Annotated in this window: 104 protein-coding genes, 2 tRNA genes, 2 pseudogenes and 1 riboswitch (2 of these 109 cut by a window edge); of the genes and pseudogenes, 52 read left to right on the top strand and 56 right to left on the bottom strand. The window is 67.4% G+C overall.

Features of this window, described 5'->3' with window-relative positions:
• The 5 genes in view from paaA to paaZ are tightly spaced (at most 9 nt apart) and all read left to right on the top strand, a layout consistent with a single transcriptional unit that may run on beyond the window.
• On the top strand, positions 1 to 87 hold the 3' end of the coding sequence (paaA, locus tag ABXG85_RS01625) for a 1,2-phenylacetyl-CoA epoxidase subunit PaaA (RefSeq protein WP_353511987.1). 885 nt of this gene lie to the left of the window's left edge; 87 of the gene's 972 nt are visible here — the last part of the coding sequence; its start codon lies off the left edge, out of view; its stop codon occupies positions 85 to 87.
• A gap of 9 nt (positions 88 to 96) precedes the next feature.
• Positions 97 to 615 (top strand): phenylacetic acid degradation protein, encoded by a 519-nt coding sequence (locus ABXG85_RS01620; RefSeq protein ID WP_353511986.1) that lies wholly within the window; start codon positions 97 to 99, stop codon positions 613 to 615.
• Positions 605 to 1,366 (top strand): 1,2-phenylacetyl-CoA epoxidase subunit PaaC, encoded by a 762-nt coding sequence (gene paaC, locus ABXG85_RS01615; RefSeq protein WP_353511985.1) that lies wholly within the window; start codon positions 605 to 607, stop codon positions 1,364 to 1,366. The genes ABXG85_RS01620 and paaC overlap by 11 nt, the downstream gene beginning before the upstream one ends.
• On the top strand, positions 1,360 to 1,815 hold the full coding sequence (paaD, locus tag ABXG85_RS01610) for a 1,2-phenylacetyl-CoA epoxidase subunit PaaD (RefSeq protein WP_353511984.1): 456 nt from the start codon (positions 1,360 to 1,362) through the stop codon (positions 1,813 to 1,815). Before paaC ends, paaD begins: the two co-directional genes overlap by 7 nt.
• A 2-nt stretch (positions 1,816 to 1,817) precedes the next feature.
• On the top strand, positions 1,818 to 3,809 hold the full coding sequence (paaZ, locus tag ABXG85_RS01605) for a phenylacetic acid degradation bifunctional protein PaaZ (protein WP_353512065.1): 1,992 nt from the start codon (positions 1,818 to 1,820) through the stop codon (positions 3,807 to 3,809).
• Here paaZ and ABXG85_RS01600 read toward each other — a convergent pair.
• Genes ABXG85_RS01600 through ABXG85_RS01570 form a run of 7 tightly spaced genes read right to left on the bottom strand, consistent with a single transcriptional unit; the run spans position 3,803 to position 9,911 of the window.
• Positions 3,803 to 4,537: an SDR family NAD(P)-dependent oxidoreductase gene (locus ABXG85_RS01600; RefSeq protein ID WP_353511983.1), complete on the bottom strand. Its 735-nt coding sequence runs from the start codon at positions 4,535 to 4,537 to the stop codon at positions 3,803 to 3,805. The two genes, paaZ and ABXG85_RS01600, sit on opposite strands and share 7 nt — an antisense overlap.
• A gap of 9 nt (positions 4,538 to 4,546) precedes the next feature.
• A complete protein-coding gene (locus ABXG85_RS01595; RefSeq protein ID WP_353511982.1) occupies positions 4,547 to 5,473 on the bottom strand; it encodes a sugar kinase in 927 nt (308 codons plus the stop codon).
• Positions 5,466 to 6,500, bottom strand: a complete 1,035-nt coding sequence (locus ABXG85_RS01590) for an Ldh family oxidoreductase (RefSeq protein ID WP_353511981.1) — start codon at positions 6,498 to 6,500, stop codon at positions 5,466 to 5,468. The genes ABXG85_RS01595 and ABXG85_RS01590 overlap by 8 nt, the downstream gene beginning before the upstream one ends.
• Positions 6,497 to 7,201, bottom strand: coding sequence for an SDR family oxidoreductase (locus ABXG85_RS01585; protein ID WP_353511980.1), 705 nt, complete (start codon positions 7,199 to 7,201; stop codon positions 6,497 to 6,499). The genes ABXG85_RS01590 and ABXG85_RS01585 overlap by 4 nt, the downstream gene beginning before the upstream one ends.
• A 9-nt stretch (positions 7,202 to 7,210) precedes the next feature.
• Positions 7,211 to 8,485 carry a TRAP transporter large permease gene (locus ABXG85_RS01580; protein ID WP_353511979.1) on the bottom strand — a complete coding sequence of 425 codons (1,275 nt, stop codon included), beginning with the start codon at positions 8,483 to 8,485 and terminating at the stop codon, positions 7,211 to 7,213.
• 3 nt (positions 8,486 to 8,488) lie between these two features.
• The gene (locus tag ABXG85_RS01575; protein ID WP_353511978.1) at positions 8,489 to 9,091 is read right to left on the bottom strand and encodes a TRAP transporter small permease; all 603 of its coding nucleotides are present in this window, start codon (positions 9,089 to 9,091) and stop codon (positions 8,489 to 8,491) included.
• Positions 8,991 to 9,911 (bottom strand): C4-dicarboxylate TRAP transporter substrate-binding protein, encoded by a 921-nt coding sequence (locus tag ABXG85_RS01570; protein WP_353511977.1) that lies wholly within the window; start codon positions 9,909 to 9,911, stop codon positions 8,991 to 8,993. The genes ABXG85_RS01575 and ABXG85_RS01570 overlap by 101 nt, the downstream gene beginning before the upstream one ends.
• A gap of 132 nt (positions 9,912 to 10,043) precedes the next feature.
• Between ABXG85_RS01570 and ABXG85_RS01565 the strand changes: the two genes are divergently transcribed.
• The gene (locus ABXG85_RS01565) at positions 10,044 to 10,805 is read left to right on the top strand and encodes an IclR family transcriptional regulator (protein WP_353511976.1); all 762 of its coding nucleotides are present in this window, start codon (positions 10,044 to 10,046) and stop codon (positions 10,803 to 10,805) included.
• Here the strand turns inward: ABXG85_RS01565 and ABXG85_RS01560 are convergent.
• Positions 10,783 to 11,397, bottom strand: a complete 615-nt coding sequence (locus ABXG85_RS01560; RefSeq protein WP_353511975.1) for a bifunctional 4-hydroxy-2-oxoglutarate aldolase/2-dehydro-3-deoxy-phosphogluconate aldolase — start codon at positions 11,395 to 11,397, stop codon at positions 10,783 to 10,785. The genes ABXG85_RS01565 and ABXG85_RS01560 overlap by 23 nt on opposite strands.
• Positions 11,398 to 11,406: 9 nt before the next feature.
• The gene (fbp, locus tag ABXG85_RS01555; RefSeq protein ID WP_353511974.1) at positions 11,407 to 12,498 is read right to left on the bottom strand and encodes a fructose-1,6-bisphosphate aldolase/phosphatase; all 1,092 of its coding nucleotides are present in this window, start codon (positions 12,496 to 12,498) and stop codon (positions 11,407 to 11,409) included.
• 128 nt (positions 12,499 to 12,626) lie between these two features.
• Here fbp and ABXG85_RS01550 point away from each other — a divergent pair, with 128 nt between their 5' ends.
• On the top strand, positions 12,627 to 12,953 hold the full coding sequence (locus ABXG85_RS01550; RefSeq protein ID WP_353511973.1) for a winged helix-turn-helix transcriptional regulator: 327 nt from the start codon (positions 12,627 to 12,629) through the stop codon (positions 12,951 to 12,953).
• Here ABXG85_RS01550 and bfr read toward each other — a convergent pair whose 3' ends face one another.
• Genes bfr through nadC form a run of 4 tightly spaced genes read right to left on the bottom strand, consistent with a single transcriptional unit; the run spans position 12,954 to position 16,741 of the window.
• Complete coding sequence (gene bfr / locus ABXG85_RS01545) at positions 12,954 to 13,430, bottom strand: bacterioferritin (protein ID WP_353511972.1); 477 nt, start codon at positions 13,428 to 13,430, stop codon at positions 12,954 to 12,956.
• Positions 13,431 to 13,444: 14 nt separating this feature from the next.
• A complete protein-coding gene (locus ABXG85_RS01540) occupies positions 13,445 to 14,935 on the bottom strand; it encodes an L-aspartate oxidase (RefSeq protein WP_353511971.1) in 1,491 nt (496 codons plus the stop codon).
• Entirely contained in the window at positions 14,935 to 15,858 is a 924-nt protein-coding gene (nadA, locus tag ABXG85_RS01535) for a quinolinate synthase NadA (protein WP_353511970.1), read from the bottom strand. The genes ABXG85_RS01540 and nadA overlap by 1 nt, the downstream gene beginning before the upstream one ends.
• 43 nt (positions 15,859 to 15,901) lie before the next feature.
• Positions 15,902 to 16,741: a carboxylating nicotinate-nucleotide diphosphorylase gene (gene nadC, locus ABXG85_RS01530; protein ID WP_486401633.1), complete on the bottom strand. Its 840-nt coding sequence runs from the start codon at positions 16,739 to 16,741 to the stop codon at positions 15,902 to 15,904.
• Positions 16,742 to 16,801: 60 nt separating this feature from the next.
• Here nadC and ABXG85_RS01525 point away from each other — a divergent pair, with 60 nt between their 5' ends.
• Positions 16,802 to 18,739 carry a thioredoxin domain-containing protein gene (locus tag ABXG85_RS01525; protein ID WP_353511968.1) on the top strand — a complete coding sequence of 646 codons (1,938 nt, stop codon included), beginning with the start codon at positions 16,802 to 16,804 and terminating at the stop codon, positions 18,737 to 18,739.
• Between the two features lie 105 nt (positions 18,740 to 18,844).
• Positions 18,845 to 20,047 carry a thiolase family protein gene (locus ABXG85_RS01520; RefSeq protein ID WP_353511967.1) on the top strand — a complete coding sequence of 401 codons (1,203 nt, stop codon included), beginning with the start codon at positions 18,845 to 18,847 and terminating at the stop codon, positions 20,045 to 20,047.
• Here the strand turns inward: ABXG85_RS01520 and pxpB are convergent.
• The 3 genes from pxpB to ABXG85_RS01505 are packed head-to-tail and all read right to left on the bottom strand — an operon-like array spanning position 20,044 to position 24,021.
• Positions 20,044 to 21,582, bottom strand: coding sequence for a 5-oxoprolinase subunit PxpB (gene pxpB, locus ABXG85_RS01515; protein WP_353511966.1), 1,539 nt, complete (start codon positions 21,580 to 21,582; stop codon positions 20,044 to 20,046). The genes ABXG85_RS01520 and pxpB overlap by 4 nt on opposite strands.
• Before the next feature lie 4 nt (positions 21,583 to 21,586).
• Positions 21,587 to 23,629 carry a DHA2 family efflux MFS transporter permease subunit gene (locus ABXG85_RS01510; RefSeq protein WP_353511965.1) on the bottom strand — a complete coding sequence of 681 codons (2,043 nt, stop codon included), beginning with the start codon at positions 23,627 to 23,629 and terminating at the stop codon, positions 21,587 to 21,589.
• Positions 23,626 to 24,021, bottom strand: coding sequence for a MarR family winged helix-turn-helix transcriptional regulator (locus ABXG85_RS01505; RefSeq protein WP_353511964.1), 396 nt, complete (start codon positions 24,019 to 24,021; stop codon positions 23,626 to 23,628). The genes ABXG85_RS01510 and ABXG85_RS01505 overlap by 4 nt, the downstream gene beginning before the upstream one ends.
• Before the next feature lie 95 nt (positions 24,022 to 24,116).
• On the opposite strand from ABXG85_RS01505, the gene ABXG85_RS01500 reads away from it, so the two are divergent.
• On the top strand, positions 24,117 to 25,655 hold the full coding sequence (locus tag ABXG85_RS01500) for an acyl-CoA dehydrogenase family protein (RefSeq protein WP_353511963.1): 1,539 nt from the start codon (positions 24,117 to 24,119) through the stop codon (positions 25,653 to 25,655).
• Here the strand turns inward: ABXG85_RS01500 and ABXG85_RS01495 are convergent.
• Both ABXG85_RS01495 and ABXG85_RS01490 read right to left on the bottom strand, forming a co-directional pair.
• Complete coding sequence (locus ABXG85_RS01495) at positions 25,652 to 27,307, bottom strand: P-loop domain-containing protein (protein WP_353511962.1); 1,656 nt, start codon at positions 27,305 to 27,307, stop codon at positions 25,652 to 25,654. The genes ABXG85_RS01500 and ABXG85_RS01495 overlap by 4 nt on opposite strands.
• A 9-nt stretch (positions 27,308 to 27,316) precedes the next feature.
• A complete protein-coding gene (locus tag ABXG85_RS01490) occupies positions 27,317 to 28,639 on the bottom strand; it encodes an aminotransferase class III-fold pyridoxal phosphate-dependent enzyme (protein ID WP_353511961.1) in 1,323 nt (440 codons plus the stop codon).
• An 83-nt stretch (positions 28,640 to 28,722) separates the two neighbouring features.
• On the opposite strand from ABXG85_RS01490, the gene ABXG85_RS01485 reads away from it, so the two are divergent.
• Genes ABXG85_RS01485 through fdhF form a run of 5 tightly spaced genes read left to right on the top strand, consistent with a single transcriptional unit; the run spans position 28,723 to position 34,747 of the window.
• Positions 28,723 to 29,577 carry a metal ABC transporter substrate-binding protein gene (locus ABXG85_RS01485; protein WP_353511960.1) on the top strand — a complete coding sequence of 285 codons (855 nt, stop codon included), beginning with the start codon at positions 28,723 to 28,725 and terminating at the stop codon, positions 29,575 to 29,577.
• A 7-nt stretch (positions 29,578 to 29,584) separates the two neighbouring features.
• A complete protein-coding gene (galK, locus tag ABXG85_RS01480) occupies positions 29,585 to 30,628 on the top strand; it encodes a galactokinase (protein ID WP_353511959.1) in 1,044 nt (347 codons plus the stop codon).
• A gap of 15 nt (positions 30,629 to 30,643) precedes the next feature.
• Positions 30,644 to 32,116 (top strand): NADH-ubiquinone oxidoreductase-F iron-sulfur binding region domain-containing protein, encoded by a 1,473-nt coding sequence (locus tag ABXG85_RS01475; protein WP_353511958.1) that lies wholly within the window; start codon positions 30,644 to 30,646, stop codon positions 32,114 to 32,116.
• A complete protein-coding gene (locus ABXG85_RS01470; RefSeq protein WP_353511957.1) occupies positions 32,106 to 32,708 on the top strand; it encodes a 2Fe-2S iron-sulfur cluster-binding protein in 603 nt (200 codons plus the stop codon). The genes ABXG85_RS01475 and ABXG85_RS01470 overlap by 11 nt, the downstream gene beginning before the upstream one ends.
• Positions 32,708 to 34,747, top strand: a complete 2,040-nt coding sequence (gene fdhF, locus ABXG85_RS01465) for a formate dehydrogenase subunit alpha (protein WP_353511956.1) — start codon at positions 32,708 to 32,710, stop codon at positions 34,745 to 34,747. The genes ABXG85_RS01470 and fdhF overlap by 1 nt, the downstream gene beginning before the upstream one ends.
• Here the strand turns inward: fdhF and ABXG85_RS01460 are convergent.
• Genes ABXG85_RS01460 through ABXG85_RS01450 form a run of 3 tightly spaced genes read right to left on the bottom strand, consistent with a single transcriptional unit; the run spans position 34,744 to position 39,079 of the window.
• Positions 34,744 to 35,820 carry a TRAP transporter substrate-binding protein gene (locus ABXG85_RS01460; protein ID WP_353511955.1) on the bottom strand — a complete coding sequence of 359 codons (1,077 nt, stop codon included), beginning with the start codon at positions 35,818 to 35,820 and terminating at the stop codon, positions 34,744 to 34,746. The two genes, fdhF and ABXG85_RS01460, sit on opposite strands and share 4 nt — an antisense overlap.
• Before the next feature lie 33 nt (positions 35,821 to 35,853).
• Entirely contained in the window at positions 35,854 to 36,216 is a 363-nt protein-coding gene (locus ABXG85_RS01455) for a response regulator (RefSeq protein WP_353511954.1), read from the bottom strand.
• On the bottom strand, positions 36,188 to 39,079 hold the full coding sequence (locus ABXG85_RS01450; protein ID WP_353511953.1) for an ATP-binding protein: 2,892 nt from the start codon (positions 39,077 to 39,079) through the stop codon (positions 36,188 to 36,190). Before ABXG85_RS01450 ends, ABXG85_RS01455 begins: the two co-directional genes overlap by 29 nt.
• 98 nt (positions 39,080 to 39,177) lie before the next feature.
• On the opposite strand from ABXG85_RS01450, the gene ABXG85_RS01445 reads away from it, so the two are divergent.
• Genes ABXG85_RS01445 through ABXG85_RS01435 form a run of 3 tightly spaced genes read left to right on the top strand, consistent with a single transcriptional unit; the run spans position 39,178 to position 42,032 of the window.
• Complete coding sequence (locus ABXG85_RS01445; protein ID WP_353511952.1) at positions 39,178 to 40,323, top strand: acyl-CoA dehydrogenase family protein; 1,146 nt, start codon at positions 39,178 to 39,180, stop codon at positions 40,321 to 40,323.
• An 11-nt stretch (positions 40,324 to 40,334) separates the two neighbouring features.
• Positions 40,335 to 41,078, top strand: a complete 744-nt coding sequence (locus ABXG85_RS01440; protein ID WP_353511951.1) for an electron transfer flavoprotein subunit beta/FixA family protein — start codon at positions 40,335 to 40,337, stop codon at positions 41,076 to 41,078.
• A gap of 9 nt (positions 41,079 to 41,087) precedes the next feature.
• Positions 41,088 to 42,032, top strand: coding sequence for an electron transfer flavoprotein subunit alpha/FixB family protein (locus tag ABXG85_RS01435; RefSeq protein WP_353511950.1), 945 nt, complete (start codon positions 41,088 to 41,090; stop codon positions 42,030 to 42,032).
• A 42-nt stretch (positions 42,033 to 42,074) separates the two neighbouring features.
• Here the strand turns inward: ABXG85_RS01435 and ABXG85_RS01430 are convergent, their stop codons facing one another.
• Entirely contained in the window at positions 42,075 to 42,500 is a 426-nt protein-coding gene (locus ABXG85_RS01430; protein ID WP_353511949.1) for a hypothetical protein, read from the bottom strand.
• Between the two features lie 70 nt (positions 42,501 to 42,570).
• Here ABXG85_RS01430 and ABXG85_RS01425 point away from each other — a divergent pair, with 70 nt between their 5' ends.
• The 3 genes from ABXG85_RS01425 to ABXG85_RS01415 are packed head-to-tail and all read left to right on the top strand — an operon-like array spanning position 42,571 to position 45,369.
• The gene (locus tag ABXG85_RS01425) at positions 42,571 to 44,136 is read left to right on the top strand and encodes an acyl-CoA carboxylase subunit beta (RefSeq protein ID WP_353512064.1); all 1,566 of its coding nucleotides are present in this window, start codon (positions 42,571 to 42,573) and stop codon (positions 44,134 to 44,136) included.
• Positions 44,137 to 44,187: 51 nt separating this feature from the next.
• The gene (locus ABXG85_RS01420; protein WP_353511948.1) at positions 44,188 to 44,703 is read left to right on the top strand and encodes a helix-turn-helix transcriptional regulator; all 516 of its coding nucleotides are present in this window, start codon (positions 44,188 to 44,190) and stop codon (positions 44,701 to 44,703) included.
• A gap of 6 nt (positions 44,704 to 44,709) precedes the next feature.
• Positions 44,710 to 45,369 carry a type-5 uracil-DNA glycosylase gene (locus ABXG85_RS01415; protein WP_353511947.1) on the top strand — a complete coding sequence of 220 codons (660 nt, stop codon included), beginning with the start codon at positions 44,710 to 44,712 and terminating at the stop codon, positions 45,367 to 45,369.
• On the opposite strand, the gene polX is transcribed toward ABXG85_RS01415, so the two are convergent.
• Positions 45,341 to 47,074: a DNA polymerase/3'-5' exonuclease PolX gene (gene polX / locus ABXG85_RS01410; RefSeq protein WP_353511946.1), complete on the bottom strand. Its 1,734-nt coding sequence runs from the start codon at positions 47,072 to 47,074 to the stop codon at positions 45,341 to 45,343. The genes ABXG85_RS01415 and polX overlap by 29 nt on opposite strands.
• Positions 47,075 to 47,104: 30 nt before the next feature.
• Between polX and ABXG85_RS01405 the strand changes: the two genes are divergently transcribed.
• Complete coding sequence (locus ABXG85_RS01405) at positions 47,105 to 47,353, top strand: hypothetical protein (protein ID WP_353511945.1); 249 nt, start codon at positions 47,105 to 47,107, stop codon at positions 47,351 to 47,353.
• Here ABXG85_RS01405 and ABXG85_RS01400 read toward each other — a convergent pair.
• Together ABXG85_RS01400 and nifJ are read right to left on the bottom strand one after the other, a co-directional pair.
• Positions 47,319 to 48,317 carry a dihydroorotate dehydrogenase-like protein gene (locus ABXG85_RS01400; protein WP_353511944.1) on the bottom strand — a complete coding sequence of 333 codons (999 nt, stop codon included), beginning with the start codon at positions 48,315 to 48,317 and terminating at the stop codon, positions 47,319 to 47,321. The genes ABXG85_RS01405 and ABXG85_RS01400 overlap by 35 nt on opposite strands.
• Before the next feature lie 9 nt (positions 48,318 to 48,326).
• Complete coding sequence (nifJ, locus tag ABXG85_RS01395) at positions 48,327 to 51,833, bottom strand: pyruvate:ferredoxin (flavodoxin) oxidoreductase (protein ID WP_353511943.1); 3,507 nt, start codon at positions 51,831 to 51,833, stop codon at positions 48,327 to 48,329.
• Between the two features lie 76 nt (positions 51,834 to 51,909).
• Here nifJ and ABXG85_RS01390 point away from each other — a divergent pair, with 76 nt between their 5' ends.
• Complete coding sequence (locus tag ABXG85_RS01390) at positions 51,910 to 52,050, top strand: hypothetical protein (protein WP_353511942.1); 141 nt, start codon at positions 51,910 to 51,912, stop codon at positions 52,048 to 52,050.
• Between the two features lie 32 nt (positions 52,051 to 52,082).
• Complete coding sequence (locus ABXG85_RS01385; protein WP_353511941.1) at positions 52,083 to 53,309, top strand: aminopeptidase; 1,227 nt, start codon at positions 52,083 to 52,085, stop codon at positions 53,307 to 53,309.
• 35 nt (positions 53,310 to 53,344) lie between these two features.
• Here ABXG85_RS01385 and ABXG85_RS01380 read toward each other — a convergent pair whose 3' ends face one another.
• Genes ABXG85_RS01380 through hslO form a run of 3 tightly spaced genes read right to left on the bottom strand, consistent with a single transcriptional unit; the run spans position 53,345 to position 56,046 of the window.
• Positions 53,345 to 54,583, bottom strand: coding sequence for an O-acetylhomoserine aminocarboxypropyltransferase/cysteine synthase family protein (locus ABXG85_RS01380; RefSeq protein WP_353511940.1), 1,239 nt, complete (start codon positions 54,581 to 54,583; stop codon positions 53,345 to 53,347).
• A 9-nt stretch (positions 54,584 to 54,592) separates the two neighbouring features.
• Positions 54,593 to 55,006 (bottom strand): universal stress protein, encoded by a 414-nt coding sequence (locus ABXG85_RS01375; RefSeq protein WP_353511939.1) that lies wholly within the window; start codon positions 55,004 to 55,006, stop codon positions 54,593 to 54,595.
• Between the two features lie 17 nt (positions 55,007 to 55,023).
• Entirely contained in the window at positions 55,024 to 56,046 is a 1,023-nt protein-coding gene (gene hslO / locus ABXG85_RS01370) for an Hsp33 family molecular chaperone HslO (protein ID WP_353511938.1), read from the bottom strand.
• A gap of 37 nt (positions 56,047 to 56,083) precedes the next feature.
• On the opposite strand from hslO, the gene cysS reads away from it, so the two are divergent.
• Positions 56,084 to 57,529: a cysteine--tRNA ligase gene (gene cysS, locus ABXG85_RS01365; RefSeq protein ID WP_353511937.1), complete on the top strand. Its 1,446-nt coding sequence runs from the start codon at positions 56,084 to 56,086 to the stop codon at positions 57,527 to 57,529.
• Positions 57,530 to 57,569: 40 nt separating this feature from the next.
• On the opposite strand, the gene ABXG85_RS01360 is transcribed toward cysS, so the two are convergent.
• From ABXG85_RS01360 to ABXG85_RS01340, 5 genes and pseudogenes are all read right to left on the bottom strand, one after another.
• Positions 57,570 to 59,303 carry an acyl-CoA dehydrogenase family protein gene (locus ABXG85_RS01360; RefSeq protein WP_353511936.1) on the bottom strand — a complete coding sequence of 578 codons (1,734 nt, stop codon included), beginning with the start codon at positions 59,301 to 59,303 and terminating at the stop codon, positions 57,570 to 57,572.
• A gap of 9 nt (positions 59,304 to 59,312) precedes the next feature.
• Entirely contained in the window at positions 59,313 to 60,506 is a 1,194-nt protein-coding gene (locus ABXG85_RS01355) for a thiolase family protein (RefSeq protein ID WP_353511935.1), read from the bottom strand.
• A gap of 10 nt (positions 60,507 to 60,516) precedes the next feature.
• Complete coding sequence (locus ABXG85_RS01350; RefSeq protein ID WP_353511934.1) at positions 60,517 to 62,808, bottom strand: 3-hydroxyacyl-CoA dehydrogenase/enoyl-CoA hydratase family protein; 2,292 nt, start codon at positions 62,806 to 62,808, stop codon at positions 60,517 to 60,519.
• A gap of 71 nt (positions 62,809 to 62,879) precedes the next feature.
• Positions 62,880 to 65,810, bottom strand: a pseudogene (gene mfd, locus ABXG85_RS01345) (transcription-repair coupling factor); the annotation flags it as partial.
• A 23-nt stretch (positions 65,811 to 65,833) separates the two neighbouring features.
• The gene (locus tag ABXG85_RS01340; RefSeq protein ID WP_353511932.1) at positions 65,834 to 66,670 is read right to left on the bottom strand and encodes a DegV family protein; all 837 of its coding nucleotides are present in this window, start codon (positions 66,668 to 66,670) and stop codon (positions 65,834 to 65,836) included.
• A 60-nt stretch (positions 66,671 to 66,730) separates the two neighbouring features.
• On the opposite strand from ABXG85_RS01340, the gene ABXG85_RS01335 reads away from it, so the two are divergent.
• The 5 genes and pseudogenes from ABXG85_RS01335 to ABXG85_RS01315 all read left to right on the top strand — a co-directional run bounded on the left by ABXG85_RS01335 (position 66,731) and on the right by ABXG85_RS01315 (position 70,635).
• The gene (locus ABXG85_RS01335; RefSeq protein ID WP_353511931.1) at positions 66,731 to 67,309 is read left to right on the top strand and encodes a pyroglutamyl-peptidase I; all 579 of its coding nucleotides are present in this window, start codon (positions 66,731 to 66,733) and stop codon (positions 67,307 to 67,309) included.
• Positions 67,306 to 67,779, top strand: a pseudogene (locus tag ABXG85_RS01330) (glycosyltransferase); the annotation flags it as partial. The gene ABXG85_RS01335 and the pseudogene ABXG85_RS01330, both read left to right, overlap by 4 nt.
• Positions 67,780 to 67,854: 75 nt before the next feature.
• On the top strand, positions 67,855 to 68,358 hold the full coding sequence (locus ABXG85_RS01325; protein WP_353512063.1) for a glycosyltransferase family 4 protein: 504 nt from the start codon (positions 67,855 to 67,857) through the stop codon (positions 68,356 to 68,358).
• Positions 68,351 to 69,424 carry a glycosyltransferase family 4 protein gene (locus ABXG85_RS01320; RefSeq protein WP_353511930.1) on the top strand — a complete coding sequence of 358 codons (1,074 nt, stop codon included), beginning with the start codon at positions 68,351 to 68,353 and terminating at the stop codon, positions 69,422 to 69,424. The genes ABXG85_RS01325 and ABXG85_RS01320 overlap by 8 nt, the downstream gene beginning before the upstream one ends.
• On the top strand, positions 69,424 to 70,635 hold the full coding sequence (locus ABXG85_RS01315) for a glycosyltransferase family 4 protein (protein ID WP_353511929.1): 1,212 nt from the start codon (positions 69,424 to 69,426) through the stop codon (positions 70,633 to 70,635). Before ABXG85_RS01320 ends, ABXG85_RS01315 begins: the two co-directional genes overlap by 1 nt.
• Here ABXG85_RS01315 and ABXG85_RS01310 read toward each other — a convergent pair.
• Positions 70,574 to 71,257 (bottom strand): glycosyltransferase family 2 protein, encoded by a 684-nt coding sequence (locus ABXG85_RS01310; RefSeq protein WP_353511928.1) that lies wholly within the window; start codon positions 71,255 to 71,257, stop codon positions 70,574 to 70,576. The genes ABXG85_RS01315 and ABXG85_RS01310 overlap by 62 nt on opposite strands.
• Positions 71,258 to 71,271: 14 nt before the next feature.
• Between ABXG85_RS01310 and ABXG85_RS01305 the strand changes: the two genes are divergently transcribed.
• Positions 71,272 to 72,438, top strand: coding sequence for an MFS transporter (locus ABXG85_RS01305; RefSeq protein ID WP_353511927.1), 1,167 nt, complete (start codon positions 71,272 to 71,274; stop codon positions 72,436 to 72,438).
• Complete coding sequence (locus ABXG85_RS01300; protein ID WP_353511926.1) at positions 72,429 to 73,592, top strand: polysaccharide deacetylase family protein; 1,164 nt, start codon at positions 72,429 to 72,431, stop codon at positions 73,590 to 73,592. Before ABXG85_RS01305 ends, ABXG85_RS01300 begins: the two co-directional genes overlap by 10 nt.
• On the opposite strand, the gene mnmC2 is transcribed toward ABXG85_RS01300, so the two are convergent.
• Complete coding sequence (mnmC2, locus tag ABXG85_RS01295; RefSeq protein ID WP_353511925.1) at positions 73,516 to 74,169, bottom strand: tRNA (5-methylaminomethyl-2-thiouridine)(34)-methyltransferase MnmC2; 654 nt, start codon at positions 74,167 to 74,169, stop codon at positions 73,516 to 73,518. The two genes, ABXG85_RS01300 and mnmC2, sit on opposite strands and share 77 nt — an antisense overlap.
• Positions 74,170 to 74,189: 20 nt before the next feature.
• On the opposite strand from mnmC2, the gene ABXG85_RS01290 reads away from it, so the two are divergent.
• The 7 genes from ABXG85_RS01290 to ABXG85_RS01260 are packed head-to-tail and all read left to right on the top strand — an operon-like array spanning position 74,190 to position 80,805.
• Entirely contained in the window at positions 74,190 to 74,933 is a 744-nt protein-coding gene (locus ABXG85_RS01290) for a DUF554 domain-containing protein (RefSeq protein ID WP_353511924.1), read from the top strand.
• Between the two features lie 10 nt (positions 74,934 to 74,943).
• The gene (gene gatC, locus ABXG85_RS01285) at positions 74,944 to 75,213 is read left to right on the top strand and encodes an Asp-tRNA(Asn)/Glu-tRNA(Gln) amidotransferase subunit GatC (protein ID WP_353511923.1); all 270 of its coding nucleotides are present in this window, start codon (positions 74,944 to 74,946) and stop codon (positions 75,211 to 75,213) included.
• A 2-nt stretch (positions 75,214 to 75,215) separates the two neighbouring features.
• Positions 75,216 to 76,484 carry a serine--tRNA ligase gene (serS, locus tag ABXG85_RS01280; RefSeq protein ID WP_353511922.1) on the top strand — a complete coding sequence of 423 codons (1,269 nt, stop codon included), beginning with the start codon at positions 75,216 to 75,218 and terminating at the stop codon, positions 76,482 to 76,484.
• Positions 76,475 to 77,584 carry an o-succinylbenzoate synthase gene (gene menC / locus ABXG85_RS01275; RefSeq protein WP_353511921.1) on the top strand — a complete coding sequence of 370 codons (1,110 nt, stop codon included), beginning with the start codon at positions 76,475 to 76,477 and terminating at the stop codon, positions 77,582 to 77,584. Before serS ends, menC begins: the two co-directional genes overlap by 10 nt.
• Positions 77,557 to 78,354 carry a GNAT family N-acetyltransferase gene (locus tag ABXG85_RS01270; protein WP_353511920.1) on the top strand — a complete coding sequence of 266 codons (798 nt, stop codon included), beginning with the start codon at positions 77,557 to 77,559 and terminating at the stop codon, positions 78,352 to 78,354. The genes menC and ABXG85_RS01270 overlap by 28 nt, the downstream gene beginning before the upstream one ends.
• On the top strand, positions 78,320 to 79,429 hold the full coding sequence (locus ABXG85_RS01265) for an amidohydrolase family protein (RefSeq protein WP_353511919.1): 1,110 nt from the start codon (positions 78,320 to 78,322) through the stop codon (positions 79,427 to 79,429). The genes ABXG85_RS01270 and ABXG85_RS01265 overlap by 35 nt, the downstream gene beginning before the upstream one ends.
• Complete coding sequence (locus ABXG85_RS01260) at positions 79,429 to 80,805, top strand: chloride channel protein (RefSeq protein WP_353511918.1); 1,377 nt, start codon at positions 79,429 to 79,431, stop codon at positions 80,803 to 80,805. Before ABXG85_RS01265 ends, ABXG85_RS01260 begins: the two co-directional genes overlap by 1 nt.
• Here ABXG85_RS01260 and ABXG85_RS01255 read toward each other — a convergent pair.
• Positions 80,693 to 81,355, bottom strand: a complete 663-nt coding sequence (locus tag ABXG85_RS01255; protein WP_353511917.1) for a PIG-L deacetylase family protein — start codon at positions 81,353 to 81,355, stop codon at positions 80,693 to 80,695. The two genes, ABXG85_RS01260 and ABXG85_RS01255, sit on opposite strands and share 113 nt — an antisense overlap.
• Before the next feature lie 58 nt (positions 81,356 to 81,413).
• Between ABXG85_RS01255 and aroH the strand changes: the two genes are divergently transcribed.
• Positions 81,414 to 81,782 carry a chorismate mutase gene (gene aroH, locus ABXG85_RS01250; protein ID WP_039459945.1) on the top strand — a complete coding sequence of 123 codons (369 nt, stop codon included), beginning with the start codon at positions 81,414 to 81,416 and terminating at the stop codon, positions 81,780 to 81,782.
• 1 nt (position 81,783) lies between these two features.
• On the opposite strand, the gene ABXG85_RS01245 is transcribed toward aroH, so the two are convergent.
• Entirely contained in the window at positions 81,784 to 83,376 is a 1,593-nt protein-coding gene (locus ABXG85_RS01245; protein ID WP_353511916.1) for an aldehyde dehydrogenase family protein, read from the bottom strand.
• Positions 83,377 to 83,422: 46 nt separating this feature from the next.
• Here ABXG85_RS01245 and ABXG85_RS01240 point away from each other — a divergent pair, with 46 nt between their 5' ends.
• The gene (locus tag ABXG85_RS01240) at positions 83,423 to 83,683 is read left to right on the top strand and encodes an EamA family transporter (protein ID WP_353511915.1); all 261 of its coding nucleotides are present in this window, start codon (positions 83,423 to 83,425) and stop codon (positions 83,681 to 83,683) included.
• Between the two features lie 10 nt (positions 83,684 to 83,693).
• Here ABXG85_RS01240 and coaD read toward each other — a convergent pair whose 3' ends face one another.
• From coaD to ABXG85_RS01220, 4 genes are all read right to left on the bottom strand, one after another.
• Positions 83,694 to 84,173 carry a pantetheine-phosphate adenylyltransferase gene (gene coaD, locus ABXG85_RS01235; protein ID WP_353511914.1) on the bottom strand — a complete coding sequence of 160 codons (480 nt, stop codon included), beginning with the start codon at positions 84,171 to 84,173 and terminating at the stop codon, positions 83,694 to 83,696.
• Positions 84,174 to 84,689: an RsmD family RNA methyltransferase gene (locus ABXG85_RS01230; protein ID WP_353511913.1), complete on the bottom strand. Its 516-nt coding sequence runs from the start codon at positions 84,687 to 84,689 to the stop codon at positions 84,174 to 84,176.
• Positions 84,690 to 84,699: 10 nt separating this feature from the next.
• The gene (locus tag ABXG85_RS01225) at positions 84,700 to 86,190 is read right to left on the bottom strand and encodes a PhoU domain-containing protein (protein WP_353511912.1); all 1,491 of its coding nucleotides are present in this window, start codon (positions 86,188 to 86,190) and stop codon (positions 84,700 to 84,702) included.
• 42 nt (positions 86,191 to 86,232) lie between these two features.
• Positions 86,233 to 86,309 (bottom strand) — tRNA-Pro (locus tag ABXG85_RS01220).
• 115 nt (positions 86,310 to 86,424) lie between these two features.
• Positions 86,425 to 86,561: riboswitch (SAM riboswitch) on the top strand.
• A 116-nt stretch (positions 86,562 to 86,677) separates the two neighbouring features.
• Here ABXG85_RS01220 and ABXG85_RS01215 point away from each other — a divergent pair.
• Positions 86,678 to 87,943 carry an O-acetylhomoserine aminocarboxypropyltransferase/cysteine synthase family protein gene (locus ABXG85_RS01215; RefSeq protein ID WP_353511911.1) on the top strand — a complete coding sequence of 422 codons (1,266 nt, stop codon included), beginning with the start codon at positions 86,678 to 86,680 and terminating at the stop codon, positions 87,941 to 87,943.
• A complete protein-coding gene (gene metX, locus ABXG85_RS01210; protein WP_353511910.1) occupies positions 87,940 to 89,082 on the top strand; it encodes a homoserine O-acetyltransferase MetX in 1,143 nt (380 codons plus the stop codon). The genes ABXG85_RS01215 and metX overlap by 4 nt, the downstream gene beginning before the upstream one ends.
• Here metX and mnmE read toward each other — a convergent pair whose 3' ends face one another.
• The 5 genes from mnmE to ychF form a co-directional block, all read right to left on the bottom strand.
• A complete protein-coding gene (mnmE, locus tag ABXG85_RS01205) occupies positions 89,083 to 90,387 on the bottom strand; it encodes a tRNA uridine-5-carboxymethylaminomethyl(34) synthesis GTPase MnmE (RefSeq protein ID WP_353511909.1) in 1,305 nt (434 codons plus the stop codon).
• A complete protein-coding gene (locus tag ABXG85_RS01200) occupies positions 90,371 to 91,579 on the bottom strand; it encodes a potassium/proton antiporter (protein WP_353511908.1) in 1,209 nt (402 codons plus the stop codon). Before ABXG85_RS01200 ends, mnmE begins: the two co-directional genes overlap by 17 nt.
• A 9-nt stretch (positions 91,580 to 91,588) precedes the next feature.
• Positions 91,589 to 92,863 (bottom strand): glutamate-1-semialdehyde 2,1-aminomutase, encoded by a 1,275-nt coding sequence (gene hemL, locus ABXG85_RS01195; RefSeq protein ID WP_353511907.1) that lies wholly within the window; start codon positions 92,861 to 92,863, stop codon positions 91,589 to 91,591.
• 292 nt (positions 92,864 to 93,155) lie between these two features.
• Positions 93,156 to 93,232: transfer RNA gene (locus ABXG85_RS01190), tRNA-Met, on the bottom strand.
• A 60-nt stretch (positions 93,233 to 93,292) separates the two neighbouring features.
• Positions 93,293 to 94,399, bottom strand: a complete 1,107-nt coding sequence (ychF, locus tag ABXG85_RS01185) for a redox-regulated ATPase YchF (RefSeq protein WP_353511906.1) — start codon at positions 94,397 to 94,399, stop codon at positions 93,293 to 93,295.
• A 73-nt stretch (positions 94,400 to 94,472) separates the two neighbouring features.
• On the opposite strand from ychF, the gene deoC reads away from it, so the two are divergent.
• The 7 genes from deoC to ABXG85_RS01150 are packed head-to-tail and all read left to right on the top strand — an operon-like array spanning position 94,473 to position 100,334.
• Positions 94,473 to 95,132 (top strand): deoxyribose-phosphate aldolase, encoded by a 660-nt coding sequence (gene deoC, locus ABXG85_RS01180; protein WP_353511905.1) that lies wholly within the window; start codon positions 94,473 to 94,475, stop codon positions 95,130 to 95,132.
• Complete coding sequence (locus ABXG85_RS01175; RefSeq protein ID WP_353511904.1) at positions 95,122 to 96,246, top strand: phospholipase D-like domain-containing protein; 1,125 nt, start codon at positions 95,122 to 95,124, stop codon at positions 96,244 to 96,246. Before deoC ends, ABXG85_RS01175 begins: the two co-directional genes overlap by 11 nt.
• Positions 96,222 to 96,785 carry a Maf family protein gene (locus ABXG85_RS01170; RefSeq protein WP_353511903.1) on the top strand — a complete coding sequence of 188 codons (564 nt, stop codon included), beginning with the start codon at positions 96,222 to 96,224 and terminating at the stop codon, positions 96,783 to 96,785. Before ABXG85_RS01175 ends, ABXG85_RS01170 begins: the two co-directional genes overlap by 25 nt.
• On the top strand, positions 96,782 to 97,570 hold the full coding sequence (gene mreC / locus ABXG85_RS01165; RefSeq protein ID WP_353511902.1) for a rod shape-determining protein MreC: 789 nt from the start codon (positions 96,782 to 96,784) through the stop codon (positions 97,568 to 97,570). The genes ABXG85_RS01170 and mreC overlap by 4 nt, the downstream gene beginning before the upstream one ends.
• A complete protein-coding gene (gene mreD, locus ABXG85_RS01160) occupies positions 97,567 to 98,028 on the top strand; it encodes a rod shape-determining protein MreD (RefSeq protein ID WP_353511901.1) in 462 nt (153 codons plus the stop codon). Before mreC ends, mreD begins: the two co-directional genes overlap by 4 nt.
• Entirely contained in the window at positions 98,025 to 99,767 is a 1,743-nt protein-coding gene (locus ABXG85_RS01155) for a penicillin-binding transpeptidase domain-containing protein (RefSeq protein ID WP_353511900.1), read from the top strand. Before mreD ends, ABXG85_RS01155 begins: the two co-directional genes overlap by 4 nt.
• 9 nt (positions 99,768 to 99,776) lie before the next feature.
• A complete protein-coding gene (locus tag ABXG85_RS01150; RefSeq protein WP_353511899.1) occupies positions 99,777 to 100,334 on the top strand; it encodes a septum site-determining protein MinC in 558 nt (185 codons plus the stop codon).
• On the opposite strand, the gene ABXG85_RS01145 is transcribed toward ABXG85_RS01150, so the two are convergent.
• From ABXG85_RS01145 to ABXG85_RS01100, 10 genes are all read right to left on the bottom strand, one after another.
• On the bottom strand, positions 100,294 to 100,731 hold the full coding sequence (locus ABXG85_RS01145) for a DUF420 domain-containing protein (RefSeq protein WP_353511898.1): 438 nt from the start codon (positions 100,729 to 100,731) through the stop codon (positions 100,294 to 100,296). The two genes, ABXG85_RS01150 and ABXG85_RS01145, sit on opposite strands and share 41 nt — an antisense overlap.
• A complete protein-coding gene (locus tag ABXG85_RS01140) occupies positions 100,728 to 101,000 on the bottom strand; it encodes a hypothetical protein (RefSeq protein WP_353511897.1) in 273 nt (90 codons plus the stop codon). Before ABXG85_RS01140 ends, ABXG85_RS01145 begins: the two co-directional genes overlap by 4 nt.
• Before the next feature lie 29 nt (positions 101,001 to 101,029).
• Positions 101,030 to 101,602 carry a hypothetical protein gene (locus tag ABXG85_RS01135; protein ID WP_353511896.1) on the bottom strand — a complete coding sequence of 191 codons (573 nt, stop codon included), beginning with the start codon at positions 101,600 to 101,602 and terminating at the stop codon, positions 101,030 to 101,032.
• A gap of 24 nt (positions 101,603 to 101,626) precedes the next feature.
• Positions 101,627 to 102,325 carry a hypothetical protein gene (locus tag ABXG85_RS01130; protein ID WP_353511895.1) on the bottom strand — a complete coding sequence of 233 codons (699 nt, stop codon included), beginning with the start codon at positions 102,323 to 102,325 and terminating at the stop codon, positions 101,627 to 101,629.
• A gap of 65 nt (positions 102,326 to 102,390) precedes the next feature.
• Positions 102,391 to 103,536 (bottom strand): bifunctional glutamate N-acetyltransferase/amino-acid acetyltransferase ArgJ, encoded by a 1,146-nt coding sequence (gene argJ / locus ABXG85_RS01125; protein WP_353511894.1) that lies wholly within the window; start codon positions 103,534 to 103,536, stop codon positions 102,391 to 102,393.
• A complete protein-coding gene (gene argC / locus ABXG85_RS01120) occupies positions 103,527 to 104,564 on the bottom strand; it encodes an N-acetyl-gamma-glutamyl-phosphate reductase (RefSeq protein WP_353512062.1) in 1,038 nt (345 codons plus the stop codon). The genes argJ and argC overlap by 10 nt, the downstream gene beginning before the upstream one ends.
• A gap of 120 nt (positions 104,565 to 104,684) precedes the next feature.
• Positions 104,685 to 105,590: an ornithine carbamoyltransferase gene (gene argF / locus ABXG85_RS01115; RefSeq protein ID WP_353511893.1), complete on the bottom strand. Its 906-nt coding sequence runs from the start codon at positions 105,588 to 105,590 to the stop codon at positions 104,685 to 104,687.
• Positions 105,591 to 105,633: 43 nt separating this feature from the next.
• Positions 105,634 to 106,317 carry a bacillithiol biosynthesis deacetylase BshB1 gene (gene bshB1, locus ABXG85_RS01110; protein ID WP_353511892.1) on the bottom strand — a complete coding sequence of 228 codons (684 nt, stop codon included), beginning with the start codon at positions 106,315 to 106,317 and terminating at the stop codon, positions 105,634 to 105,636.
• Entirely contained in the window at positions 106,310 to 106,912 is a 603-nt protein-coding gene (gene plsY / locus ABXG85_RS01105; protein ID WP_353511891.1) for a glycerol-3-phosphate 1-O-acyltransferase PlsY, read from the bottom strand. The genes bshB1 and plsY overlap by 8 nt, the downstream gene beginning before the upstream one ends.
• A 10-nt stretch (positions 106,913 to 106,922) precedes the next feature.
• A complete protein-coding gene (locus tag ABXG85_RS01100) occupies positions 106,923 to 107,696 on the bottom strand; it encodes an ABC transporter permease (protein ID WP_486401632.1) in 774 nt (257 codons plus the stop codon).
• Positions 107,697 to 107,726: 30 nt separating this feature from the next.
• On the opposite strand from ABXG85_RS01100, the gene ABXG85_RS01095 reads away from it, so the two are divergent.
• Positions 107,727 to 108,725, top strand: coding sequence for an ABC transporter ATP-binding protein (locus ABXG85_RS01095; RefSeq protein ID WP_353511889.1), 999 nt, complete (start codon positions 107,727 to 107,729; stop codon positions 108,723 to 108,725).
• Positions 108,722 to 109,290 carry the 5' portion of an ABC transporter permease gene (locus ABXG85_RS01090; RefSeq protein WP_353511888.1) on the top strand. 208 nt of this gene lie beyond the right edge of the window, so only the first 569 of its 777 coding nucleotides appear in the window; its start codon is at positions 108,722 to 108,724; its stop codon lies off the right edge, out of view. The genes ABXG85_RS01095 and ABXG85_RS01090 overlap by 4 nt, the downstream gene beginning before the upstream one ends.

Below are 109,290 nucleotides of genomic sequence, written 5' to 3'. Positions count from 1 at the left end.
AGGCAACGGGCGCACGAGGAAGGGCGCTGGGTACGGGAGGCCATGGAGGCCCACGCCAAGCGCCGCTTGGCCCAGGCGGCGGACTAGGAGGGAGCCATGTGGGGAACGGAGTGGCCCCGCTACGAGGTCATCAAGCAGGACACCCCCAAAAGCCCGCCCCAGATGGTGGGCTCGGTGCACGCCACCGACCCCGAGCACGCCCTCCTTTTGGCCCGGCACGTCTTCGTGCGTCGGCCTTCCGCCTACGCCCTCTTCGTGGCCCCGGCGGAGGCCTTCTTCCACCTGACGCAGGAGGGCCTGAAGGGCCCCTGGCCCGAGGAGGTGGGGCCGGAGGAGGCCTACTGGGTTTTCGCCAAGCGGAGCCACCGCCGGAGCATGGTCTATGGCGACCTGGTGGGCCGCTTCCTGGCCAAGGGCCCGGCCTCGGCCATTAAAGAGGCGCTCCTCCACGCCCAAGGGGTGGCCTTCTGGACGGTGCCGGAGCGGCTGGTGGTGGGGACGGAGCCCAAGGAGGAAGTGATCGAAAGCTGGTTCGCCCCGGCCAAGGACAAGACCTACCGCTTGCAGAGCTACTACGGCCTCATCACCGCCAAGGAGGTGGAGGATGCCCCTTGACCCGTGCCTCAAGGAAGCCCTGGTGGCCAAGCTCACGGCCCTGGCCGACGACGAGGTGGTGCTGGCCCAGCGCCTGTCCGAGTGGGTGGCCCATGCGCCCATCCTCGAGGAGGACATCGCCATCGCCAACCTGGCCCAGGACGAGCTGGGCCACGCCAAGCTCTACCTGGAGCTCCGCCAGGAGCTGGACGGGGCCGACCCTGACCGGCTCGTCTTCTTCCGCGACCCCCTGGAGTACCAAAACGCCGTCTTGGTGGAGCTGCCCAAGGGGGACTGGGCCTTTACCCTGGTGCGGCAGTACCTCTTCGACGCCTACGAGAACCTCTGGCTCCAGGCGGCGGAAAGGAGCACCTACGAGCCCCTGGCCGAGGTGGCCCGCCGCATCCGCAAGGAGGAGCGCTTCCACTTGAGGCACACCGCCCTTTGGGTGGAGCGCCTGGGCCAGGGCACCGAGGAGAGCCACCGCCGGGCCCAGGCGGCCTTAGACCTCCTCTTCCCCTACGCCAGGCAGCTGTTCGTCCCCCTCCCGGAGGAGGAGGCTTTGGTGGAGGCGGGGGTGGTGCCGGACCTGAAGGCCCTGGAGGCCCCTTACCTGGAGGAGGTCACCCGCCACCTGGAGCGCTCGGGGCTCAAGCCCCCCCAGGGGGGCTACGTGCCCAAAAGCCGGAAGGAGCACACGGAGTACCTATGGTCGCTTCTAGCGGAGATGCAGTCCGTGGCCCGTTGGGACCCGGAGGCCAAGGCGTGGTAGACCGCTACTGGGAGGCCCTAAAGGGGGTCAAGGACCCCGAGATCCCCGTCCTCAACATCGTGGAGATGGGGATGGTCCTCTCCCTCGAGGCCGAGGGGAACTGGGTCCGGGTGCGCTTCCGCCCCACCTTCTCCGGCTGCCCCGCCCTAAAGCTCATCCGGGAGGAGATGGTGCGGGCTCTGAAGAAGGCGGGGGCGGAGGCGGTGGAGGTGGAGGAGGCCCGCACCCCTTGGTCCACGGAGGCCATGGCGGAGGAGGCCAAGGAGAAGCTGGCCGCCTACGGCATCGCCCCGCCCCTGCCCCTCCCCATGGCCCACCAGGACCCCCCTTGCCCCCGGTGCGGCAGCCGGGAGGTGGCCCTTAAAAACGCCTTCGGGGCTACCCTCTGCAAGATGCTCTACCAGTGCGGCGCCTGCGGCGAGGTGTTCGAGGCCTTTAAGGCGGTGTGAGGATGAAGCTCCAAAGCTACCTTCTAGGCGCATGGCGGGAAGGCGAAGGCGAGGGCGTCCCCATCCGGGACGCCGCCACGGGCGAGGAGCTGGCTCGGGTCACGGCGGAGGGGCTTCCCCTCAAGGAGGCCATCGCCCACGGCCGGGAGGTGGGGGGGAAGGCCCTTTTGGCCCTGGGCTTCCCGGAGCGGGGAAGGCGGCTTAGGGCCTTGGCCCAGTACCTCTCGGAGCGCAAGGAGGCCCTTTACCGCCTCTACGCCACTACCGGGGGCACAAGGCGGGATGCGTGGTACGACGTGGACGGGGGCATCGGGGTTCTCTACGCCTACGCCAGCCTGGCCCGCCACCTGCCCGAGGGCAACCTCCTCCCGGAGGAGGAGTACCTCCCCCTTTCCAAGGACCTTTCCTTCCAGGGGCGGCACGTCCTCGGGCCCAAGGGCGGGGTGACCCTCCAGGTGAACGCCTTCAACTTCCCCGTCTGGGGGCTCCTGGAGAAGTTCGCCCCCGCTTTCCTAGCCGGGGTTCCCACCCTGGCCAAACCCGCCACCCCCACGGCCCACGTGGCCGAGGCCCTGGCCCGGATGATGCTGGAGTCGGGCCTCCTCCCCGAGGGGAGCTTCCAGTTCGTGGCGGGGGGCCTGGGGAACGCCCTGGACGCCTTGGACCACCGGGACAGCCTCTACTTCACCGGCTCCAAGGCCACGGCGGACCGCATCCGGCGCCACCCCGCCTTCCTGGAGCGGGGAGCCTACTTCAACGCCGAAACCGACTCCCTGAACGCCGCCGTCCTGGGGGAAGGGGCGGGGGAGGAGGAGCTGTTGCGCCTGGCGGAGGAGATCGCCCAGGAGCTCACCCTCAAGACCGGGCAGCGCTGCACCGCCATCCGCCGGGTCCTGGTGCCCGAAAGGCGGCTTGGGGACCTCCTCGAGGCCACCAAGGCCCGCCTTGCCCCCCTGCGCCTGGGCGACCCCCGGGAGGAGGGCGTGGACCTGGGCCCCCTGGCCTCCCTAGCCCAGAAGGAGGAGGTGGAAGGGGCGGTGGCGGCTCTCCGCCGGGCGGGGGCCGAGGTCTACTGGCAGCACGAAGGCCGGAGGGACGGGGCCTTCTTCCCCCCCACCCTCCTCCTGGCCCAAGACCCCTTCGCCCCCACGCTGCACCAGGTGGAGCCCTTTGGGCCCGTGGCCACCTTCTTCCCCTACCGCACCCGGGAGGAGGCCTTGGACCTGGCCCGGCTCGGCGGGGGCATGCTGGTAGCCACCCTGGCCACCCTGGACCTCGAGGAGGCCCGCTTCTGGCTTTGGGGGCTTTCGGGGGAGGTGGGCCGGCTCCACCTCCTCAACCGCCGCGACGCCCACGCCTCCACGGGCCACGGCTCCCCCCTGCCCCGCCTCCTCCACGGGGGGCCGGGCCGGGCGGGGGGCGGGGAGGAGCTCGGGGGGCTCCTTTCCGTGAAGCGCCACCTGGCCCGCCTCGCCCTCCAGGGCGACCCCCATACCCTCCAGTCCCTCCTCTCGGAGTACGCCAAGGGGGCGGAAACCCCCGCCCAGGTCCACCCCTTCCGGAAGTTCTACGAGGAGCTCCAGGTGGGGGAAACCCTCACCACCCACCGCCGCACCGTCACCGAGGCGGACATCGCCTTCTTCGCCCACCTCTCCTGGGACCACTTCTACGCCCACACGGACGAGCTGGCCGCCCAAAAGAGCCTCTTCGGGAAGCGGGTGGCCCACGGGTACTTCGTCCTGGCCGCCGCCGCCGGGCTCTTCGTGGACCCCGCCCCGGGGCCCGTCCTGGCCAACTACGGCCTGGAGGGCCTCCGCTTCACCGAGCCCGTGGCCGCAGGGGACACCCTCCAGGCCCGCCTCACGGTGAAGGCCAAGCGCCCCCGGGACGAGAAGACGGGGGTGGTGGAGTGGGCGGTGGAGGTGGTGAACCAGGAGGGCAAGACCGTGGCCAGCTACACCCTCCTCACCCTGGTGGCACGGAGGCCTCAGTAGGCGAGGAACCCCCCGTCCACCACCACCGCCTGCCCCGTGAGGTACTCCGCCTCCTCCCCGCAGAGGACCGCCGCCACCCGGGCGATCTCCTCGGGCTTGGCCCAGCGGCCCAGGGGGATGCGGGCGGTGATGGGGCCGAAGAGCTCAGGGTTCTGCCGCACAGGCAGGGTGAAGTCCGTCTCCACGTACCCGGGGCAGAGGAGGTTCACCCGGATCCCCAAGGGAGCCCACTCCTTGGCCAGGGCCCGGGTAAGGCCCAGGAGGGCGGTCTTGGCCGTGGTGTAGGCGGGGATGGGCACCGGCCCCCCGGCGGTGAAGGTGGTCACGGAGCCCAGGAAGAGGACCCGCCCCCAGCCCGCCCGGGCCATATGGGGAGCTGCGGCCTTGGCTAGGAGGAAGGCCGCGTCCAGGTGGAGGTAGAGGACGCGGCGCCACTCCTCGTAGGAGAGCTCCAGGGCGGGCTTGCGCACGTTTACCGCCGCAGCGTGGACCAGGACGTGAAGCCCCCCCATAACCTCCGCCGCCCGCCCCACCAAGGCCTCGAGGTCCTCCCGCTCCAGGTCTACGGCCAAGGCGTGGGCGGGAAGCCCCTCCGCCTGCCAGGCCGTCACCGCCTCCTGGGGATGGCGGCTTGCGATGGCCACCCGGAAACCCCGCCGCAACAAGGCCTCGGCGATGGCCCGGCCAATGCCCCGGCTACCTCCCGTTACCAGCGCAGCGCGTTGCATGCGTACCTCCTAGCGAAAAAATCGGGCGCGGCCCTCCAGAAGGGCCTCCAGATCCTCCCGGTAGGGCGCTCCCTCGTGGTCCCCCCGGCTCGCCGCCACACAGGCCCCGAGCAGGTTGGCGAGGCGCAGGCGTTCCGCCACCCCTAGGCCCAAGAGGTGCCCTGCCAGATACCCGGCGGCGAACGCGTCCCCCGCGCCCACAGGGTCCACCGCCGCCACGGGGAAGGCCTCCCCCTCCACCCGCTCCCCCGCCACCCAGGCGGTGGCCCCCGCCTTGCCCCGCTTGAGGACCACCTCCGGGGCGCCTAGCGCTTGGGCCCTTTCCCCATCCCCGAAGAGGAGCGCCGCCTCCTCGTCGCTCAGGAAGAGGAGATCCACCCAGGGGAGGGCTTCCTGCAAAAAGGCCCGCGCGGCCTCCGGCGGCCAGAGGGCCTGGCGGTAGTTCACGTCCAGGCTCACCCTTACCCCCCGCCTCTTGGCCTCCTCCATGGCCCAAAGGGCGAAGGCCCGGCAGCTGGGGGAAAGGGCTGGGGTGATGCCGCTCAGGTGAAGGAAACGCGCCCCCTCCAGATACCCCGGGTCGAAGACCCCTGGGCCGAGGGCGCTGGCCGCGGAGCCCTTTCGGTAGTAGAAGGCCCGGCCCTGCCCCAAGGGCAAAAGCTCCCTCAGGTACAACCCGGTGAAGCCCGGAACCCGGTGGAAGTGGCGCAGGTCCACCCCCTCCGCCCTGAGCCTCTCCTCCACCAAGGCCCCAAGCTCGTCCTCCCCCACCTGCCCCACGAAGCCCACCCGCACCCCGAGCCGGGCCAAGGCCACGGCCACGTTCACCTCCGCCCCGCCCACGTGGACTTCCAAAAGCCGCCTGCCCCGCAGGTGGCCAGGCTCCAGGGGTACCAGGGCCACCAAGGGCTCCCCCGCGGTCACCACCTCAGGCATCGTCCCTCCAAGGAACGCCGTAGCGCTCGCCCAAGGCCCGGAGCTCCCGCACCAGTTTCTCCGGAAGCTCGAGGCCCTCCGCCAAGGCCTTCGCCCGCCTGCGCGCCTCCAACTCCCCGGGCAGGAAGACCTCCGTGTGGCCCGGGGCGGGGGGCGTGGCCTTGAGGGCCTGCCAAAGCGCTCCCATCCGCTCCAGGAAGGCCTTCCGGCCCAGGAAGGCCTCCGGGTCCAGGGCCAAGACGAAGTGGCCCACATCCTGGGGCCGGTCCCACTCGTCGTACATGCGGCCGATGCCGTGGGCGATCCCGGCTCCCGTGAGCGCCCCGGAGAGGACCTCCACCAAAAGGGCCAGGGCGTACCCCTTGGGGCCCCCCAGGGGCCTTAAGGCGTACACCCGCTCGGGGTCCTCCGTGGGCTGGCCCTCCCGGTCCACCGCCCAGCTTGGGGGGATCCTCTCCCCCCTTTCCCGGGCGAGAAAGACCTTGCCCATGGCGCTCTCCGCGGTGGCGAGGTCCACCACCAAAATCCCCTGCGGCGCGGGGGCGGCGAAGGCCAGGGGGTTGGTGCCCAAGGCCTTTTCCCGGCCGCCGAAGGGCACCACATCGGGCTCGGCGTTGGTGGTCACCATGGCCAATAACCCCTCTTGGGCCAGCCTTTCCGCATAAAGCCCCGCCATGCCGAAGTGGGTGCTCCGCCGCACCGCCACCGCCCCCAGGCCGTGGGCCCGGGCGAGGGATTGGGCCAGCTCCGCCGCCCGCAGGGCCACCCGGGGCCCGAAGCCGTGCTCCCCGTCCAAGAGGGCCACCGGGCCCCGCACCTCGGCGGGGAGGGCGGGGCTTGGGTGCACGAGGCCCGCCTCGAGGCGGCGCAGGTAGACGGGCAGGCGCAGGAGGCCGTGGCTCCCTACACCCCTGAGGTCCGCCTCCACCAGGGACCAGGCCACCGCCTGGGCGGAGGGGAGGTCAGCCCCAGCCTTTTGGAGAAGGCGTTCCGTCCAGGCCAGGAGGGACTCCGCCCGCCACCTCATAGGCTCATCCCCCCGTCCACCACAAAGGCGCCCCCCGTGGCGAAGGCGCCCTCGTCCGAGGCCAGGTAGACGGCTAGGGCCGCGATCTCCTCGGGCCGGCCTAACCGCTTGAGGAGCTGCCGCTCGGCGAAGGCCTTAAGCCCCTCCTCCCCCCCTGCCCGCTCCCGGAGGGAGGGCGTGTCCACGGTCCCCGGGCAGATGGCGTTCACCCGCACCCCATAGGGGGCAAACTCCAAGGCCGCCGCCTTGGTCATGGCCACCACCGCCGCCTTGGTGGCGGCGTACACGAAGCGTTGGGGCACCATTTTGAAGGCGGCCACCGAGGCGATGTTGATCACGCTCCCCCCGCCCTGGGCCGCCATCTTGGGAAGCGCCGCCTGCATGACCCAGAAGACGCTTTTGGCATTGAGGAGGAAGGCCTCGTCCCAGTCCTCGTCCGTGGCCTCCGCAATCCCCCCCACGGGCACCACGCCCTGGGCGTTCACCAGGACGTCCAACCGCTCCATGCCCTGGATAAGGGCGAAGACCGCCTCCTTGTCCCGGGCATCCAGCCGCACCGCGGGCACCACCCCCGCAAGCTTTTCCGGGTGCAGCGTGGCCCCGAGGACCTCGGCCCCTTCCCTTTGGAAAGCCTCGGCGATGGCCCGGCCAATGCCTTGCCCCGCCGCAATGACAAGCGCCCGTTTCCCTTTAAGCCGCATGCTTCACCCCTAGAAGAGGAGCCGGGGCAGGAAAAGGACCACCCCGGGGAAGAAAAAGGCCAAAAGGAGCACCAAGAGCGTGGCCACCAAGAAGGGCCATCCCTCCCGCACGTACTCCCCCAGGCCGCAGCCCATGACCGAGCAGACGGAGTACATGGAAAGCCCCACGGGTGGGGTGAGGAGCCCCACGGCGCAGGTGAGGACCATGAGCACGCCGAAGTAGACCAGGTCGATCCCCAAGGCCTTGGCCGCGGGGACCAGGATGGGGGTGAGGAGGATGATCATCACCGTGGAGTCCAGGATGGTACCGAGGAGGAGCAGGGCGAGGAGGATGAGGAGGAGGGCCACCTGGGGGTTTTGTACGGCCTCGAGGAGGAACCCGGAAACCTTCTGGGGGAACATCTCCCACTTCATCCCGTACCCCAGCACCGCGGCCATGCTGATGAGGAGGGCCACCATGCCCACGTCCCGCACGGAGTGCTCCAGGGCGCGCCGCACCCGCTGCCAGGAGAGCTCCCGGTAGATAAACCCCACCAAGAGGGCGTAGACCACCGCAGCCGCCCCCACCTCCGAGGGGACGAAGACGCCGAAGCGGAGGGTCGCCAGGAGCAAGAAGGGAAAGAGCACGGCAAAGAAACTCTCCCTCAACGCTTGGAAAAGCTCCCGGGCCGTGGGCGGGCTGGGGTTTTCGGGCAGGTACCCCCTTCGCCGGGCCAGGAGGGCCACGGTGAGCATGTAGGCCAGGGCCATGAGGATCCCCACCCCGATGCCCCCAGCGAAGAGCTGGCCGATGGACACCTGCCCGATGCTCCCGTAGAGGATGAGGCCGATGCTCGGGGGAATCGCCACGGCGAGGAGGCCGGAAAACCCTTGCAGCGCCGCGATGAAGCCCCTGGGATACCCCTTCCGCGCCATCTCGGGCCCCAGGAGCCTGGTCTGCATGGTGGCATCAGCGATGGCCGAGCCGGAGACCCCGCCCATGAGGAACCCTAAGAGCACGCTCACCTGGGCCAAGCCGCCCCGCAAAAAGCCCGTAAGGGTATGGGCGAACTGGAGGAGCCTACGGGTCACGCCTAGCTCGTTCATGAGGTTGCTGGCCAGGATGAAGGTGGGGATGGCCAAGAGGGAAAAGTTCTGGGTTTCCGCCAAGGCCAGCTGCACGGGCATGATGAGCTGGAGCTCCGGCTGGGTGAGGAAGAAGACCAGCCCTCCGATCCCAATGGCGAAGACCACGGGCATCCCCAGAAGGACCAGGCCCAAGAAGACCAGAAAGCTCAAGAGCATGCCTTACCCCTTAAGGATGCGCCGAACCCGCTCCAAGGCGGTGGTGAACATGAGAAAGCTTCCCAGGCTCACGCTCAGGGTAACCCAGGCGTAGCTAAAACCTGGTACCCCTTGGAAGCTACGGAAGCGGGTCTGATAGGCCGCCACAAGGCTATAGGCAAAGAGGGTTAGCAAGAACACGGCCACGAGGGCCCAGGTTGCCAGTTGAACCCACCGGCGCGCCTTGGGAGGGAACAAACGTGCTAGATTGTCCACCGCCACGTGCCGATTTTCCCTAAGTGCTAGATCTGCCCCCAAGAAAACCGCCCAAGCGAAGGAGAAGGTGGCCAGGTCCATGGACCAGTCCAGAGGATGCCCCAAGAACCGCCCTACCCCCCCCGCGAACACAACAAGGGCAGAAGCAGCAAGGAAGATAACGGCCAAGCCCTCTTCCCAACGAAGGATCCGTTCCCGCAAGGTCCCCTCCTGACTCGGGGAAGGCCCCGGAGATACCGGGGCCTTCCCCTTAGCGCCGCAAAGCCTGGTACAAGGCGTCCCGGATGCTCTTAAGTCCAAGGCGCTCGTAAGCGGTTTCCGCCGCCCGTCGGAAGGCCGCCAGGTCGACATCGCTCACGATGGTCATGCCCCGTTGCTGGATAAGGGATTTGATCCGCTCCTCCTCCGCGGCGATGCGCTGGGAGGTTTCCCGGCCTGCCCGCACACACTCCTCCCGGAGGATCTGCCGGTAATTGGCCGGTAGCCGTCGGTACCAGGCCTCCCCCACCACCTCGAAGTTGATGAGGAGGAAGTGCTTGGTCTCGTTCACGTAACGCAGCACCTCCCAAAGGCTCATGTCGGGGATGTTGGCGTAAACGAGCTCGGCGCCGTCGATGGCCCGCTGCTGCAAGGCGGAGTAGATTTCTCCGAAAGGCAAGGCCACGGGGGTGGCTCCCAGAGCCCGCACCGATTCCTGCCAAACGGGCGCTGGCGGCGTGCGAATGCGCAAGCCGCGGAGGTCCTCGGGTCGGCGTACGGGTCTATTGGTCATAAAATGCCGGTACCCCTGGACCCAGTTAAAGCAGAGGACGCGGATGCCATACTGCTGGGCAAGGCGCTCAACCCAGCCCTGGACCACGGGCAGGTTAATCAGGCGCTCAACGGTGGCGTAGTCCTCCACAAAGTAAGGGCCGTTGAACACCCCAAGTTCCTTCACGTAGTTGCCCAGCCGAGCCCCGTCGGTGTTTTGACCCACCGGCACCCCTTGCCGCAGCTGCTCGATGATGTCTTCCTCTACCCCTAGTTGGGCGCTATGGAAGACCAGGATCCGCAGGTCCCCCTTGGTCCGCTCTGCCACCCGTTCCGCCCAAGCCTGAAGGCCAGCATGGTAGGGATGGTTGGGCCCCAGGACGTGGTTAAAGCGAAGGGTGTACGTCTGTCCCCAAACCAAGCCTAGTGCCAAAACCGCCCCTACAACCCCTATACGCTTCATCGCCGCTCACCGCCTTTCCTTTTCGTCCCACTATATACTACCTACTCCCACATATTGTCAATATCCCTCCTGCTCCCATATAATGGAAATATGCGGCGGGAAACCCTGGAGGAAACGGAGGGTGCCCAGACCCTTCTCCGCGGCTTGTGGCTCATGGAGCGAGTGGCCGAGGGGGTGCACGACCTAAAAAGCCTCGCCGAAACCTTAGGGCTTAGCCGAAGCACGGCCCACCGGATCCTCAGCGCCCTTAGCCGGGCAGGCTACCTGCGCCACGAGCCGCGAAAAGGCTACTTTCTTGGGCCCAAGCTGATCCGCTTGGGGTTTAAGGCCTACGGCCAGTTACACCTTCCCGCCCTGGCCCGCCCCCACCTCGAGGCCCTCCGGGACACCACGAAGGAGACGGTGCACCTGGCCGTTTTGGAGGGTCGGGAAGTTGTCTATATCGATAAGGTCCCAGGCAAGCGCGAGCTTGTTTTGGCTAGCCAAATCGGCAGCCGCTTCCCCGCCCAGTCCACAGCCTTGGGCAAGGCCATCTTGGCCTTCCTTCCTGAAGAGCGATGGCGAGAGGCCTTCACCCCTGGCCTGAAACGCACCCCCAGGACGGTAACGGACTATCAAGCCTTTCGCGAGGAGCTACGCCTTACCCGGGCCCGGGGATACGCCTTAGACCTAGAGGAAAACGAACCCGGAGTGCGATGCGTGGCCGCTCCCATCCTCAATGGCCAAGGGGAGCCTGTGGCGGCGGTAAGCGTTTCCACCGCCTCCGTCTACCTGGACGAGCACCGCATCCCCGAGGTGGCCGAGGCAGTCCAGGACACAGCCCGGCGCGTCAGCCGTGAGCTTGGGGCCTGAGGATACCCTTGGCCGTGCGGATACGCGCGCGGATCTGATCCATCTGCCCCGTTAGGAGCCAGCTTCCCCCGACGGCCAAAAGGTTGGGCAAGGGAGCATAAAGGGGAAGGTGCTCTTCCTGGATCCCTCCCGTGGGAAGGAAGCGTACCTCCGGGAAAACCTCGGCGTAGGCCCTAAGCACCTGAGCGCCCCGAAAAGGCTCTGCGGGAAAGAACTTGAGGGCGAAAAGGCCAAGCTCCAAAGCCCTTTCCACCTCCGTGGGGGTGAGGACGCCGGGAAAGTAGGGCACACCTTCCTCTTGGGCTAACCGGGCCACCTCCTCCTTTAGACCCGGCGAAACCAAAAACCGCGCGCCCGCGGCCAAGGCCGCCTCTGCCTCCTTCGGGCTACGAACCGTGCCCGCGCCGAGGAATAAGCCTCTATCCCGCAACGCCTTGAGCGCCTCGAGCCCTTGGGGCGTACGAAGGGTAATCTCCAAAACCTCGACCCCTTCTTCCCGCAACACCCGGGCTAAGCCCCAAAGGTCCTCACCGCCCCGCACGGTGAGAAGGGGCAGGAGACGGGCCTTCGCTAAAGCCTCGAGGACCTCCACGCCCTTATGCTACGTGAACTCCTGGGCTAGCTCCTTCAGCCGCTCCGCAATCCCCGTATACTCCAGCTCCTCCATAGGGAGCATGGCAGGGCCGTAGAAGCCCTGGCGGCGCATCTCCTGGGCCTTCTCTACCACCTTGGCCCGCACCGCATCCCACACGGGGTCGGCAAAGAGGTCCACGGGTTCGGAAAACCTCCCTTCCTTGAGGGAAAAAGCGAGGCCGCAGACCATGGGGACGCAGAAAAAGCTGGAAGCCTGGGTGTTGGCCTTCACCGGCATCAGGGGCATATGGTGGCTTCCCCGGGTGTCCCCGGCCACGAAGGGGGCCAGGGCGAAGGGCGGACCGAACTCCTCCGTGGCGGGGAAGATCTTCTGGGTGCGGATGAGGGCCACCGGGTCGTCCTTGCCCACGTAGCGGCCCGCAATGTTCCTTAGCCGGGTGGTGCTCACCACCGCGGCGATCTCCCCGTGCTTGCGGGACCAGATGGACTCGAGGGCGAAGCGGTGGGAGTCGCGAAGCAGGGTGGCGATATCGTAAAGCCGCTCGGGGGCGTCCAGGGTGATGTAGCTGTCCCGCTCCGTCTGGGCCAGGTCCATGATGCGAAAGCGAAAGCCTGGCCTCAGGTCGGGCGAAAGGAGGAGGCCCGAGGCGTACATGGGATCGGCGAAGGCCAGGTACAGGGGGAGGTTAAAGGCCCCGGGCTCGGTTTTGTCCGCCGCCAAAACCAAAAAGGGCTCGGCGGGCCGCTCCTCAAAGGTCATCTCCGCCACCTGGGGGCCTAGGCCGTGGAGGTTGCCGGTGAAGGCGTCCTTCAAGAGGTCCTGACCCGCCCCGTAAAGCCCCTCCTCCTTGGCCACCGCCGTTCCCTCCTGAAAGGCCCGCCAGGCAAGGCCGTGCACCTCGGGGTGGCGGGGGCCCTGGGTGTGGCTCATGAGGAGGACGATGTCGTCGCCGATGTGGAAGACGTAGGCGTCTAGGAGCAGGCGGCCTACCGCCTCCCGCCCCACCGCCTCCACCTTGGCGAGCACCCGGCGGCTTGGCAAGGTGTGCCCGCCCACGGAGCCGATATCCGCTTTGAGCACGGAAAGCGTGATCTCCATACCCACCTCCTTTTCCTTCCATGCTTCCACAAGGAACCCGGGGAAGGCAAGGTGGGCAAGCAAAATCCGCGCCATACGCGTGGAAACAGGGAAATCCGTGGCCCCAGGCCCCGTGGTACAATGGTCCCATGGCCGAGCACGAGGCGGCCTTCTGCCCGGTCTACGCGGCCCTTAACCTCCTTCAGGAGAAGTGGACCTTGCACATCGTCCGCGCCCTCCTCGAGGGCCCTAAGGGCTTCAATGAGCTTTCCCGGGCCATCGGTGGCGTGAACCCCGCCACGCTTTCCCAGCGCTTAGAGCATCTGGTTTCCCTGGGCCTGGTGGAGAAGCGGGTGGAGTCCCACATGCCCCCCAGGACCCGCTACAGCCTCACCGAGGCGGGCCGGGAATTGGAGGCGGTTATCGCCGCCATCGATCGATGGGCCCGCAAGAACCTGAAGGCGCCCGTGGCCTAGTTACTCCGCCTCCCCCGCCAGGTACTGCAGGTAGTTGGCGAGGCCCATCTGTTCCTTGAGCTCCCGTTGCGTCTCCAGCCAGTCCACGTGGGCCTCCTCGTCCTTGAGGATTTCCGCCACCAGGTCCCGGGTGCCGTTGTCCCCCAGGGACTGGGCCAGGTTCATGGTTTCGTTGTAGCCCTTCACCGCCATCAACTCCCCCTCGTAGTCGCGGAAGAGGATCTCCTCCACGCTCTTGCCGATGCGGATCTCCCCAATGCGGCTCACCTCGGGGAAACCTTCCAAGAAGAGGATCCGCTCGATGTGCCTCTCCGCATGGCGCATCTCGGTGATGGCGTGGGCCTTCAGGTGGCGGGCCAGGGCCTTGAAGCCCCAGTTCTCCGCCATCTCCGCATGAACCATGTACTGCAAGATGGCGGCAAGCTCCTCGGAAAGCCTGTCTTGTAGGCTCTGGATCACCTCGGGATGCCCTTTCATGGGAACCTCCTCCCCTATCTTACGCCCACGGGAACCCGGCGCACGTGGGGGCCTTGGGCCTCGAGGTGGTAGGCCTCCTCCGCCTCCTCGGGGAAGTCCTCGCGGAAGTGGGCCCCGCGGCTTTCCTGGCGCAGGAGGGCCATCCGGAGGAGGAGCCGGGCGAGGAGGGCCAGATGCCCCGCCTCCAGGGCAGGGCGGGTAGCCTTGTGGGGAGGCACCTCCTCTAGGGGCAGGGCCTCGGCAAAGGCCAGGGCCTGCCGCAAGGCCTCCCCCGAGCGCACCACCCCCGCCCGCTCCATTTGGGCCCGGAGGGCGGGAAGGTGCCGGGGGTCCAGGGCCAAGGCGGGCAGGGCCTCCGCCTTGGGGGGAAAGGCCAGGTCCTCCAAGGCCGCCAAGGCCGCCCGCTCCCCCATGACGAGCCCTTCCAAAAGGCTATTGGAGGCCAGGCGGTTCGCTCCGTGAAACCCCGTGGAGGCCACCTCCCCAGCGGCGTAGAGCCCAGGAAGGCCGGTGTAGCCCCTCAGGTCCGTCCTCACCCCGCCCATGGCGTAGTGGGCGGCGGGGGCCACGGGAAGGGGCTCCCTCGTGGGGTCAAGCCCCAGGGCCCGGGCCGAGGCCACCACGGTGGGGAAGCGGGCTTCCAAGTGGGGGATGGGCCTTAGGTCCAGGTATACCCCTCCCGAGGCCTCCCACTCCCGGTGCACCGCCCGGGCCACCACGTCCCGAGGGGCGAGCTCCAGGAGGGGGTCGTACCGCCCCATGAAGCGCTCCCCCCGGGCGTTCAGGAGGAGGGCCCCCTCCCCCCGGCAAGCCTCGGAGATGAGGGCCCCATTGGGCAGGGCGGTGGGGTGGAACTGGACGAACTCCAGGTCCCTCAGCACCCCTCCGGCGCGGAAGGCCAAGGCCATCCCGTCCCCCGTGGCCCCTTCCGGGTTGGTGGTGACGGGGAAAAGCCGCCCGAACCCCCCCGTGGCCAGGAGCACGGCCCCGGCCCGGACCTCCACCGGGCCCTGGGGGGAAAGGGCCAGGGCCCCGGCCACCCGCCCTCGGGCCAGGAGGAGGCTTGCCGCCGTATATCCCTCCAGGACGGGGCTTCGCAGGTGGGCGAGGAGCCCCTGGAGGAGGAGGAGGCCGCTTCGGTCCCCGCCCAGGTGGCGCACCCGGGGCCGGGAGTGCCCCCCTTCCCGGGTGGGCTCGGGGTGGAAGGGAAGGCCCAAGGCCTTAAGCCGTTCCAGGTGGCGGGGAGCTTCCGCCAGGATGGAACGGGCCACGGCCTCCTCCACCAGGCCCCGCCCGGCCCGCAGGGTGTCCTGGAGGTGGGCCTCCAGGTCCTCCTCGTCCAGGGGGAAGGCCACCCCTCCCTGGGCCCAGGGGGTGGAGCCGGAGGGCATGGGGTCCTTGGCCAGGAGGAGGACTTTGGCGCCCCGGGCCTCCACCGCCAGGGCGGCGTACACCCCCGCCACCCCGGCTCCTAGGACCAGGAGGTCCGCAAAGAGGCGCTCCATTACCCCACCGCCACCATGGCCTCGAGGGCCCGCCGCGCCCGCTTCGCCACCTCCTCGGGCACCCGCACCACGGGGCGCATCTCCTTGAGGGACAGGTAAATCTTCTCCAGGGTAATCCGCTTCATGTACGGGCACACGGCGTCGGGCTTCACCGGGAAGAAGGTCTTGCCCGGGGCCTCTTTGGCCAGGCGGTGCAGAATGCCTACCTCCGTGGCCACCACGAAGGTCTGGGCCGGCGCCTCCTTGGCGTAGCGCACCATGCCCTCGGTGGAGAGCATCTTGGCATCGGGTTTGAGGTAAAGGCAGCCCGTGCCGCAGCCGCACTCGGGGTGGATCAGGAACTCCGCCTCGGGGTGGGTTTCCAAAAGCGCCTTAAGGTGCTCCTCCCGGATCCCGGCGTGCACGTGGCACTCCCCGGGGAAGAGGTCCAGGTTCCGCCCGGTCACCCGGGCCACGTGGGCCCCTAAGAACATGTCGGGAACGAAGAAGATGGGCCGGTCCTGGGGAAGCCGGGCCACCACCTCCACGGCGTTGGCGCTGGTGACGCACACGTCCGCCAGGGCCTTGATCTCGGCCCGGGTGTTCACGTAGGCCACCACCAGACCCTCGGGGTGCTTCGCCTTCCAGGCCAGGACGTCCTCGGGCTGGATGCTGTCCGCCAGGGAGCAGCCCGCCTCGAGGTCAGGGAGGAGCACGGTCTTCTCGGGGTTTAGGATGGCGGCGGTTTCCGCCATGAAGTGCACCCCGGCGAAGACGATGACCTTGGCCTGGGTGCGGGCGGCCTCCCGGGCCAGGCCCAGGGAGTCTCCCACGAAGTCCGCCACCTCCTGCACCTCGGGCAGTTGGTAGGAGTGGGCCAGGATCACCGCTTCCCGCTCTGCCTTGAGCCTTTGGATTTCCTGAGTAAGCGCTTCCTTTTCCATGGTCTGGGGAAAGGCGTGGGCCATTCCTGCCCCCATGGTAGCGCTATGGCCGCACCACCAGGAGGGAAAGGTCCAAGGCCTTAGCGGAGTGGGTGAGGGCCCCCACGCTCACGTAGTCCACCCCCGCCTCCGCCGCCATGCGGGCCCTTTCCAGGGTCATGTTGCCGCTCGCCTCCAGGGGCACCCGGCCCCCTACCCGGCGCACCGCCTCGAGCAGGGCCTCCGGGGGGAAGTTGTCCAGGAGGATTAGGTCCGCCCCCGCCGCTAAGGCCTCCTCCAGCTCGGCGAGGCTCGTCACCTCCACCTCCACCTTGAGGTAGTGGGGCGCCTGCGCCTTGGCGCGGCGCACCGCCTCTCGTACCCCGCCCGCCGCCCGGATGTGGTTTTCCTTGAGGAGGATGCCATCGAAGAGCCCGAAGCGGTGGTTCCTCCCCCCGCCCACCCGCACCGCATACTTCTCGAGGTCCCTTAGCCCCGGGGTAGTCTTACGGGTGTCCAGGACCTGGGCCTTGGTGCCCTGGAGCGCCTCCACGTAGGCCCGGGTGAGGGTGGCGATGCCGGAAAGCCGCTGCAGGAGGTTGAGGGCGAGCCGCTCTCCCGCCAGGATCCCCCGCAGGGGGCCCTCGAGGCGGGCCACCTCCACCCCAAAGGCCACGGGACTCCCCTCCGCCACCCGGGGCGTGAAGCGCACCCGGGCGTCGGCCAGGTGAAAGACCCGTTCCGCTACGGGAAGCCCGGCGATGACCCCTTCCCCCTTGCTCAGGATGACCGCCTCGCCCCAAAGGGCCTCGTCCACCACCAGGCGGCTCGTGAGATCCCCGTGGCCCAGGTCCTCGGCGAGCCAGGCCCGAAGGCGCTCGTCCCATTCCGTGGCGATACCCAACACGCCCCATTGTAAGGAAGGCCAGGGGGCGCCCTTGGCCCCGGGGCTAGGCTTAGGGGGATGGGAAACCGGCTCAAGAACGCCCTAAGCCCCTATCTCCTGGCCCACGCCCAAGACCCCGTGGACTGGCACCCCTTTGGCGAGGAAGCCTTCCGGAAGGCCCAGGCGGAGGGGAAGCCCATCTTCCTTTCCGTGGGCTATCACGCCTGCCACTGGTGCCACGTGATGCACCGGGAAAGCTTCCAAGACGCAGAGGTGGCGGCCCTCCTCAACGCCCACTTCGTCCCGGTGAAGGTGGACCGGGAGGAGCGCCCCGATGTGGACGCCGCCTATATGCGGGCCCTGGTGAGCCTCACGGGCCAGGGAGGCTGGCCCATGAGCCTGTTCCTAACCCCGGAGGGGAAACCCTTTTTCGGGGGCACCTACTTCCCCAAGGAGGACCGCATGGGCCTCCCCGGCTTCAAGCGGGTCCTCCTGGCGGTGGCGAGGGCCTGGGAGGAGAAAAAGGAGGCCCTTCTGGAGGAGGGGGAACGTTTGGCCCAGGCCCTTTGGCGAAGCCTCACCCCGCCCCCGGGCCCCGTGCCGGCGGAGGCAGAGGAGGCGGCCCTGGCCCACCTGGCCCAGGCCTTTGACCTCGAGGGGGGAGGGTTTCTCCCCGCCCCCAAGTTCCCCCAAGGCACCCTTCTCCTCTACCTCCTGGCCCGGGCCTGGGAGGGGGAGGAACGGGCTAAGACCTTCCTCCTTAGCACCCTAAGGGCCATGGCCTTGGGGGGAATCTACGACCAGGTGGGCGGGGGGTTCCACCGCTACAGCGTGGACCGCTTCTGGCGGGTACCCCACTTTGAGAAGATGCTCTACGATAATGCCCTTCTGGCCCGGGTCTACCTGGGGGCCTACAAGCTCTTCGGCGACCCCCTTTTCCTGCGGGTGGCGCGGGGAACCCTGGACTGGCTCCTGGCCATGCAGGCCAAGGAGGGGGGGTTCTACACCGCCTTGGATGCGGAAAGCGAGGGGGAGGAAGGGCGCTACTACACCTGGACTGAGGCCGAGCTCGCCGAAGCCTTGGGGGAGGACTTCCCCTTGGCCCGGCGCTACTTCGCCCTGGGGGACGACCTTGGGGGGCGCTCCGTCCTCACCGCCTGGGGGGAGGTGGAGGTGGCCAAGGAGCTTGGGGAGGCCTTCGCCCCTTGGCGGGAGCGGGTGCGGCAGAAACTCCTCGCCGCCCGCAGGCGGCGCAGGCCCCCCGCCCTGGACGACAAGGTCTTGGCGGACTGGTCCGCCCTGGCGGTGCGGGCCTTGGCCGAGGGGGGAAGGCTTCTCGGGGAGGGGCGCTATCTGGAGGCGGCCCGCAAGGGGGCCCACTTTCTCCTCCAGGTCATGCGGCAAGAGGGGCTTCTGCGCCACGCCTGGCGGGGAGGAAGCCTGGGGGAAGAAGCCTTTTTGCCGGACCAGAGCTTCGCCGCCCTGGCCCTTTTGGAGCTTTACGCCGCCACGGGGGAGTGGCCCTACCTGGCCCAAGCGCAGGGGGTGGCGGAAGCCGCCTGGACGGTCTTTGTTGGGAAAACGGCTTCCCACAAGCTTCCTCTGCCATCAGAGGAGGTGGAAGAAGCCACCTTACCCTCAGGGGAAAGCGCTTTGGCGGAAGTCTTCTTCCGGCTGGGAGCCATATTCCATGGCGACTACTGGGAACGGGCAGAGCGCCTTTTGCAAAGCCGGGCCCTTTGGCTTGGTAGGTATCCCCAGGCCTTGCCCGGGGCGCTCCTAAGCAAGCGCCTCTTAGAGAGGGGAACCGAACTGGCCTTGCCCTTGCCCTCCCCCATGGCGGAGGCAGCTAAGGAGGCCTTTTTGCCCTTGACCCAGCTGGTTCTCGGGCCTCCGGGGGCCTTGCCGGCCTTGGAGGGCCGGGAGGCGGGCAAGGCCTACGCGTGCCGGCGGGGGGTTTGTGCTTTACCTGTGGAGGACTGGGGGGAGGTGTTGCGGGCGGTGCGGGATATGTGAGAGTATTCACGATAACATTTGCTCGTGCGTTTTCTCTCCACCACATCTTGACCCCACCCCGCCCACCCGCTAAGCTACTACCGACCGTTCGGTAAGGAGGCCCCTATGCCCGAAGCCTGGATTGTAGCCGCGGTACGAAGCCCCATCGGCAAGCACGGGGGAGCCTTGAGCTCCGTCCGGCCCGACGACCTCCTGGCCCACGTCCTCTCCGCCCTCATGGCGCGCTCCGGAGTGCCCAAGGAGGAGGTGGAGGACGTCTACGCCGGCTGCGCCAACCAAGCGGGGGAGGACAACCGCAACGTGGCCCGCATGGCCCTCCTCCTGGCGGGCTTCCCCGTGGAGGTGGCGGGGTGCACCGTGAACCGCCTCTGCGGCAGCGGCCTGGAGGCCGTGGCCCAGGCGGCCCGGGCCATCTGGGCGGGGGAGGGCAAGGTGTATGTGGGCAGCGGGGTGGAGTCCATGTCCCGTGCCCCCTACGCCGTGCCCAAGCCCGAGCGCCCCTTCCCCACCGGCAACCTGGTGATGTACGACACCACCTTGGGCTGGCGCTTTATCAACCCCCGCATGCAGGCCCTCTACGGCACGGAGAGCATGGGGGAAACGGCGGAGAACCTGGCGGAGCTCTACCGGATCCCCCGGGAGGAGCAGGACCGCTTCGCCCTCCTCTCCCACCAGAAGGCGGTGCGGGCCTGGGATGAGGGGCGTTTCAGGGAGGAGGTGGTGCCCATCCCGGTGCTCCGGGGGAAGGAGGAGGCCCTGGTGGGGGTGGACGAGGGCCCTAGGCGGGACACCTCCTTGGAGAAGCTTTCAAGCCTCAGGCCCGTCTTCCGGGAGGGGGGCACGGTGACGGCGGGGAACAGCAGCCCCCTCAACGACGGGGCGGCGGCGGTGCTCCTGGTGGCGGACGACTACGCCAAGGCCCACGGCCTCAAGCCCCTGGCCCGCATCCGGAGCCTCGCCGTGGCGGGGGTGCCCCCCCGGATCATGGGCATCGGCCCGGTGCCCGCCACCCAGAAGGCCCTGGAGCGGGCGGGCTTGAGCCTGGCCGACCTGGGTCTCATCGAGCTCAACGAGGCCTTCGCCGCCCAGGCCCTGGCGGTCCTCCGGGAGTGGGGGCTTTCCCCGGAGGACCCCCGCCTGAACCCCAACGGGGGGGCCATCGCCCTGGGGCACCCCTTGGGGGCCTCGGGGGCCAGGATCCTCACCACCCTGGTCCACGAGATGCGCCGAAGGCAGGTGCCCTTCGGCCTGGCCACCATGTGCATCGGGGTGGGCCAGGGGATCGCCGTGGTGGTGGAGGCGGTTTAGGGGTCTTCCCCGCCGGGGGGCCAGGGTAAGGTTACGTGATCCTTTTCACGATGTCCAGGGCACGTGAAGACTATCTCCGCACCAGGCCACACCTGCCCCAAAAGCCAAAGGTCCTCCGGCGCCACCCGCACCGGCACAGCGTAGCCGCCCAGGCTTCCCTTGTCCGCCAAGAGGACCAGGGGCCGCCCCGAGGGGGGCACCTGGACCCCTCCCAAAGGAGTGGCCTTGGAAAGCCCCTCTCCCCCCGGAACCCCCGGGCCCAGGAGCTCCACCCCCATGCGGTCCACCCGGGCCACGCGGAAGGGGGCGGCAAGAAAGGCCCTCACCACCTCCCGGCCTGCGTCAGGGCCCGGGAGGAGGCGAAGGCGGAAGGGCTCGAGGAGGGGCCTCAAGGGAAAGGCAAGGCCAGGGCGGGCCTCGCGCACCGCCTTCAGGCCCAGCACATCCCCCGCCCTAAGGGGACGGCCCACCCGGCCCCGGAGGTCGGGGGAAACGGAGCCCAAAAAGGGGCGGGCCTCGAGGCCCCCCGCCACCGCCAGATAGGCCCGCACCCCCTTCCCCTTAGGCCGGAAGCGGAGGGCTCTGCCCTTGGGCCAAAGAAAGCTTTGCCCCGGGGGGATCTCCTCCCCATCTAAAAGGGCCACGAACCCATAGCCCGCAAGGGCCGCCACCAAGGGGCGGAGGGCAGTGAGGATCGGCCCCTTGTAGGCGAACTCCAAAAGGGGCGCCCCGGGAGGGTTTCCCACCAGGCGGTTCGCCACCCCGGCGGAATAAGGGTCCAAAGGCCCGGAGCGGGCAAGCCCCAGGTGCCCAACCCGGAACCGGCCCCCGTCCAGCAAGAGGTCCAAAAGCCCAGGCTCCTCCACCCTTAGGGCGGGAAAGCGGGGGGAAGGGGGAAGGAGGTCAAGGGGATTAGGCTCCGGGGGCGAAGGGCCCTCCGCCTCCCGAAAGCGGACCCGATCCCCCGGGGCGAGGAGGAAGGGCGCCTCCCGGTGGGGGTCGTACACCGCCACCAAGGCGGTGCCCAAGAGGTGCCACCCCCCCGGGGAGGGCAAGGGGTAAATGCCCGTTTGGGCCCCCGCCATGGCCAGGCTGTGGGCGGGGACCCGGGGCCTAGGGTGGGGACGGCGGGGCAGGCGCAGGGCCTCGTCCACGGGGGCCAGGAAGGGAAAGCCCGGGGTGAAGCCCAGGGCGTAGACCCGGTAGAGGGGAGCCTGGTGGCGCCGCTTCACCTCCTCCGGGGAAAGCCCCGTGCGCCGGACCACCTCCAGCAGGTCCTCGCCATCGTAGCGCACCGGGACCTCCACCACCCGGCCCTCCCCTGCCCCTTCCGGGGCCACGGTTCGGAGAAGCCGGAGGAGCGCCCTGCGGGAAAGCCGCTTCGGGTCATATTCCAGGTAGAGGGTGGCGTAGGCGGGCACCGCTTCCCAAAGCCCGGGAGGGGGGTTTTGCAAGAGGGCCTGGGCCAGGCCCTGGGCCAGGCGGTTGGCCTCCTCCGAAAGCCCCTCGCCGAAGACCAGGTATAGCCCCTCCACCCCTTTACTCTAGCGAGGCCTGGGGAGAGGGACGGCCCGCAAGCTCCCGGTTGGGCAGGAAGAGGACCGCCAAAAAAGCCAGGGCCACGAAACCTGCGGCGAGGAGGAAGATCTGCTTCAAGGCCGCCACGATGCCCTCCTTTAACGCCCCCTTCACCTTGGCCTCCACCGCGCCGAGCTCCGCCAATATCCTCTTCGGCACCTCCCGAAGCGCCTCCTCCTCCGCCCGCTTCAGGGCCTCCTGCACCTGGGCCTGGATGCGGGCCGCTTGCTCCTTTAGCCCCGCTTCCACCTGGGCCAGGACCCGGGGCCGCAGGGGAGGCGGGGGCGGGGAGGCCAGGAGCTCCCGGAGGGCGGGAGCCAAGGGGGAGGCGAGGAGGGCCTCCCGCGCCGCCTCGTCCCCCGCCCAGGCCCGGGCGAGGAGGTCCAGGGTCCCCCGCACCAGACCGCCCGGGAGGAGAAGCCCTTTGAGCTCCGCCGGGAGGGTGGGGTCGCGCAGGAGGGCCTCCCGTGCGGCCTCGTCCCCCGCCAGGGCCTTATCCACCTCTGCCCGAAGCCGGGCAAAACGGGCGGGCAACCCCCCAGGCTCCAAGGTCTTCTTAAAGGCCTCGGGGAGGAAGGGGTCTTGCATGAGGGCCTGGTAGGCGGCGGCATCCCCGGAAAGGGCTCGGGGAAGGAGCGCCCTTAGGCGGGCGAACTCCCGGTCCAGATCCAAGGCCATCCCCTCCCCCGCCCGGGCCAGGGCAGGGGTGCTCCCGCCGGGGAAGGCCTCCTTGAGGTGGTGGGAAAGGGTTCCCGCTAGGATCGTTCCCAATAGGGCGATGCCCATGGTGGAGCCGATCTGCCGGGTGAACTGCACCATGCTGGTGCCACTCCCCAAGCGCTCCTTGGGAAGGTCGCTCTGCGCCACGATGTTTAAAACGCTCTGCGCCGGGCCTAGCCCAAGGCCCAGGAGGAAAAAGAGAGCGATGGCCACGTAAAGGGGCGTGTCCACCGCCAAGACGAAGTGCAGGGCAAGGAAGAGGGCCAAGAGGAAGAGGGCGCTCCCCAAAAGGAGGGCCTTGTACCGCCCCAGGCGGGCCACGAGTTGCCCTCCCCCGATGCTCCCCACCATAACCCCAAGGGTGAGGGGAAGGACCGTAACCCCGCTTTGGCTGGCGGAAACCCCCTTCACCACCTGGAGGTACAGGGGCAAGAAGGCTACGGCCCCCAAAAAGGCGGGGCCGAAAAAGAAGGCGGCCAAGGCAGAAAGGGAAAAGGTGGGGATGCGGAAGACGGAGAGGTCGAAGAGGGGGTGGGCCACCTTGAGCTCGGCATAGACCCAGGCGAAAAGGCCTAAAAGCGCCCCGGCCAAAAGGCCCAGGATCACCGGGCTAGCCCAGGGGTAGGTGCTCCCGCCCCAAGAGAAGGCGAGCATGAGGGGCACGGTCCAAAGGGCGAGGAGGAAGGCTCCCAGGAAGTCAAAGGGCTCGCGGTGGGCGGGCTTCAGCCGCGGCATGTGGCGAAGGATGAACCAAAGGGCCACCGCCCCCACGGGCATGTTGATGTAAAACACCCAACGCCAGGAAAGGTGGTCCGTGAGGAGCCCGCCAAGCCAGGGCCCCACGGCGGAGGAGAGGCCGAAGATGGCCCCAAAGGCCCCTGCAATCCTTCCCCGCTGTCGGGGCGGGAAGAACACGGCGATGGTGGTGAGGGCCAAGGCGAAAAGCGCCCCGCCCCCCACCCCCTGCAGCCCGCGGAACAGGATGAGCTCCGCCATGTTCTGGGAAAGCCCGGAAAGGGCCGAGCCCAAGAGGAAGAGCCCCACCGCCCAAAGGAGGATAGCCTTGCGGGAGAAAAGCTCCGTGAGGCGGCCAAAGATGGGGGCGGACACCGTGGAGGTGAGGAGGTAGCTGGTGGTGACCCAGGCGTAGTACTCCGCTCCCTTCAGCTCGCCCACGATGCGGGGCATGGCGGTGGAAACGATGGTCTGATCCAAGGCGGCAAGGAACATCCCAAGAAAGATGCCCACCATGGTGTACCGGACTTCTTGCGGCGTGGGGTTCATGGTTCCTCCAGTTTTTCTAAAAGCCTCATAAGCTCCTGGACCTCCTCCGGGGAAAGCCGGCTAAGGCGCCTACGCAGGGCCTCCTCCATGAGGGCTTCCGCCCGGGCCAAGGCCTCTTCCCCCTTGGGGGTCAGGCGGAAGGCGAAGCGGCGGAGGTCCTTCGCGTCCAAGGCCCGGGCCACAAAGCCCGCCCGCTCCAGGCGCCGGAGCATGTGGCTCACCGTGGGCAAGGGTAGCCCCATGCGCCGGGCGGCCTCCGAGGGGTGAGGGTGGCGCTTGAGAACGCGCAAAAGCCAGGCCTCGAGGCCCCCAAGCTCCCCCAGGCCCCGCTCCGCCTCCTCGCGGAGGGCTCGCTGCAACCGCCAGATTCGGCCCAGGACCTCGAAGACCACGCGAAGACATTATTTCATCAGAAACTATTTGACTGTGAACCATGCTACCTTGACCCCCAGGAGGCCTCAGGGGTAGGGTAAGGCCGGAGGCAACCATGAAGCTCCTATACAGCCAGGGCGAGGACCACTACGCTTTAGACCCAGATTTGAAGGCAATCTTAGACACCTTTTCCCCCGGCCTGCCCCAGGAGGAGCTTTCCGCCTTCGGCCGGCTGGTGGGCGAGGAGGTCCTAGAGGTGGCCCACCACGTGGACCAGGAAGCCCACCCCCGCCTCCTGATGCACGACCTGGACGGGAACCGCATAGACCGAGCCCTCCTCTCCCCGGCGCAACGGGCGCTCCTGGAGCGGCTCCGGCCCATGGTGCGCCCCGCCTACGAGGGGCGGGGCTGGCCCCTCCACTACGCCCTGGGCTACCTCCTGGCGGACGGCGGGCTCTACTGCATCCTCACCATCACCCACCAGGTGGCCTACGCCCTCCACAAGTACGCCCCGGAGCACGAGGGGGTGAAGCGGGCGCTCCTCTACGGCCAAGCCTTCGGCGCCACCTGGATGACAGAACTCCAAGGCGGAAGCGACCTGGGGGCGAACCGCACCCTGGCCCTTAAGGAGGGGGAGGCCTACCGGCTTTACGGGGGGGACAAGTACTTCGCCTCGGGGGCGGGGCTTGCGGACTACGCCCTGGTCACCGCCCGGCCCGAAGGGGCGCCCCCTGGACCTAAAGGGCTTGCCCTGTTCCTCCTGCCGCGGGAGGTGGAGGGGAGGCTCAACTACCGGGTGCGCCGCTTCAAGGAAAAGCTCGCCACCCGGGCCGTGCCCTCGGGGGAGGTGGAGCTGGAGGGAAGCCTCGCCTACCCCATCGGGAAGCTGGAGGAGGGCATCTACTACACCCTGGAGAACCTCACGGTGAGCCGCCTGGCCAACGCCGTGGCCGCCATGGGCCTGGCCAAGAAGGCCCACCTGGAGGTCCTCTTCCGCGTGGGGCGCCGCACCGCCTTCGGGAAGAGGCTCGTGGAGCACGAGCTGGTGCAGCGGGACCTCCTGGAGCTGCGCCTCAGGCAGGTGGGGGGCACCGCCTTGGCCTTTTACGCCGTGGCCGCCTTTGACCGGGCCTGGGAGGAGCGCCCCCCCTACTCCCAGGCCTACCACCTGGCCCGCCTCCTCTCCCACCTGGCCAAGGGGCGCACGGCGGAGCACGGCACCGCCATCACCGCCTTGGCCATGGAGCTTTTCGGCGGGATCGGCTTCCTGGAGGACTACGGCGTGGCCCGCTTCCACCGGGAGGCCCTCATCACCCCCATCTGGGAGGGCCCGGCCAACATCCAGGCCCTGGACATGGCGGAGGCCATCGCCAAGAAGAAGGCCCACGAGCCCCTCCTGGAAAGGCTCAAGGCCACCCCCGTGGCCCTGGCCCATGCGGAAAGGGCCCTCAAAGGCCTGGCGGAGGAAGGCCCCTGGTACGCCAAGGAGGCCCTCAGGCGCCTGGCGGACGCCGTGGCCGTCCACGCCCTTTCCCAGGTACCCCAGGCCCCCTTCCCCGAGCTGGCCCGGCTTTACGCCCGGGTCTTCCTGGAAGGGGAGGCCCTGCCGGCAAGCGCCCGGAAGCCCGCCCTCTTCCACCCCTGGGAGGGCTAGCGCACCTCGAGCGCCCTCAGCCGGTTCACCGCCGCCCCGAGGTCCAGGGGGCGGAGGGCGGCGAGCTCGGGGGCCTCTTCCAGGAGGAAAAGGTCCTCCACCTCCAGCACCCTTTCCACCAGGTCCCTTAGGAGGGTATGGCCGTCCGCCCGGCGCAGGAGGCGCTGGAAGAAGGCGCCAATGGCCCGCACCTGGGCGTTTTCAAAGAGGTCCAGGGCGGACAGGTCCACCACCTCTTCCCCGTAGACCAGCTCCCGGAGACCCCGCCCCTTCACCCGGGCCTTCCGCCCCCGGCGGGGGTCAAAGCTTTCCGGGAGGGGCCTTCGCGCCCGCACCGCCAAGGGGTAGCGGGGCTCGCCAAAGGTGCGGCCCGTGGGGTGGGCCTGGGCGATGGCCCTGGCCTCCGTCGTGACCTCCCGGGCCCGGTACTCCTCCATGAGGATCACGGTGTCCGCAAGCTCCAGGTAGTCCCCCACGCCCCCCACCACCAACACCAGGCTCACCCCCAGGGCCTTGAAGTCCGCCACCCGGTCCAGGAGGGGGGTGAGGGTTTCCCGGCGCACCAGGGCCTGCATGCGGGCATCCCGCACCAGGAGGTTGGTGGCGGAGGTGTCCTCGTCCAGGAGAAGGAGGCGGGCGCCCAGTTCCAGGGCCTCGAGGAGGGCCGCCGCCAGGCTGGTGGACCCCGAGGCGTCCTCCGTGGAAAAGAAGCCGGTGTCCTGCCCCATGGGGAGATCGTGGACGAAGGGCCTCAGGTCCACGCCCTTCACGCTCCGGCCGTCCTCCGACTGCACCCGCTGCGCCCGGGCCTCCGTCACCACCCACTCCCGCCCGTCCCCCGGCACGTGGGGGTAGACCCCGTGGACCAGGGCCTCGAGGAGGGTGGTCTTCCCGTGGAACCCCCCGCCCGTGATGAGGGTAAGCCCCTGGGGAACGCCCATACCGAAGACCTCCCCCGCATGGGGCACCCGGAAGGCCACCTTGAGGCTCGCGGGGCTTTGGAAGGGCACCGCCCCCTTGAGGGGCCGCTGGCTCACCCCGCTTTCCCGAGGGAGCACGCTCCCCTCCCCCACAAAGGCCACCAGGCCCCGCTCGGCAAGCCTCTCTTGGATGTGGGCGAAGTCCTCCGCCTGGTGCACGTGGGATAGGAGCGCCCTTTCGTCCAGCTCCAAAAGGAAGCCCCTCAGGTGCTCGGCCAGGGCGCGGAAAAGCCGCGCCGCTTCCCGGCCCAGGATGCGCCTTCCCTGGGCGGGAAGCCCCAGGCGAAAGCGAAGGAAAAGCCCCTCCTCCCCCAGGTGGGCCCCGGCCCGCTTGAGCACCTTGGGGCTTTCCACCTCCACCCGCACCTCCCCCGAGTGGCCCATGCCCCCGATGCGGGGAAGCTCCCTAAGGCGGGCCTTGAGGCTCCGGAGGAGAAAGTCTTCCGCCGCCACCCGGCCCGCCTCCCGGGCGTAGACCCTAAGGCGGGCCAGGGCCTCCTTGGGGTAGCGCACCTCCAACACCGAGGGGCTGGCGAAGGGGTCCCCTTGCACGTGGACGAAGCGCAGGGCGAAGCCCTCCCCCAGCCACAGGCCCTTCAGGTCCTTGTAAAAGGCGTAGGGCTTTCCCTCCAGGGAGGCCAAGAAGGCGTACAGGTCCGTAAGCCGCCGCACCTCTAAAGCCTACCCCAGGACCTCCACCTCCACCCGCCGGAGGGCGCGGGAAAGGCGCTCCACCCCCTCCAACCACTCCTCCTCTTGGATGGTGAGGGGCGGGGCCACGATGAGGACGTTGTGCTTGGCCAGGACGTACACCCCCTCCTGGAAAAGAGCCTGCAAAAGCCGTTGCATGGGCGGGCTGAAGGGGGCATGCCAGGGGGAAAGGGGCTCCTTGGTCCTCCGGTCCCTCACCAGCTCGAGGCCGAAGAAGGCCCCAAGCCCCCGCACCTCCCCCACCACGGGGTGCTTTTCCGCCAGGGCCGAAAGCGCCTCCCGGAAAAGGCCCTCCAAGGCTAGGGCCCGGGCGAAGAGGCCTTCTTCCTGGTAAGCCTGCACCGCGGCAAGCCCCGCCGCCACCGCCAGGGGGTGGCCGGCGTAGGTGTGCCCCGTGGGCAAGGGGGTGTCGTCAAACTGCCGGGCCAGGCCCTCCCGCACCAGGACCCCCCCCAGGGGCACGTAGGCGGAGGTGACCCCCTTGGCGAAGGTGATGAGGTCGGGGACCACGCCGAAGCGCTGGGCGGCGAAGGCCGCCCCCACCCGGCCAAAGCCCGTCATCACCTCGTCAAAGACCAAAAGGATCCCGTGGCGCTGGCAAAGGGCCCGCACCCCCTCCAAGTACCCCTCCGGGTAGACGATGACCCCGTTGGAGCCCACCACGGGCTCCAAGAAGATGGCGGCCACCCGGCTTGGGTCCTCGTGGAGCAGGACCCGCTCCAGGTGTTCCAGGGCCCTTTGGGCCTCCTCCTTGGGGTCTTCGGTGTAAAAGGGGCTCCGGTACGGGAAGGGGGCGAAGAAGTGCACCACCCCCGGGATCCCGGGCTCCGCCGGAAAGCGGCGGTTTTCCCCGGTGAGGCTCGCCGCCCCGTGGGTGGCCCCGTGAAAGGAGCGGTAGGCGGCCAGGATCTTAAACCGCCCCGTGAGGTGGCGGACGAACTTGATGGCATCCTCGTTGGCCTCGGCCCCCGAGGGGGTGAAGAAGACCCGCGCCCCCTCCGGCCAGGGGGAAAGGCGGGAGAGCGCCTCGGCCAAAAGGGCCCGCTTGTCGTGGAAGAGGCTTGGGGCGGCGTAGGTCAGGGTGGCCGCCTGCTCGGCGATGGCCCTCACCACCTTGGGGTGGCCGTGCCCCAGGTTCACCGCCACGAGCCCGGCGGAAAGGTCCAGGTAGCGGTGGCCCTCCGCATCCCACAACCAGACCCCCTCCCCCCGGACCACCAAGGGGGGGTTCAGGGGAGCCTGGGCCACCCAAGGGGTGAGGACGTGCTTCTTGTGCAGGGCTTTGAGGTCCATTTGTGGGGATTATACCCTTCCGCCTCCGCTTTGCCCCGGATAGGGTCTTGTGTTTCTATTGATAGTGCGTTATCATTCTTGGCATGTGGCGCCTATGGCTCCTCTTCCTCTTGGTCCCCGCCCTGGCCCAGGTCCAGGTGGCGGCCACCACCCCCATCCTGGCGGACCTGGTGCGGCAGGTGGGGGGGGAGCGGGTGAGGGTGGTGGCGGTGGTGCCCCCCGGGGCCGACCCCCACACCTTTGAGCCCACCCCAAGCCTCGCCCGCACCCTGGCGCAAAGCCGCCTCCTCTTCGCCAACGGGCTCGGGCTAGAACCTTTCCTGCCCAAATTGAAGAACCTCCTCCCTAAGGAAGCCCGGGTGGTCCTTTTGGGGGAAGGGCAACCCGACCTCATCTGCGAGGAGCCCGGCCACGAAGCCCACCCGGAGGAGGCGCATGACCACGGCCCCTGCGACCCCCACCTTTGGCTGGACCCCACCTACGCCGTGCGCTACGCCGAGCGCATTTTTGCCGAGCTTTCCCGCCTGGACCCCGGGGGAAAAGCCCTCTACCAGGCCAACCTCCGCCGCTTCCAGAAGGAGGTGGACCAGCGGGACCGGGCCTTCCAGGCTTGCCGCCTCAAAGGGGTCAAGGTGGTGGTCCAACACGACGCCTTCCGCTACTTTGCCCGCCGCTATGGCCTGGTGGTGGTGGGCACCTTAAGCCAAAGCGGGGCGCAGGAGGTGGGGAGCCAAAGCTTCCTCGCCCTCTTGCAAAAGGCCAAGCAGGAAGGGGTGAAGCTTCTCTTGGCTGAGCCCCAGTTCCGCGGCACCGCCCTGAAGGCCCTGGCCGAGGCCCTGGGGGCCCGGGTGGCGGTGCTGTACACCGACACCTTGGACGCCAAGGTGCCCACCTATTTGGCCCTGCTGGACCACAACCGGAAGGCCCTTTGCCCATAATAGGGGCATGGGCTATCAAGAGGTCTTCGGCGCCCTGCCCGAGGCCAGCGCCAAGGCCCCGGGCCGGGTGAACCTGTTGGGCGAACACACGGACTACCAGGAGGGCTACGTCCTGCCCACGCCCCTCCCCTACTTCACCCAAGTGGAGGCGGGCCGGGCCGAGGGTAAGGTGGAGGCCTATAGCGAAGCGCTACGGGAGCTTCGGGCCCGGCCCCTACAAAGCGGCCCGCAAGGGGACTTCCTGGACTACCTTTTGGGCGTGGTCTGGGCCCTGCGGGAGGCGGGGCACGAGGTGCCGGGGGCGCGGTTTTTCGTGCGGAGCCAGGTGCCCATGGGGGCCGGGCTTTCCAGTTCGGCGGCCCTCGAGGTGGCGGCCCTGAAGGCCTTGCGGGCCCTTTACCGCCTGCCCCTTAGCGACCTGGAGGTGGCCTTCCTGGCCCAGAAGGCTGAGGTGGCCTACGTGGGAGTCCGGTGCGGGGTCATGGACCAGATGGCAGCGAGCCTGGGGGAGGTGGGCAAGGCGCTTTTTCTGGACACCAAGACCCTGGCCTACGAGAACCTACCCCTCCCCCCGGGAAGCCGGGTGGTGGTCCTGGACCTGGGGCTGAAACGCCGCCTGGCGGAGGCCGGGTACAACGCGCGCCGCCAGGAAGCGGAGGAGGCGGCCAGGCGGCTGGGGGTGGCCTCCTTGCGCCAGGTGCAGGACCTCTGCCTGGTGGAAAGCCTCCCCGCCCCCCTGGACAGGAGGGCCCGGCACATCGTGAGCGAGAACCTGCGGGTGCTCCGGGGGGTGGAGGCGCTTAGGCGGGGGGATGCTCGGGCCTTCGGCGAACTGATGACCCAAAGCCACCGCTCCCTCTCCCGGGACTACGAGGTGAGCCTTCCCGAGCTGGACGCCCTGGTGGAGGCGGCCCTGGAGACGGGGGCGTACGGGGCCAAGCTCACGGGGGCGGGCTTTGGCGGGGCGGTGGTGGCCCTGGTGCCGGAAACGGTCCTAGAAGGCTTTCATAAGGCCCTCCTGGAACGCTTTCCCGGGCTTCGGCTCCTCTAGGAGTAAGCTTAGGCCATGGAACCCCAAAGCCTCCTCCCCCTCCTGGACGCCCGCATGCCCCTCACGGAGGAAAAGGTGGCCGAGGCGGCGCAGCTCGCTGGGGTACCCCTGGCCCAGGCTTGGGGCGTGGTGCGCTACTACCCCCGCTACCGCGGCCTACCCCAAGGCCGCCTCCTGGTGGACGATCCCGTGGCCCGGGCCCGGGGCTTTGACCGGCTCAGGGAAGCGGCGGACGGAAGCTACCCGCCCTTGGGCCTCGAGGCCTTCTCCCCCATCTACCTGCGCTTCACCCCCGAGGGGCGTTTCGTGGAATGGGGAGGGGGCTTGGTGCCCTTTAAAGACTTCCGCCTTCCCTTCGCCTTAGGCCACGGAAGCCGGCTTATTCCCCCTGAGCCCATCCTGAGCCTGGCCCAGTACCGAGCCTGGGGTGGGCTCAAGGCCCTCTCCGCCCTCCGGCAAGGCAACGTAAGCCCGCAAAGCCTCCTCCGAGCGGTGGAGGAGGCCGGGCTCCTGGGCCGGGGTGGGGCCGCCTTCCCCACCCACGTGAAGATGCGGGCCGTGGCCCAGGGGGCCTCGCCCAAGTACCTGGTGGTGAACGCCGACGAGTCCGAGCCCGGCAACTTCAAAGACCGCTTCCTTTTGGAACACCACCCCTTCTTGGTTCTGGAGGGCGCCCTCCTCGCCGCCTTGGCCGTGGGCGCGCAAAAGGTATACCTCTACGTGCGGGAGGAGTTTGAAGCGGCGCAAAAGGGCCTAGACAGCGCCATCCGGGAACTGGAGGCGGCCGATCTCCTCCCCGTGCCCACGGAGGTCTTCCGAAGCGGCGGGCTCTACATCTGCGGCGAGGAAACCGCCCTTTTGGAGTCCATGGAGGGCAAGCGGGCTGAGCCTCGGCTCAAGCCCCCCTTCCCCGTGGAGCAGGGCCTATGGGGAAGGCCCACCTTGGTGCAAAACGTGGAAACCCTGGCCAACCTGCCCCTCATCCTGCAAGAAGGGCCCGAGGCCTGGCGGGCCCAGGAGCCCAAGCTCTTTTCCATCAGCGGGGACGTGGAACACCCCGGCCTTTACGAGCTCCCCCTGGGTACGCCCTTAGGCGAGGCCTTGCGCCGGGCCGGGGGGGAGCCTCAGGAGCTCCAGGCGGTGCTCCTGGGCGGGGCGGCGGGGGCCTTCACCCGAGACTTCGCCTTCCCCTTGCGCTTTAAGGAGCGCCTTCCCTTAGGGGCAGGGGCCCTGGTGGCCTTCGGGCGGGGGGTAGACCTGTGGGAGGTGCTCTTGGGCCTCGTCCACTTCCTCAAGGAAGAGTCCTGCGGCAAGTGCTTCCCCTGCCCCTTGGGCACGGCGGTCCAGGTGGAGATGGTCAAGCGGCGGGAGCGGGACCCGGCCTTGCTGCGGGATTTGGCGGACACCCTACGGGGAAGCCTCTGCGGCCTGGGCCAGTCCGCTTACTGGGCCTACCAAAGCCTGCTGGAGGTGGAAGGTGCGGCTTAGGGTAGACGGAAAGGAAGTAGAGGTCCAGGAAGGGGCCCTTTTGCTCCAGGTGGCCCAGGTGCCCACCCTCTGCCACCACCCTCACACGGAAACCCGGGGCCTCTGCCGGCTTTGCCTGGTGGAGGTGAACGGGCGCCCGCAACCCGCCTGCACCACCTTGGCCCAGGAGGGGATGGAGGTGCAGACGGAAACCGAGGCCCTTAGGCGCCTGCGCAAAACCCTCCTGGAGTGGCTCGCCCTGACCACCGACCTCTCGGAGGCGCCGGCGCTTGGCGACCTCCTAGAGCGCTACGGGGCCGAGCCTGGCCGCTGGCCGGAGGTGGCGGGGCGGAAGGAACGGGAAGCCATCCGGGACAACCCCTTCTTCCTGCGGGACTACGCCAAGTGCGTGAACTGCCGCCGTTGCGTGGACGCCTGCGGGGACGGGATCATGGGGGTGTACGCCTTGGCCCTCGAGGACCGGGGCCTCCTGGCCCACCCCACCACCCCCCTGGACCGCCCCTTGCCGGAAACCCCTTGCGTTTTCTGCGGCAACTGCGTGCAGGTCTGCCCCACGGGGGCCCTTCGGCCCCTCAGTCTGGAGGTGGCGTGATGCGCACCACGTGCCCCTACTGCGGCGTGGGTTGCCAGGTGGAACCCGAGGTCAAAGGCGGCCGGGTGGTCCGGGTCCTGGCCCCGGACATCCCGCCCAACCACGGGGCCCTTTGCGTCAAGGGGCGCTTTGGCCTGGACTTCCCCTTTTCGGGCAAGCGTCTCCTTCACCCCCTGGTGCGGGAAAGCCGGAACGCCCCTTTCCGCAGGGCCACCTGGGAAGAGGCCCTGGACTTCGCGGCGGAAAAACTCCTTGAGGTCTTAAGGCGAAAGGGTCCCGAGGCCATCGCCGTCTTCCCCTCTGCCAAGACCAGCAACGAGGAGGTGTACCTGGCCCAGAAGCTGGCCCGGGCCCTCCTGGGCACCAACAACGTGGACCACTGCTCCCGGCTTTGCCACTCCTCCTCCACCGCCGCCCTCTCCCGCTCCCTGGGCGGGGCCAGCATGACGAACCCCATCGAGGACATCTGGAAAACCGACCTCTTTTTGGTGGTGGGCTCCAACACCACGGAAACCCACCCCGTCATCGCCGCCATGATCAAGAAGCGGGTGCGCCAGGGAGCAAGGATGATCGTGGTGGACCCCCGGTATACGGGCATGGCGGAAGCCGCCACCTTGTGGCTTCGGGTGCGCCCCGGCACCGACCTGTTCCTCCTGAACGCCATGGCCCGGTACATCCTGGAGGAGGGCCTGTGGGACCGGGCCTACGTGGAGGCCCGCACCGAGGGCTTCGCCGAGTGGCGGGCCAGCCTGGAAGCGTACACCTTGGAACAGGCGGAGGCCATCACCGGGGTGGAGCGGGAGAAGATCGCCCTGGCTGCCCGGCTCTACGCCACCACGGAGCGGGCCGGGGCTTACTGGGCCATGGGGGTCACCCAGCACACCAAGGGCACGGCCACGGCCCAGGCCCTGGTGAACTTGGCGCTCCTGACGGGCAAGGTGGGCAAGGAAGGGGCGGGCCTGAACCCCTTGCGGGGCCAGAACAACGTGCAAGGGGCCGGGGACATGGGGGCCTTGCCTGACGTCTACCCCGGCTACCTGAAGGTGGCGGAGGAGGCGGCCAGGGCCCGCTTCGAGGCCCTATGGGGGGTGCCCCTCAACCCCCGGCCAGGCCTGCGCATGACCGAGGTCTTTGAGGCCATCCCGGAGGTGGAGGCCATCTACCTCATCGGGGAGGACCCCGTCACCAGCGAGCCCTACCAGGACCACCTGAAGTCCAAGCTCGCCGCCCTTCCCTTCCTCATCGTCCAAGACATCCTGGAAAACGAAACCACCCCCTTCGCCCACGTGGTCCTCCCCGCCGCCAGCTTCCTGGAAAAGGACGGCACCTTCACCAACACCGACCGCCGGGTACAGCGGGTGCGGAAGCTCCTGGACCCCCCAGGCGAGGCCCGGCCCGACTGGTGGATTACCCAGGCGCTGGGCCAACGCCTGGCCCGGGCCCTGGGGCGCCCCTGGCCCACCTACCCCGGCCCCGAGGCCATCTGGGAAGAGGTGCGCCAGGCCATTCCCGAGCTCATGGGGGGGATCTCCTACGCCCGCCTGGAAACGGCGGGGGTGCGGTGGCCTTGTCCCCTCGAGGACCACCCTGGGGAGGCGGTGCTCTTCCGGGAGCGCTTCAACACCCCCACGGGCCGGGCCCGCTTCTACCCCGTGGACTATACCCCTCCGGCGGAACCCCCTTCGGAGGACTACCCCTTCACCCTCTCCACCGGCCGCGTCCTCTTCCACTGGCACGGGGGAACCTTAAGCCGCAACAGCCGCCTCCAGGAGGCCTACCCCGAGCTCAAGGTGGAGGTGAACCCCAAGGATGCCGCCAAGCTGGGCCTGGCAGACGGCGAGCCCATCTACGTGGTGAGCCGTCGGGGCCGCATCCGCGCCCGGGCCTGGGTGACGGAGCGCACCCCCGAAGGGGTGGTCTACGCCCCCTTCCACTTCGCCGAGGCTCCCGCCAACCGCCTCACCCTGGACGCCTTGGACCCCATCAGCCGCATCCCGGAGTACAAGGTGAGCGCCGTGCGCCTAGAGAAGGTGGACTAAGGGGCGGGGAAGGCGAAAGTCTCGTAGGCCAGCTCGGCCACGCCAAACCAGCGGTACTCTTCCTCCCGGAAAGCCCAGTAGGCGGCGTAGACCTTCTTGTACGTGGGGTCTTTCGCCGCCTGCTCCTCGTAGAGGGCCCGGGCCTCCTCCAACGCCTTCTTCATCACCTCCGTGGGCCAGCGCCTTAGGCGCACCCCGGCAGCGAGGAGGCGGCGGAGGGCTTTAGGGTTTTGCGCATCGTACTTGGCCATCATGGTGAGGTTCACCTCCTGGGCCGCCACCTGGAAGGCCTCCTGGAACTCCTTAGGGAGCCTAGCCCACTCCCGCTGGGACACCAGGAAGGAAAGCTGGGCTGAAGGCTCCCAGAAGGAGGGGTAGTAGTAGTAGCGGGCCACCTTGTAAAAGCCGAGCTTCTCGTCGTCGTAGGGGCCGGAGAACTCGGTGGCGTCAATGGTGCCCCGCTCCAAGGCGGGGTAGATGTCCCCGGCGGCCAGGGTCTGGGGCACCACCCCGAGCCGGCCCATCACGAGCCCGCCTAGGCCAGGGATGCGCATGCGAAGGCCCTTTAGGTCGGCGAGGGATCGGATCTCCTTGCGGAACCAGCCCCCCATCTGCGCCCCCGTGTTCCCCCCGGGAAACTGGAGGACGCCGAAGTCGGCGTAGACCTCCCGCAAGAGCTCTAACCCCCCGCCGAAGAGCATCCAGGCGTTGTGCTGGCGGTAGGTGAGGCCGAAGGGCACTCCCCCATCGAAGGCTAGGGCCGGGCTTTTGCCCACGTAGAAGGGCCCGTAGGTGTGCCCCGCCTCCACCGTGCCCTGCTGCACCGCATCCAGCACCTGCCCCCCAGGAACGATCTCCCCCGCCTGGTACACGCGGATCTGGAACCGGCCCCCCGTGAGGTCGGAAACCCGCTTGGCCAGATCCTCCGCCCCACCGTAAAGGGTGTCTAAGCTCCTAGGGTAGCTAGATACGAGCCGCCAGCGCACCTGGGGTTGAGCCTGGGCGTAGGCGGAATAGGTGAGGCTCGCTGCCACGCCCACGCCCACCTTCTTCAGAAAACTCCGCCTTTCCATACCCCCTCCTCCGAACGACCCTAGCTTAGCAGATTAGGCGCTTTCTCCCAAAAGCCGCGCCACCTGGGCGAGGAGGATTTGGGCGTCAAAGGGCTTGCCAAGGAAGCCCTTGGCCCCCGCCTCCAAGGCCTCCTCCTGGCTCCTGGTGGAAACGCTGGCAGAAAGGGCCAGGACCGGGGGGCCCCCGCGCCGTCCCAACTCCCGGATCACCTCGAGGCCGGAAACCCCCGGCATCACCAGGTCGCAGAGCACCAGGTCGTACGCCCCTTCCTCCAAGCGCTCCAGGGCCACCTTTCCCGAGGGGGCCCATTCCACCTCATGCCCAGCCCGCTCCAGGATGCGGCGCACCGTGTGGGCCACCAGGGGCTCATCCTCCACCAGCAGGATGCGGGCCATATAGGGGTAGGATAACCCGGAAGAGGCTTCCCTTGCCCTCCTCCGTTTCCACCTCTATACGCCCCCCGTGGGCCTCCACGATGTGGCGGGAGATGTAAAGGCCAAGGCCGGTGCCGGCCACGCCCCGGGCGCCAGGGTTATTGGCCCGGGCATAGCGTTGGAAGAGCCGGGGAAGCTCCTCCTTGGGGATGCCGGGCCCGGTGTCCGCCACCTCCAGGACCAAGGCCTCCCCTTCCAGCCTAGCGGAAAGGCGCACCCGGCCACCTGGAGGGGTGAACTTGAAGGCGTTGGAGAGTAGGTTGCCCACCACCTGCACCATGCGCTCCGGGTCCGCCTCCACCACGGGGAGCTCGGGGACTTCTACCTGGAACTCCACCCCGGAAAGCCGGGCCACCCCCTGGAAGCTGCGGGCGATCTCCAGGAGCTTGGGCCTCAGGTCCACGGGGCGCCGGCTCACCTCAAAGCGGCCCGCCTCGAGGCGGCTCGTGTCCAGGAGGTTGTCCACCATGGTCTTGAGGCGGAAGGCGCTTTCCAGAATAAGGTCCACGGACTCCTCCGCGCTGGGGGAAAGTCCCTCCTCCTTAAGGAGCTCCGCCAAGCCCATGATCACCGCCAAGGGGGTGCGGAGCTCGTGGGAAACGGCGGCGATGAACTCGCCCTTGAGGCGTTCGGCCTCGAGGCGGGGCCTTAAGTCCCTGAGGTTCACCACCACCCCACCCACCCGGGGCTCGTGGAGGAGGTTCCGGCCCCAGGCCTCCACAGGAATAGGGGTGCCCTCGGCGTGGAGGACGCGGAACTCCCCCGTGCGCACCTCCCCGGGATGGGCCAGAAGCTCCTGGAAGAGGCCCTCCGCTACAGAGCGGTCCTCGGGGTGGACGAAGTCTAAGGCGTTGAGGGGCATCCTTTTATACCCCTCGGGGTCGTAACCCAATATTCCCCGAACGCTGGCGCTTACAAAACGGATCCCGCCCTCCCCGTCCAAAATGTAAACCACGTCTTGAGAGTGCTCCATAAGCGCTCTCAACCGCTCTTCCTCGGCCTCCAAGAGCTCCAGGAAGCGGGCCTTCTCCAACACCAAGGCCAGGAGGGTCCCCACCTGGGCGAGGCGAGCGAGAAGCCGCTCTCCTATGCGGCGCTTTTGCCGGTAGCCCAGGAGGAGACCGCCCCGAAATACCCCGGCGCGGAAGGGCACCACCAAGGCGCTTCGCAAGCCCAAGGTGGCAGCAATGGCGCACTCTTGGGGACGAAGCTCCTCCACACCCAAGGGACTTTCCTCGGCCAAAGCGCGCTCCAAAAGGTTGGGCCGGGGCAGGGAGGGAGGCAGGGGACAAGTGGCAAAGAGAACCCCTTCCCCTTCCGCCACAAGCACGCCTTCTTCCGCGGCGAAAAGGGCCTGGAGGCGGCGCACAATGGCCTCGGCCAAGCCCCTAAGCCTCCGCTCCCGTAGGGCAGCTTGGGCCAGGTCCACCAAGGCTTGGGTAAAGGCCACCTGTTCCCGCAAGGCCCGCTCCATCCGCACCCGCTCGCTGATGTCGTGGAGCACCAGGATGCGCATCTCCCCCACCGCCCGGCCCCTGACGCTGTAGCTCCGCCCACCTAAGGGCAGCTCAAGCCTTCCCCCCTCTAGCGCAGGGCCCAGGGCGGCAGGGAGGTCCTCAAGGGCCACCTCCGGCCCTAGGCCCAAGGCCTCCCGGGCCCGCAGGTTGGCAAAACCCCGCTCCCCAAAGAGGACCACCACCCCATCGGGAAGGTCCTCCAAGACCTGGGATAACCGCTTCCGTTCCGCCGCTAGGGCCGAGAAAAGCTGGGCCTTCTCCCGGTAAAGCTTTGCGTTTTTCAGGGCCACCCCCGCCACCCCGGCCAAAAGCTCCACGTAGCCCACCTCTTCTGGGCTCACCGGGCCCCCGCCCGGGCCGTGGTCCACCGCCACCACCCCCAAAGGCTCCTCCTCAGCCAGCACGGGCACGTAGGCCACGCTGGCCCCCACGTCTTGGCCCACGGCCGGGGGCAACTGGTCCCTTGGGAGAACAAGCGTCCTCCGCTCCCGCACCGCCCGGGCCATGGGATCCGGGGAAACGTCCAGGACCAAGTGGATCCGGCTCCTCCCCTCCGTCCAGAACACCTCTTGACCCCGCACGGTGAGGTGGCCCTCTAGGTGGCCCTCCTTGACCAGGGCCACGGTGACCCGGAAAAAGCCAAAGCGCTGGGATAGGGCCCGGGCCAGGGTTTCTAAAACGGCCCCAGGTTCCAAGGAACGGGCCACCTCCCGAGCCAGGGCGCTCACGTGGGCTAAGGCTTCCACGTGCCGGGAAAGTTTTTCTAAGGCGGCATTGCGGCTCGCCAGAAGCTCCCCGTTCTTCAGGGCCAAGGCGGTGAGCTGGGCAAGGAGGGGCAAGAGGGGCTGGAGGGCTTGGGGAACCCCCTCCAAGCTCAGCACCCCTTTGGCCCCAAACCGGGAACAACTGGGGCAGACCAAGGCTCGAGTCTCCCGGGTGGCCCGGGGCCTTTCCTGGCAGCGAGCCTCGGGGTCACTCCAGCAGAAGAGGGCCTCCTCCCCCACCACGGGCAGAAGCCACTCCTCCCCCCTCTTCACAGGCCCTTCGGCGAAAAACGCCTCCTGCACCGGCCCCTTGGTGTACAGGGGCAGGGCGATGGCGGAAACCGTGTAGTGCCGGCCCCTTCCCGAGGCCACCTCGCCCACCAGTTCCCGGGTGGAGGGGTGGTAGAGGAAAAGGGCGGCCCGCTCCACCCCCTCTTCCGTGGCCACCTCGAGGAGGTTGCGCAGGATTTGCACAGGTTCCAACTCTTTAAGAAGGGCCCGTTGAAAACGGGCCAAAACCCCCAGTTGCTCGGCCAATCTCATCTGCCTCCAATGGTAGCATGGGGCCTGGGTTGCAAGGGGAAGGGCAAAATCTTAGACTAAGTCAAAGAGTGGGCCCCTTGCCCAAGGGGAGGTCGGGTATGCCCGTGGACTTCAGCCTGACGGAAGAGCAAAAGCAACTCCAGGCCCTCGCCCGCCGCTTCGCCAAGGAGGTCATCCTGCCTGTGGCGGCGGAGTACGACGAGAAGGAGGAGGTGCCCTGGCCCGTGATCGAAAAGCTCCACGAAGTGGGCCTCCTCAACGCCATTATCCCCGAGGCGTACGGGGGGATGGGCCTCAAGATGCTGGACGAGGTTATCGTGGGGGAGGAGCTGGCCTACGCCTGCATGGGCATCTACACCATCCCCATGGCCAGCGACCTCGGCATCACCCCCGTGCTCCTGGCGGGAACCGAGGAACAGAAGCGCCGCTTCCTCACCCCCCTCACCCAAAAACCGGCCCTGGCCGCCTTCGCCCTGAGCGAGCCCGGAAACGGCTCCGACGCCGCCGCCCTTAGGACCCGGGCCGTGCGCCAGGGGGACCACTACGTTCTCAATGGCACCAAGATGTGGATCTCCAACGGGGGCGAGGCGGAGTGGGTGGTGGTCTTCGCCACGGTGAACCCCGAGCTCCGCCACAAGGGCGTGGTGGCCTTGGTGGTGGAAAAGGGCACCCCAGGCTTCCAAGCGGTGAAGATCCACGGCAAGATGGGCCAAAGGGCGAGCGGCACCTACGAGCTCATCTTTGAGGACGTGAAGGTGCCCGTGGAAAACCGGCTGGGGGAGGAAGGGGAAGGGTTCAAGATCGCCATGAACACCCTGAACAAGACCCGCATCCCCGTGGCGGCGGGAAGCGTGGGCGTGGCCCGCAGGGCCTTGGACGAGGCCAAAAAGTACGCCAAGGAGCGGGAAGCCTTTGGCCAGCCCATCGCCAACTTCCAGGCCATCCAGTTCAAGCTGGCGGACATGATGATCGGCATCGAAACGGCCCGCATGTACACCTACTACGCCGCCTGGCTTGCGGATCAGGGCCTACCCCACGCCCACGCCAGCGCCATCGCCAAGGCCTACGCCTCGGAAATCGCCTTTGAGGCGGCCAACCAGGCCATCCAGATCCACGGGGGCTACGGCTACGTGCGGGAGTTCCCGGTGGAAAAGCTTCTAAGGGACGTGAAGCTTAACCAGATCTACGAGGGCACCAACGAGATCCAAAGGCTCATCATCGCCAGGCACGTCCTGGCGGAGTGAAAGGAGGCAGGATGAAGTTCGTTGCGGTGATCCGGCAAGTCCCCGATGGGGAGAGCAAGCTCAAGATCCAAGGGAACCGGGTGGACCTTTCCGGGGCCACCCTCATCCTGGACCAGATGGACGAGTACGCCGTGGAGGAGGCCCTGCGCCTCAGGGAAAAGCACGGCGGCGAGGCCATCGTGGTGGGGTTCGGCCCCGAGCGCACGGAGGAGGCCATCCGCACCGCCTTGGCCATGGGGGCGGACCGGGGCATCCACGTGGTCTATGAGGGCTTCGCCGACCCCGTGGCGGTGGCCGAGGCCCTGGCTGGGGTCATCAGGGAGGAAGCCCCCACCCTGGTCCTCACCGGGGGGCAGCAGGCGGACTGGGACAGCCAAGCCCTGGGCGCCGCCTTGGCCGAGGCTTTGGGGGTTCCCGTGGTGTCCTGGACCACCGCCTTGGAACTGGAGGGCGAGACGGCCAAGGCCAAGCACGACCTGGACGAGGGGGCGGAGTGGGTCCGGGTGCGGCTCCCCGCCGTCTTCACCACGCAGCAGGGCCTAAACGAGCCCCGCTACCCCACCCTGCCGGGGATCATGAAGGCCAAGAAGAAGGAGATCAAAAAGGTGGCCTTCTCGGGCGCGCCAAAGGTAGAGATCCTCGAGGAAAGCATCCAGGAAAAGACCCGCCTGCAAAAAGTCCTGGACGGCAAGGATCCCGTGGCGGCGGCGGAGGAGCTGGTGCGTCTCCTCCACGAAGAGGCCAAGGTCCTCTAGGAGGTGGCTATGGTTCTGGTGGTGCTGGACCACGATGGGAACAAGCTAAGGAAGGGAAGCCTCGAGGCCCTTACCCGGGCCCGGGCCCTGGCGGAGGCCTTGGGCGGCCGGGTGGCGGGCGTCCTCTTGGCGGAGGAAACAGCGCCCGTAGAGGAGGCTTTGGCCTACGTGGAAACCCTCTACACCGCCACCCTAGGCCCCTACACCGCAGAGAAGTGGGCTGCGGGGGTCGTGGCGGCGGCAGGGGAGATGGGGGCCCAAGCGGTGGTGGCCCCCTCCTCCCGGCAAAGCCGCACCTACTTGGGCCGGGTGGCCTACGCCCTGAAGGCGGGGCTTCTGGAGGACACCCTGGAAAGCGGGGTGGAGGGCGGGGCGGTGGTGGCCACCCGCTACGCCTACCTGAACCGGGTGACGCAAAAGGTAAGGTCCGCCTTGCCCGTGGTCCTTAGCGTGAAGCCCAACACCACCCCCTTGGCGGAACCCTTGGCCGCCCCCGGAGCCGTGAAGCCCCTAGAGGTGCCTCCTGTCCCCACGGTGGAGGTGCTGGAGCGGGTGCAGGAGGAGAAGAAGGGGGTTTCCCTCACCGAGGCGGACATCGTGGTCACGGGAGGCCGGGGTATGGGAAGCGCCGAGGCCTTCCGCTTGGTGGAGGAGATGGCCGCCCTCTTGGGCGGGGCCGTGGGGGCCACCCGGGCGGTGGTGGACGCCGGCTGGCGGCCCTATAGCGAGCAGGTGGGCCAGACGGGCAAGACGGTGCAGCCTTCCCTCTACATCGCCCTGGGCGTTTCGGGGGCCGTGCAACACCTGGCGGGGATGAACAAGAGCAAGTACATCGTGGCGGTGAACAAGGACCCCGAGGCCCCCATCTTCAAGCACGCCGACTACGGCATCGTGGGGGATGTGCACCAGGTGGTGCCCGCCCTCATCGAGGCGGTGAAGAAGCTAAAGGACTAAGGGAAAGGCCAACCCGCCGGGGTGATCCCCGGCGGGTTTCTTTTAACCCCGCTCTGACGGCGGTGGAGGTCCCCCCTCCTCGGTCATGCGGGAGGCCTCGAGGTCCTCAGGGGTTGGCGTGGACGCGGAAGGCTTGGGCGCCTCCTGCCCCCGCAAGAGCCGCAGAAGGAGGTAAAACAGCACTACCGCCACCGCCACCCCCACGGCGTAGGGCCAGAGGGGGGCGCTAGCCCCTCCCGGCACCTCCGGGAGGGAAAGGGGCGCCGCGGGGGTCTTGAAAACCTCTTCCTCCAGCTTCCCCACCCGCTCGGCAAGCCCCTTGACGGCCTCTTCCTGGGCGGTTACCCGGGCTTCCAGGGCTGCCACCTTGGCCTTTAGGTCCTGATAGCCGGCGTACACCGCATACCCTCCCCAGGCCAAAAGCCCTGCGAGGAGGAGCACTAGGAGATACCAAAGCCACTTTCGCACGCTTCACCTCCTTCCCAGGCAGCCTTTCCTGGAAGCCTGCCCGGTTTCTTATTGTATCATGACGGCCAGTATGGCGGATAACGCCCGGCTCATCCTGGACGAGCTCCTGGCGGAGCTTGAAGAGCGGCGCAAAAAGGTGCTCTTAGGCGGGGGACAAGAGCGCATAGAAAAGCAGCACCAGCAGGGCAAGCTCACCGCCCGGGAGCGGATCGGCTACCTCCTGGACCCCGGGAGTTTTGTGGAGCTCATGCCCTTCGCCGAGCACCTGGAAACCGGGCTCATGGAGGGCCTCGAGGCCCCGGCGGACGGGGTGGTGACGGGCTACGGCACCATTGGGGGGCGCCTGGTCTTCGTCTTCAGCCAGGACTTCACCGTCCTAGGGGGCTCTTTGGGCAAGATGCACGGGCGCAAAATCGCAAGCCTCATGGACCTGGCTGCCAAGGTGGGGGCCCCCATCATCGGCCTTAACGACTCCGCCGGGGCCCGCATCCAAGAAGGGGTGGACAGCCTCTCCGGCTACGGGGAGGTCTTCTACCGCAACGCCATCTACTCCGGGGTGGTGCCCCAGATCTCCGCCATCCTGGGCCCCTGCGCCGGGGGCGCCGTCTACAGCCCCGCCATGACCGACTTCATCCTCATGAGCCGAGGCACCAGCTACATGTTCATCACCGGCCCCGAGGTGATCAAAAGCGTCACCCGGGAGGAGGTGACCTTCGAGGAGCTGGGCGGGGCCCAGGTGCACATGGAGAAGAGCGGGGTGGCCCATCTGGTGGGGGAGGATGACCGCGAGGTTCTGGACCTCATCAAAAGGCTCCTCTCTTACCTGCCGCAAAACGCCCGGGAAAAACCGCCCCTCAGGGAGCCCAAGGACGACCCCTTCCGGCCCACCCCCGAGCTTCTGGACCTCGTCCACCCCGACGCCCGGCGGCCCTACAACATGCACCAGGTGATCCGCACCCTGCTGGACGAGGGGGAGTTCCTGGAAATCCAACCCGGTTTCGCCAAGAACCTCATCGTGGGCCTGGGGCGGCTCGGCGGGTACCCCGTGGGGGTGATCGCCAACAACCCCCGCTTCATGGCCGGGGCCCTGGACATCAACGCCTCGGACAAGGCCGCCCGCTTCATCCGCACCATGGACGCCTTCAACATCCCCCTCCTCACCCTGGTGGACGTCACGGGCTTCCTACCGGGGGTGGCCCAGGAGCACGGGGGCATCATCCGCCACGGGGCCAAGATGCTCTTCGCCTACGCCGAGGCCACGGTGCCCAAGATTACCCTCATCGTCCGCAAGGCCTACGGCGGGGCTTACCTGGCCATGAACTCCAAGGACATGGGAGCGGACGTGGTCCTGGCCTGGCCCACGGCCTCCGTGGCGGTGATGGGGGCGGAAGGGGCCGCCAACATCATCTACCGTAAGGAGATCCAGTCCTCCCCCAACCCCGAGGAAACGCGCCGCAGGAAGATCGAGGAGTACCGCAAGGCCTTCGACAACCCCTGGGTGGCGGCGGCCCGGGGCTACATCGACGACGTCATCGACCCCAAGGACACCCGCCGCCTCCTCTACCTGCACCTCAGGATGCTCTGGAACAAGAAGGAGGAAAGGCCGCCCAAGAAGCACGACAACATCCCCCTCTAAAGGCCTGTTACACCGCCCGTAAGCCTTTCAGGCTAGACTGGGAGCCAGGCCATGAAGGTATGGGTTCGGCTCTCCCTAAGGTCATGCCAAGAAGCCCTGGAGGCCTCCCTGCGGGCCTTGGGCCTCGAGGTGGTGGCCCACCCCTTCCAGGCCCAGGTGGGCCTGGTGGAGGCGGACCGGGAGGTCCCCGCCCCACCCCCCTTGCCCTCGGTGATCCTCCTTCGGGAGAAGGAGCAGGCGGTCCAGGCCCTAAAGAAGGGGTACCGGGGCTACCTCTATCCGGAGCAGGGCCTCGAGGTCTTGGCGAAGGCCCTGGAAGCGGTGGCCCAGGGCGAGGTCTGGGCCGAACGCAAGGCGGTGGCCGCCTTGATGGAGGAGCCTTTCTCCCACCTCACACCCCGGGAGAAGGAGGTGGCGGCCCTCGCCGCCCTGGGCCTCACCAACGAGGAAATCGCCCGGGAGCTCGGCATCTCGGTGAAAACGGTAAAGGCCCACCTCTCCCTGGTCTTCCAAAAGCTTGGGGTGAGGAAGCGGAGCCAACTGGCCCACATGCGGTTTCTCCCGTAGCAACCCATGGACTGGGACACCTTTCGCCAAGAACTCCCCGCCTGCCGCCTCTGCCCCAGGCTTGTGGCCTGGCGGGAAAGCGTGGCCGGGAAAAAGCGGGCCTACCGCCAGGAGGCCTACTGGGCCCGCCCGGTGCCCGGCTTCGGGGATCCCCAGGCGAGGCTTGTCCTCTTCGGCCTCGCCCCAGGGGCCCACGGCTCCAACCGCACGGGCCGCCCCTTCACCGGGGACGCCTCGGGGGCCTTTCTTTACCCCTTGCTCTTCGAGGCAGGGCTTTCCACCAAGCCCGAAAGCGAGCCCGGGGACGACCTAAAGCTTCTGGGCGTCTACCTCACCGCGGCGGTGCGCTGCGCCCCACCCGAAAACAAGCCCACGAGGGAGGAGCTTAGCACCTGCGCCCGCTGGACGGAGGTGGAGCTCGGCCTCCTCCCCGAGGCCCGGGTCTACCTCGCCCTGGGGGGCATCGCCCACGAGGCCCTCTTGCGCCGCTTCGGCCTCAAGCCAAGCGGCTACCCCTTCCGCCACGGGGCCCACTACCCCCTTCCCGGGGGCCGGCACCTCCTGGCGAGCTACCACGTTTCCCGCCAGAACACCCAGACGGGAAGGCTCACCCGGGAGATGTTCCTGGAGGTGCTCCTCAAGGCGAAAGCCCTCGCCGGGCTTTGAGCCAGCGGATGAGCTCCTCATAGGAAAGGGTGTTGAGCACCCGTTCTGGGCCGATCCAGGCCCTTTGGGCGGTGCCCACGGCCAGCTCCATGAAGCGGAGGTGCTCCGTCTGGTGGGCGTCGGTGGAGAGGCTCACCCAAAGGCCCATCCCATACGCCATCCGGGCCAGGTCGTCGGGAAGGTCCATGCGGTCGTAGTACCCGTCGATCTCCACCGCCACGCCCCTTTCCTTGGCCTTGTGGAAGATGGCCTCCCAGTCCGCCTCGATGGGGGGGCGGCGGCCGAGGAGCCGGGCGGTGGGGTGGGCGAGGACGTGCACGAAGGGGTTCTCCAAAGCCCTCAGGATGCGCTTGGTCTGCTCCGGCTTGGGGAGCTTGAACTGGGAGTGGATGGAAACGAGGACGAGGTCCAGCTCCCGCAGGACCCAGTCGGGGTAGTCCAGGCTGCCGTCGGGCCGGATGTCCACCTCGGCCCCCGCCAGGAGGTACGGGGGGCCGTGGGTTTCGTTGAAGCGGCGGATGGCCTCCACCCGCCTAAGCGCCTCCTCCGGGGAAGGCCCCCCCGCCACCCGCACCGCCGGGGAGTGGTCCGTGACCCCCAGGTACTGGTACCCCAGGGCCTTGGCCGCTTCCCACAGCTCTTCCAAGGTGTTTTGGCCGTCGGAATAGGTGGAGTGGACCTGAAGATCCCCCTTTACCTGGGAGAGCTCCACGAGCTGCGGAAGCTCCCCTTTCAAGGCCGCTTCGATCTCCCCGTGGTCCTCCCGAAGGGGCGGGGGGATAAAGGGTAAGCCCAAGGCGGCATAGACCCCCTCCTCCGTCTCCCCCGCAAGGCGCACCTCCCCCCGGAACACCCCGTACTCGGAAAGCTTGAGGCCCCTCTCCTGGGCCAGGGCGCGGAGCTTGATGGAATGCTCCTTGCTCCCCGTGAGGTACTGGAGGCCGGCGCCGAAGCTTTCCGGGGGCACCACCCGCAGGTCCACCTGAAGGCCGTTTTTCAGGAAGACCGTGGCCCTTTCCTTGCCCTTGGCGTAGGTCTCCTTCACCTGGGGCAGGGCCACGAACCCCTCCACCACCCGGGCAGGGTCGCGGCTCGCCACCAGGTAGTCCAGATCGCCCACGGTGTCCTTGTAGCGCCGGGCCGAGCCACAGAGCTCCGCCTGCTCCACCCCCGGCAGGACGCGGAGGGCCTCGAGGAGGCTTCGGGCCAGGGAGAGCACCGCCCCCAAGGGCCGCCGCTTCCCCGCAGCCTGGGCTAGGGCCAAGCCCTCCCGGATGCGTTCCGCCTTTTTGGGACCGAAGCCCTTGAGCCTCAGGAGATCTCCCCGCTCCAGGGCCTCCTTGAGCTTTTCCAGGGAGTCTATCCCGAGCTCATCGTAAAGCTGACGGGCGGTCTTGGGGCCCACCCCGGGTACTTCCATGACCTCGAGGACCCCCCGCGGCACCTTTCGCGCCAGCTCCTCGTGCTTGGCGATTTTTCCCGTATTCAAGAACTCCAAAATCTTCTCCGCCAGATCGGGCCCGATGCCGGGAAGCTCCAAAAGGGCCTCCTTGCCCCTTTTGGCGATCTCCTCGATGGGGGTGTCCAGGTCGTAGAGGGTGCGGGCCGCCTGGTGGTAGGCCCGCACCCGGAAGGGGTTATCCCCCAAGAACTCGCTCATGAGCCCGATCTCCTCAAAGAGGCGGGCAAGCTCCTGGTTTCGCATGCCCTCACTATACGGGTATACTGAGGCCCCATGCCCAGACCGGACCGGTTCCGCAAACGGGTGGTGGCCCTTCTAAAGGAGGCGGGGCGGCCCCTGCACTACACGGAGGTGGGCCGGCGTCTGAAAGAGGAAGGTTTTTGGGAGGCGGTGCGCGAGCCGGAGAAGATCGCCAAGGTTCGGCTTTCCGCCTTGGCCCGGTGGGAGCGAAGCCCCGTGGTGGCCCTAGGAGGCGGGCTTTACGCCCTCAGGGAAGAAGCCGGTACGAACCCAGAACCTTGAGGTAGTTGGCCCGCTCCAAGGCAGCGGGCTCCGCCACCTTCTGGTAGCTCATCACCCCCCGCATCTCCGCCACGCTGGCGTATTCCTTTTCCTCCATAAAGGCCTTCAGTTCAGCCAACACCGTGCGGAAGTGGGCCGGGCCCCTTTCCAAGATGGCCGAGGTCATCATCACCACCTGGGCCCCGGCCAAAAGGCCCTTCACCGCCTCCTTGCCCGTGTGGACACCCCCGGTTAAGGCCAGCTCCAGGCCCACTCGACCGTACAGCAGGGCAATCCAGTGGAGGCGCAACAGCGCCTCGTAGGGCCGGGACAGGGAAAGGGTGGGGACCACGGACAGGGTTTCCAAGTCAAAGTCCGGCTGGTAAAAGCGGTTAAAGAGGACCAAGGCCTTGGCCCCCGTGGCTTCCACCCGCTTGGCGAAGTGGGCGAAGGCGGTGAAGGCGTGGCCCACCTTCACCGCCACCGGCACCCGCACCGCCTCCACCACCGCCCGGATGGTGGACAGGTACACCTCCTCCACCTCGGCCCCCGAGAGGGCGGGGTCGGTGGGGATGTAGTAGAGGTTGAGCTCGATGGCGTCCGCCCCCGCTTCCTCCAGGAGCCGGGCGTACTCCACCCAGCCCCCAGGGCTAATGCCGTTGAGGCTTGCGATGATGGGCACGGAAACCCGCTCCTTGGCCCGGGAGAGGAGGTCCAGGTGCCGCTCCGGGGTCAGGCGGTACTCGTGGGCCCGGGGGAAGTAGGTGAGGGCCTCGGCGTAGCTTTCGTGCCCGTAGTGCAGGTAGTGGTCCAGCATCTCCTCCTCGAGGGTCACCTGCTCCTCGAAGAGGGAGTGCATGACGATGGCCGCTGCCCCCCCGTCCTCCAGCCGTAAAAATCCCTCCAACTTCTCCGTAAGGGGGGAAGCGGAAGCCACCAAGGGGTGTTCCAGTTCCAAACCCAAATACGTGGTCTTCAGGTCCATGCCGCCCTCCTAGCTCGCCGGAATGGCCGTCTGGCCCGCTAGCCGCTCTAGCCTTTCCCACCGCGCCCGCACCGCCTCCTCCGCCGCCTTCAAGAAGGCCTCGGCCTCCTCGGGGTGGGTCTGGAGGAGAAGGCGGTAGCGGTTTTCCGCATAGAAGTAATCCCGGAGGGGTAAGGTGGGGGGCTTGGAGTCCAGCTTCAAACCCTCCCCGGGTATGTACCGGAACAGCGGCCAGTACCCCGAGCGCTCCGCCAGCTTCTGGTGGTCCATGCCCTTGGCCATGTCGATGCCGTGGGCGATGCAATGGCTGTAAGCGATGAGGAGGGCGGGGCCCTCGTGGGCCTCCGCCTCCAAGAAGGCCCGCAGGGTGTGGGCGTCGTTCGCCCCCATGGCGATCTGGGCCACGTACACGTGGCCGTAGCTCATGGCCATGAAGGCCAGGTCCTTCTTGGGGCTGGGCTTGCCCGCCATGGCGAACTTGGCCACCGCCCCGAGGCCCGTGGCCTTGGAGGCCTGACCCCCGGTGTTGGAGTAGACCTCCGTGTCCAGGACCAAGACCCTCACCTTGGCCCCCGAGGCCAGGACGTGGTCCAGCCCCCCGTAGCCGATGTCATAAGCCCACCCGTCCCCGCCCACGATCCAGACCGAGTGAGGGATGAGGGCATCGGCTACCGCCAGGAGGTCCCTCGCCCTTGGGTCATCCAGCCCCTGAAGCCGCTCCCGCAACAGGGCCACATCCTTCCGCCGCTCCGCTACGCCTTCCGGGCCCACCTCGGCAAGAAGCCGCGCCACCAGGTCCTCCCCCAGCACCCCACGGAACTCGGGAAGGAGCTTTTTGGCGTGCTCCGCCTTCTTGTCCAGGGCCAGGCGCATGCCTAGGCCGAACTCAGCGTTGTCCTCAAAGAGGGAGTTGGCCCAGGCGGGGCCCCGGCCTTCCTTGTTCTTGCTCCAAGGCGTGGTGGGTAGGTTGCCGCCGTAGATGGAGCTACACCCCGTGGCGTTGGCCACGATGAGGCGGTCGCCAAAGAGCTGGGAGAGGAGCCTAAGGTACGGGGTTTCCCCGCACCCGGCGCAGGCCCCGGGGAACTCAAAGAGGGGCTCCAGGAGCTGCACGTCCTTAACGGTGTGGAGCTTAAGGCCAGCACGGGGCGTTTCCGGTAGGGCCAAAAAGAAGTCCCAGTGCCGGTTCATGGCCTCCCGGACCTCGAGGCGGGGCGCCAGGTTCAAGGCCTTCCGGCTTGGGTTGCGCTTGTCCTTGGCCGGGCAGACCTCCACGCACAAGGAGCACCCCGTGCAGTCGTCGGGGCTTATGGCCAGGACAAACTCCCCAGAAAGCTCCTTCCACATGGCCTTGCGGTGGGGAAAGCCTTCCGGGGCACCCACCAAAGCCTCCTCCGGCACCACCTTGGCCCGCACCACGGCATGGGGACAGACCAAGACGCACTTCCCGCACTGCACGCATACCTCGGGGTCCCAGGTGGGCACGAACTCGGCGATGCCCCGCTTCTCGTAGCGGGCGGTGCCCGTGGGGTAGGTGCCGTCTATGGGGAAGGCGGAAACGGGCAGGGTATCCCCTAGGCCTAAGGCGATGGGGCCCAGGACCTCCTTGACGAAAGGAGGGGGGTCCCCCACCATCGGGGATACCAGGCCCTTTTCCGAGGTGATGCGCCCGGGAATGGGGAGGGGCTCCACCGCCTGGAAGCCCAGCTCCACCGCTTGAAAGTTCTTCTCCAAGACGCTTCTCCCCCGCTTGCCATAGGTCTTTTCTATGGCCTTTTTGATACGGGCCTTGGCATCCTCCTCGGGCAAGACCCCGGAGAGCTTGAAGAAGGCCGCCTGCATGAGGACATTGATGCGGCCCGGAAGCCCCACCTTGCGGGCAAGCTCGTAGGCGTTCACCACGTAGACCTTGAGGTTCTTGCGCAGGATCTCCTCCTGCACGGGCCTGGGCAAGTGGTCCCAGACCTCTTCCTTGGGGTAGGGGCTATTGAGGAGAACGGTGGCGTTTTCCTCCGCCACCTCCAGCATGGGGAACCGCTCCAAAAATCCCCACTGGTGGATGCCCACGAAGTTGGCCCTCCGGATGAGGTAGGGCTTGTTCAAGGGGTTGGGGCCAAAGCGCAGGTGGCTGATGGTGCGGGAGCCGGACTTTTTAGAGTCGTAGACGAAGTAGCCTTGAGCGTAAAGGGGCGTTTCCTCCCCGATGATCTTGATGGTGTTCTTGTTGGCGGAAACCGTCCCGTCCGCCCCCAAGGCGAAGAAGACCGCCCGCACCGAGGCCGGGTCTTCGAAGTCCACCTCGGGATACGGGAGGCTGGTGTGGGACACGTCGTCCTGAATACCGAGGGTAAAGCCGTGGCGGGGCCTTTCCCCTTTTAGCGCCTCGTAAAGCCCCAGGGCCATGGCGGGGGTGAACTCCTTGGAGGAAAGCCCATAGCGCCCGCCCACCAAGAGGGGGACCTCCCCGCCTTTCAGGGCGAAGGCCGCCGCCACCTCCTGGAAGAGGGGCTCCCCCACCGCCCCAGGCTCCTTGCCCCGGTCCAAAACCGCCACCCGGCGCACGCTTTTGGGGAAGGCCGCCAGGAAGTCCTCCAGGTGGAAGGGGCGGTAGAGGCGGACCCGCACCATGCCCACCTTCTCGCCCCGCTTGAGGAGGTACTCCACCGCCTCCTCCACCGCCAAGGAAGCGGAGCCCATGACCACCACCACCCGCTCCGCTTCGGGGTGGCCGAAGTACTCGTAAGGGGCGTAGCGCCGCCCCGTCACCCGGGCGAAGCGGTCCATGGCCTCCTTCACCACCTGGGGGAAGCGCTGGTAGTAGGGGTTGATGGCCTCGCGGTTTTGAAAGTAATGGTCCGGGTTTTGCGCCGTGCCCCGGATCACCGGGGCCTCAGGGGTGAGGGCCCGCCTGCGGAAGGCATCCAAGGCGGCAAAGGGGAACAGTTCCTTTAGCTCCTTATCGGAAAGGGGTTGGATCTTCTGCACCTCGTGGGAGGTGCGGAAGCCGTCCATGGCATGGAGGACGGGAAGGCTGGCCTGAAGGGCCGCCACGTGGGCGATGGCCGCCAGGTCCTGCGCCGCCTGCACCGAGTCGGAAACCAAGATGCCAAAGCCGGTGGAGCGCACGGCGTAGAGGTCCTGGTGGTCGCCGAAGATGGAAAGGGCGTGGGTGGCCAGGGCTCGAGCGGCCACGTGGATCACCCCGGGCAGGGCCTGCCCGGCGATCTTGTACATGTCGGGGATCATGAGGAGCAAGCCTTGGCTTGCGGTGAAGGTGGTGGCCAAGGCGCCCTCCTGCAAGGCCCCGTGCAAGGCCCCCGCCGCCCCCCCTTCGGACTGCATCTCCACCACCTTGGGCACCAGGCCGAAGAGGTTGGGCTCCCCCCTGGCCGCCCACTCGTCGGAAAGTTCGGCCATGGGGCTCGAGGGGGTGATGGGGTAGATGGCGATGACCTCGGAAAGGCGGTAGGCCACCCGGGCTACCGCCTCGTTCCCGTCCACGGTAATGGGACGCATAGGCTTCACCTCGCTTCCACCTTAGCCCCAAGGAGGGGTGAGGAATGTCCCAGGTCCACGAAGGTAAGATGGGAGTATGGCCGCTTGGGTGCGCTACCTCCTGGCCCTGGTCCTGCTCCTCCTCGCCTTCGCCCTTCCCGACATCCGCCCCTTCCTCTTGCTCCTGGCGGGCCTGGCCCTCCTCCTCGGCCGGCCCCGGGCCTGCCCCCGGGCTTGACGGGAGGCCTTTGGGGGGAAAGACTTGGGGGCGTGGACGCCTTTAGGGAACCCCTGGAGAAGCTAGCCGAGCTCGCCATCCGCGTGGGCCTCAACCTGGAAAAGGGGCAGGAGGTCATCGCCACCGCCCCCATCGAGGCGTTAGACTTCGTCCGCCTCCTGGCGGAAAAGGCCTACCGGGAGGGGGCAAGCCTCTTCACCGTGCTTTATGGGGACAACGCCCTTTCCCGCAAGCGCCTTTCCCTGGCCCCGGAAGAGGGCTTGGACAAGGCCCCCGCCTGGCTTTACGAGGGCATGGCCAAGGCCTTCCGGGAAGGGGCGGCGCGGCTTGCCGTTTCCGGCAATGACCCCAAGGCTCTAGAAGGCCTTCCCCCCGAGCGGGTGGGCCGGGCGCAGCAGGCCAATGCCCGGGCCTACAAGCCGGCCTTGGAAGCCATCACCGAGTTCGTCACCAACTGGACCATCGTCCCCTTCGCCCACCCGGGGTGGGCCAAGGCGGTCTTCCCAGAGCTCCCCGAGGTGGAGGCCGTCAAGCGGCTTTGGCAGGCCATCTTCCAGGCCACACGGGTGGACCAGGAGGACCCCATCGCCGCCTGGGAGGCCCACAACCGCTTCCTGCACGAGAAGGTGGCCTACCTGAACGCCCGCCGCTTCCATGCCCTTCACTTCCAAGGCCCCGGCACCGACCTGGTGGTGGGCCTGGCGGAAGGGCACCTCTGGCAGGGCGGGGCCACGCCCACGAAACAGGGGCGGCTTTGCAACCCCAACCTGCCCACGGAGGAAGTCTTCACCGCGCCCCACCGGGAGCGGGTGGAAGGGGTGGTGCGGGCAAGCCGGCCCCTGGCCCTGGGGGGCACCTTGGTGGAGGGCATCTGGGCCCGGTTCGAGAGAGGTGTGGCGGTGGAGGTGGGGGCAAAGACGGGCGAGGAGGTGCTCCTAAGGGTGCTTTCCACCGACGAGGGAGCCCGGCGGCTAGGGGAGGTGGCCCTGGTTTCCGCCGACAACCCCATCGCCAAAACGGGCCTCGTTTTCTTCGATACCCTCTTTGACGAGAACGCCGCCAGCCACATCGCCTTCGGCCAGGCGTATGCGGAAACCCTCGAGGGCCGCCCCTCAGGGGAAGCCTTCCGCCAGCGGGGCGGCAACGAGAGCCTGGTCCACATAGACTGGATGATCGGCTCGGAGGAGGTGGACGTGGACGGGCTTTACCAGGACGGCACCCGCATCCCCCTTATGCGGCGGGGGGTTTGGGTGGTCTGAGGGGGGCTTGGCCCCCACCGCGGGGACCGGCCCCCCTAAACGGCGGTCAAGGCCTCCTGGAAGAGGGCGAGGAGGTCCTTTGCGTCCTCCAAGCCCACGGAAACCCGGATGAGCCCCGGGGTGACCCCGGCCTCGAGGCGGGCCTCCTCCTTGAGGCGGCTGTGGGTGGTGGTCCAGGGGTGGACCAACAGGGTGCGGGCGTCCCCCACATTGGGCGCCTTGAGGAGGCGGATGGCCCCGAGGAAGCGGCTTGCCGCCTCGAGGCTTCCCAGGTCCAGGGTGAAGACCCCCCCGAAGGCGCTCAGGTACTTGCGGGCGTTCGGGTGGGCCGGGTCCTCGGGAAGCCCCGGATAGCGGAGGGCCTTCACCTTGGGGTGGCCCCGCAAGGCCTCCGCCAGGCGCAAGGCCGTCTCGCTCATGCGCCTCACCCTTAAGCCCACGGTCTCGAGGCCCTGGAAGAGGAGGTAGGCGTGGAAGGGGGAAAGGGCCATGCCCGCCAGGGAAAGCCCCAGGGTGCGCACCCGTTCCGGGAAGCAGCGGGGCCCCAGGGCCTCCCAGGGCACCTGGCCCTTGGGGTCGGGCTCCAGGAACTGGGGAAAGCGCTCCCAAAGGCCTGTCTCCCGTGCCAGCACCGCCCCTCCCAGGACCGAGCCGTGCCCCGAGGCCCACTTGGTGAGGCTTTGCACCACCACATGTGCCCCCCAGCGGAGGGGCTGGCAAAGCGCACCCGCCGCCCCGAAGGTGTTGTCCACCACCAGGGCCGCTCCCCTCTCCTCCGCCAAGGTGGCCAAGGCCTCGAGGTCCGGCACCACCAGGGCAGGGTTCGCCACCGTTTCCACGAAGACCAGGCGGGTCCTTTCCGTAAGGGCGGCCTGCACCGCCTCCGGGGTGGGGTCGGCGTAGCGCACCCGCACGCCAAAGGGGGCGAGGACCTGGTTGAAGAGGCCGATGGTCTGGCCAAAAAGCCCCTTGGCCGCCACCACCTCGTCCCCGGGCCGCAAAAGGGCTAGCATGGCGGCGAAGGTGGCCGCCTGCCCCGTGGCCAGGGCCACGGCCTCCAGCGCCCCTTCCAGGGCCTTTAGCCGCTCCTCCAGGGCCTTGGTGGTGGGGTCCTTCTGCCGGGCATAGACGTAGCCTTCCCCGGTGGCGAAGCGCTCCTGGCCCTCCTCCAGGGTCTTGAAGCCATAAGCGGCCACGGCGTAGATGGGCAGGCCCACCGCCCCAAAGGGGTCTTCCGGCAAGCCCGCCAGCACCGCCAGGGTGTCGTACTCCATCCCCACCTCCTAGCGCACCAAGAGCACGGGGCAGGGAGCCTCGGCCACCACCTTTTGGCTTTGGCTCCCCAAAAAGAGGCTCCCTAAGGCGCCAAGCCCCCGGGTGCCCATGACGATCAGGTCCGCCTTTTCCCCCAAGGCCGCCTGGAGGATGGCGGAAGCGGGCTCCCCTTCCAGGAGCAGGGCATCCTCCCGCGGCACCCCGGTGAGGGCCACCGCCTCGGCCAAGACCTTTTCTGCCCGCTCCAAGCGGCGCTTGAGCGCCTCCTCAAAGAAGGGCTCGCCCAGGTAGTCGGGTACCGGCTCGTAGGCGTGGACCACGAGAAGCCTCGCCCCGTGGGCCTCCGCCTCGGCCTTGGCCACCCTTGCCGCCCGCTTGGCGTGCTCCGAGCCGTCGTAGGCCAGGAGGATGGTCCTGAACATGCCTAAAGCTTACCCCACTAGGCCTGGGCCCGCCCCACCGGGAGCTCCACCTTCCGCCCGCAACGGCAGGTGTCCCCCTCTATGCGGAAGACCGTTCCGTCCGCCTTGGGGTAAAGCCAAAGCGCCCCACAGTCGGGGCAGCGCACCTCCGCCACCAGGGTGCGGATCTCCTCGGGGGAGAAGCGGTAGACCTCCCCGCACCAGTGGCAGACCACCTCCGCCCCCCCGTCCTTGACGATCATCTCCTCCCGCTCCTCGGGGGTGAAGAAGACCAGGGCCTCCAAGGCCTTTTCCCGGTTGCAGCGGCAGCGGAAACGGGCCGGGATCTCGTTGGCCGCGTAGCCCAAGGCCCTGAGGTCGGTGCGGGCGAAGCCGAGGCCGGCCAGGAGGTCCTCCAAAGCCCCCTCCAGGCCTTTTTCCCTGAGCAGGGGGGTGATGCCGGGAATCCCCTTAAGGTTAGCCTCGAGGCGCCCCAGCACCTCTTCCGAAGCCCCGGGCATCACCTGGACCGCCACCCCCCCCGCCACCTCCACCTCCCCCTCCCCCTTGACCCGGACGCCCAGGAGGATGGCGGAGGGCACCTGCTCGGACTGCCAAAGGTAGTGGGCCAGGTCCTCGGCGATCTCCCCGGAAACCAGGGGCACGGTGCTGGTGTACACCTCCCCGCTGGGCAGACTCCGGTCCACCCGCAAGACCCCGGCCCCCAGAAGCTCGCCCACGTTGAGCTTGCCGTCTTCCCGCAAGGGCACCTCCGCCTTGGGGTTTTGCACGTACCCTCGCACGTTCCCCAAGGCGTCCGCCTCCACCACCAAGCCCCCCAAGGGGCCCGTCCCCTCCATGCGCAAGGTGATCCGCTCCTTGGGGGTCTTGAGGAGGAGCTGGGCCAAGAGGAGGGCTCCGGTCATGGCCCGGCCCAAGGCGGCGGTGGCCGTGGGGGAAAGGCCGTGGCGGCGCCGGGCTTCCTCCACGATATCCCCCGTTTCCGCCGCCACCACCCTAAGGTTACCCTCCCCCGCTAGGCCCCGAAGGATCCTTCCCATACCCCGCCATTATGCCACGAAGCCTATAATCGTCCCTATGGGCCTTGTCCTCTACGATACGCTAAGGCGGCAGAAGGTGCCCTTTGAACCGGCCACGCCAGGGCATGTGGGCATCTACGTCTGCGGCCCCACCGTCTACTCCGACCCCCACCTGGGCCACGCCCGGGGGCCGGTGGTCTACGACGTCCTCCGGCGCTACCTCCTGCACCAGGGGTACAAGGTGCGCTTCGTTTCCAACATCACCGACGTGGGCCACCTCACGGACGACGCCGACCAGGGGGAGGACAAGATCGCCAAGCGGGCCAAGTTGGAGCAACTGGAACCCATGGAGGTGGCGGAAAAGTACATGTGGAGCTACTTTGACGCCATCCAGGCCCTGAACGTCCTCCGCCCCTCCATCGCCCCTCGAGCCAGCGGCCACATCCCCGAGCAGATCGAGCTCACGGAGCGGCTCCTAAAGCTGGGGTACGCCTACGAGCGAAACGGAAGCGTTTACTTCCGCGTGCGGGCCTTCCCCGAGTACGGGAAGCTTTCGGGCAAGCGCCTGGAGGAGCTACGGGCGGGGGCCCGGGTGGAGGTGCGGGAGGAGAAGGAAGACCCCTTGGACTTCGCCCTCTGGAAGCGGGCGGAGCCCGGGCACCTCATGCGCTGGAAAAGCCCCTGGGGGGAGGGCTATCCAGGCTGGCACATCGAGTGCACCGCCATGAGCCTCAAGTACCTGGGGGAAGGGTTCGACATCCATGCGGGGGGGATTGACCTGCAGTTCCCCCACCACGAGTGCGAGATCGCCCAGGCGGAGGCGGCGGGCTACCGCTTCGCCCGGCACTGGATGCACCACAACCACGTCCTCCTCGAGGGGGAAAAGATGGCCAAGAGCACGGGGAACCTGGTCCTCCTCCACGACCTCCTGAAGGCCCACGAGCCCATGGCCCTCCGCTTCTACCTCCTCCAGACCCACTACCGCAGCCCCATGGACTTCACCTGGGAGGGTCTGGAAAGCGCCAAGCGCGGCTACACCCGCCTCCTACAGGCTTACCGCGAGGTACGCCAAAGGCGGAACACCGCCCAAAGCGGCACCACCCCCGAGCTGGAGCGGGCCCTGGACGCCCTGGAAAAGGCCTTCTTTGCCGCCTTGGAGGACGACCTTTCCACCCCCGAGGCCCTGGCTGCCCTGTTCACCTTCCTACCCGAGCTCAACCGCCTCCTGCCCGAGGCGAAAGGGGATAGTTTGGCCCGGGCCGAGGCCCTCTTCCACACCCTGGGGGAGGGCATCCTGGGGCTTTTCCCCTCGAGGGTCTTGGAGGACAGGCTTTCCGGGCCCCTTTTGGAAGGCCTCATCGCCCTCCTCTTGGAGCTTCGGGAAGAGGCCAGGAAGGCCAGGGACTACGCCACAAGCGACCGCATTCGCGAGCGCTTGAAGACCCTCGGGGTCGTGGTGGAGGACACCAAGGAGGGTCCCAAGTGGCGGCTTGAACTGAGCTAAAAGGCCCCCGGGACACCCCGGGGGCCAAACGCCCTGGGCGCTAGCGGGGGATGGGGTAGCCCTCGGCCTCGAGGACCGCCTCCGCCACCTTCCGCCGCAAGGCCACCAGGTCCACCGGGTCCCGCTTGGTGAGGCGGCGGGCGGCGGAGTAGACCACCCGGGCCTCGTCCCCTTCCACCAGCCGGGGCAGGACGGCAAGGGCCCCCGCCTGGGCCCGGTCTAGGGCCTGGGCCAGGTAGAGGGCCGCCATGGCCTCGGCAATGCCCCCACGCCGTCTGGCCCTGAGCAGGGCGCTTTCGGCAGCGTAGGCGTCGATGAGGATGTCCGCCGCCGCCCCAAGGACCTCCTGCTCCTCCTCCACCTTTTGCCCGTATTTCTGGGCGGCCAGGCCCGCTACCATCAGGGCCAGCTTCTTAAGGTTCGTCACCTGGTGGAGGGCCAGGTCCTCGGGCTCCTCGAAGGTGGGCTCCAGAAGCTCCTTCTGGAGCTGCATGGCCGCCTGGAAGAGGGGAAGCTGCCCCTTTAGGGCCCGCCTCAGGAGCATTCCGGGGATGAGGAGGCGGTTGATCTCGTTGGTCCCCTCAAAGATGCGGTTGATGCGCGCGTCGCGGTAGGCCCGCTCAATGGGGTATTCCTGGGAGTACCCGTAGCCTCCGTGGATCTGGACCCCCTCGTCCACCACGTAGTCCAAGACCTCGGAGCCCAACACCTTGATGATGCTGGCCTCCACGGCGTACTCCTCAATGCCGGCCATCACCGCCTCGGCCCCCTTCTTGCCAAAAAGGGCCTCGTCGATGAGGCCCACGGTGCGGTAGACAGCACTTTCCGCCGCGTAGATGCGGGTTGCCATCTCCCCCAGCTTCTGCTGGATGAGGCCGAAAGTGCCGATGGGCCGCCCGAACTGGTACCGTTCCTTAGCGTACTTGGCCGAAAGCTCCAAGGCCCGCTTGGCCCCACCCACGGCCCCCGCCCCGAGCTTGTAGCGACCTACGTTGAGGACATTGAAGGCGATCTTGTGCCCCTTCCCCACCTCGCCCAGGACGTTTTCCACGGGCACCCTCACGTCCTCCAGGATCACCTGGCGGGTACTAGAGGCCTTAATGCCCATCTTCTTCTCTTCGGGACCGAAGGAGAGGCCCGGGGTGCCCCGCTCCACCAAAAAGGCGGTGAAGTGCTCGCCGTCCACCTTGGCAAAGACGGTAAAGAGGTTCGCAAAACCAGCGTTGGAAATCCACTGCTTAACCCCATTCAGGATGTAGTACTTACCGTCTTCGCTTAGGACAGCCCGAGTCTTGGAGGAAAGGGCATCGGAGCCGGCACCGGGTTCCGTGAGGCAGTACGCAGCGATCCACTCCCCGCTAGCCAGCTTAGGCAGGTACCGTTGCTTTTGCTCCTCCGTGCCGAAGTAAACAATGGGCAGGGTGCCGATGGAGGTGTGGGCCCCGTAGGTGACGGAAAAGCCCCCGCTTCCGGAAAGCTCCTCCGCCACCACCGTGGAGATGACCTTGGGCAGGTCCAGCCCCCCGTACTCCTCGGGCACTTCAATGGCCAAGAGGCCCAGCTCCCCCGCTTTGCGCATGAGGGGCACGTTGAGCTCCAGCTCCCCGTGCTCCATCCGCTCCAGCAAAGGGAGCACCTCCTTCTCCACAAAGGTACGGGTGGTGCGGGCGATCTCCTTGACGCTCTCGTCGAAGTCCTCCGGGGTGTAGACCCGCTCGGGAACCTCCAAGAGCCAGCCGCCTCCTTTTTGCCAGAGTTTCTTTTCCACGGTCATGGCTTCCTCCTACGCAGGGTAGACTTCAAACACGCCAGCAGCCCCCATGCCGCCGCCGATGCACATGGTGACGAGGCCGTAGCCGCCCCCACGGCGGGATAGCTCGCTGATGAGCTGGGCCGTGAGCTTGGCCCCCGTGGCCCCCAAGGGGTGGCCCAAGGCGATGGCCCCGCCGTTCACGTTGGTCTTCTCCTCCGGCATCCCCAGGGCGCGCATCACCGCCAGAACCTGGGCGGCGAAGGCTTCGTTGAACTCGATCAGGTCGATCTGGTCCAGGGTGAGGCCCGCCCGCGCCAGGGCTTTAGGGACGGCCTTCACCGGGCCAATCCCCATCACGTCGGGTTCCACCCCCGCCACGGCGAAGCTAACGAAGCGGGCAAGGACTTTCAGGCCCAAGGCCTCCGCCTTCTCCCGGCTCATGACCACCACCGCCGCGGCCCCGTCGGAGTAGGGGCTGGCGTTCCCTGCGGTCACCGTGCCCCCCTTCTTGAAAGCGGGGCGGAGCTTGGCCAGGGCCTCGAGGCTGGTATCCGGGCGCACCGTCTCGTCCCGGTCAAACACCCTCTCCTCCACCTGCTTCTTCGTCCCCTGGTAGCGCACCTTGGGCACCCGGATGGGCACCACCTCGGAAAAGCGGCCCTCGGCCCAAGCCTGCGCTGCCTTCTGGTGGCTCCGGTACGCCCAGCGGTCCTGGTCTTCCCGGCTGATGCCAAACCGCTCCGCCACCCGCTCTGCGGTGAAGCCCATGCCGATATAGGTGGAGTAGGTTTCGGGGTTCCACTCGGTGGGGGTGAGGTCGGGGTGGAGCCGGGTGTGGAAGCCGGACATGGGCACCTGGCTCATCATCTCCACCCCTCCCGCCAGCACCGCATCGGCCATCCCGGTCATCACCGCCTGGGCGGCCATGGCAATGGTTTGTAGGCCCGAGGAGCAGAAGCGGTTGACGGTGGCCCCCGCCACCTCCACGGGAAAGCCCGCCCTGAGGAGGGCCAGGCGGGCGATGTTCAACCCCTGGGCCGCCTCAGGCATGGCGCACCCCCAAAGGACGTCCTCCACCTCCTTGGGGTCAAGGCCGATCCGCTCCACGGCGTGCCGCATCACCTGGGCCGAGAGGTCCACGGGATGGAGTTCGGCCAAGGCCCCGTCCTTCTTGCCCCGGGCCACGGGGCTCCGTACTGCGCTAACGATCACCGCTTCCTGCATGGTCCCACCTCTAGTTCCTCAGGGGCTTGCCCGTTTTAAGGGTGTAGGCGATGCGCTCTTGGGTCTTGCGGGTGCCGAGGAGCTTCAAGAAGGCTTCCCGCTCCAGGTCCAGAAGGTCCCACTCAGACACCTCCCGCACCGGGCCTTCCCCGCCGGAAAGCACGTAAGCGATCTCCAGACCGATGCGCATGTCGTGGTCCGAGATCTCCCCTGCCTCGCGGAACGCCCACACGGCGTAGCGGAGGTTGCCCAAGGCCTCGCTGCCCAATACCCGCACCCGCGGGGGTAGGGGCGGGCGGTAATCGGGGGCAAGCTCCAGGACGCGCCGCTTGGCGTCGGCGATGAGGAAGTCCCGGTTCATGCTGATCCGGTCCCGGTCGCGGAGGAAGCCCATCTTCTTGGCCTCGAGGGCGCTGGTGGAGGTTTTGGCCAAGGCGATGAGGTTAAACGCCCGCTTCACCCCCTCAAAGGGGTCGGCCTCCTCGTAGGGCAAGAGCTCCTGGGTAAAGCGGAGGAGCATCTCCTTGGTGCCCCCCCCAGCGGGCAAAAGCCCCACCCCCGCTTCCACCAGGCCCATGTACAGCTCGGCGTGGGCCTGCACCGCATCCGCATGCAGGGTGAACTCCGCCCCGCCGCCCAAGGTGAGGCCAAAGGGCGCCACTACCACGGGGAAGGGGCTGTAGCGTAAGGACATGGAGGCTTTCTGGAACTGCCGCACCGCCAAGGAAAGCTCGTCCCAGTCCCCTTCTTGGGCCAGGGAAAGGATGAGGGCCAGGTTGGCCCCGGCGGAGAAGGCCCGCGGGTCCTCGTTGCCGATAACGAGGCCCACGTAGCCCTTTTCCTCCACGTACTCGAGGCTCTTCTGGAGCATGCGGATGACCCCTTCCCCGATGGCGTTCATCTTGGTGCGGAACTCCAAAAGGGCCACCCCGTCTCCTAGGTCCAGAAGGGCCGCCTCCTTGCTCTCCAAAAGCGTCTTCCCTTCCGCCTTAAGGGCCTTCAGGGAGATCACGCCTTCCCGCTTGGGCAAGGGGTGGTACGCCCCGTCAAAGCCCAAGTAGGTTCCGTCCCGGTAGAAGCTCCCCTGTGCCCGTTGCAAAAGCGGGGGCTCACCCAAGCCCAACTCGGCCAGGAGAGCCGTGAGCCGGTGGTGGCCCACGGCGTCCATATTCTTGAAAGGCCCCGCCTCCCAGCCAAAGCCCCACTCCAAGGCTTGGTCCACGGAAACCAGGTCGTAGGCGATCTCCTCCGCCTTTTCCAAGGTGTAGTGGGCGGTGCGGGCGAAGAGCTCGCGTAGGAAGGCCCCGTACTTGCCCGGCAGGTCCAAGGCCCCGCGAAGCCTTTCCTCAAGGGGTAACTCCCGCAAGGTGCGCAACTCGGGGACGTCCACCTTGGCCCGGGGCACGTACTCCAGGGTCCGGTAATCCAGGGTGAGGATCTCCCCGTTCACCCGCTTGTAGAACCCTTGGCCCGACTTCTCCCCAAGCCGGCCCTCCTCCACCAGGCGCAAGACCCAAGCGGGAAGGGCAAAGTCCTCCCCGGTAGCCTGGGCCAGCTCCTCCGTCACCAGTTTGAGCACGTCCAGGCCCGTGAGGTCGGCGGTGCGGAAGGTGGCGGAGTTGGGCCGGCCCAAGAGGGGCCCGGTGAGGGCATCCACCTCGTCGATGGTGAGGCCGTGCGTTTCCATAAGGCGCACCGCCTGGACCATCCCGTACACGCCCAAACGGTTGGCGATGAAGCCCGGCCGGTCCTTGGCCAAGACGGTGCCCTTACCCAAGATGCGCTCGCCGAAGCGGCGGATCTCCGCCAGAACCTCAGGGGCGGTTTCGGGCGTGGGGATGAGCTCTAGGAGGTGGAGGTAGCGGGGGGGGTTGAAGAAGTGCGTGCCCAGGAAGCGGCGCCGGAAAGCTTCAGAGCGCCCCTGAAGGAGGACCGCCATGGGGATGCCGCTGGTGTTGGAGCTGACGATAGCGGTGGGCTTGAGAATGGCCTCCAGCTTTTCGTAGAGCGCCCGCTTGGGCTCGGGCTTCTCTATGATGGCCTCCACCACCCAGTCGCAGTCCTTTAGCTTGTCCAGGTGGTCCTCGGTGTTGCCGATTTCCACATAGCGAGCAAGCTCCGGGTCCATGAAGGCCGCGGGTTTGGCCTTGAGGGCACGTTCCAGACCCCGCTTGGCCCACTCGTTGCGGTCCTCTTTACCGGGCAGGTCCAGAAGGACCACGGGGATCCCGGCGCTGGCCACCAGGGATGCGATCCCACTGCCCATGGTCCCTGCGCCCACCACGCCTACCTTCTTGATCATGGCCACCTCCTTATACTGAGTCAAAGTTTACGGCGAGGACGGTCCGGTGTCAAAGGGGATGCGCATTACCTGTCCGCAAACAGGTAAAGCGCCTGCAGAAGAGCCTCGGGGTACTCCCGGGGCTTTAGACCTTTCTTCTCCAAGCGGAAGCCAGGGGGGTACTGATGGATCTCCAGGCGGAAAGGAAGCGTCCTCAGCCCTCGAGCGTCGTAGTCCAAAGGCCAATGGTCAAAGACCACCTGCAGGTGGGTGAGGTCCTCCGTGAGGGAAACCACGCCCTTGCGCTCCGCCACCAAGCGGAGCCTAGCCAGGTTCACAAAGTTTTCCGCCTCCTCGGGCAAGGGCCCGTAGCGCTCCTTCAGTTCCCGCACCAGCCGGGAAAGCTCCGCCAAGCTCCTCGCCTCGGCAAAGCGGCCATAGTAGCGGCTCCTGGCCTCGAGGCTCCCCACGTACTCCGCGGGCAGTCGGGCAGAAAGGGCGAGGTCCAGGGTGACGTGGGGCCTTTCCTCCTTGACCTCCCCTTTGAGCTTGCGTATGGCCTCCTCCAAGAGCTCGGTGTAGACCTCCAGGGAAAGGGCCCGGATGTGCCCGTGCTGCTCGGGGCCTAACAGGTTCCCCACCCCCCGGATCTCCATGTCCTTCTCCGCCAGGAGGTGGCCCGAGCCCAGGTCCGAAAGGTCGGCAATGGCGGCGAGGCGCTTCTCCGCCGCCTCCGTGAGCCGGGGTGGGTGGAAGAGGTAGGCGTAAGCTTCCTGGTCCCGGCGGCCCACGCGGCCCCGGAGCTGGTAGAGGGTGGCCAAGCCCAATCGGTCCGCCCGCTCAATGAGGATGGTGCCCGCCTCGGGCACGTCCAGCCCCGACTCGATGATGGTGGTGGCCACAAGGACATCGTAGGCCCCCTCGGCGAAGAGGAGCATGGTCTCCTCCACCAGAGCCTCCGGCATCTGCCCGTGGACCACCCCGATGCGGGCCTCGGGGACCAGGTTCTCCAGGTAGCGCCGCCGAGCCTCGATGGAAGCCACCCGGTCGTGGACGTAAAAGACCTTGCCCCCCCGCTCCAGCTCCAAGAGGATGGCCTCCCGCACCAAAAGCGGGTCGAAGGGGGCGAGGAAGGTCTTTATGGGTTTGCGGCCCGGGGGCGGGGTCTTGATGCTGGACAGGTCCTTCAGCCCCACCAGGGCCGAGTAAAGGGTGCGGGGAATGGGCGTGGCGGAGAGGTAAAGGGTATCCACATGGGCTCGTAGCTCGCGGATCCTTTCCTTTTGGGCCACCCCAAAGCGGTGCTCCTCGTCCACGATGAGGAGGCCCAAGTCCTTGAAGCACACATCGGGCTGGAGAAGGCGGTGGGTGCCGATGACGATGTCCACCCTACCCTCGGCAAGGCCTTTAAGGATTTCCGCCTCCTCCTTCTCTGGGGTGAAGCGGGAGAGGACCGCCACCCGTACGGGGAGTCCCTGAAAGCGTTCCCGGAAGGTCTTGCCGTGTTGCTCGGCGAGGAGGGTGGTGGGCACCAAAAAGGCCACTTGGGCCCCGTGCCCCACCACCCGGTGGGCGGCCCTCAGGGCCACCTCCGTCTTGCCGAAGCCCACGTCCCCCGAGACCAGGCGGTCCATGGGATGAGGGCTTTCCAGGTCTTTAAGCACCTCCTCTAGGGCCTGCTTTTGGTCGGGGGTGAGGGCGTAAGGAAAGCCTGCCTCCACCAAAGGGTCCCAGTCGGGCAAGGGGGGGAAGGCTCGCCCAGGTGTGGCCTTGCGCTTGGCCTGGAGCACAAGGAGGCGCGCCGCAAGCTCCTCCACATCCTTCCTGGCCTTCTCCTTGGCCCGTTGCCACTCGTTCTTGCCCAGGGAGGAGAGCTCCGGCGGGTCGTCGGTGGTGCCGGGGTGGCGCTTGAGAAGGGGGAGCTGTTCCACGGGGAGGTAAAGCCGTCCTTCCCCCTTGTAGCGCAGGACCAGGTAGTCCCGCCTCGCCCCCAGGACCTCGCGGGTTTCCAGGCCCAAGAACTGCCCGATGCCGTGCTCGGGGTGGATGAGGTAGTCCCCCGGGGCAAGGGCGCCCGGGTCGCTCAGGCCTTCCCCTTTGCGAAGCCTGGCCCGCACGCCCCCGGTGGCGAAGACCAAGGCCTCGGTGAGGAGGACCACCTCCCCCCATTCCGCCCCTCCCTCAAACGCCCCCGTAAGGAGGGTCAGGCGCCCCCTAGGACCGGGGAAGCGCTCCCGCACCACGGGGCCCAAATCCGCAAACCGCCGTCTTAGGTAGTCCAGGGTGCGGCCATGGCCCACGAAGAGGTGGACGCGTTTTCCCTCCTCGAGCCAGCGCTTGAGGTCCTTTTCCAACGCCTTTAGGCTTCCGCGGTACGGGGGAAGGGGCCGCACCCCTAGGTCCAAAGGGGGTAGGTCCACCCCGCCGCCCAAGGCCACCAGGGGCCGGTCCGCCAAGAGGGGCCAAAGGGCCTTGGGGGCCAGGGCGGGGGTGTCCAGGTAGACGGGGCCGGGGAAATGGCGGATCTTGTGGCTTTGAAAGCCTTCCACCTTCCCCGGCTTGGGCAGGAGGATGTGCCGGCGCCGCTCCTCCCCCGCCACCCGTAGCCGCTCTAGCTCGTCCCCAAAGAACTCCAGCCGCACCTCCCCCAGCTCCAGCACCTCCCCCAGGACCCGGTAGTCCTCATCCCGGGCGTACCCCATCCGGAGGAGGCGGGATAGAAGGGCTTCCCGGGGGTAGGTTCGGCCCACCTCCAAGACCAGGCGCCAGGAGCTGGGGTCTTCGGGAAAGGGGGCCAGGGCCTCCTCGTAGGAAAAGACGAACAAGGCCTTTTCCTCCAGGGCCTCGAGGCCCGGGTTCACATAAACGGGAACCCCAAAAGCGGAAAGGTCGCGGTAGCGCCGTAGGCGGTCTTCCGGGGCCAGGAGGACCGCAGGGGCCGCTTCTTGGGCGAAGAGCCAAGCGGCCACCACCTGGGGCACGCTCACGCGGTGGCCGTAAAGAGCGTTCAAAACCAAGTCCATGGGTAGGCCCAAAGAGCCACCCGTCATTCTACCGAATAAGCGTGCACGGCTAAAGCCCCAAGGCCCACGTTGGCGGCGATGGTGGCCCCGGAACGGGTGATGCGGCCCCGCTCCAGACGCAAGGCCGTTTCCAAGCCTTTCTTTAACCCCTCAATCCACTCGCTCTTGGCGTCGGTGTGGGCGATGGTGATGCGGGCGGAGCGCCCTCTGAACTCTTCCAACACCAAGCGGGCCAAGATCTCGGGCACAGCGTTTTCCCTCGCCACCCTCAGGAAGCGGATATGCCCCTTTTCGATGCGCAAAATAGGCCTGAGGCCCAAAAGGTTCCCCACCACCTCGCCAAAGCGGGGCAGGCGACCGTTTCTGGCCAGGTGGGATAGGTCAGCCACGCTGAAGTAGAGGCTGGAACGCTTAAGCCTTTCCAGCTCCCGCACCACCTCCTCTTCCTCTGCCCCCCCTTTGAGCATCTCCACCGCTCGGAGCACCATGGCCCCAAGCCCAGCGGATACCATGCCCGAGTCCACTACCCGGATGCGGGTCGGGGCCACCTTCAAGGCCGCCTCCCGGGCCCGGTCCACGGTTTTGGATAGCTCCCCGGACACATGGATGGAAAGGAGGCGGTCGTAGACCTGAAGGTACCGCTCGTACACCTCGGCGAAATCCTCCACACTCGGGGGCTCGGTCACCGGCTCCGCCCCGGCTCGCATGGCTTGATAGAGGGCATCGGGGGTGAGCTCTTGCCAGTCCTTGTACCGGCGCCCCGCTAGGTGAACGTAAATGGGCACAAGGCCCACCGCTTCCTCTTGAAGGACCTTGGGCGAGAGATCCGCCGCCGTGTCGGTCACGAGGCCCAGTTCCACGCCCTCCATCTTATACCGAGTCAAGGATAAGTGGACTATAATGGCGCCTCAGGTTGCGCCATGCTCCTGGTCACCGGTTTCGAACCCTTCGGCGGTCTACCGCACAACCCTTCCGCCGCCTTGCTTCCCCTCCTTCCCCAAAGGGTGGGGAATAGGCCCGTGCACACCGCCCTTTTGCCCGTGGACGCCGAGGCGCTCCCGGAAACGTTGCGGTCCCTGCACGCCCTAAGCCCCGAGGGCGTCTTACACCTGGGCTTGGCGGCAAACCGCTCCCTTATCACCCTGGAACGCCTAGCCGTAAACCTTCTGGACTTCGATCAGCCGGACAATCGGGGTACCTTAAAGCTAGACGAGGAGGTGGTGCCAAATGGCCCCCTGGCCCTCCCTGCCCGCTTTCCCATCAAGGAAGGCTTGCGGCGGCTCCAGGAAGCGGGCATCCCCGCCCGGGCAAGCCTCTCCGCGGGAAGCTACCTGTGCAACCAAGCCTTTTACCTCTCCTTGTTCCACCTGCCCACTTCCGTGCCCGTACTTTTCGTCCATCTGCCTTCTGACGAAACCCTAGCCCGGGAAAAAGGTGGCCCTTACGTGCCCCTGAGCGAACAAGCCAGGGCCGTGGAAATCCTTCTGGAGATGCTGTGAAGGTACTTTTTCTCACCGATGCTAAGACCATCGGAGGAAGTGAAGTCTACCTCAGGGAGATGTTGCCGCGGCTTAAGCTCCTCGGGCTACGCCCTGAGGCCGCCATGCCTTCTGCTGCGGGAAACCTATCCATACGCCAATCCCTAGAACAAGCCGGCATCCCCGTACACGCCTATACTCGCCTAGAGGAGCTACCTGAAAGCTACGATCTTGTGGTGGCCTCGGCTTGGTACCCCCAAAGTTTCCAGAAATTTTATAAGCGCTTTCCGCATCTAGTTCCACTAGTACACGACCAAATAGAAATCTTTTACCCCCTCGGGGGTCGTTACCTGTACCGGCTTGGATACCGAGTGCTCCAAGTCCCAAACCTGCGCCGGGCGCAAGCGGTCATCACCGTCTCGCAGTGGGCCGCACGGTGGCTGCGGGAAGTTCACGGGTTGCAGCGAGTGTACCCCGTACCGAACGGGGTAGACACGAACCGCTTCCGACCGCCGCTTACTGGAGAAAAACAGACCCTGCGCGCACGTTACACACTGGAAGGGCCCGTGGTCCTAGTCCCCGCTCGGATGAGCCCGGAAAAGAACCATCTGGCCGTGCTTCTGACCGCCAAGCTCCTTCCCCAAGTCATCTTCCTCCTTGTAGGCACCGGAGAGCTTCTCCGTCTTTGGCAAGGTCTCGCCCGAGCCCTAAACCTCCACAATGCGCGTTTCCTGGGCCGAAGGGAAGACATGCCCGAGCTCTACCGGGTTGCAGATGCCATGCTTCTTCCTACCCTAGGGGAGAACCAATCCCTGGCCACCCTCGAGGCCATGGCCTCCGGGCTTCCCGTGGTGACCACCCCCATTCCCGCGCAAAAAGAGCTCCTGACAGACGGGGTGGAGGGGTTTATCGTCCCCCCTTTCCCCTGGCGCCTCGCTAGGGCCTTGACCAAGGCCTTGACTAAGCCCGAACTCGGCATCCAAGCTCGCAGACGAGTTCTCAGGGAACACACGCTTCAAAAAGCCGCACTCCATCTAAAGTGTGTGCTTTTGGAGATCGTCAATGCTTAGGGTCGCATTTCTAACCGATGCCCCTCGTATTGCAGGAAGTGAGATATGGCTACTGGAAACCCTGCCCCGTTTGTCCCTTCACGGAATCCAACCCGCTGTTTACTTACCCGACAATCCCAAATTGGAGTATCTAATCCAGACCCTCAACCACAGAGGTGTAGCCACGTATACCTACACCCGTCTAAACCAGCTGGTTCGCCTAACCCAAGAAGCGCATGTGCGGGTTCTTCAAGCGTGGTTTCCATCCACGTACAAACTCTTACCCTTTTTACCCCGGCCTAGAAGCGTATTTCTCCACGATCAACTCGAATACCATTATCCCTTGGGCCTGAAGCGCTTGTACCGCTTTATCTATCGCATCACCAAAGCCCGCAGAGTAGCCATGGCTGACGCCATTTTCGTGGGCACCCAATGGGCAGCGGGCTACATACGCCGCCATTTTGGCCTTGAGGCTCAGGTGGTCCCCGTGGGCGTTGATCCCGATCGCTTCCGTCCACCCAGCCCGGAAGAACGCGCTTGGTTGCGAAAGAAGCTAGGGCTTACACGCTTCACCCTGCTCACACCAGCCCGATTTACCCCGGAGAAAAACCAACTTTCCATCGTTCTCGCCGCCCAACATGTAGAGGCCGATTTTCTGCTGGCGGGGGAAGGCACATGGGCGCACCCCCTTCGCTGGCTTGCCCAATCCTTGGGCATATCCAACGTGCGCTTCCTGGGGGGCCAAAACGACACCGCAGAGCTTTACCGAGCCTCTGATGCCGTGCTTTTCCCCACACTAGCGGACAATCCAGGTCTGGTAATCCTGGAAGGCATGGCCTCTGGCCTTCCCGTCATCGCCAGCGCGCACCCCCCCCAGCAAGAGGTAATTTCCCCTAATGAGGGGCTTCTCATCAAACCTTCTCCAAGGGCTATTGCGGAAGCGGTGCGCTGGCTCATGCACCACCCCCAAGAAGCCCAGCGTATGGGCGAGCAGGGGCGGGCGCGCGTTTTAGGGGAACGGACCAACGCTTTAAGTGCCAAGCGGCTGGCGGAGGAATTGGAACGGCTAGCCTTAAAATCTACCTAATGCGCCTTTACCGTATAGGCCTCTTCACCGACGTCTACTTCCCTAACCCCAACGGGGTGACCACGAGCGTGTATCTCCTGTTACGGGAACTGCGCCGCATGGGGCACGAGGCCTGGGTGATCGCCCCCAAGCACCCCGAGGCCCCAGCCCAGGAGGAAGGCGTGGTGCGGGTACCTTCCGTGGCCTACCCCTTTTACGAGGGCCAGCAAATCGCCCTGCCCTCGGCCAAGTACCTGCCCACGGAGTTTGAGCTCATCCACACCCATACCCCCCTGACCCTGGGGGTCTGGGGGCTTCGCATCGCCCGCAACAAGGGCCTGCCCCACGTGTCCACCTTCCACACCCACTACGAGAAATACGCCCACTACGTGCCCGGCCTCGCCATTTTGGACAAGTACACGGGCATCGTCCCCCGCCTGGCCAAGGCCTTTTACAACCGGGTGGAGGTGGTCATCGCCCCCACGGAGCCGGTGAAGCGCCTGGCGGAAGGCTACGGTATAGAAAGGCCCATCCGGGTTATCCCCACGGGAATCGACACCCGGATCTTGGAGGAAGCCCCCCTCCCCTCCCCCCCTCCCTGGCCTGCGGGGAAGCGCCGCCTCATCACCGTGGGGCGGTTGGGCAAGGAGAAGTCCTTCGACGTGGTGCTGAAGGCGGTGGCGGAACTCAGTCGGGAAGCGGACGTCTTCCTGGTCCACATCGGCGAAGGACCTGAGCTAGCCGCCCTGCAGGCCCTGGCCCACGAACTGGGCATTGCGGAACGGGTGCGCTTCCTAGGCCCGGTACCCTACCACCGCATCGGCGGCTACTACCGCCTGGCGGAGCTTTTCCTCTTCGCCAGCGAAACGGAAACCCAGGGCCTGGTGATCTGGGAGGCCCAGGCCATGGGGGTCCCGGTGGTGGCGGTGGGGGCGGAAGGGGTGTTGGAGGGGGTGGAAGACGGCAAGACGGGGTACCTGGTCCCCCCGGGGGATTACCGGGCCCTGGCGGAGAAGGCCCTAGAGCTTCTGCAGGACGAGAGCAAACGGGAGCGCATGAGCCTGCAGGCGCGCGCCTGGGCCATGGAGCGCTCGGCGGAGCGCATCGCCGAGAGGATCGTGGCGGTGTACGACGAGGCAAGCGAAATCCTGCGGGCAGAACCCCGGCGGCTTATCTTTCCTTTTCCCCGCCTTCCCCGAAATACCCTCGAGGATCGCCCAAAAGGTTTCTGAGTTGCCTCAGGAGGAACCGACCCCACCCCCCCTTTAGCCTGCGGGCCGAGGTGAGGACCAAGGCCTCGGGCACGTAGCGCACGGGACCGAGCCGGGCCAGCTTATAGCCTAAGAGCACGTCCTCCCGGGCCTCCACCTCCGGGAACCCCCCCACCCTCAGGGCCGCCTCCTTGTGGACCATGAGGTTGGCCCCCGCCAGGTTGGGGCGGCCCAAGAGGGCCATGAGGCGGAGGAACACCCGGTACCCCCATTCGGAAAGGGCGGCCTCCCAAGGGGAAACCCCGTAAAAGCGCAAGGGGCCGTAGAGGGCGAGGGCGCCCTCGGCGCGGCGGGAAAGGGCGGAAAGCCAGTGGGGCAAGGGCCTGGAGTCCGCATCGGTCATGGCCACCCACTCCCCTCGAGCGGCCAAAAGCCCCGCCTGGCGGGCGTGGGCCACCCCCTTTCGGGCGCAGTACACCACCCGCACCCCAAAGCCTTCCGCCACCTCCCGGGTGCGGTCGGTGGAGGCGTTGTCCACCACGATGACCTCAAAGGGGGGAAGGGTCTGGGCCAGCACCGCCTCCAAGGCCCCTGCTAGGTAGGCCTCCTCGTTATGGGCGGGGATCACCACGCTAATCCGCACGGGTATACTCTAGCGTGTTTCACCTGCTTCCGTGGTCCAGGGAAGGCCTTTTCGTTTTCCTGCGCCTCGTCTTGGCCGTGGGCCTCATGGAGGGGGTGCGGAGCGGCTTCTTTGCCGGCCTTATGCCCTTCTACGCCCCCGAGCGCTTGCACTTAGGCCCCGCCACCTTCACCCTGGCCTACACCCTCCACCAACTGGCGGAAAACCTTTCCAAAAGCTTTGGCGGCCTCTTGGCGGAGCGGGCCGGTTTCGGCAAGACCGCCACCTTGGCGGGGGCGGTGGGGCTTTGGGTACTTCTTCTCACCCCTAAGGCGCAGGCGGCCTGGATCCTATGGGCCCTGGCCATCCTTTGGGGCCTTTCCCTTTCCACCCTCTACCCGGGGCTCATGACCTTGGCGAGCCGCATCGCCGTTCCCGGGCGGGAGGCGCGGGCCCTTTCCTTCACCTTTACCCTGGTTTTGCCTTGGGCGGGCATCGGCCTTGTGGGGGTGGGCCAGGTGGCCCAACGCCACCCCGAGGCCGCCCTCACCCTGTTGCTCCTGGCCCAAAGCCTTGCCCTTCTCCTCACCCTAAGCCTGATCGCCTTCCGCATCCCCTTGCCCCCCGCCAAGCGGGAAGCCTACCCCTTGGGCCGCCTCGTCCTCTTCCTCCCCGCCGCCTTCGGCCAAACCTTCGCCCCCGCTTTGGTGTCCCTCTTCCTCCTCCGCTACGCCAAGGAGCGGTTGGGCCTCGAGCCCATCGCCTTGGGAGGGCTCCTCCTCCTGGGCGGAGCCCTTGCCTTCGGCCTCCTTCCCTTCACCGGACGGCTTGTGGACCGCCGCGGCTACCGGCTCGCCCTGGTGGGGGGGCTCGCCCTGTTAGGCCTGGTCATGCTCCGCCTGGCCACCACCACAAGCCTGGTGGAAACGGCCCTCCTGGCCCTCTTGGCCGGGCTTGGGTATAGCCTTTTCATGCCGGGCTGGAACGGTTTCCTGGCCCGAAACCTCCCTGAGGAAAACCGGGCCGCCATCTGGGGCGGCCTCATGACCGTGGAGGGCCTAGGGGTAGCCTTGGGGCCGGCGGTGGGGGGGGTGTTGTGGGAGGCGTTGGGCCCGCAGGCCCCCTTCCTTGCGGGTAGCGCCCTCTTTCTCGCCCTGAGCCTCTTCTATGCCCTCATCCTGGGGAGGGGGAGATGGAATTAGCCCTTGGCCTGGTCCTCCTTTATGGGCTTACTGACCTCCTCTTCCGCTTCTTGGGCCTGGGGGCTTATGCCCACGGAAGCCGCCGCGAGGCCAAGGTGGCCCTCACCTTTGACGACGGGCCTTCGGAGAGGACGGAGGCCCTTCTTGCCCTCCTCCGGCGCCACGGGGTCAAGGCCACCTTCTTCCTCACAGGAGAAAGGGCGAGGCGTCACCCGGAATGGGTGGAGGCCATCCTGCGAGAGGGGCACCAGGTGGAGGACCACGGGGCCTACCATCGACCCCTCACCCTCCTCCTCCCCTGGGTGGAGTGGCGGCACATGGCCCAAGGCCGGGCCCGTTACTACCGTCCCCCCCATGGCCTGCACACCCCCTTCACCCGCCCCTTCGCCTGGGCCCTGGGCAAACGGGTGGCCCTTTGGGACCTAGAAAGCAAGGACTGGCTTTCCCTACCCCCCGAGGCCCTGGCGGAAAGGCTCCTTTACTACCTGCGCCCGGGCTCCATCGTCCTCCTCCACGACGGGCCTGAGCGCACCCTACGCCTTCTAGAGCGCGCCCTCCCCCAGATGCTCGCCCTGGGCTATCGGCCCGTGACCCTGGACGAGCTTCGTCCCGTTCCCCTCACCCTCAGGCGTGCCCTCATCCGAGGGCTACAAGGGTTTGAGGAGCGGTACAACCGCCGCCACCGGGTGGAACGGGCGGGGCTTGGGCCCTTTGACCTCTTCCGCCTGGAGAAGAAGCCCTTCCCTGGGCCGAGCCTCCCCGGCCTCCCCGCAGGAACCCCCGCCTTTGAGCTCCACCTGGAAAGCCAAAGGGCCATGGAGCTCTCGCCCCTCGAGGCCATCCGGTACGTCCGGGAAAGCCTGAAAAAGGTAGCCCTACGGGTGGCCCAAGACCCCGAGGTGCGCCTGGTCTATGGGTACAGCTACCTGGCCCCAGGGGGGCGGCTCTTCGGCTTTCAAACCGCCCCCCTCCCCCCCTGGCCCCGCCTGGTGGCCAGCCTGGCTAGCGCCTGGTTTTACTGGCTGTACCGCGGGGAGCTCCCCAAACGGGAAAGCTTTTGGGCGAGCCTGGCCTACCTCACCCGGGAGGAGCTCCTACGGCGATACCCACCGTCCACTCCCGCTTCCCCACCCCCGGCACCCGGTGAACCCTAAACCCCGCCTGGGCCAGGGCGCGGCGGAAGGCCCCTTGCGCCGAGTAGGTGGCAAGCCGCCCCCCTGGCCGCAAGGCCAGGCGGAGTTTCCTGAGAACCCCCAAGCTCCAGGCCTCGGGGTTAGCCTTGGGGCTAAAGGGGTCCAGGTAGACGGCGGTGGCGAAGCTCTGGGGAAGAACCACCTCCTGGATGTCCCCAAAGACCAAGCGGAGCTCCCCCCAAGGGCCCCGGAACACCTCCTCGGGCCAGGCCTCCAGGATCTGGGCGTAGACCCCTTCCGCCCGGGGCAGGGGCAGGGGGACTTCCGCCAAAACCTCCTTGGGCAAGGGCGCCTTTTCCACCGCTAGGTAGCGGAGCCGCACCCCCCGCAAAAGGGCGTTTTCCAGGGCCACGCGGAAGTTCACCCCCAGGCCGAAGCCCACCTCGAGGACCCTGGGGGCGGGGTGGAGGTGGGTGAGGGTCTTTTCCAGGTAAAGCCTGCGGGCCTGGAGGAGGGCCCCTTGGCGCGGGTGGTAGGCCTCCCCGTAGCCCGGGTGGTAGAGGGTGGGGGTGCCGTCTTGGGTCAGGAGGCGTTCCATCCTTCGGTAGAATACCCGCCATGGAGCTCACCCTGTGGGAGAAGCTTTCCGGCACCCTGGTGAACGCCTTGACCGTGGTCCTGGGCACAGGGCTTGGGCTACTCCTCCGGGGCCGGCTCCCCGAGCGCATGGCCCGCATCATGGTCCAAGGGGTGGGGCTCACCACCCTCTTCATCGGGCTTTCCATGGCCCAGGCCCTGGGAAAGGCCAAGGGAGGGGCCATAGACGGGGTGGTCCTGGGGCTCATCGCCTTGGTGGCGGGGGGGCTTCTGGGGGAGTGGGCTAGGGTGGAAGACGGCCTGGAAAGCCTGGGGAACAAAATCAAACAGGCAGTGCGGGGCGGGGGGAGCTTCACCGAGGGCTTCGTGGCGGCAAGCCTCCTCTTCTGCGTGGGGCCCATGACCCTTTTGGGCTCCATTCAAAACGGCCTCACGGGGGACGCCAGCCTCCTCCTCCTCAAGGCCACCCTGGACGGCATGAGCGCCATCGCCCTCACCAGCTCCTTCGGCATCGGGGTGGGGTTCAGCACCCTGGTCATCCTGCTCTACCAGGGGGGGGTGGCCCTCCTGGCGGGCACCCTGAGCCAGGCCCTTCCCGACCCCGCCCAGGACCCCCGGGTCCTCCTCACCACGGGGGTGGGGGGGCTCATGGTCCTAGGGGTGGGGATCAACCTCCTGGGGCTCACCAAGGTACGGGTGGGCTCCTTTTTGCCCGCTTTGCTCCTCGCTCCCCTGTTGTGGTGGCTGGCGGCGCTCCTGACGTAGAATGCCCACCATGGAGCTTTCCCTTGACCTCCTGCGCAAGCTGGAGGGCCTCGCCAAAATCCGGCTTGCCCTCGAGGAGGAGGCCCTTTTGCTCGAGGACCTGAAGCGGATCCTGGACTTCGTGGACGCCCTGCCCCAGGTGGAAGGGATAGGAGAAGAGGCTCCCCTGGGCCGGCTGCGGGAGGACGAGCCTTGGCCTTCCCTCCCCCAGGCCGAGGCCTTGGCCCTGGCCCCTGAAAGGGAAGAGGGCTTCTTCCGCGTACCCCCCGTCCTGGAGTAGCCATGGTGGACCTAAAGCGCCTGCGCAAGGAGCCCGAGGTCTTCCGCAAGGCCATCCGGGAAAAGGGCATCCCCTTGGACCTAGACACCCTCCTGGCCCTGGACCAGGAGGTGCAGGGCCTAAAGCAACGCCTGCAAGACCTGCAAACGGAGCGGAACCGCATCGCCAAGGAGGTGCCCAAGGCGCCCCCAGAGGCCAAGGCGGCCCTCATGGCCCGGGGCAAGGCTTTGGGGGAGGAGGCCAAGGGGCTGGAAGAAGCCCTAAAGGAGAAGGAGGCGCGGCTCATGGAGCTCCTCCTCCAGGTTCCCCTCCCCCCCTGGCCCGGGGCCCCCGTGGGGGAGGACGAGGGCGCCAACGTGGAGATCAAGCGGGTGGGCAGCCCCCGGGAGTTCCCCTTTACCCCCCTGGACCACGTGGCCCTCATGGAGAAGAACGGATGGTGGGAGCCTCGGATCAGCAAGGTTTCCGGAAGCCGCTCCTACGCCCTTAAAGGGGACCTGGCCCTTTACGAGATGGCCCTTCTCCGCTTCGCCATGGACTTCATGGCCAAGAAGGGCTTCGTGGCCATGACGCTCCCCTCCTACGCCCGGGAGATGGCCTTCGTGGGGACGGGCCACTTCCCCGCCGCTAGGGATCAGGTCTGGGCCATCGCCGGCACCGACCTCTACCTCACGGGCACGGCGGAGGTGGTGCTCAACGCCCTGCATAGCGGCGAGATCCTGGCCCAGGCCGAGCTTCCCAAGCGCTACGCCGGCTACGCCCCCGCCTTCCGCTCGGAAGCGGGGAGCTTCGGCAAGGACGTGCGGGGGCTCCTCAGGGTCCACCAGTTCCACAAGGTGGAGCAGTACGTCCTCACCGAGGCGAGCCTGTCCGCTTCCGACCTGGCCTTCCAGGAGCTCTTGCAAAACGCCGAGGAGATCCTCACCCTTTTGGAGCTCCCTTACCGCCTTTTAGAGGTGTCCACCGGGGACATGGGGCCGGGAAAGTGGCGGCAGGTGGACCTCGAGGTCTGGCTCCCCTCGGAAGGGCGCTACCGGGAAACCCACTCCTGCTCCGCCCTCCTGGACTGGCAGGCCAGGCGGGCGAACCTCCGCTACCGCGACCCGGAGGGCCGGGTGCACTACGCCTACACCCTCAACAACACCGCCCTAGCCACGCCCCGCATCCTGGCTATGCTCCTGGAAAACCACCAGATGGCAGACGGCCGGGTGCGGGTACCCGAGGCCCTGGTGCCCTATCTGGGGAAGGAGGTGCTGGAACCGTGCGGCTAGAGGCTGCGGAGCTAAGAATCCTGGAACTTCCCCTGAAGTTTCGCTTCGAAACCAGCTTCGGGGTGCAGACCAAGCGCACCATCCTCCTCCTTCGGCTCTTCGGCGAGGGGCTGGAGGGCTTGGGGGAAGGGGTGATGGAAAGGCTCCCCCTCTACCGGGAGGAAACGGTGGAGGGGGCCCGCTACCTCCTGGAGGAGGTCTTCTTGCCCCAGGTCCTCGGGCGGGACTTCCCCAACCCCGAGGCGCTTTGGCAAGCCCTTTCCCCCTTTCGGGGCAATCCCATGGCCAAGGCGGCGCTGGAGATGGCCTTTTACGACCTCCACGCCAAGGCCCTAGGGCAACCCCTCTGGGCGGTCCTAGGCGGGGTGCGCCAGGCGGTGGAGGTGGGGGTTTCCCTGGGCATCCAGCCCACGGTGGAGGCCACGCTCCAGGCGGTGGAACGGCACCTGGACCAGGGCTACCGCCGCATCAAGCTCAAGATCAAGCCTGGCTGGGATTACGAGGTCCTGAAGGCGGTGCGCCAGGCCTTTCCCGAGGCCACCCTCACCGCCGACGCCAACTCCGCCTACCGCCTGGCCGACTTCGCCCGCCTGAAGCGTTTAGACGAGCTGGGGCTGGACTACATCGAGCAACCTTTGGGCTATGACGACCTCCTGGACCACGCCAAGCTGCAACGGGAGCTTGCCACCCCCATCTGCCTGGACGAGAGCCTCACCTCCAAGGAAAAGGCGCGGAAGGCCATTGAGCTTGGGGCGGGTCGGGTGTTCAACATCAAGCCCGCCCGGCTGGGCGGCCACACGGAAAGCCTGAAGGTCCACGCCCTGGCCGAGGCCGCCGGCATTCCCATGTGGATGGGGGGGATGCTGGAGGCGGGAGTGGGCCGGGCCCACAACCTGCACCTGGCGAGCCTCCCCGGCTTCACCAAGCCGGGGGATGTGAGCTCGGCGAGCCGCTACTGGGAGGAGGACATCGTGGAGGAGGCCCTGGAGGCGGAAGACGGCCTCATGCCCGTGCCCCAGGGGCCGGGCATCGGCGTGCGTTTGAAGCTTCCTTGGGTGGAGCGGATTACCCTATGGCGGAAGTACGTGTCCGCGAGCTAAAGGGCCCCGAGGAGATGGAAGGGGTGGTGGCCCTGCAGGAGGCGGTCTGGGGACGGGACGCCCGGGATCTGGTGCCTCGGGGCCTCCTCATCGCCGTCCAGGACGAGGGGGGGCTGGTGGCGGGGGCCTTCGTGGAAGACACGATGGTGGGCTTCGTCTTCGGCTTCCCCACGGAAGACCCCACCCGGCACCACTCCCATATGCTGGGGGTCCTCGAGGCCTATAGGGGCACGGGAGCCGCCCTTCTCCTCAAGCGCTTCCAACGGGACTGGTGCTTGGCCCGGGGCGTGCGGCGGATGGTCTGGACCTTCGACCCCTTGAGGGGGGCCAACGCCAACTTCAACCTGCGGAAGCTGGGGGCTACGGCCTGCACCTACCTCCCGGACCACTACGGCCCCATGACGGGCATCAACGCCGGGGCCCCCTCCGACCGCCTCCTGGCCGAGTGGGACCTCCTTTCCCCAAGGGTCTACGGGCGGATTTACGCCCCGCCCCCTCCGGTGGAGGCAAAGGCCCTACCCCAGGCCAACCGGGTGGAAGGCGAAGTCCCCCTGGAGGCCCGCCTGGACCTGGAGGCCCCGAGGCTCCTCTTCCAGATCCCGGAAGACTGGGGGCGGATCCTGCGGGAAGACCCCGCCTTGGCCCTGCGGTGGCGGGAGCACAGCCGCCAGGTCCTCGGCCACTACTTCGCCCGGGGCTACGTGGCGGTGGACTTCCTGCGCCACCCCAACCGCTATGTTCTGGCTAAAGACGGAGCTTTGGACCGCTGAAGTGGTCTACGCCGGTTTCGGCACCCCCATGCTGCGGGGAGCCTTGGCGGTGCAGGGGGGGCACGTGGTGGCCGTGGGGAGCCTGGCGGAGCTTAGGGCGCGCTTTCCCGAAGCCCCCGTGGTGGCGAAGGGAAAGGCCCTCCTCCCCCCCCCGGTGAACGCCCACACCCACCTGGACCTAAGCCTTTTGCCCCTTTACCAAGGGCCCTTTTCCGGCTTCATCCCCCACGTGGTGGCCCACCGGGATAAGCGGGGGCTCTTAGGGGCGCGGCGGGGCCTGGAGGAACTTGTGGCAAGCGGGGCCGGGGCCTTCGCCGACATCGTCTTCCAGGAGGAGGTGATGGACTTCCTCTTGGAGGAAAGCCCCTTGCCTGGGGTGGCCTTCTACGAGGTCTTCGCCCCAGACCCCCTCGAGGCGGAAGCCGTCTTCGCCCGGGTGCGGGCCAAGGTGGAAACCTGGCGCAGGCGGGAGGGAAGGGTAAGGGTGGGGCTTTCCCCCCATGCGCCCTACTCCGTGAGCCCTCCCCTTCTGAAGCGGCTCGCCCAGTACGCCCGGGAAGAGGGCATCCCCCTCATGGTGCATGGGGCGGAAAGCCTCGAGGAGGTTTCCTTTTTGCGGGAGGGGACGGGCCCCTTGGCCGAGGTGCACCGCCTCTTTAGCCGTACCCCCTTTAGCCCCCCAGGCCTCACCCCGGTGCGCTACCTCCACGCCCTCGGGGTCTTGGGCCCCACCACCCTCCTGGTGCATGGGGTGCAGGTGGACGAGGAGGAGGTAAGGCTCCTGGCGGAAACGGGGACCAAGGTGGTGCTTTGCCCCCGCTCCAACCAGAACCTTGAGGTGGGGGAGGCCCCTTGGGCCCTTTACGCCCGCTATGGGGTGGAGCTTGCCCTCGGCACCGACTCCCGTGCCAGCAGCCCCGACCTGGACGTGCGCCAGGAGGCCCTCTTCCTCTGGGAGAAGGTGGACCCCCGCCTCCTGGTGCGAGCCCTCACCCGGGGGGGGTACAGGGCCTTGGGCCTCCCCACACCCCGGATTACCCGGGGCGCCTCCGCTTCTTTGGTACACTCCCTCTGATGCGCCCCCTGGGCCGCGGCCCCCACCTTTCCTTTCCTCCCCTTTGGGACGAGGAGGTGCGCCACACCGGGCCCCTCATCCTCTACAGCGCCTTCACCGGGGCGTTGGCGGGGCTTTTGGTGGCCCTTCTGAACCTCCTCCTAAGGGCCCTGGCCGAGGCGGTGGGGGGCTTTTTCGGCTACCTGGCCCCCGAACCCCCGGGGGAAGGGGGGCTTCTCCAGGCCTTCACCGGGCCCGCCCTTTGGCCCCTCGCCTTCCTCCTTCCGCCCCTGTTCGCCCTCGCCAGCTACCTGGGCACGGGGCAGGGGCTCGCCGCCTTCCTGCGCCGGGCGCGGGAAGGAAGCCCGGCCCCCAGGCTCGCCCACCCTCGGGCAGTCCTCGGGGGGGCCTTGCAGATCGCCTTCTACTCCCCCATGGGCCGGGAGGGGCCCTTTGGGGTGCTGGGGCTTTGGCTTGGGCTCCTTCTGGACCGCCGCTTTCCCCGCTTGGGTGGGGGGCTCGCCTTCGCCGGGCTCGCCGCCGGGCTTGGCGCCGCCCTCCACGCCCCGGTGGCGGGAGCCCTTTTGGCCACGGAGATCCTTTACCGCTCCCTCCTCCTCGAGGCCCGGGCCCTCACCCCGGCCCTCATCGGGGCGCTTTCCGGCTTTGCCGTCTACGGGGCCTTCTTCGGCTACGAGCCCCTCCTCCCCTTCTCCGTGCGCCTGGACCCGGCGAGCCTCCCAGCGGGCCTCCTCCTGGGCCTCTTGGCCGCCGCCTTGGCCACCTTGTGGATGGAAGGGGGAAGGGCCCTTGCCGCTTGGCTCAAGCCCCTTCCCTTTCCCCTCCGCCACGCCCTTTTGGGCCTCGCCCTGGCCCTTTCCCTCCTCTTCCTGCCAGAGGCTCTAGGAAACGGCCTCGGCTGGGTGGCGGTGGCGGCCACACCCCTCCTCGCCCCCAAGGCGCTTTTCTACCTCCTCCTGGCCAAGCTCCTCCTCCTGGTCCTCGCCGTGGGGGTGCGGGCGTATGGAGGGCCCTTCACCCCGGCCCTGGTCCTGGGGGGGCTCCTGGGGGCCTACCTCTCCCGCCTGGCCGGGCCCTTTGGCCTGCCGGCCGAGGCCTTGGCCCTGGCGGGTGGGGTGGCGGTGCTGGCAGGGGTGGCCCGGGCCCCCTTCGCCGGCTTAGCCCTGGCGGCAGAGTGGGGCGGGTACGCCAGCCTCCCCCTGGCCTTGCCCGCGGTGCTCCTGGCCTACGCCCTCACCCCCGCCCACGACCCGGAGGAAGGCCTCAAGGAAGCGCCGGCCATGCCGGAGGGCTATCCGTCTGAAACGCCTCCGCAAAGCGAACGCCCGCCTCGAGGCCCTGAAGCCGCCGCCGAGCCCGAAACTCCTCCAGGGTAAAGGGCCAGCGGTAAAACTCCCGGTAAAACTGGAAAACCGCCTCCGCCACCTCCTGGGTGGAAGTGGTGTCCACGTAAACCCAGGGGCGGGCAAGCTCCCGCCGGGGGTAGTGGTAAAGCCGCACCGGCTTGCGGTGGGCCTCCCCCACCAGCTTGGGAATGCGGCAGAGCTTCAAAGCGGAAAGCACCGCCTGGTGGGTGGCCCGGTGGTCGGGGTGCACGTCCAAGGGGTCCCAGGTGATCACGGCCTCGGGGCGGAACTCCGCCATCAAGCGGGCCAAGGCCAAGGCCTCCTCCCGCCCCCCGGTCAGGAGGGTGTCCCCAAAGGGCAAAAAGCGGTACTCCGCCCCGATGAGCCCCGCCACGTGGGCCCCGTGCCCCTCCCGCACCCGGGCCACCTCCTCGGGGGGAGCATCGCCGAACTGGCTCGCCAGCTCTCCCTTGGTCATCCAAACCAGCATCACCCGGTGGCCTTTCCTGGCGTGGAGGGCCAAGGTCCCCGCCGCTCCGATCTCGTCATCGGGGTGGGCAAACACGGCGAGAAGGTTCATGGGGCAAAGTCTACCCGCCTTGCCCTTGGAAGGGAAACCCCTTAGCATGGGCCCTAATATGGTACGGGGCATACGGGGCGCCATCACCGTGGAAGAGGACACACCGGAGGCCATCCATCAGGCTACCCGGGAACTCCTCCTGAAGATGCTGGAGGCCAACGGCATCCAACGCCACGAAGAGCTCGCCGCCATCATCTTCACCGTGACGGAAGACCTCACCTCCGCCTTCCCCGCAGAGGCAGCCCGGCAAATCGGCATGCACCGGGTGCCCCTTCTCTCCGCCCGGGAGGTGCCGGTGCCGGGAAGCCTGCCCCGGGTCATCCGGGTCCTGGCCCTTTGGAACACCGACACCCCCCAAGACCGGGTGCGCCACGTCTATCTGCGGGAGGCGGTCAAGCTCCGGCCCGACCTGGAAAGCGCCCAGTAGGCTAAAAGCCCAGGACCTCCGCCCAAGGCGTGGGTTCTTTGGGGCTCACGTAGCCCGTGTCCATCTGGGCCAGTTGGAGCCTTCCCGAGTACTCCTCGTTCACCGCATGCCAGTAGGTGTACTCCTCGAGGACCCAGATGCCCGACTCCCTAGCCCCGTTCCCGCTCGCCTTCACCCCGCCAAAGGGCAGGTGGGCCTCAGCCCCCACGGTGGTGTTGTTGATGCTGGTCATACCGGCGCGGATGCCCACCTTGAAGAGGTAGGCCCAGTGGCGGTGGTTGGTGTAGATGGCGCTGGACAGGCCATAGGGCGTGGCGTTGGCCACGGCGATGGCCTCCTCGATCCCGTCCACCTTCACCAGGTTGATGGTGGGGCCGAAGATCTCCTCCTGGAACTGGCGCATGCCGGGCCTCGCCTCCCACACCGTGGGCCAACCGAAAAGCCCCGCCTCCGCATCCCCCAGGAAGCGGGGGTACGGATTTTCCCGGGTAATGCGCCCCCGCCCAAACAGGAGCGTGGCCCCGTCCTCCTGCCCCCAGGCATAGTGCTCCTGCCAGCGCTGGAAAAGCCGCTCGTTGATAAATGGCCCGTAGGTCACCTCGGGGTGCAGGAGGGGGTTTCCCACCACCGTGGCCTCGGTACGCTCCAGGAAGCGCTTTTTAAACTCCTCGTAGACGGGGGCGTCCACCAGGATGTTCCCGGCGCTGGTGCACCGTTGCCCTCCCGTGGCGAAGGCGCTCCACCAGGCCCCCTCCACCGCCAGGTCCAAGTCGGCGTCCCGCATGACCACCAAGGGGTTCTTGCCCCCAAGCTCCAGGGTGGGCCGGATGAGGTTCCGCCCCGCCACCTCCCCAATCCAGCGGCCCACCTTGGTGCTCCCCGTGAAGGCGAACTTCTGGAGAAGCCCCTCGTCCATGAGCTCCACCAGCCACTGGCCCGTGGAGTCCTTGCCCCCACCGAAGACCACGTTGATGACCCCAGGCGGCAGGCCCGCCTCCTCAAAGAGCTTGACGAAGACGTAGGAAAGGGTGGGGGAGTCGTCGGAAGGCTTCCAGACCACGGCGTTCCCCGCCAGGATTGCGGGGATGAGCTTCCAGCTGGGCACGGCGATGGGGAAGTTGCCGGCGGTGATCATCCCTACCACCCCCAAGGGCCTGCGGAAGGTGAAAAGCTCCTTGTCCCGCATCTCGCTGGGAACAGTCTGGCCGTAGAGCCTCCGGCCCTCGGAGGCGAAGAAGAGGGCGGTGTCTATGGCCTCCTGCACGTCCCCGCCCGCCTCCTTGAAGGTCTTGCCCACCTCCCGCACCATGAGGCGGACCAGGGTGGGTTTTTCCCGCTCCAGGATCTTGGCCAGGTTGAAGAGCACCTGCCCCCGCACCGGGGCCGGGGTGCGGCTCCAGGCCTCGAAGGCCTCCCGCGCCCTTAGGGCCGCCTTGCGGAGGGTGTCCTTGGTGCCCTCGGGGAAACGGGCCACCAGGTCTTCCCGGTCCGAGGGGTTATGGCGCAAGAGGGCCTCCCCTTCCCAAACCTCCTCGCCCCCGATGAGGTGTCCGAACTCGAGGGTGTTCCCATACTTGGCGGCAAAGACCTTCATCCTGACCTCCAAGGGGATTTTAGCGGAAACTCCCTATACTGGGCCCATGCCGCCCCATCGAGACCCCCTGGTCTACCTGCCTCCCTGCCTTTGGGCGCTCAACGTGGTGGGCTCCCGCACGGCCATGCGGGAGGTGGACCCTGCCTGGGGATCGCTCCTGCGCTTCGCCCTGGCCCTCCCCCTTTTCCTCCTGGCCCTACGCCACCCGCCCCGCCTCGCTCCCTTAAGAGAAACCCTCTTCCTCGCCTTAAGCGGGGTGGCGGGGTTCAACCTGGTCTTTTTCGCAGGCGTGCGCCTTGATGCGTAAGCCAGCGGGGCTAACCAAACTTGGCCTTGAGGGCCCGGAGGGTGGCCGGGGGCACCAGCTTGGAAACATCCCCCCCGTAACGGGCAATCTCCTTGACCATGGTGCTGGAAACGAAAGAATAGCGGGTGGCCGCCAGGATGAAAAGGGTTTCCAGGCCGGGAAGGAGCTGGCGGTTCAGGTGGGCCATCTGGAGCTCGTACTCATAGTCGGATACCGCCCGAAGGCCCTTCACGATGGCCTGGGCCCCCACCCGCTTGACGAAGTCCACCAGGAGGCCAGAAAAGGTTTGGGCCTCCACGTTGGGCAGGTGAGCGGTGGCCTCCCGGATGATGTTCAAACGCTCTTCTGCGGTGAAGAGGTACTGGCCCCGCTTGTTGGGGTTTTCCAACACGGCCACGGTCACCTTCTCAAAAAGGCGGCTTGCCCGCTGGATCACGTCCAAATGGCCGTTGGTGAGGGGGTCAAAGCTTCCAGGGTAGACCACGTGCATCTAAACCTCCACCAGGGTCAGGGCGTTTTCCCCGTAGACCCGCCGCTCCCCTATGGGAAGCACCAGCGCCTTGGGGTGTTGCAGGATGTACAGCCCCCCCTTTTCCACCAGGCCGCTTTGCAAAAGGGCCTGGAAGGCCGCCACCAGGTCCATGGGGTAAGGCGGGGCCATGAAGGCTACGGTATAGCGTTCCCCTTTGGCCTTCGCCTCGGCCAGGAACACCTCCACCGGTAGGGGAACGATGCGCACGGGAAGCCCCGCGCGCCGGGCGTTTTCCCGCAGTAGGCGGATGGCCTCCGCGTCCTTTTCCACCAAGGTGGCCTGCCAGCCCTCGCTGGCCGCCTCGAGGCCCACCGCCCCGCTTCCCGCATAGAGGTCCAGAAAGCGCCCCTTGGTGGGATAGCGGAGGCGCAGGTAGTCAAAAAGCGCCTTCCTCAGGCGCACGGGAGAGGGCCGGGCCGAGGCGGGCACCTTCAAGGGCACCCCCTTGGCCTTGCCGCCCAGGATCCGCACCACGCCCTCTAGCTTAAAGCTCCAGCACCAGGCGGCAAAGCCTCTCCACCCCGCTTCCCAGCTCCTCCAGGGTGATGAGGAGGTCCAGATGGGCCAAGGTGGTGGCCCGGCTTTCCGGCCTCCCCCCCTCGAGGCGGGCGAGGTGGGCCCGGCGCAGGCGGTCCAGGAAGGCCTCCAAGGCGGGGGCTTGCCGCAAGACCTCCTCCGCCAAGGCCTTCTCCCCCGTGCCCAAAGCCGCCGCCAGGAGCTCAAGCCGCTTCAAGACCGCCCGCATGGCCTCCAGGAGGTCCTCCCGCCCCTCAAGGCTAAAGGTGAGCCCCTGGGCCCAAAGGCGTTCCGCCTGGCGGACAATCCGCCGCACCAGATCCCCCAGGTGCTCCAGCTCCGAGGCCATGACGAAAAAGCGCACCGCCCGCTCGTCCTTGGTGCGGGTGGAAAGCTCCGCCGTGTAGAGGACCACCTCCCGGGTGAGGCGGTCCACCTTCTCCTCCAGGGGGGCAAGCTCCGCCTCACCCCCCTCTTCCTGGGCCAGAACCCGCACCGCTTGGGCCAGCATGCCCCGCACCGCATCCGCCACCCGGGCGAGCTCCCGTTGCACCAAGGCGAAGGCCAGGCTTGGGGTTTCCAAGGCCTCTTGGGAAAGGTACTTGGGGGCCACGCCCCGCTTGGGGAAAAGCTTCCCCGCCCAAGCCTCGTACCGTTCCCTTAGGGGGAGAAACCCTAGGGCGAAGGCCAGGTGGGCCAGGGCGTGGAACCCCACCACGCCCAAGGGGGAAAGCCACGGCAAGAGGAAAAAAAACGGCAAAGAGAAGGCCAAGCGGTGGGCCAGGAGCACCCCTGCCAAGGGCAAGGCCTCCCGCCGACCCGCCAGGTAGGCCCAAAAGAGGGCCCCGGAAACCCCCACCCCCGCCCCCAGGGCCAAGGCCATGGCCCCCTCCCGGCCCAGCACCGGGGCAAGGGCCAAGGCCAAAGCCGCCACCCCGTTAGCGGTGGCCAGGAAGAAAGCTAGGAAAAGGCCCAAGGCGTAAAGGCCCAAAGGGCTTGGGTCCAGGAAGGCGAGAAGGGGCGTTAGGCTTTCCGCCCCCTCCCCCATGCGGAGGAACCCAAGAAAAAGAAGCCCAAGCCCCATCAAGAAGAAGGCCACCTGACGGAGCCTCGGCCAAAGGAGAAAAGGGAGGCCCAAGGCCAAGAGGGCCTCCGCCACCCCCCCTTGGGCCAGGGCCACCACCCCCACCCAAACCGCCGCCCCAGCGGTGGCGGCCAGGGAAAGAAGGGCGGCCTGCCCCAACCCCAGGACCCCGCCTTCCCGAAGCCCCAAGGCCAAGAGGGAAAACCCCGTGCCGCTTCCCGAAAGGAGTCCCAAAAGCACCCCCGCCCCTAGGACCCCCAGGGGGTGCCCCAAGGCCCGGGCCAGGAGGTGCCGCCTAGCCTTCAGGGCGGCGAGCCCCTCCCCCACCAGGTGAAGCCCCAAGAGCAAAAGGGCAAGCCCCGCCCAAAACCCCACGCCCGGAGTATACGGAAAAGCCGGCCCGAGGGCCGGCCTTCATGGTCGGGGAGACTGGATTTGAACCAGCGACCCCCTCGTCCCGAACGAGGTGCGCTACCGGGCTGCGCTACTCCCCGTAGCGGAAGCCAGTATAGGCCATAGGGGAGAAAAGGTCAAAGGGGTTGACGGGGGAGCCGGTTTTCCCTACACTGGCTCCTAACCGCGCCGGGGCGCGGCGAAAACCAGCCCGTTCTCTTATCTAGAGCGGTGGAGGGTACGGCCCAGTGAAACCGCGGCAACCTCCCGCTCCATCCGTTCCATGGCCGGATGCGGGCGGGGCTGGTGCCAAGGCCGGCCCGGGTGGGGGAAACGCCCGGGGACGATAAGAGAGGGGGGTAAGCGCCACGCCCAACCCCTTCTTGGCGAGAGAACGGTCTTGCCGGGAAGGGGCTTTTTATGGCCCCTTCCAAGCGCCCCAGGCCGGGTCTTGGAAAGGAGGCCAAGGATGCGCTTTGAAACTTTGCAGCTCCACGCCGGCTACGAGCCGGAACCCACCACCTTAAGCCGTCAGGTCCCCATCTACCCCACCACGAGCTACGTCTTTCAAAGCCCCGAGCACGCCGCCGACCTCTTCGCCCTTAGGGCCTTCGGCAACATCTACTCCCGCATCATGAACCCCACGGTGGAGGTGCTGGAGAAGCGCTTGGCCGCATTGGAAGGAGGAAAAGCGGCTTTGGCCACCAGCAGCGGCCACGCCGCCCAGTTCCTGGCCCTCACCACCTTGGCCCAAGCGGGGGATAACCTCGTTTCCACCCCCAACCTCTACGGCGGCACCTTCAACCAGTTCAAGGTAACCCTGAAACGCCTGGGGATCGAGGTGCGCTTTACCTCCCGCGAGGAGCGGCCCGAGGAGTTCCTGGCCCTCACCGACGAGAACACGCGGGCCTGGTGGGTGGAGAGCGTCGGGAACCCGGCCCTGAATATCCCCGACCTCGAGGCCCTGGCCCAGGCCGCCCGGGAGGTGGGGGTGGCCCTCATCGTGGACAACACCTTCGGCATGGGGGGCTACCTCCTAAGGCCCTTGCAATGGGGGGCCGCCCTGGTCACCCACTCCCTCACCAAATGGGCAGGGGGGCACGGGGCGGTGATCGCCGGGGGCCTGGTGGACGGGGGCAACTTCCCTTGGGATAACGGCCGCTATCCTCTCCTCACGGAGCCCCAGCCCGGGTACCACGGCCTAAGGCTCACCGAGGCCTTTGGGGAGCTGGCCTTCATCGTCAAGGCCCGGGTGGACGGCCTCCGCGACCAAGGGCAGGCCCTAGGGCCCTTCGAGGCCTGGGTGGTGCTCCTGGGGATGGAAACCCTCTCCTTGCGGGCCGAGCGCCACGTGGAGAACACCCTTCACCTGGCCCACTGGCTGCGGGAACACCCCAAGGTGGCCTGGGTGAACTATCCCGGGCTGGCGGACCACCCCCACCACCCCAGGGCCGAGAAGTACTTCCGGGGCAAACCCGGGGCGGTCCTCACCTTCGGCCACAAGGAGGGGTACGAGGGGGCTAAGCGCTTCATCTCCCGCCTGAAGTTGATCTCCCACCTGGCCAACGTGGGGGACACCCGCACCCTGGCCATCCACCCCGCCTCAACCACCCACTCCCAGCTTGCCCCCGAGGAGCAGGCCCTGGCGGGGGTTTCCCCGGAGATGGTGCGGCTTAGTGTGGGCCTGGAGCACGTGGAGGACCTGAAGGCGGAGCTTGCGGAGGCCCTGGTATGAGCGAGATCACCCTCGAGGCCTGGGGCGACCACGAAGCCCTCCTCCTCAAGCCCCCCCGCTCCCCCCTGTCCATCCCCCCGCCCACGCCCCGCACCGCCGTTCTCTTCCCCAGGCGGGAGGGGTTTTACACGGAACTGGGGGGGTTCCTGCCCGAGGTGCGCCTGCGCTTCGAAACCTACGGGCGGCTTTCCCGCAAACGGGACAACGCTGTCCTCGTCTTCCACGCCCTCACGGGAAGCGCCCACCTGGCGGGGACCTACCACGAGGCCACCTTCCAAAGCCTCTCCCCCCTGGAACAGGCCTTTGGCCGGGAGGGGTGGTGGGACAGCCTGGTGGGCCCCGGCCGGATCCTAGACCCCGCCCTTTACTACGTGATCTCCGCCAACCACCTGGGAAGTTGCTACGGCTCCACCGGGCCCCTCTCCCTGGACCCCCGTACGGGGAAGCCCTACGGCCGGGACTTCCCCCCCCTCACCATCCGCGACCTGGCCCGGGCCCAGGCAAGGCTCCTGGACCACCTGGGGGTGGAAAGGGTTGTGGTGATCGGGGGAAGCCTTGGGGGGATGGTGGCCTTGGAGTTCGCCCTCATGTACCCGGAGCGGGTGAAGAAGCTGGTGGTCCTGGCGGCGCCAGCCCGGCATGGGCCCTGGGCCCGGGCCTTCAACCACCTTTCCCGGCAGGCCATTTTGCAAGACCCCGAGTACCAGAAGGGCCACCCCGCCCCCAAGGGCATGGCCCTGGCCCGGGGCATCGCCATGATGAGCTACCGGGCCCCCGAGGGGTTTGAGGCCCGCTGGAGCGCCGAACCCGAGCTGGGGGAAACCTACCTGGACTACCAGGGGGAAAAGTTCCTAAAGCGCTTCCATGCGGAAAGCTACCTGGTCCTCTCCCGGGCCATGGACACCCACGATGTGGGCCGGGGCCGGGGCGGGGTGGAGGAGGCCTTGAGGCGCCTCCGGAGCCTCCCCTCCCTCTTCGTGGGGATCGATACCGACCTCCTCTACCCCGCCTGGGAGGTGCGCCAAGTAGCCCGCTTGAGCGGGGGCCGCTACCGGGAGATCAAGAGCCCCCACGGGCACGACGCCTTCCTCATCGAAACGGACCAGGTGGAGGAGATCCTGGAGGGCTTTTTGCCCTAGCTACTTCCCCACGCAGAAGTTCTGGAACACCCGGGCCACCACCGCCTCGGCCACCTCGGCCCGGCCCCTGAGGGCGCTCAGGGCCTCCAGGGCTTCCTGCAGGGCGAGGCCCATGAGATCCTGGGGCAGGCCCAGGGCCTCCAAAAGCCGCTCCCGCGCCCGGTGGAGCGCCTCCACCTGCCGCTCCGTGAGCAAAAACTCCCCCCCTCCCTCCCCCAGGAGGGCCTTGTGGATGGCTTCCTTCAACCGCTCCATCCCCTCCCCCGTGCGGCTGGACACGGGGAGGAAACCGGGGTCCTCCCAGGCGGGAGGGAGGTCCGCCTTGGTGGCCACCCTGAGGGTGCGCTCCCAGGGCAGGGGGGGCGGGGCGGGCCTGGGGAGGGAGCGGTCCACCACGTAGAGGATGAGGTCCGCCTCCTCGGCGATGCGCAAGGCCCGCTCCACCCCGGCCCGCTCCAGGGGGTCTTCTGTGTCCCGCACCCCGGCGGTGTCCACTGCCACCAGGGGGATGCCGAAGAGCTCCAGGGGGGCCTCGAGGTAGTCCCGGGTGGTGCCGGGAATGGGGGAAACGAGGGCCCGCTCGTAGCCCAAGAGGGCGTTGAGAAGGCTACTTTTCCCGGCGTTGGGGGCGCCGATGAGGGCCAGGCGGGCCCCCTTTTGCGCCAGCCGGGAGGCCCGGGCCTGGGCCAAAAGACCCTCCACCTCCCCCAGGACCTCCCGGATGGTCCTTTCCGCCGCCACGGGCTCCACCCCCTCCTCGGGGTAGTCCAAGAGGGCCTGGATGTGGGCCAGGAGGTCTAAAAGCCTATTCTCCAAAGCCTCGATGCGGCGGGAAAAGGCCCCCTCCAGAGCCCGGAGGGCCTGCCTGCGGGCCAGGTCCCCCTCCGCCTCCACCAGGGCCAAGACCGCCTCCGCCTGGGCCAGGTCCAGCTTGCCGTTCAGGTAGGCCCGCAAGGTGAACTCTCCCGGCCCCGCAGGCCTGGCCCCGGCGGCGTAAAGGGCCTCCAAGACCCGCCGCAGCACCGCCGGGGAGCCGTGGGTGTGGAACTCGCAGGCCTCCTCCCCGGTGTAGGACCGGGGGGCGCGGAAGACCAGAAGAAGGGCCTGGTCCAAGACCTCCCCCGTCACGGGGTCCACCACCTCCCCTAAGGTGAAGCGCCCCCCCTTGAGCCGCCTCGGGTCCTTGCCCCGCCACACCCGGGCCGCCACCTCCAAGGCCCCCTCCCCGGAGAGGCGCACCACCCCGATGGCCCCCTTCCCCGGGGGGGTGGCCACGGCGCAGATGGGGTCACGAAGGGAGCGCATCCGCAGGCTCCTCTTCTAAGCCCAACCCCCGGGCCACAAGCCCCAAGGTGGGTCCTTGAAGCGCCACGGAAAGGAGCACAACGAAAAAGACCAGGTTGAAGAGGACATTGGCTCCAGGAACTCCGGCTAAGAGGGGGTAGGTAGCGAGCACAATGGGCACAGCTCCCCTTAGGCCTACCCATCCCACCAGGAGGACTTCCCGCCAAGACCACCGAAAGGGGAGAAGGCAAAGGGCTATAGCCAGGGGACGGGCTACGAACATTAAGAAAAAGGCTACAAGGGCCCCTTGAAGAGCCACCCCAGGCAATTGAGAGGGAAATACCAATAGGCCTAGCACCAAGAACATCACCACCTGCATGATCCATGCTACACCGTCATGAAAGAGGAGAAGCTCGTCCTTGTGCTTTAAGGATGCGGAGCCCACCACCAACCCTGCCACGTACACGGCAGCAAAACCGCTTCCTCCCAGGACAGCCGTGAGACCGTAGCTGAAAAGTACCAAAGCAAAGCTCAGGAGGAGCCTTAAACCCCGGTAATGGAAGCCAAACTCGTTCCAAGCCCAAGCGGTGACCCGACCCAGGGCATACCCGAGGGCCAGGCCTAAACCCAGCTGTTTGAACCCCATCCACACCAGGTCTCCTGGCCGGGCCACACCCAGAAGGAGAGCCGTGAGGGCCACAGTGAGCAGAATAGCCATGGGATCGTTAACCCCCGATTCCAGCTCAAGAAGGGCCTTAAGCCGTTCCCTAAGCCGCACCCCACGGGCCCGGAGTACGCTGAAGACGGCGGCCGCATCCGTAGAGGAGACGATGGCTCCAAGGAGGAAGCCCAGAAGGGGAGGAAAGCCTAAAACTAGGCTAGCAAAAATGCCCACCAGCCAGGCGGTGAGGACTACCCCCATGGTGGCGAGGACCAGGCCAGGCAGAAAAACCGAGCGCACCCGGGTCCACTCCGTGTCTAAACCGCCGGCAAACAGGATGAAGGCCAGGGCCATCACCCCAAGGCCCTGGGCCAGGCGAGCATCGTCAAAGTAGATGCCCCCGGGACCGTCGGAACCGGCCAGCATCCCTAGGACAAGAAAGAGAAGCAGGGCAGGGATGCCGAACCGTTGCGAAACTCGGCTCAAGAGAATACTCAGAAGAAGAAGGACCGAGCTTCCAAACAAGAAGAGGTCGGCGGAGGCGCCGGCCATGCCCCCATTCTAAAGGGCTTCGTCCAGCGCCTCTAGGGTTCTTTCCACCTCCTTCTCGGTGTGGGCCACGGAGAGGAAGGCCGCCTCGAAGTTGGAGGGCGGCCAGTAGACCCCCCGGTCCAAAAGCCCGTGGAAGAAGCGCTTAAAAAGCTCCGTGTCCGTGCGCCTAGCCTCCTGGAAGGTGCGGACCGGGCCTTCGGTGAAGAAGACGGTCAGCATGGAGCCCATGCGGTTCACGGCATGGGGGATGCCCTTCTCCCCCAGCACCTCCCTAAGCCCCGCCTCCAGCGTGGCCCCTAGGGCCTCCAGCTGGGCGTAGTAGCCCGGGTTTTTCTCCAAGATCTCCAGGGTGGCGAGCCCCGCCGCCATGGCCAAGGGGTTGCCGGAAAGCGTCCCCGCCTGGTAGACGGGCCCCAAGGGGGCCACCTGCTCCATGATCTCCCGCCTCCCGGCGTAGGCGGCGGCGGGAAGCCCTCCGCCCAGGATCTTCCCCAAGGTGACCAGGTCCGGCTTGAGGCCAAGCCGCTCCGTGGCCCCGCCGAAGGCCAAGCGGAAGCCCGTCATCACCTCGTCGGCGATGAGGAGGACGCCGTAGTCCTTGGCCTCGTGCAACGCCTCTAAAAACGCCTCCGTGGGGATGAGGACCCCGGCGTTCCCCACCACCGGCTCAAAGATGATAGCGGCGATCTCCTCGCCCCGGGCGCGCAAAAGCGCCCTCAGCCCCTCGGGGTCGTTGTACTCCAGGACCAGGGTGAGCCGGGCGTACTCCTCGGGCACCCCGGCGCTGGAGGGCACGCCGAAGGTGAGGGCCCCCGAGCCCGCCTCCACCAGGAGGCCGTCCGCATGGCCGTGGTAGTTGCCGCGGAACTTCACCACGTACTTCCTGCCCGTGTACCCCCGGGCGAGGCGGATGGCGGACATGGTAGCCTCGGTCCCGGTGCTCACGAAGCGCACCAGGTCCACCCAGGGGTAGGCCCGCTTCACCGCCTGGGCCAAGGCCACCTCCAAGGGGTGGGGTGCCCCAAAGGTGAGCCCCTTTTCCGCCACCTCCTTCACCCGCGCCACCACCTCGGGGTGGGCGTGGCCTAGGATCAGGGGCCCCCAGCTCATCACGTAGTCCAGGTAGCGGTTGCCGTCGGCGTCAAAGGCGTAGGCGCCTTCCCCCCGCACCAGGAACACGGGGGTTCCCCCCACGGCCCGAAAGGCCCGCACGGGACTGGAAACACCGCCTGGGATGTGCTGGGTTGCCTCGGCGAAAAGCCTGGCGGAGGTGGAGCGTTCCATGCTTCCCACTCTAGCGGCTTGGGGCGGCAAAAAGTAGCCCCAGGGCAAGGAGGGGAACCCCAGCACCCCATCAAGCGCCTAAAGCCCAACACCCGCAAGCCTCGCCGTCCTACCAGAGAACCTCCTGCTATTCCGATAGCCTTTCCATAAAGTTCCTTTTCTGTTCCGTTTTGTACTCGGTTCGTTCACATGATTGTGTTCCCACGACGTGCCCACTAAGGGGGGTGCCCACATGCGGGAAAAAGAAACTTCCGCCCTTGGGAACGGGGCGGAAGCCGTTTTCCTCCGGCGCTGGTGGCGGCGGTGGGACTCGAACCCACGACACCACGATTATGAGTCGTGTGCTCTAACCACCTGAGCTACGCCGCCAAGGGCGCCAGGCAACCCCATCTTAGGGGAGACTTAGGGTTCGGTCAAGCTGGAAGGGGCTCATGCGTTGAAGAGCACATAGATCACATCCCCGTCTTGCACCTCGTAGTCCCTGCCCTCGAGGCGCACCCAACCCCGCTCCTTGGCCCGGGCCCACCCCCCAGCCTCCACCAGCTTGTCCCACGGGATTACCTCGGCCCGGATGAAGCCCCGCTCCATGTCCGAGTGGATCTCCCCCGCCGCCTCTGGGGCCTTGGCCCCGTGGCGCACCGTCCAGGCCCGCACCTCCTTCTCCCCGGCGGTGAAGAAGGTGACAAGCCCCAAGGCCCTATACCCCGCCTGGGCCAAGCGTTGCAGGCCGCTTTGTGTGAGGCCATAGGCGGCCAGAAGCTCCTTGGCCTCCTCCTCGGGGAGTTCGGCGAGCTCCGCCTCCAGCTTGGCGGAAACCACCACCACCCCAGCCCCTTCCGCCTCGGCCTTCCTCCGCACCGCCTGGACGTAGGGGTTCCCTTCCCCCTCGGGAAGGTCCTCCTCCGCCACGTTGGCCACGTAGATCACCGGTTTGGCGGTGAGGAGGGGGGTTTCCTTCAGGAAGCGGCGCACCTCGTCGGAAGGGGGATAGGTGCGGGCGGGCCGCCCCTCCTGGAGGTGGGCGTAAAGCGCCTCTCCCGCCTCCAAGAGGGGAAGCTTTTCCCGGTCGGCCCGGGCCTCCTTGCGCAGGCGCTCAAGGCGGCGCTCCAAGGTGGCTAAGTCGGCGAGGAAGAGCTCGGTTTCCACCACCTCCGCATCCTCCAAGGGGTCCACCCGGCCCATGACGTGGACCACCTCGGGGTCGGGGAAGCAACGGAGGACGTGGGCGATGGCCGCCACCTCGCGGATGTGGGCCAAGAACTGGTTGCCCAAGCCCTCCCCTTTGTGGGCCCCCTTCACGAGGCCGGCGATGTCCACAAACTCCACGTGGGTGGGCACCACGGGGGGCACCCGCTCCCCTTTGGCGAAGACCTTCTGCAAGGCGTAAAGCCTTTCATCCTCCAGGGGCACCACCCCCACGTTCTTGTCTATGGTGGCGAAGGGGTAGTTGGCCGCCAAGGCGCCCGCCCGGGTCAGGGCGTTGAAGAGGGTGGACTTGCCCACGTTGGGTAGACCTACGATGCCGACTGCAAGCATGCTTACCTCAAAAAAAGCCCCGCTTGGGGGCCTCTTTTCATCCTATCACGCCCCTTGCGTATGATGGCAGGGTATGGACCTAGCAGCCCACATCGATCACACCCTCCTGAAGCCCACCGCCACCCCGGAAGAGATTTTGAAGGTGGCGGAAGAGGCCCTGGAGTACGGCTTCTATGGCCTTTGCATCCCCCCTTCCTACGTGGGCTTCGTGCGGGAGCGCTACCCCCATGCGCCCTTCCGCCTGGTGACGGTGGTGGGCTTCCCCTTGGGGTACCAGGAGAAGGAGGTGAAGGCCCTCGAGGCCAGCCTAGCCTACGCCCGGGGGGCGGAGGAAATCGACATGGTGGTCCACCTGGGCCGGGCCCTCGCGGGAGACCTGGCCTACGTGGAGGAGGAGGTGCGCACCGTGCGCCAGGCGGTGCCCCGGGCGGTGCTCAAGGTGATCCTGGAAACGGGGTACTTCACCCCGGAGGCCTTGGAGGCCCTGGCGGAGGCCGCCATCCGGGGCGGGGCCGACTTCCTCAAGACCTCCACGGGCTTTGGCCCCCGGGGGGCGAGCCTCGAGGACGTGGAACTCCTGGTGCGGGTGGCCCGGGGCCGGGCCCAGGTTAAGGCGGCGGGGGGCATCCGCCACCGGGAAACCGCCCTCAAGCTCCTGGCGGCGGGGGCGAGCCGGCTTGGCACCTCCAGCGGCGTGGCCTTGGTGCGGGGGGAGGAGGCGGGTGGGTACTAGGCGGCGGAGGCCAAAGACCCTGGGGGGGCTTCCCGGCTACCTGGTCCTCCTCGTCCTTCTCCTCCTTTGGGCCTACCAGGAGCTCCGCAAGCCCGCCCCACCCCTGCCGGAGGCGGGAGGGGCTGAGGCCTACTTCATGCCCCAGGAGGGGGACAGGGCCAAGGCCCGGCTCCTCGCCCTCATGGCCTCGGCGGAGGAGAGCCTGGACGGGGCCTTCTACGAGTTCCGCGACCTCCAAATCGCCCGCGGGCTCCTGGAGGCCAAGGCCCGGGGGGTGCGGGTGCGCCTCTACGGGGAAAGCGACTACCGGGACGACTTCCGCCGCTATTTGCTGGCCGCCTCCTTGGGGCAGAAGGAGGAGCCGCCCCGCCTGCCCCGCGCCCTCCTGCGGGAGGTAAAGCCCCTTGCCCCGGGATGCGAGGAAATCGCCGGCATCCCCGTCTGCTACGACGAGCGGGAGGGCTTTATGCACCACAAGTTCCTGGTGGTGGACCAGAAGGCGGTCTGGACGGGGAGCGTGAACATGACCTGGAACGCCTTCGCCCGCAACAACGAAAACGCCCTCCTCCTCCCCTCCCCCACCCTGGCGGAGGGCTACGCCCGGGAGTTCCAGGCCCTCTTTAGCGGGGTCAAGGAGGGCCTGGGCCGCCCCGTGGCCTTCGCCCTGGAAGGGGTGGAGGGGGTGGCCTACTTTAGCCCCAAGGGGGGCGGCCTCGCCCAGGAGGCCATCCTCAGAGCGGTCCGGGGGGTCAAGCAAGAGGTCCTGGTGGCCGCCTTCGTCCTCACGGACCGGGAGATCGTGGACGCCCTCCTAGAGGCCAAGGGGCGCGGTGTGGAGGTGCGGGTGGTCCTCGAGGCCCGAAACCTGGGGGACAGCCGGGACGAGGCCCTGGCGCAAGGGGGCATTCCCGTGCGCAAGGACGCTAACCCCTACACCCTCCACCACAAGGTCATGGTCCTGGACGGCACCCAGGTGATCACGGGGAGCTACAACTTCTCCTTCCGGGCCCGGGAGGTCAACAACGAAAACCTCCTGGTCCTAAAAAGCCCCTCCCTGGCGGAGGCCTACCGAAAGGAGGTGTTAAGGCTTTGGCAGGCGGGCGAACCCCTTTAGTCCTGGCCTCGGGAAGCCCTAGGCGCAAGGCCCTCCTCGAGGCCCTGGGCTACCCCCTAAAGGTGGTGGTCCCCGGGGTGGCGGAGGAGGACCTGGCCCTTCCCCCGCCCGAGCTCGCCCTAACCCTCGCCCGCCGCAAGGGGGAAAGGGTGGAAGGGGCCTGGGTCCTGGCGGCGGACACCGTGGTGGACCTGGAGGGCAAGGCCTTGGGCAAGCCCAAGGACCCGGAGGAAAACCGCCTCTTCCTCCGGCTCCTTTCCGGCAGAACCCACCGGGTGCACACCGCCATCTACCTGCGCACGCCTTGGGACGTGGTGGTGGAGGTGCACACGGCTGCGGTGCGCTTCCGCGCCCTCACCGAAGAGGAGATCGCCTGGTACGTGCAAAGCGGCGAGGGCCTGGACAAGGCGGGGGGTTATGGGGCCCAGGGGCTCGGCATGGCCCTTTTGGAGCGGGTGGAAGGGGACTTCTACACGGTGGTGGGCCTGCCCGTGGCCCGGGTCTTCGCCCTCCTTTGGCAAAGGGGGTTCAGGCCGTGAGCGAGACCGCCCTGCGCCGCCTCCTCTTCCTCCTCCTCCTGGCCTTGGGGCTCGCCCTGGCCGCCCTTACCCGGCCCCTAGCCCCCCGGGTGGCCCTCGGCCTCTCCCCCCTCACCGCCCCCCTTCCTGCCCTGGGCCACCGCCTGGGGGAGAACCTAAGGGCAAACCTCGCCGCCCTGATGAACCGCCAGGACCTCTACGGGGAAAACCGGGCCCTGCGAGCCCAGGTGGCGGCGTTGGAGGCGGAGAACAAGCGGCTGCGCCTGGAGGTGGAGCGGCTTTCCCGGGCCCTCAAGGTGCGGCAGGAGCAGGCCCCGGGGGTGGTGGCCGTGGCCCCCGTGGTGGGGGAAGACCTTTCGGGGCTTTACCGCCGCCTGGTCATCGGCCTGGGGGAGCAGGAGGGGATCCGGGTGGGCATGCCCGTCACCGCCCCCGAGGGGCTCGTGGGCTTGGTGGTGGAGGTGGAGGCCCACCGGGCCCTGGTGCGCACCCTCCTGGACCCGGAAAGCCAGGTGGGGGTGCGCCCCGAGAAGGCCCTGGGCCGGGGCGTGGCCCGCGGCGCCCCCCCGGACCGGCTCCTGGCGGAGTTTCCCCCCTCGGTCCAGGTGGCCCCCGGGGAGCTCCTCCTCACCGGGGCCCCCCTGGGCCTCTTCCCTGCGGGCATCCCCGTGGGGAGGGTGGAGCGGGTGGAACGGGTGCAAGGGGGGCTGAAGCTTAGGGCTTGGGCCAAGCCCTTGGTGGAGCTTTCCCTCCTGGAGGAGGTCATCGTCCTGAGGCCCCTATGACGGCGCTTCTCGCCCTTTTTCTAACCCTCTTCCTGGCTGGGCTTTTGGGGGCAGTCTGGCCCCAGGGGCTCATGGCCCCGGACCTCTTCCTGGTCCTCGCCCTTTGGTACGCCTGGGGAAGGCCCTACTACCTGGGGCTTCCCGCCGCCTTCCTCCTGGGCCTCCTGCAGGACCTCCTGGGCTTCGGGCTCCTGGGCCTCCACGCCACGGGGCTCCTTTTCGCCGCCTACGCTTTTTATGCGGCAAGCCGCCGCCTGGTGGCGGGGGAAGCCCTGGGAGCGCTTTTCGCCTTCCTTTGGGCTTTTTTGGCCAAGTGGTTCGGCTACTTCCTGGTGGCCTACTGGCTCCGCCTGGAGCTTCCGCCCCTCTTGCCCTTGGACCTCTTTTTGGAGGGGCTTGTTACCCTTCCCCTCTTCCTCCTCGCCCTCCGCCTGGGCGGCTTGGGTAAGGCGCCATGACCGCACGGCTTTACGCCCTCATGGTCTTCTTCCTCCTGGCCTTCGCCCTCCTTGGGCTTAGGGCCTGGCAGCTCCAGGTCTTGGAGCACGAGAAGTACGCCCTAAAGAGCCAAGGGAACTACCTGAAGACCGAGGGCATCCCCGCCCCCAGGGGGAGGATCCTGGACCGCAAGGGCCGGGTCCTCGCCCAGGACCGCCTGGTGGTGGACCTGGTGTACGAGGGGGGAGAGGTGGCCTTCAAGGAACGGCTCCTTCCCCTTTTGGGCCTGAAGGAGCTTCCCAAGGCGCCCGGGGTGCTCAAGGCCGGGGTGCCGGAACACCTCCTCCCCACCCTGGCGGAACTCACCGCCGGGCAGAAGAACCTGAGGTTGGTGGAGCGGATTGAGCGCCACTACCCCAACCCCATCTCGGGACCCGTCCTGGGCTACGTCCTTCAGGCCAACGCCGAGCAGGTGAAGCGGGGCTATAGCCCGGACGAGCAGGTGGGCCAGGCGGGCCTCGAGGCCGCCTTGGAACCCGAGCTCCGGGGCAAGCGGGGGGTGAGGGCGGTGGAGGTGAACGTCCGGGGGGAGCGCCTGCGGGAAACCATCTTGGAAGAACCCACCCCTGGGCAGGACGTGGTCCTGACCCTGGATTTGGACCTACAGCGGGCGGCGGAGCGGGCCCTGGAGGAGGCTCTAAGCGACATCAACGCCGGCCGCAGGCTAAACGGCCTCCCCCTCGATACCCGGGTCAAGGGGGCCATCGTGGCCCTGGACCCCCGCACCGGGGAGGTCCTGGCCATGGCCAGCGCCCCCTCCTTTGACCCCAGCCTCTTCGCTAAGCGCCCTGTGCCCAAGGAGGTGCAAGACCTCCTTCAGGACAAGGACCTTCCCCTTTTGAACCGGGCCTTACAGCCCTACACCCCGGGCTCCACCTTCAAGCTCGCCACCAGCTACGCCCTCCTGGAGGAGGGGTACGTGGGCCCAGGCACCACCTACCGCTGTAGCCCCTACATCGTCTACGGCGGCCAGGTGCGGCGCAACTGGGCCACCCGGGACATGGGCCCCATGACGGTGCGGGAGGCCATCGCCTGGAGCTGCAACACCTGGTACTACCAGGCGGTGGCCCAAGACCCCTTGGGCTTCGTGGACCGCCTGGCGGCCCGGGCCCGGCTCTTGGGCCTAGGGGAGCCCACGGGGGTGGAGGTGGCGGAGAAGACGGGCCTCCTCCCCACCCGCGCCTGGAAGCGGGAAACCTTTGGGGAGCCCTGGTACCCCGGGGAAACCCTCTCCGTGGCCATCGGCCAGGGCGCGGTCCTGGCCACCCCAGCCCAGATCGCCCGGATGCTGGCCACCTTGGCCAACGGGGGGAAGAAGCCCCGGCTCCACCTGGTGAAGCGGATCGGCAAGGAGGAGGTAAAGCCCGCCCTAGAGCCGGTACCGGGCCGCTTCTTCGGCGTGCTCCAAGAAGGCCTGCGCAAAACCGTCACCGAGGGCACTGCCCACCATGTCTTGGGCAACTTCCCCGTGCCCACCGGGGGCAAAACGGGCACCGCGGAAACCCCGGGCAAGCGCCGGGGCCTGGAGCACGCCTGGTACATGGGTTATGGCCCCACGGACCCCCAAAGCCCCCTCCCGCCCCTGGTGGTGGTGGCCTTCTTCGAAAACGGCGGGGAAGGAAGCCGGGTGGCCTTGCCGGCGGTGCGCAAGGTGATGGAGGCCTATTGGAAGGTAGGCCAGGAGGCCCAGGCCCGGTAGAATGACCTCATGCGCCTACGCGCCACGCCCAAGGCCCTGGCCCTGCGGCTGGACGGGGGGGAAAGCCCCGAGGACCTAGCCCGCCTCACCCTGCCCGAAGGCCTTCCCCTGGAGGTGGAGGTGGCGGGCCCCGTGTCCCAAGAGGTCCTCCAAGCCCTCCTGGCCCTGGGCCGCCCCCTCACCCTAGTGCCCTCCCGGAGCCACAAAAGCCTAGGCACCCTGGTGGTGGGGAAGACCCTACGGGCCGGGGAGCGGGCGGAACACCCCGGCACCATCGTGGTCCTGGGGGACGTGAACCCGGGGGCCGAGGTGGTGGCGGGGGGTGACGTGATCGTGGTGGGCAAGCTCCGGGGCCTGGCCCACGCCGGGGCGGGAGGGGACGAGGACCGCTTCATCTTCGCCCTCAGCCTGGCCGCCAAGCAACTCCGCATCGGGCCCCACCTGGCTCAGGCCCCTGAAGGGGAGGTGGCGGAAGGCCCGGAGCTGGCCCGGGTGGTGGAGGGAAGGATCGTGGTGGAGCCCTGGTCTAGAAGGCGATCCCCCCCGACTCCACCCCGTAACGCTTGAGCACCAGGTAGATCACCCAGCCCGTGAGGGCCACGTAGAGCCATACGGGCACCAAAACCTTGGCCCAGCGCTTGTGGAGGGTGAACTCCCCCCTAAGGGCCCGCCAGATGACGTAAAGGGCCAAGGGACCGTTGAGGGCAGCGAGGAGGGTGTGGGTGACGAGAATGAAGTAGTACGCCCCCCGCCACGCCTCCGGCCCCCCGTAGGCCGTGGTGCCGTAAAGCCCCCATTTGGTGAGGTAGAAGACCAGGAAAAGCGCCGCCAAGGCGGTGGCGAGGAGCATGGTGCGGTGGTGCCAAACCCGCTCCCCTCGGCGGATCAAAACCACCCCCACCACAAGGGCCAAACCCGAGAGGCCGATGCTCCAGACAGCAAGCAAGCCAAGAAGGTCCTTCATAGGCGTTCTCCTAAACGTTCGCTTAGAAGCCGCACCGCCTCGAGGCGGGCGGTGCGGGCGTAGCTATACCCCTTAAGATAGTCTTCCTCCTGGCCGAAAAGCTGATAAAGCCGCAGGTAGGCCACCGCCAAAAGCCCATCCCGCTCCCGGCTTGGGGGGAAGCGGTGCAGGAGCTTGGCGATCTCCCGGAAGCGCCCCGCCTCCTGGACCTTGAGGGGGGTTTCCCGGAGGGCCCGGGCTAGGTCTTGCAGGGCTTCCCCTAGCGGCATAGCCGCCGGAAGTTTACCACAACTCCCCCTCAGGGTATGCGGCGAGAGGCGCGGTTCCCCGCGGCGTCCACCGCCACCAGTACCGCCCCCTGAGGCACCTCCGCCAGGAAGGACACCTTGGGCTCCTTGGGCAGGGAAAGCGCCGTGTAGCGCCCCCCCTCTTGCACCACCACCCGGTCCACCCGCACGTTGTCCTCCACCCGGCCGTAGACCCGGTACAGCTTTCCTTCCCGCTCCAGCCTTTCCACCACGATGCGGGGCGGGGCTGCGTCCAGCACCAAGGGAACGCGCCGCTCCCCCTGGTGACCCAGGGCGTCCACCGCCAAAAGCCGGAGCTCCACCTCCCCCGAGGTGGGGGCTTGGAGGCGGAAGCGGAAGCGCACCAACCGCTTGCCCTTCTCAGCCCCCCCCAAAACCTCCTCCCCTTGCGCCCGCACGCTCACCACCCCGGAAGGGTCGAAGGCGTAGCCCTCCACCACCAAGGCCTTGCCCGGGGCTACCGCTCCCCCCAGGGGCTCCACAAGACCGAGCTCCGGCGGGGCCGCATCGGGCCGAGAACACCCGGCGAGGAAGAGCAAAAGAAAAAGGGGATGCCTGCGCATCCCCTCCATGCTACCCTTTAGGGCTTAGAAGCGGTACGCAGCGCCCACCCGGAGCTTGAAAACCCACTCGGGCTGGGTGATGGATTTGTTGTAGTTGTCATAGCCACTGTCCCCGGGGCAAACAGAACCCTCGCTCTTGCTACCGGAGTCAGGCTCGGTAACTTCCTTAAAGCAAGCGTTCAGGTAGTAGTCCACCCCCAGGTCCCCCACCACGCTCAGGTTGGGCATGAGGGGGTAGGCTAGGCGCACCCCGGCGCCGAAGCCAAGCTGGTTGGAAGAAACAGCATAGCTCTTGATCGACGTATTATTGTTAGGATCCGTGAAACCACCCGAGAAGAAGTTGTACCGGATCCCGGCGTAAGGCGCCACCTCCACAGGCAAGCCCAGGCCCGTCACCTTGTAGAGGACGTCCAGGGAGAGGGTGATGTTCTGGCCCCATTCGGAAAGCTCATTGTTCTTTTTGTAATCACCCCACTTCGTAGTTCCCGTGTTTATGCTCGCAGAAATGGAAGTAAAGGTTTCTCCATCGTTAAGCGCATCGCTCTGAGCGAAGCCCACGCCCAGCCGCACCCCCAAGGGAAGCCCAGGAGTGAAGTCCTCCGCCACCACGGCAAGCTGCCCACCTAGGCCTCCGTAGAAGCCTGCGCCAGCTTCCACGGAAAATTTCTGCGCCATAGCCGCCGTCAAAAGACCCGCAAGAGCCACCACCACTGCTTTCTTCATCGCTCACCTCCATATAGAGGGCTTCCACCCTCGTGAGGAGATGTTAAGTCTTTCCCAAGAAAAAGTCAAGTCGTGTACAACGCATTAATCCGCACATACCCCTCGGTGAGGTCGCACCCGTAGGCCTCCGCCGCCCCCTCCCCTTCCCCGAGGTCAGCCAGGACCTCCACCACCTCCCGGCGCATGGCCTGGCTCGCCGCTTCCCGGTCAAAGGGAAGGACCCCGCCGGCATAGAGGGGTATGCCCTGAAGGAAGATGCGCACCCGCAAGGGGTCAAACCGGGCCCCCGAGTTGCCCAAGGCGGCCAGGATCCGCCCCCAGTTGGGATCGTTCCCGTAAAGGGCGCTTTTCCATAGGAGGCTTTGCGCCACCGCCCTGGCCGCTTGCCTCGCCTCCGCCTCCGTGGCCGCCCCCACCACCCGCACCACCATGAGCTTGGTGGCCCCTTCCCCATCCCGGGCGATCCGCTTGGCCAGCTCCCGGGCCACCCCTTCCAAGGCCTGGAAGAAGGCGTCCAAAGGAACCTCGCCATAGGCCCCGTTGGCCAGGACCAGGGCCAGGTCGTTGGTAGAGGTGTCCCCGTCCACGGTCACCTGGTTGAAGGTGCGATCCACGATGCCCCTCCAGGCCTCCCGCAAGGCCTCCTGGGGCACCGAGGCGTCCGTGACCAAAAAGGCCAGCATGGTGGCCATGTTGGGGTGGATCATCCCGCTCCCCTTGGCGATGCCCACCACCCTAGCCCCCGCCACCTCCGCCTCCGCCACCTTGGGCACCAGGTCGGTGGTGAGGATGGCCTCGGCGAAGGCATCGGCGTAAGGGGTGAGCTCCACCTGGGGCAGGCCCGCTTCGATCTTCTCCACGGGCAGGGGCACCCCAATCACCCCGGTAGAGGCGGTGAGCACCTCTTCCGGGGCGAGGCCCAGGCGCAAGGCGGCGAGCTCCGCCATCCGCGCATCGTCCCGAAAGCCCCGCTCCCCGGTGGCGCAGTTGGCGTTGCCGGCGTTCACCACCACGGCTTTCAGGGGTGCCGAGGAAGCGTAAAGCGCCCTCCCCCGGTGGATGGAGGGGGCGGCGGCCCGGTTCTGGGTGGCGGCGTAGGCCCAGTGGGCGGGAAGCCCAGAGACCAAAAGGGCCAGGTCCGGCTTGCCTGAGGGCTTGATGCCCGCCCGGGTAGCCCCGGCGCGGAAACCCCTGGGTAACCTCACGGCCATACGCCCTCCTTGGGCAAGGCGGTGTCCTCGGGAAGGCCTAGCATCAGGTTCAGGTTCTGCACCGCCTGCCCCGCCATGCCCTTCACCAAGTTGTCCAAAGCGGCGAAAACCAGGACGCGCCCCGTCCTCTCCTCGTACAGGGGCTTGAGGTCCACCCGGTTGGCGGCGTAGGTGCCCTTGGTTTCGGGAAGCCCCGCCAGAACCCGCACGAAGGGCTCCCCCAGGTAGAAGTCCCGGTAGAGGGCATCCAGGGCCTCTTGGCTCCAGGCCCCCTCCACCTCCGCCTCGGCGGTGAGGAGGATGCCCCGGGTCATGGGCACCAGGTGGGGGGTGAAGGAAAGGCGCACCTCCCGCCTGGGCCCGTGGGTCCGCACCCTGCGCCCCTGGGCCAGGAGGCGGCCCAGGTTCTGCTCCATCTCGGGGATGTGGCGGTGGGTGCCCCCCACCTTGTAGGGCTTGAGGTTCTCGTTCACCTCGGCGAAGAAGGTGCCCTCCCCCTCCCGGCCCGCCCCCGAAACCCCGCTTAGGCCCACCAGGAAGGCCCCCCGAAGAACCCCCTCCGCCGCCAGGGGGGCGAGGGCCAAGGTGGCGGCGGTGACGTAGCAACCGGGGTTTGCCACCAGGCGGGCCTCCCTGAGCTCCTCCCGGTGGAGCTCGGGTAGGCCGTAGACGGCCTGGGCGTATAGCTCCGGGCTTTGGTGGCGGATCCCGTACCAAGCCTCGTAGACCTCCGGGGGGAGGCGGTAGTCCCCGGAAAGGTCTATGACCCGCTTACCCGCCTTTAGGGCCTCGGGGACGATTCCCATGGCAAGGCCGTTGGGGAGGGCCAGGAACAGGACGTCGGCCCGCTCCAAGACCTCTTCCTGGGAGGCAAAGGGCCGTTCGTCCCAAAGCTGGGGCCAGGCAGCGGAAAGGGCCTTGCCCTCGTGCTTGCGGCTGGAAAAGCCCACCAGCTCCACCCCCGGGTGGGCCTTAAGGAGGCGGAGGAGCTCCGCCCCGCCGTAGCCCGAGGCCCCTAGGATCCCCACCCTTACCACGGCGCCTCCCCAAAGACCTCCGGAAAGGCCAGAGGCTTCCCGGGCCTGACCCAAAGCAGGGGAAGCTCCAAGCACTCCTCCAGGCGAAAGCGGTGGGAGCGGACCATACCCCTACTTTAGCAAGGTGAGGAGGACGGCTTTGGCGGTGTGAAGGCGGTTTTCCGCCTGGTCAAACACCCGGCTTCTGGGACCGTGCACCGCTTCCTCCGTGGTTTCTTCCCCGTAGTGGGCGGGAAGGCAGTGGAGGAAGATCCCTTCCGGGTGGAGGAGGGTGAGGAGCTCCCCGTTCACCTGGAAGCCCCGGAAGTCCCTTAGGCGCTTTTCCCGCTCCGCCTCCTGGCCCATGCTGGTCCAGACGTCCGTGTAGAGGGCGTGGGCCCCAAAGGCGGCCTCCTTGGGATCGTGGGTGAAGTAAGCCTTGGCCCTCTCCAGAAGGGCGGGGTCGGGCTCGTAGCCCCTAGGGGTGGCCACCCGCACCCGTAGCCCCACCAGGGGGGCCACTTCCAGAAGGGAGTTCAAGACGTTGTTCCCGTCCCCCACCCAGGCCACCTCGAGGCCTTCCCATCCCCCGAAGGCCTCCTTGAGGGTGAGGAGGTCGGCCAGGGCCTGGAGGGGATGAGCCCAGTCGGAAAGGGCATTGATGACGGGAACCCGGGCGTGGCGGGCTAAGGCCGCCACCGTCTCGTGCCGGTAAACCCGGGCGGCGATCCCCTCCACGAAGCGCTCCAGGTTCTTGGCGATGTCCTTCACGGGCTCCCGCTCCCCGATGCCCACCTGCTTCTGGTCCAGGTAGACCGCATGCCCCCCCAGGTGGACCATAGCCACCTCCAGGGTGGTGCGGGTGCGCAAGGAGGGCTTCTCAAAGAGGAGGGCGAGGACCTTGCCCTTAAGGTCTTCCCCCCGGTAACGCTCCCGCTTAAACCGCTCCGCCAGGGACACGAGGTCCCGGATGGCCTGGGCGCCGTAGCCGGAAAAGTCCAAAAGGTCCTTAGGCAGGGTCAGGGCGTCTCCCCCCATGAGGCCCTTAGGATACCCCGCCCTTGCAAAGTTATGCAAGGGCCTAGGCCCGGGACCAAGGGACGTAGAGCACGGGCAAAGGGCTCACGAAGGGCTCGGCGTAGTCCACCCCCAGGTAGTTGCCAAAGTAGCGGCGCATGGCCTTGCGGGCCTCCACCCCCTTGGGGCCTACCGTTTCGCTCACCGCCTCGCCCCTGAACTGGCTCTTGTAGGCCAGGACCGCTTGCTCCCACTGGTCTATGAAGGCGGAGATCTTCACCAGGAAACTGGGGGTGAAGGGGTGGTTGCCGGGGTAGAAGAAAAGCCGTTCCACCCGGTGGGGCTCCCCTTCCACAGGGGCCTTCCTCAGGCCCGCCAGGTGAATAGCGGCCACCGCCAAGCGGCTTGCTGCGGTGTGGTCGGGGTGGCGGTCGGCCTCGAGGGGGGCGAACACCACCCGCGGCCTGAGCTTCCGCATCGCCTCGGCCAGGCGGTAGCGCGGCTCGGGGAGGTCCGCAAGCCCCCCATCGGGAAGGCCTAGGTTCCCGCGGAAGTCCAAACCCAGGATGCGGCTCGCCTCCGCCACCTCCTTTTCCCGCTCCTCGGGGGTGCCCTTGGAGCCCATCTCCCCCCGGGTTAGGTCCAAAATGCCCGTGGAAAGCCCCTCCGCCTTGGCCCGGGCCAAGGTCCCCCCGCACCCGAGCTCCCCGTCGTCGGGATGGGGGGCGATGACCAAAAGGTCAAGCATGGCCCACCTCCGCCCTCTCCCCCAGCCGCCTTTCCGTGCCCGCCTGCAGGCGCTTTAGGTTTTCCCGGTGGGTGAAGAAGATCAGGAGGGCCATGAGGGCCACGGTGCCCACCTCCCAAAGGGGCCGGCCCAAGGCCAAGGACAACACCAAGGCCGCCACGCCCCCGGTCATGCTCCCCGCCGACACATAGCGGGTGAGGAGCATCACGGAAAGGCCGATGGGGAGGGTCCAAAGGGCCAGCACGGGGTCCAGGAAGAGCAAAGTGCCGAAGCTGGTGGCCACCCCCTTCCCTCCCCGGAAGCCGAGAAACACCGAGTAGTTGTGCCCCAAGACGGCCGCCAAGGCCACCCCCCCGAGCAAGGGACCCTCTATCCCCACCCACCGGGCGAGAAGCACGGCGATGCCGCCTTTAAACACGTCAAAGAAGGCCACCACCAAAGCCGGGCCAGGCCCCAAGGCCCGGAGGACGTTGGTGGCCCCGATGTTCCCCGAACCCACCTTGCGGATGTCCACGCCGTAGGTGCGGGCCACCAGGACCCCGGCGGGGATGGACCCGAAGAGGTAGGCCAACAGGAGGACCCAAAGCCAGTCCATGGGGTGGATTTTAACTGCTGGCCGAGGTGTAGCCCCGGAGGGCTAGCCCAAAAAAGCCCCGGGCCAGGAGGAAAAGACCCAGGGCGAGCCCAAGGGCCACCCAGGGCGCCTCCCCCCGCCCCAAGGCCACCTCCGCTGGCACCGTGGTGAGGAAGGCCACGGGGACCACAAAGGTGAAGAAGAAGCGGTAAAGGGCCGGGTAGCTGGAGGCGGGGAAGCGCCCCGCCTCCAGAAGCCCCCGCAGGACCTCGGTGACGTTGTAGATCTTCACGAACCAGATGCTGGTGGTGGCGAGGAGAAACCAGAGGCTATAGAGGATGAGCGCCCCCACGAGCCAGTAGAAGGCGAAAAGGAGGTAGTCCCCAAGCCCAAGGCCAAGCCGGCTTCCCCCATAGAGAAGAAGCCCCACCCCCAGGAGGAAGTCCCCGAGGCCCCAAGGGGAAAAAACCCTGAGGGAAAGCCAAAACTGGGGGTCCAAGGGCTTCAGGAGGACGAAGTCCAAGGTACCCTGCTGCACGTGCTCCACAATCTTGTTGAGGTTGGGGGCCAGGAGGGTGCTCCCAAGGCCCTGGAGCAGGGTGAAGGCGGCCAGGACCAAAAGGGCCTCCTCCCAGGCCCACCCCCCCGGCCGGTACCCCCCTTGGTACAGGAGGAAGAGGCCCAACAGGGCCCCCAACAGGGTGAGGGCCGAGGAGAAAAGCCCCAGGAGGAAGTTCAGGCGGTACTCCATCTCCGCCGCCAGGGAAAGGCGCAAGAAGAGGAGGTAAACCCGCAGGTAGCGCACGAAACCCATTACACCACGTAGACTTAGGGGGTGCGCCTCGAGGCCGTGGTCCTGGCCCAAGACCTCACCAAGCACTTCCGCGTGGCCCTCAAGGAGGAAAGCCTCCTGGGTACCCTGCGCCACTTCCTCTTCCGGCAGTACCGCCGGGTGCAGGCGGTGGAGGGGGTGAGCTTCGCCATCCAGCGAGGGGAAGTGGTGGGCTTTTTGGGCCCCAACGGGGCGGGCAAGACCACCACCTTGAAGATGCTCACCGGGCTCCTCCACCCCACCCGGGGCAAGGCGCTGGTGGCGGGGCACGTGCCCTGGCGGCGGGAAAAGGCCTTCCTGAAGAAGATCACCCTGGTCATGGGCAACAAGCAACAGCTCATCTGGGACCTGCCCGCCATGGACACCTTCCGGCTCAACGCCGCCATCTACGAGATCCCCGAGGGGGAGTTCCGAAGGCGGGTGGGGGAGCTTGCGGAGATGCTGGGGCTAGAGGGCAAGCTCCACCAACCCGTGCGCAAGCTCTCCCTGGGGGAAAGGATGAAGGCGGAGCTCCTGGCCGCCCTCCTCCACCGCCCCGAGGTGCTCTTCCTGGACGAGCCCACCCTAGGCCTGGACGTGAACGCCCAGGTGGCGGTGCGGGAGTTCGTGCGGGCGTACAACGCCCGCTATGGGGCCACCATCCTCCTCACGAGCCACTACATGGCGGATATCGCCGCCTTGTGCGAAAGGGTCCTGGTCATCCACCAAGGGAAGCTCCTCTACGATGGGGCTTTAGAGGGCCTCTTGACCCGCTTCGCCCCTTACCGGGAGGTGCGGCTCGTCCTGGCCAAGCCCCTTCCCAAGGAGGCCCTAAAGGCCTTCGGGGAGGTGCGGGAAGCGGAGGGCCGGGAGGCTAGGCTCCTCGTCCCCCGGGATGGCCTCACGGAGCGGGTGGCCCTTATCCTGAAGAGGCTTCCCGTGGAGGACCTCGAGGTCAAGGAACCCCCCTTGGAAGAGGTCATCGCCCGGGTCTTCCAAAGCCCCAAGGAGGTGGAGGGGTGAGGAAGGCCCGGGCCCTTCTTGGGGTCTACCTGGCCTACATGCTGGAGTACCGGGCGGAGCTCTTCCTTTGGGCCCTGGCGGGGGCGCTTCCCCTCATCCTCCTCGGGGTGTGGACCGAGGCGGCGCGGCACGGGACCTTTCCCTTGAGCCCTGGGGAGTTCGCCCGCTACTTCCTCATGGTCTTCCTGGTGCGCCAGGCCACGGTGGTCTGGGTGGTGTGGGAGTTCGAGCGGGACGTGGTGGAGGGAAGGCTCTCCTTCCGCCTCCTGAGGCCCCTGGACCCCTTCTTCGACCACCTGGCGGCCCACGTGGCGGAAAGGCTCGCCCGGCTCCCCTTCGTCATCCTCCTTACCCTCCTCTTCTTCCTCCTCTTCCCCGAGGCCCGCTTCCAACCCGAGCCCGGGCCCTTCCTCCTGGGCCTTCTCCTCACCGTCCTCGCCTTCTTGCTCCGCTACCTCATGCAATACGCCACCGCCCTCCTCACCTTCTGGAGCGAGCGGGCCACGGCGGTGGAGGAGGTCTTCTTCCTCCTTTACCTCTTTCTCTCCGGCACCATCGCCCCCCT

The organism is Thermus sp. LT1-2-5 (genome assembly GCF_040363165.1).
Classification (GTDB): Bacteria; Deinococcota; Deinococci; order Deinococcales; family Thermaceae; genus Thermus.
The sequence above is the reverse complement of the archived record's forward strand: the minus strand, read 5'-3'. Positions and strand labels throughout refer to the sequence as shown.

Excerpts from the sequence above, each read along its gene's own strand:
- ABXG85_RS01620 (WP_353511986.1), top strand. The coding sequence starts at position 97 with ATGTGGGGAACGGAGTGGCCCCGCTACGAGGTCATCAAGCAGGACACC.
- paaC (WP_353511985.1), top strand. The coding sequence starts at position 605 with ATGCCCCTTGACCCGTGCCTCAAGGAAGCCCTGGTGGCCAAGCTCACG.
- paaZ (WP_353512065.1), top strand. The coding sequence starts at position 1,818 with ATGAAGCTCCAAAGCTACCTTCTAGGCGCATGGCGGGAAGGCGAAGGC.
- ABXG85_RS01600 (WP_353511983.1), bottom strand. The coding sequence starts at position 4,537 with ATGCAACGCGCTGCGCTGGTAACGGGAGGTAGCCGGGGCATTGGCCGG.
- ABXG85_RS01595 (WP_353511982.1), bottom strand. The coding sequence starts at position 5,473 with ATGCCTGAGGTGGTGACCGCGGGGGAGCCCTTGGTGGCCCTGGTACCC.
- ABXG85_RS01590 (WP_353511981.1), bottom strand. The coding sequence starts at position 6,500 with ATGAGGTGGCGGGCGGAGTCCCTCCTGGCCTGGACGGAACGCCTTCTC.
- ABXG85_RS01585 (WP_353511980.1), bottom strand. The coding sequence starts at position 7,201 with ATGCGGCTTAAAGGGAAACGGGCGCTTGTCATTGCGGCGGGGCAAGGC.
- ABXG85_RS01580 (WP_353511979.1), bottom strand. The coding sequence starts at position 8,485 with ATGCTCTTGAGCTTTCTGGTCTTCTTGGGCCTGGTCCTTCTGGGGATG.
- ABXG85_RS01575 (WP_353511978.1), bottom strand. The coding sequence starts at position 9,091 with ATGTCGACCTGGCGGCCTTCCGACGGGCGGCGGAAACCGCTTACGAGC.
- ABXG85_RS01565 (WP_353511976.1), top strand. The coding sequence starts at position 10,044 with ATGCGGCGGGAAACCCTGGAGGAAACGGAGGGTGCCCAGACCCTTCTC.
- fbp (WP_353511974.1), bottom strand. The coding sequence starts at position 12,498 with ATGGAGATCACGCTTTCCGTGCTCAAAGCGGATATCGGCTCCGTGGGC.
- ABXG85_RS01550 (WP_353511973.1), top strand. The coding sequence starts at position 12,627 with ATGGCCGAGCACGAGGCGGCCTTCTGCCCGGTCTACGCGGCCCTTAAC.
- bfr (WP_353511972.1), bottom strand. The coding sequence starts at position 13,430 with ATGAAAGGGCATCCCGAGGTGATCCAGAGCCTACAAGACAGGCTTTCC.
- ABXG85_RS01540 (WP_353511971.1), bottom strand. The coding sequence starts at position 14,935 with ATGGAGCGCCTCTTTGCGGACCTCCTGGTCCTAGGAGCCGGGGTGGCG.
- nadA (WP_353511970.1), bottom strand. The coding sequence starts at position 15,858 with ATGGAAAAGGAAGCGCTTACTCAGGAAATCCAAAGGCTCAAGGCAGAG.
- ABXG85_RS01525 (WP_353511968.1), top strand. The coding sequence starts at position 16,802 with ATGGGAAACCGGCTCAAGAACGCCCTAAGCCCCTATCTCCTGGCCCAC.
- ABXG85_RS01520 (WP_353511967.1), top strand. The coding sequence starts at position 18,845 with ATGCCCGAAGCCTGGATTGTAGCCGCGGTACGAAGCCCCATCGGCAAG.
- ABXG85_RS01510 (WP_353511965.1), bottom strand. The coding sequence starts at position 23,629 with ATGAACCCCACGCCGCAAGAAGTCCGGTACACCATGGTGGGCATCTTT.
- ABXG85_RS01500 (WP_353511963.1), top strand. The coding sequence starts at position 24,117 with ATGAAGCTCCTATACAGCCAGGGCGAGGACCACTACGCTTTAGACCCA.
- ABXG85_RS01490 (WP_353511961.1), bottom strand. The coding sequence starts at position 28,639 with ATGGACCTCAAAGCCCTGCACAAGAAGCACGTCCTCACCCCTTGGGTG.
- ABXG85_RS01485 (WP_353511960.1), top strand. The coding sequence starts at position 28,723 with ATGTGGCGCCTATGGCTCCTCTTCCTCTTGGTCCCCGCCCTGGCCCAG.
- galK (WP_353511959.1), top strand. The coding sequence starts at position 29,585 with ATGGGCTATCAAGAGGTCTTCGGCGCCCTGCCCGAGGCCAGCGCCAAG.
- ABXG85_RS01475 (WP_353511958.1), top strand. The coding sequence starts at position 30,644 with ATGGAACCCCAAAGCCTCCTCCCCCTCCTGGACGCCCGCATGCCCCTC.
- fdhF (WP_353511956.1), top strand. The coding sequence starts at position 32,708 with ATGCGCACCACGTGCCCCTACTGCGGCGTGGGTTGCCAGGTGGAACCC.
- ABXG85_RS01460 (WP_353511955.1), bottom strand. The coding sequence starts at position 35,820 with ATGGAAAGGCGGAGTTTTCTGAAGAAGGTGGGCGTGGGCGTGGCAGCG.
- ABXG85_RS01455 (WP_353511954.1), bottom strand. The coding sequence starts at position 36,216 with ATGGCCCGCATCCTGCTGGTGGAGGATGAGCCCCTGGTGGCCCACACG.
- ABXG85_RS01450 (WP_353511953.1), bottom strand. The coding sequence starts at position 39,079 with ATGAGATTGGCCGAGCAACTGGGGGTTTTGGCCCGTTTTCAACGGGCC.
- ABXG85_RS01445 (WP_353511952.1), top strand. The coding sequence starts at position 39,178 with ATGCCCGTGGACTTCAGCCTGACGGAAGAGCAAAAGCAACTCCAGGCC.
- ABXG85_RS01440 (WP_353511951.1), top strand. The coding sequence starts at position 40,335 with ATGAAGTTCGTTGCGGTGATCCGGCAAGTCCCCGATGGGGAGAGCAAG.
- ABXG85_RS01435 (WP_353511950.1), top strand. The coding sequence starts at position 41,088 with ATGGTTCTGGTGGTGCTGGACCACGATGGGAACAAGCTAAGGAAGGGA.
- ABXG85_RS01425 (WP_353512064.1), top strand. The coding sequence starts at position 42,571 with ATGGCGGATAACGCCCGGCTCATCCTGGACGAGCTCCTGGCGGAGCTT.
- ABXG85_RS01420 (WP_353511948.1), top strand. The coding sequence starts at position 44,188 with ATGAAGGTATGGGTTCGGCTCTCCCTAAGGTCATGCCAAGAAGCCCTG.
- ABXG85_RS01415 (WP_353511947.1), top strand. The coding sequence starts at position 44,710 with ATGGACTGGGACACCTTTCGCCAAGAACTCCCCGCCTGCCGCCTCTGC.
- polX (WP_353511946.1), bottom strand. The coding sequence starts at position 47,074 with ATGCGAAACCAGGAGCTTGCCCGCCTCTTTGAGGAGATCGGGCTCATG.
- ABXG85_RS01405 (WP_353511945.1), top strand. The coding sequence starts at position 47,105 with ATGCCCAGACCGGACCGGTTCCGCAAACGGGTGGTGGCCCTTCTAAAG.
- ABXG85_RS01400 (WP_353511944.1), bottom strand. The coding sequence starts at position 48,317 with ATGGACCTGAAGACCACGTATTTGGGTTTGGAACTGGAACACCCCTTG.
- nifJ (WP_353511943.1), bottom strand. The coding sequence starts at position 51,833 with ATGCGTCCCATTACCGTGGACGGGAACGAGGCGGTAGCCCGGGTGGCC.
- ABXG85_RS01390 (WP_353511942.1), top strand. The coding sequence starts at position 51,910 with ATGGCCGCTTGGGTGCGCTACCTCCTGGCCCTGGTCCTGCTCCTCCTC.
- ABXG85_RS01380 (WP_353511940.1), bottom strand. The coding sequence starts at position 54,583 with ATGGAGTACGACACCCTGGCGGTGCTGGCGGGCTTGCCGGAAGACCCC.
- ABXG85_RS01375 (WP_353511939.1), bottom strand. The coding sequence starts at position 55,006 with ATGTTCAGGACCATCCTCCTGGCCTACGACGGCTCGGAGCACGCCAAG.
- hslO (WP_353511938.1), bottom strand. The coding sequence starts at position 56,046 with ATGGGAAGGATCCTTCGGGGCCTAGCGGGGGAGGGTAACCTTAGGGTG.
- cysS (WP_353511937.1), top strand. The coding sequence starts at position 56,084 with ATGGGCCTTGTCCTCTACGATACGCTAAGGCGGCAGAAGGTGCCCTTT.
- ABXG85_RS01360 (WP_353511936.1), bottom strand. The coding sequence starts at position 59,303 with ATGACCGTGGAAAAGAAACTCTGGCAAAAAGGAGGCGGCTGGCTCTTG.
- ABXG85_RS01355 (WP_353511935.1), bottom strand. The coding sequence starts at position 60,506 with ATGCAGGAAGCGGTGATCGTTAGCGCAGTACGGAGCCCCGTGGCCCGG.
- ABXG85_RS01350 (WP_353511934.1), bottom strand. The coding sequence starts at position 62,808 with ATGATCAAGAAGGTAGGCGTGGTGGGCGCAGGGACCATGGGCAGTGGG.
- ABXG85_RS01335 (WP_353511931.1), top strand. The coding sequence starts at position 66,731 with ATGCTCCTGGTCACCGGTTTCGAACCCTTCGGCGGTCTACCGCACAAC.
- ABXG85_RS01320 (WP_353511930.1), top strand. The coding sequence starts at position 68,351 with ATGCTTAGGGTCGCATTTCTAACCGATGCCCCTCGTATTGCAGGAAGT.
- ABXG85_RS01315 (WP_353511929.1), top strand. The coding sequence starts at position 69,424 with ATGCGCCTTTACCGTATAGGCCTCTTCACCGACGTCTACTTCCCTAAC.
- ABXG85_RS01300 (WP_353511926.1), top strand. The coding sequence starts at position 72,429 with ATGGAATTAGCCCTTGGCCTGGTCCTCCTTTATGGGCTTACTGACCTC.
- mnmC2 (WP_353511925.1), bottom strand. The coding sequence starts at position 74,169 with ATGGAACGCCTCCTGACCCAAGACGGCACCCCCACCCTCTACCACCCG.
- ABXG85_RS01290 (WP_353511924.1), top strand. The coding sequence starts at position 74,190 with ATGGAGCTCACCCTGTGGGAGAAGCTTTCCGGCACCCTGGTGAACGCC.
- gatC (WP_353511923.1), top strand. The coding sequence starts at position 74,944 with ATGGAGCTTTCCCTTGACCTCCTGCGCAAGCTGGAGGGCCTCGCCAAA.
- serS (WP_353511922.1), top strand. The coding sequence starts at position 75,216 with ATGGTGGACCTAAAGCGCCTGCGCAAGGAGCCCGAGGTCTTCCGCAAG.
- ABXG85_RS01270 (WP_353511920.1), top strand. The coding sequence starts at position 77,557 with ATGGCGGAAGTACGTGTCCGCGAGCTAAAGGGCCCCGAGGAGATGGAA.
- ABXG85_RS01265 (WP_353511919.1), top strand. The coding sequence starts at position 78,320 with ATGTTCTGGCTAAAGACGGAGCTTTGGACCGCTGAAGTGGTCTACGCC.
- ABXG85_RS01260 (WP_353511918.1), top strand. The coding sequence starts at position 79,429 with ATGCGCCCCCTGGGCCGCGGCCCCCACCTTTCCTTTCCTCCCCTTTGG.
- ABXG85_RS01255 (WP_353511917.1), bottom strand. The coding sequence starts at position 81,355 with ATGAACCTTCTCGCCGTGTTTGCCCACCCCGATGACGAGATCGGAGCG.
- aroH (WP_039459945.1), top strand. The coding sequence starts at position 81,414 with ATGGTACGGGGCATACGGGGCGCCATCACCGTGGAAGAGGACACACCG.
- ABXG85_RS01245 (WP_353511916.1), bottom strand. The coding sequence starts at position 83,376 with ATGAAGGTCTTTGCCGCCAAGTATGGGAACACCCTCGAGTTCGGACAC.
- ABXG85_RS01240 (WP_353511915.1), top strand. The coding sequence starts at position 83,423 with ATGCCGCCCCATCGAGACCCCCTGGTCTACCTGCCTCCCTGCCTTTGG.
- coaD (WP_353511914.1), bottom strand. The coding sequence starts at position 84,173 with ATGCACGTGGTCTACCCTGGAAGCTTTGACCCCCTCACCAACGGCCAT.
- ABXG85_RS01215 (WP_353511911.1), top strand. The coding sequence starts at position 86,678 with ATGCGCTTTGAAACTTTGCAGCTCCACGCCGGCTACGAGCCGGAACCC.
- metX (WP_353511910.1), top strand. The coding sequence starts at position 87,940 with ATGAGCGAGATCACCCTCGAGGCCTGGGGCGACCACGAAGCCCTCCTC.
- mnmE (WP_353511909.1), bottom strand. The coding sequence starts at position 90,387 with ATGCGCTCCCTTCGTGACCCCATCTGCGCCGTGGCCACCCCCCCGGGG.
- ABXG85_RS01200 (WP_353511908.1), bottom strand. The coding sequence starts at position 91,579 with ATGGCCGGCGCCTCCGCCGACCTCTTCTTGTTTGGAAGCTCGGTCCTT.
- hemL (WP_353511907.1), bottom strand. The coding sequence starts at position 92,863 with ATGGAACGCTCCACCTCCGCCAGGCTTTTCGCCGAGGCAACCCAGCAC.
- ychF (WP_353511906.1), bottom strand. The coding sequence starts at position 94,399 with ATGCTTGCAGTCGGCATCGTAGGTCTACCCAACGTGGGCAAGTCCACC.
- deoC (WP_353511905.1), top strand. The coding sequence starts at position 94,473 with ATGGACCTAGCAGCCCACATCGATCACACCCTCCTGAAGCCCACCGCC.
- mreD (WP_353511901.1), top strand. The coding sequence starts at position 97,567 with ATGACGGCGCTTCTCGCCCTTTTTCTAACCCTCTTCCTGGCTGGGCTT.
- ABXG85_RS01155 (WP_353511900.1), top strand. The coding sequence starts at position 98,025 with ATGACCGCACGGCTTTACGCCCTCATGGTCTTCTTCCTCCTGGCCTTC.
- ABXG85_RS01150 (WP_353511899.1), top strand. The coding sequence starts at position 99,777 with ATGCGCCTACGCGCCACGCCCAAGGCCCTGGCCCTGCGGCTGGACGGG.
- ABXG85_RS01145 (WP_353511898.1), bottom strand. The coding sequence starts at position 100,731 with ATGAAGGACCTTCTTGGCTTGCTTGCTGTCTGGAGCATCGGCCTCTCG.
- ABXG85_RS01140 (WP_353511897.1), bottom strand. The coding sequence starts at position 101,000 with ATGCCGCTAGGGGAAGCCCTGCAAGACCTAGCCCGGGCCCTCCGGGAA.
- ABXG85_RS01135 (WP_353511896.1), bottom strand. The coding sequence starts at position 101,602 with ATGCGCAGGCATCCCCTTTTTCTTTTGCTCTTCCTCGCCGGGTGTTCT.
- ABXG85_RS01130 (WP_353511895.1), bottom strand. The coding sequence starts at position 102,325 with ATGAAGAAAGCAGTGGTGGTGGCTCTTGCGGGTCTTTTGACGGCGGCT.
- argJ (WP_353511894.1), bottom strand. The coding sequence starts at position 103,536 with ATGGCCGTGAGGTTACCCAGGGGTTTCCGCGCCGGGGCTACCCGGGCG.
- argF (WP_353511893.1), bottom strand. The coding sequence starts at position 105,590 with ATGGGGGGAGACGCCCTGACCCTGCCTAAGGACCTTTTGGACTTTTCC.
- bshB1 (WP_353511892.1), bottom strand. The coding sequence starts at position 106,317 with ATGCTTGACCTTTTGGTCATCGCCCCCCATCCCGACGACGGGGAGCTC.
- plsY (WP_353511891.1), bottom strand. The coding sequence starts at position 106,912 with ATGGACTGGCTTTGGGTCCTCCTGTTGGCCTACCTCTTCGGGTCCATC.